The organism is Shewanella algidipiscicola, from assembly GCF_900380485.1.
Taxonomy (GTDB): Bacteria; Pseudomonadota; Gammaproteobacteria; order Enterobacterales; family Shewanellaceae; genus Shewanella; species Shewanella algidipiscicola.
Genome location: NZ_OXJV01000016.1, coordinates 230,687 through 346,029, shown reverse-complemented (window position 1 = coordinate 346,029; position 115,343 = coordinate 230,687). Strand labels below are relative to the sequence as shown.

At 45.9% G+C, this 115,343-nt stretch carries 99 protein-coding genes and 14 tRNA genes (2 of these 113 running past the window's edge); 54 read left to right on the top strand and 59 right to left on the bottom strand.

The features are described 5' to 3' along the window. Positions 1-56: the end of a YajQ family cyclic di-GMP-binding protein gene (locus DN599_RS11920; RefSeq protein WP_110457805.1), read on the top strand. 430 nt of this gene lie to the left of the window's left edge; only the last 56 of its 486 coding nucleotides appear in the window; its start codon lies off the left edge, out of view; it ends in the stop codon at positions 54-56. 187 nt (positions 57-243) lie between these two features. On the opposite strand, the gene DN599_RS11915 is transcribed toward DN599_RS11920, so the two are convergent. The 4 genes from DN599_RS11915 to DN599_RS11900 form a co-directional block, all read right to left on the bottom strand. Beyond that, positions 244-1,668 carry an AmpG family muropeptide MFS transporter gene (locus DN599_RS11915; protein WP_110457804.1) on the bottom strand — a complete coding sequence of 475 codons (1,425 nt, stop codon included), beginning with the start codon at positions 1,666-1,668 and terminating at the stop codon, positions 244-246. 113 nt (positions 1,669-1,781) lie between these two features. Next, complete coding sequence (locus tag DN599_RS11910) at positions 1,782-2,114, bottom strand: hypothetical protein (protein ID WP_110457803.1); 333 nt, start codon at positions 2,112-2,114, stop codon at positions 1,782-1,784. A gap of 258 nt (positions 2,115-2,372) precedes the next feature. Next, the gene (locus DN599_RS11905) at positions 2,373-2,957 is read right to left on the bottom strand and encodes a peptidylprolyl isomerase (RefSeq protein WP_110457802.1); all 585 of its coding nucleotides are present in this window, start codon (positions 2,955-2,957) and stop codon (positions 2,373-2,375) included. An 18-nt stretch (positions 2,958-2,975) separates the two neighbouring features. Continuing rightward, on the bottom strand, positions 2,976-3,542 hold the full coding sequence (locus tag DN599_RS11900) for a YajG family lipoprotein (RefSeq protein ID WP_110457801.1): 567 nt from the start codon (positions 3,540-3,542) through the stop codon (positions 2,976-2,978). Between the two features lie 283 nt (positions 3,543-3,825). On the opposite strand from DN599_RS11900, the gene DN599_RS11895 reads away from it, so the two are divergent. Beyond that, complete coding sequence (locus DN599_RS11895; RefSeq protein WP_110457800.1) at positions 3,826-4,860, top strand: DUF2804 domain-containing protein; 1,035 nt, start codon at positions 3,826-3,828, stop codon at positions 4,858-4,860. A gap of 47 nt (positions 4,861-4,907) precedes the next feature. Beyond that, the gene (locus DN599_RS11890; protein ID WP_110457799.1) at positions 4,908-5,843 is read left to right on the top strand and encodes a sterol desaturase family protein; all 936 of its coding nucleotides are present in this window, start codon (positions 4,908-4,910) and stop codon (positions 5,841-5,843) included. Here the strand turns inward: DN599_RS11890 and DN599_RS11885 are convergent. Continuing rightward, the gene (locus DN599_RS11885; protein WP_110457798.1) at positions 5,840-7,015 is read right to left on the bottom strand and encodes a methyltransferase; all 1,176 of its coding nucleotides are present in this window, start codon (positions 7,013-7,015) and stop codon (positions 5,840-5,842) included. The genes DN599_RS11890 and DN599_RS11885 overlap by 4 nt on opposite strands. Positions 7,016-7,236: 221 nt before the next feature. On the opposite strand from DN599_RS11885, the gene DN599_RS11880 reads away from it, so the two are divergent. From DN599_RS11880 to dinB, 15 genes are all read left to right on the top strand, one after another. After that, positions 7,237-7,875 (top strand): alpha-ketoglutarate-dependent dioxygenase AlkB family protein, encoded by a 639-nt coding sequence (locus DN599_RS11880; RefSeq protein WP_110457797.1) that lies wholly within the window; start codon positions 7,237-7,239, stop codon positions 7,873-7,875. Between the two features lie 176 nt (positions 7,876-8,051). Beyond that, positions 8,052-8,555: an ACT domain-containing protein gene (locus tag DN599_RS11875; RefSeq protein ID WP_110457796.1), complete on the top strand. Its 504-nt coding sequence runs from the start codon at positions 8,052-8,054 to the stop codon at positions 8,553-8,555. Between the two features lie 69 nt (positions 8,556-8,624). Beyond that, the gene (locus DN599_RS11870; RefSeq protein WP_110457870.1) at positions 8,625-8,924 is read left to right on the top strand and encodes a BolA family protein; all 300 of its coding nucleotides are present in this window, start codon (positions 8,625-8,627) and stop codon (positions 8,922-8,924) included. 339 nt (positions 8,925-9,263) lie between these two features. After that, complete coding sequence (gene luxS / locus DN599_RS11865) at positions 9,264-9,773, top strand: S-ribosylhomocysteine lyase (protein WP_110457795.1); 510 nt, start codon at positions 9,264-9,266, stop codon at positions 9,771-9,773. Between the two features lie 901 nt (positions 9,774-10,674). After that, on the top strand, positions 10,675-12,009 hold the full coding sequence (locus DN599_RS11855) for a Na(+)-translocating NADH-quinone reductase subunit A (protein ID WP_110457869.1): 1,335 nt from the start codon (positions 10,675-10,677) through the stop codon (positions 12,007-12,009). Next, positions 12,009-13,208: an NADH:ubiquinone reductase (Na(+)-transporting) subunit B gene (locus tag DN599_RS11850; protein ID WP_110457794.1), complete on the top strand. Its 1,200-nt coding sequence runs from the start codon at positions 12,009-12,011 to the stop codon at positions 13,206-13,208. Before DN599_RS11855 ends, DN599_RS11850 begins: the two co-directional genes overlap by 1 nt. Next, on the top strand, positions 13,201-13,995 hold the full coding sequence (locus tag DN599_RS11845) for a Na(+)-translocating NADH-quinone reductase subunit C (RefSeq protein WP_110457793.1): 795 nt from the start codon (positions 13,201-13,203) through the stop codon (positions 13,993-13,995). The genes DN599_RS11850 and DN599_RS11845 overlap by 8 nt, the downstream gene beginning before the upstream one ends. After that, entirely contained in the window at positions 13,995-14,627 is a 633-nt protein-coding gene (locus DN599_RS11840) for an NADH:ubiquinone reductase (Na(+)-transporting) subunit D (RefSeq protein WP_110457792.1), read from the top strand. The genes DN599_RS11845 and DN599_RS11840 overlap by 1 nt, the downstream gene beginning before the upstream one ends. Positions 14,628-14,632: 5 nt before the next feature. Beyond that, the gene (gene nqrE / locus DN599_RS11835) at positions 14,633-15,241 is read left to right on the top strand and encodes an NADH:ubiquinone reductase (Na(+)-transporting) subunit E (RefSeq protein WP_110457791.1); all 609 of its coding nucleotides are present in this window, start codon (positions 14,633-14,635) and stop codon (positions 15,239-15,241) included. 47 nt (positions 15,242-15,288) lie between these two features. Beyond that, the gene (nqrF, locus tag DN599_RS11830) at positions 15,289-16,536 is read left to right on the top strand and encodes an NADH:ubiquinone reductase (Na(+)-transporting) subunit F (RefSeq protein ID WP_110457790.1); all 1,248 of its coding nucleotides are present in this window, start codon (positions 15,289-15,291) and stop codon (positions 16,534-16,536) included. A gap of 116 nt (positions 16,537-16,652) precedes the next feature. Next, on the top strand, positions 16,653-17,669 hold the full coding sequence (locus DN599_RS11825; RefSeq protein ID WP_110457868.1) for an FAD:protein FMN transferase: 1,017 nt from the start codon (positions 16,653-16,655) through the stop codon (positions 17,667-17,669). A 104-nt stretch (positions 17,670-17,773) separates the two neighbouring features. Continuing rightward, a complete protein-coding gene (gene nqrM, locus DN599_RS11820) occupies positions 17,774-17,995 on the top strand; it encodes a (Na+)-NQR maturation NqrM (protein ID WP_110457789.1) in 222 nt (73 codons plus the stop codon). A 315-nt stretch (positions 17,996-18,310) separates the two neighbouring features. After that, the gene (gene bfr, locus DN599_RS11815) at positions 18,311-18,784 is read left to right on the top strand and encodes a bacterioferritin (protein WP_110457788.1); all 474 of its coding nucleotides are present in this window, start codon (positions 18,311-18,313) and stop codon (positions 18,782-18,784) included. A gap of 9 nt (positions 18,785-18,793) precedes the next feature. Beyond that, positions 18,794-19,261 (top strand): bacterioferritin, encoded by a 468-nt coding sequence (bfr, locus tag DN599_RS11810; RefSeq protein WP_110457787.1) that lies wholly within the window; start codon positions 18,794-18,796, stop codon positions 19,259-19,261. Positions 19,262-19,536: 275 nt separating this feature from the next. After that, positions 19,537-20,616: a DNA polymerase IV gene (gene dinB / locus DN599_RS11805; protein WP_110457786.1), complete on the top strand. Its 1,080-nt coding sequence runs from the start codon at positions 19,537-19,539 to the stop codon at positions 20,614-20,616. 587 nt (positions 20,617-21,203) lie between these two features. On the opposite strand, the gene DN599_RS11800 is transcribed toward dinB, so the two are convergent. Beyond that, positions 21,204-22,163 (bottom strand): integron integrase, encoded by a 960-nt coding sequence (locus DN599_RS11800; protein ID WP_110457785.1) that lies wholly within the window; start codon positions 22,161-22,163, stop codon positions 21,204-21,206. Positions 22,164-22,518: 355 nt separating this feature from the next. On the opposite strand from DN599_RS11800, the gene DN599_RS11795 reads away from it, so the two are divergent. From DN599_RS11795 to DN599_RS11770, 5 genes are all read left to right on the top strand, one after another. Further along, on the top strand, positions 22,519-22,950 hold the full coding sequence (locus tag DN599_RS11795) for an acetyltransferase (RefSeq protein WP_110457784.1): 432 nt from the start codon (positions 22,519-22,521) through the stop codon (positions 22,948-22,950). Between the two features lie 105 nt (positions 22,951-23,055). Further along, the gene (locus DN599_RS11790) at positions 23,056-24,702 is read left to right on the top strand and encodes an AAA family ATPase (RefSeq protein ID WP_110457783.1); all 1,647 of its coding nucleotides are present in this window, start codon (positions 23,056-23,058) and stop codon (positions 24,700-24,702) included. A gap of 166 nt (positions 24,703-24,868) precedes the next feature. After that, complete coding sequence (locus DN599_RS11785; protein ID WP_110457782.1) at positions 24,869-25,366, top strand: hypothetical protein; 498 nt, start codon at positions 24,869-24,871, stop codon at positions 25,364-25,366. A 246-nt stretch (positions 25,367-25,612) separates the two neighbouring features. After that, positions 25,613-25,777 (top strand): hypothetical protein, encoded by a 165-nt coding sequence (locus DN599_RS11775; protein WP_204165126.1) that lies wholly within the window; start codon positions 25,613-25,615, stop codon positions 25,775-25,777. 73 nt (positions 25,778-25,850) lie between these two features. Beyond that, a complete protein-coding gene (locus tag DN599_RS11770; RefSeq protein ID WP_110457780.1) occupies positions 25,851-26,828 on the top strand; it encodes a transposase in 978 nt (325 codons plus the stop codon). Positions 26,829-27,173: 345 nt separating this feature from the next. Here the strand turns inward: DN599_RS11770 and DN599_RS11765 are convergent, their stop codons facing one another. The 3 genes from DN599_RS11765 to DN599_RS11755 all read right to left on the bottom strand — a co-directional run bounded on the left by DN599_RS11765 (position 27,174) and on the right by DN599_RS11755 (position 32,183). Next, a complete protein-coding gene (locus tag DN599_RS11765; RefSeq protein ID WP_110457779.1) occupies positions 27,174-28,973 on the bottom strand; it encodes an amidohydrolase in 1,800 nt (599 codons plus the stop codon). 659 nt (positions 28,974-29,632) lie between these two features. Continuing rightward, positions 29,633-30,583, bottom strand: coding sequence for a YjjW family glycine radical enzyme activase (locus DN599_RS11760; RefSeq protein WP_110457867.1), 951 nt, complete (start codon positions 30,581-30,583; stop codon positions 29,633-29,635). Positions 30,584-30,629: 46 nt separating this feature from the next. Further along, on the bottom strand, positions 30,630-32,183 hold the full coding sequence (locus DN599_RS11755; protein WP_110457778.1) for a YjjI family glycine radical enzyme: 1,554 nt from the start codon (positions 32,181-32,183) through the stop codon (positions 30,630-30,632). 22 nt (positions 32,184-32,205) lie between these two features. On the opposite strand from DN599_RS11755, the gene DN599_RS11750 reads away from it, so the two are divergent. Next, entirely contained in the window at positions 32,206-32,403 is a 198-nt protein-coding gene (locus tag DN599_RS11750; RefSeq protein ID WP_162599201.1) for a hypothetical protein, read from the top strand. A gap of 6 nt (positions 32,404-32,409) precedes the next feature. Here the strand turns inward: DN599_RS11750 and exaC are convergent, their stop codons facing one another. Beyond that, positions 32,410-33,930, bottom strand: a complete 1,521-nt coding sequence (gene exaC / locus DN599_RS11745) for an acetaldehyde dehydrogenase ExaC (RefSeq protein WP_110457776.1) — start codon at positions 33,928-33,930, stop codon at positions 32,410-32,412. Positions 33,931-34,271: 341 nt separating this feature from the next. Here exaC and DN599_RS11740 point away from each other — a divergent pair, with 341 nt between their 5' ends. The 8 genes from DN599_RS11740 to DN599_RS11705 all read left to right on the top strand — a co-directional run bounded on the left by DN599_RS11740 (position 34,272) and on the right by DN599_RS11705 (position 46,473). Next, complete coding sequence (locus tag DN599_RS11740) at positions 34,272-36,065, top strand: sigma-54-dependent Fis family transcriptional regulator (protein WP_110457775.1); 1,794 nt, start codon at positions 34,272-34,274, stop codon at positions 36,063-36,065. Between the two features lie 195 nt (positions 36,066-36,260). Further along, positions 36,261-37,241 carry an acrylyl-CoA reductase (NADPH) gene (acuI, locus tag DN599_RS11735; RefSeq protein WP_110457774.1) on the top strand — a complete coding sequence of 327 codons (981 nt, stop codon included), beginning with the start codon at positions 36,261-36,263 and terminating at the stop codon, positions 37,239-37,241. A gap of 541 nt (positions 37,242-37,782) precedes the next feature. Next, positions 37,783-38,913, top strand: a complete 1,131-nt coding sequence (locus DN599_RS11730) for a hypothetical protein (RefSeq protein WP_110457773.1) — start codon at positions 37,783-37,785, stop codon at positions 38,911-38,913. A 492-nt stretch (positions 38,914-39,405) separates the two neighbouring features. Continuing rightward, positions 39,406-40,926 (top strand): acrylate reductase flavoprotein subunit ArdA, encoded by a 1,521-nt coding sequence (gene ardA / locus DN599_RS11725; RefSeq protein ID WP_110457772.1) that lies wholly within the window; start codon positions 39,406-39,408, stop codon positions 40,924-40,926. A gap of 28 nt (positions 40,927-40,954) precedes the next feature. Further along, positions 40,955-41,308 carry an acrylate reductase cytochrome subunit ArdB gene (gene ardB, locus DN599_RS11720; RefSeq protein ID WP_110457771.1) on the top strand — a complete coding sequence of 118 codons (354 nt, stop codon included), beginning with the start codon at positions 40,955-40,957 and terminating at the stop codon, positions 41,306-41,308. 351 nt (positions 41,309-41,659) lie between these two features. After that, positions 41,660-42,904, top strand: a complete 1,245-nt coding sequence (gene dddY / locus DN599_RS11715; protein ID WP_110457770.1) for a dimethylsulfoniopropionate lyase DddY — start codon at positions 41,660-41,662, stop codon at positions 42,902-42,904. A 114-nt stretch (positions 42,905-43,018) separates the two neighbouring features. Then, positions 43,019-44,125 (top strand): hypothetical protein, encoded by a 1,107-nt coding sequence (locus DN599_RS11710; RefSeq protein ID WP_239473299.1) that lies wholly within the window; start codon positions 43,019-43,021, stop codon positions 44,123-44,125. A 428-nt stretch (positions 44,126-44,553) separates the two neighbouring features. Further along, entirely contained in the window at positions 44,554-46,473 is a 1,920-nt protein-coding gene (locus DN599_RS11705; protein ID WP_110457769.1) for a methyl-accepting chemotaxis protein, read from the top strand. A 321-nt stretch (positions 46,474-46,794) separates the two neighbouring features. Here DN599_RS11705 and DN599_RS11695 read toward each other — a convergent pair whose 3' ends face one another. Further along, positions 46,795-48,321: an alpha/beta hydrolase gene (locus DN599_RS11695; protein WP_110457768.1), complete on the bottom strand. Its 1,527-nt coding sequence runs from the start codon at positions 48,319-48,321 to the stop codon at positions 46,795-46,797. 147 nt (positions 48,322-48,468) lie between these two features. On the opposite strand from DN599_RS11695, the gene DN599_RS11690 reads away from it, so the two are divergent. Beyond that, on the top strand, positions 48,469-48,918 hold the full coding sequence (locus tag DN599_RS11690; protein ID WP_110457767.1) for a DUF6942 family protein: 450 nt from the start codon (positions 48,469-48,471) through the stop codon (positions 48,916-48,918). Between the two features lie 78 nt (positions 48,919-48,996). Here the strand turns inward: DN599_RS11690 and nadE are convergent, their stop codons facing one another. Next, a complete protein-coding gene (gene nadE / locus DN599_RS11685; RefSeq protein ID WP_110457766.1) occupies positions 48,997-49,830 on the bottom strand; it encodes an ammonia-dependent NAD(+) synthetase in 834 nt (277 codons plus the stop codon). A gap of 192 nt (positions 49,831-50,022) precedes the next feature. On the opposite strand from nadE, the gene DN599_RS11680 reads away from it, so the two are divergent. Both DN599_RS11680 and DN599_RS11675 read left to right on the top strand, forming a co-directional pair. Further along, positions 50,023-50,859 carry a helix-turn-helix transcriptional regulator gene (locus tag DN599_RS11680; RefSeq protein WP_110457765.1) on the top strand — a complete coding sequence of 279 codons (837 nt, stop codon included), beginning with the start codon at positions 50,023-50,025 and terminating at the stop codon, positions 50,857-50,859. Between the two features lie 116 nt (positions 50,860-50,975). Then, positions 50,976-51,620 (top strand): LysE family translocator, encoded by a 645-nt coding sequence (locus tag DN599_RS11675; RefSeq protein ID WP_110457764.1) that lies wholly within the window; start codon positions 50,976-50,978, stop codon positions 51,618-51,620. Here DN599_RS11675 and DN599_RS11670 read toward each other — a convergent pair. Both DN599_RS11670 and DN599_RS11660 read right to left on the bottom strand, forming a co-directional pair. Further along, positions 51,601-52,530: a M14 family metallopeptidase gene (locus DN599_RS11670; RefSeq protein WP_110457763.1), complete on the bottom strand. Its 930-nt coding sequence runs from the start codon at positions 52,528-52,530 to the stop codon at positions 51,601-51,603. The two genes, DN599_RS11675 and DN599_RS11670, sit on opposite strands and share 20 nt — an antisense overlap. A gap of 468 nt (positions 52,531-52,998) precedes the next feature. Further along, positions 52,999-53,718: a substrate-binding periplasmic protein gene (locus tag DN599_RS11660; protein WP_162599200.1), complete on the bottom strand. Its 720-nt coding sequence runs from the start codon at positions 53,716-53,718 to the stop codon at positions 52,999-53,001. A 204-nt stretch (positions 53,719-53,922) separates the two neighbouring features. Between DN599_RS11660 and DN599_RS11655 the strand changes: the two genes are divergently transcribed. Beyond that, positions 53,923-54,576, top strand: coding sequence for an RluA family pseudouridine synthase (locus DN599_RS11655; protein WP_110457761.1), 654 nt, complete (start codon positions 53,923-53,925; stop codon positions 54,574-54,576). A 200-nt stretch (positions 54,577-54,776) separates the two neighbouring features. On the opposite strand, the gene DN599_RS11650 is transcribed toward DN599_RS11655, so the two are convergent. The 8 genes from DN599_RS11650 to DN599_RS11615 all read right to left on the bottom strand — a co-directional run bounded on the left by DN599_RS11650 (position 54,777) and on the right by DN599_RS11615 (position 63,591). Further along, positions 54,777-55,184, bottom strand: coding sequence for a hypothetical protein (locus tag DN599_RS11650; RefSeq protein WP_110457760.1), 408 nt, complete (start codon positions 55,182-55,184; stop codon positions 54,777-54,779). A 345-nt stretch (positions 55,185-55,529) separates the two neighbouring features. Next, positions 55,530-56,756: a serine/threonine transporter SstT gene (gene sstT, locus DN599_RS11645; RefSeq protein WP_110457759.1), complete on the bottom strand. Its 1,227-nt coding sequence runs from the start codon at positions 56,754-56,756 to the stop codon at positions 55,530-55,532. Between the two features lie 320 nt (positions 56,757-57,076). Continuing rightward, entirely contained in the window at positions 57,077-57,976 is a 900-nt protein-coding gene (locus tag DN599_RS11640; RefSeq protein ID WP_110457758.1) for a chemotaxis protein CheV, read from the bottom strand. 94 nt (positions 57,977-58,070) lie between these two features. After that, a complete protein-coding gene (locus DN599_RS11635; protein WP_110457757.1) occupies positions 58,071-59,591 on the bottom strand; it encodes a phospholipase D family protein in 1,521 nt (506 codons plus the stop codon). 61 nt (positions 59,592-59,652) lie between these two features. Beyond that, on the bottom strand, positions 59,653-60,123 hold the full coding sequence (locus tag DN599_RS11630; protein ID WP_110457756.1) for a phosphatase domain-containing protein: 471 nt from the start codon (positions 60,121-60,123) through the stop codon (positions 59,653-59,655). A gap of 43 nt (positions 60,124-60,166) precedes the next feature. Further along, positions 60,167-61,465 carry a DEAD/DEAH box helicase gene (locus DN599_RS11625; protein ID WP_110457865.1) on the bottom strand — a complete coding sequence of 433 codons (1,299 nt, stop codon included), beginning with the start codon at positions 61,463-61,465 and terminating at the stop codon, positions 60,167-60,169. A 63-nt stretch (positions 61,466-61,528) separates the two neighbouring features. Continuing rightward, positions 61,529-62,113, bottom strand: coding sequence for a methylated-DNA--[protein]-cysteine S-methyltransferase (locus tag DN599_RS11620; protein ID WP_239473295.1), 585 nt, complete (start codon positions 62,111-62,113; stop codon positions 61,529-61,531). Beyond that, complete coding sequence (locus tag DN599_RS11615; protein WP_239473294.1) at positions 62,110-63,591, bottom strand: DNA-3-methyladenine glycosylase 2 family protein; 1,482 nt, start codon at positions 63,589-63,591, stop codon at positions 62,110-62,112. The genes DN599_RS11620 and DN599_RS11615 overlap by 4 nt, the downstream gene beginning before the upstream one ends. A gap of 291 nt (positions 63,592-63,882) precedes the next feature. On the opposite strand from DN599_RS11615, the gene DN599_RS11610 reads away from it, so the two are divergent. Together DN599_RS11610 and DN599_RS11605 are read left to right on the top strand one after the other, a co-directional pair. Beyond that, the gene (locus DN599_RS11610; RefSeq protein ID WP_110457754.1) at positions 63,883-65,712 is read left to right on the top strand and encodes an ABC transporter ATP-binding protein; all 1,830 of its coding nucleotides are present in this window, start codon (positions 63,883-63,885) and stop codon (positions 65,710-65,712) included. Positions 65,713-66,015: 303 nt separating this feature from the next. Next, entirely contained in the window at positions 66,016-66,903 is an 888-nt protein-coding gene (locus DN599_RS11605) for an IS982 family transposase (protein ID WP_110457753.1), read from the top strand. A 301-nt stretch (positions 66,904-67,204) separates the two neighbouring features. Here DN599_RS11605 and DN599_RS11600 read toward each other — a convergent pair. From DN599_RS11600 to gltX, 7 genes are all read right to left on the bottom strand, one after another. Then, positions 67,205-67,280 (bottom strand) — tRNA-Ala (locus tag DN599_RS11600). Between the two features lie 52 nt (positions 67,281-67,332). Continuing rightward, a tRNA-Glu gene (locus tag DN599_RS11595) sits at positions 67,333-67,408 on the bottom strand. Between the two features lie 106 nt (positions 67,409-67,514). Continuing rightward, a tRNA-Glu gene (locus DN599_RS11590) sits at positions 67,515-67,590 on the bottom strand. 107 nt (positions 67,591-67,697) lie between these two features. Beyond that, a tRNA-Glu gene (locus DN599_RS11585) sits at positions 67,698-67,773 on the bottom strand. 107 nt (positions 67,774-67,880) lie between these two features. After that, positions 67,881-67,956: transfer RNA gene (locus tag DN599_RS11580), tRNA-Glu, on the bottom strand. A gap of 159 nt (positions 67,957-68,115) precedes the next feature. Further along, positions 68,116-68,191, bottom strand: a tRNA-Ala gene (locus DN599_RS11575). A gap of 104 nt (positions 68,192-68,295) precedes the next feature. Further along, positions 68,296-69,705 carry a glutamate--tRNA ligase gene (gene gltX / locus DN599_RS11570; RefSeq protein ID WP_110457752.1) on the bottom strand — a complete coding sequence of 470 codons (1,410 nt, stop codon included), beginning with the start codon at positions 69,703-69,705 and terminating at the stop codon, positions 68,296-68,298. A 462-nt stretch (positions 69,706-70,167) separates the two neighbouring features. On the opposite strand from gltX, the gene DN599_RS11560 reads away from it, so the two are divergent. Then, the gene (locus tag DN599_RS11560) at positions 70,168-70,434 is read left to right on the top strand and encodes a chemotaxis protein (RefSeq protein WP_110457751.1); all 267 of its coding nucleotides are present in this window, start codon (positions 70,168-70,170) and stop codon (positions 70,432-70,434) included. Between the two features lie 220 nt (positions 70,435-70,654). Here DN599_RS11560 and DN599_RS11555 read toward each other — a convergent pair whose 3' ends face one another. From DN599_RS11555 to cmoA, 8 genes are read right to left on the bottom strand one after another with little or no spacing between them, the layout of a single operon-like run. Then, positions 70,655-71,548: a LysR family transcriptional regulator gene (locus tag DN599_RS11555; protein ID WP_110457750.1), complete on the bottom strand. Its 894-nt coding sequence runs from the start codon at positions 71,546-71,548 to the stop codon at positions 70,655-70,657. Positions 71,549-71,595: 47 nt separating this feature from the next. After that, the gene (locus DN599_RS11550) at positions 71,596-72,702 is read right to left on the bottom strand and encodes a DUF3541 domain-containing protein (RefSeq protein ID WP_110457749.1); all 1,107 of its coding nucleotides are present in this window, start codon (positions 72,700-72,702) and stop codon (positions 71,596-71,598) included. Then, positions 72,680-74,371 carry a gluzincin family metallopeptidase gene (locus DN599_RS11545; protein ID WP_110457748.1) on the bottom strand — a complete coding sequence of 564 codons (1,692 nt, stop codon included), beginning with the start codon at positions 74,369-74,371 and terminating at the stop codon, positions 72,680-72,682. Before DN599_RS11545 ends, DN599_RS11550 begins: the two co-directional genes overlap by 23 nt. After that, complete coding sequence (locus tag DN599_RS11540; protein ID WP_110457747.1) at positions 74,334-75,290, bottom strand: alpha-L-glutamate ligase-like protein; 957 nt, start codon at positions 75,288-75,290, stop codon at positions 74,334-74,336. Before DN599_RS11540 ends, DN599_RS11545 begins: the two co-directional genes overlap by 38 nt. 2 nt (positions 75,291-75,292) lie before the next feature. Further along, positions 75,293-76,798, bottom strand: a complete 1,506-nt coding sequence (locus DN599_RS11535) for an inactive transglutaminase family protein (RefSeq protein ID WP_110457746.1) — start codon at positions 76,796-76,798, stop codon at positions 75,293-75,295. A gap of 17 nt (positions 76,799-76,815) precedes the next feature. Beyond that, entirely contained in the window at positions 76,816-77,562 is a 747-nt protein-coding gene (locus DN599_RS11530) for an ATP-dependent zinc protease family protein (protein ID WP_110457745.1), read from the bottom strand. Between the two features lie 24 nt (positions 77,563-77,586). Beyond that, positions 77,587-78,579 carry a tRNA 5-methoxyuridine(34)/uridine 5-oxyacetic acid(34) synthase CmoB gene (gene cmoB, locus DN599_RS11525; RefSeq protein ID WP_110457744.1) on the bottom strand — a complete coding sequence of 331 codons (993 nt, stop codon included), beginning with the start codon at positions 78,577-78,579 and terminating at the stop codon, positions 77,587-77,589. Then, positions 78,576-79,307 carry a carboxy-S-adenosyl-L-methionine synthase CmoA gene (gene cmoA, locus DN599_RS11520; protein ID WP_110457743.1) on the bottom strand — a complete coding sequence of 244 codons (732 nt, stop codon included), beginning with the start codon at positions 79,305-79,307 and terminating at the stop codon, positions 78,576-78,578. Before cmoA ends, cmoB begins: the two co-directional genes overlap by 4 nt. Before the next feature lie 191 nt (positions 79,308-79,498). Between cmoA and DN599_RS11515 the strand changes: the two genes are divergently transcribed. From DN599_RS11515 to DN599_RS11485, 7 genes are all read left to right on the top strand, one after another. Further along, entirely contained in the window at positions 79,499-82,333 is a 2,835-nt protein-coding gene (locus DN599_RS11515) for a transporter substrate-binding domain-containing protein (RefSeq protein ID WP_239473293.1), read from the top strand. Positions 82,334-82,504: 171 nt separating this feature from the next. Next, a complete protein-coding gene (gene aspS / locus DN599_RS11510) occupies positions 82,505-84,295 on the top strand; it encodes an aspartate--tRNA ligase (RefSeq protein WP_110457742.1) in 1,791 nt (596 codons plus the stop codon). Positions 84,296-84,359: 64 nt separating this feature from the next. Then, positions 84,360-85,106, top strand: a complete 747-nt coding sequence (locus DN599_RS11505) for a YebC/PmpR family DNA-binding transcriptional regulator (protein WP_110457741.1) — start codon at positions 84,360-84,362, stop codon at positions 85,104-85,106. Between the two features lie 4 nt (positions 85,107-85,110). Then, positions 85,111-85,632 (top strand): crossover junction endodeoxyribonuclease RuvC, encoded by a 522-nt coding sequence (ruvC, locus tag DN599_RS11500; protein ID WP_110457740.1) that lies wholly within the window; start codon positions 85,111-85,113, stop codon positions 85,630-85,632. Continuing rightward, positions 85,629-86,246, top strand: coding sequence for a Holliday junction branch migration protein RuvA (gene ruvA / locus DN599_RS11495; RefSeq protein WP_110457739.1), 618 nt, complete (start codon positions 85,629-85,631; stop codon positions 86,244-86,246). The genes ruvC and ruvA overlap by 4 nt, the downstream gene beginning before the upstream one ends. Before the next feature lie 19 nt (positions 86,247-86,265). Further along, on the top strand, positions 86,266-87,279 hold the full coding sequence (gene ruvB, locus DN599_RS11490; RefSeq protein ID WP_110457738.1) for a Holliday junction branch migration DNA helicase RuvB: 1,014 nt from the start codon (positions 86,266-86,268) through the stop codon (positions 87,277-87,279). Between the two features lie 840 nt (positions 87,280-88,119). After that, complete coding sequence (locus DN599_RS11485) at positions 88,120-90,720, top strand: TonB-dependent receptor plug domain-containing protein (RefSeq protein ID WP_110457737.1); 2,601 nt, start codon at positions 88,120-88,122, stop codon at positions 90,718-90,720. A 164-nt stretch (positions 90,721-90,884) separates the two neighbouring features. Here the strand turns inward: DN599_RS11485 and gloA are convergent, their stop codons facing one another. From gloA to DN599_RS11415, 14 genes are all read right to left on the bottom strand, one after another. Then, a complete protein-coding gene (gloA, locus tag DN599_RS11480; RefSeq protein ID WP_110457736.1) occupies positions 90,885-91,295 on the bottom strand; it encodes a lactoylglutathione lyase in 411 nt (136 codons plus the stop codon). 675 nt (positions 91,296-91,970) lie between these two features. Next, a complete protein-coding gene (gene nth / locus DN599_RS11475; protein WP_110457735.1) occupies positions 91,971-92,615 on the bottom strand; it encodes an endonuclease III in 645 nt (214 codons plus the stop codon). A gap of 3 nt (positions 92,616-92,618) precedes the next feature. Further along, positions 92,619-93,317 (bottom strand): electron transport complex subunit E, encoded by a 699-nt coding sequence (locus DN599_RS11470; protein ID WP_110457734.1) that lies wholly within the window; start codon positions 93,315-93,317, stop codon positions 92,619-92,621. Then, positions 93,310-93,948, bottom strand: coding sequence for an electron transport complex subunit RsxG (gene rsxG / locus DN599_RS11465; protein ID WP_204165125.1), 639 nt, complete (start codon positions 93,946-93,948; stop codon positions 93,310-93,312). Before rsxG ends, DN599_RS11470 begins: the two co-directional genes overlap by 8 nt. A gap of 20 nt (positions 93,949-93,968) precedes the next feature. Then, a complete protein-coding gene (rsxD, locus tag DN599_RS11460; protein ID WP_110457733.1) occupies positions 93,969-95,021 on the bottom strand; it encodes an electron transport complex subunit RsxD in 1,053 nt (350 codons plus the stop codon). Between the two features lie 2 nt (positions 95,022-95,023). Next, positions 95,024-97,507, bottom strand: coding sequence for an electron transport complex subunit RsxC (gene rsxC, locus DN599_RS11455; RefSeq protein ID WP_110457732.1), 2,484 nt, complete (start codon positions 97,505-97,507; stop codon positions 95,024-95,026). Next, a complete protein-coding gene (gene rsxB / locus DN599_RS11450; RefSeq protein ID WP_110457731.1) occupies positions 97,501-98,070 on the bottom strand; it encodes an electron transport complex subunit RsxB in 570 nt (189 codons plus the stop codon). The genes rsxC and rsxB overlap by 7 nt, the downstream gene beginning before the upstream one ends. Positions 98,071-98,072: 2 nt before the next feature. Beyond that, positions 98,073-98,651, bottom strand: a complete 579-nt coding sequence (rsxA, locus tag DN599_RS11445; protein ID WP_110457730.1) for an electron transport complex subunit RsxA — start codon at positions 98,649-98,651, stop codon at positions 98,073-98,075. Between the two features lie 94 nt (positions 98,652-98,745). After that, positions 98,746-100,656 carry an EAL domain-containing protein gene (locus DN599_RS11440; RefSeq protein WP_110457729.1) on the bottom strand — a complete coding sequence of 637 codons (1,911 nt, stop codon included), beginning with the start codon at positions 100,654-100,656 and terminating at the stop codon, positions 98,746-98,748. Between the two features lie 130 nt (positions 100,657-100,786). Further along, positions 100,787-100,862 (bottom strand) — tRNA-Asn (locus DN599_RS11435). A gap of 34 nt (positions 100,863-100,896) precedes the next feature. Continuing rightward, positions 100,897-100,972, bottom strand: a tRNA-Asn gene (locus tag DN599_RS11430). Between the two features lie 43 nt (positions 100,973-101,015). After that, a tRNA-Asn gene (locus DN599_RS11425) sits at positions 101,016-101,091 on the bottom strand. A gap of 63 nt (positions 101,092-101,154) precedes the next feature. Then, positions 101,155-101,230, bottom strand: a tRNA-Asn gene (locus DN599_RS11420). A 35-nt stretch (positions 101,231-101,265) separates the two neighbouring features. Continuing rightward, positions 101,266-101,341 (bottom strand) — tRNA-Asn (locus DN599_RS11415). A gap of 800 nt (positions 101,342-102,141) precedes the next feature. Here DN599_RS11415 and uvrB point away from each other — a divergent pair. After that, positions 102,142-104,160 (top strand): excinuclease ABC subunit UvrB, encoded by a 2,019-nt coding sequence (uvrB, locus tag DN599_RS11410; protein WP_110457728.1) that lies wholly within the window; start codon positions 102,142-102,144, stop codon positions 104,158-104,160. A 101-nt stretch (positions 104,161-104,261) separates the two neighbouring features. Here uvrB and rrtA read toward each other — a convergent pair whose 3' ends face one another. Next, positions 104,262-104,846: a rhombosortase gene (gene rrtA / locus DN599_RS11405; RefSeq protein WP_110457727.1), complete on the bottom strand. Its 585-nt coding sequence runs from the start codon at positions 104,844-104,846 to the stop codon at positions 104,262-104,264. Continuing rightward, complete coding sequence (queC, locus tag DN599_RS11400; RefSeq protein ID WP_110457726.1) at positions 104,840-105,523, bottom strand: 7-cyano-7-deazaguanine synthase QueC; 684 nt, start codon at positions 105,521-105,523, stop codon at positions 104,840-104,842. The genes rrtA and queC overlap by 7 nt, the downstream gene beginning before the upstream one ends. Before the next feature lie 186 nt (positions 105,524-105,709). Between queC and queE the strand changes: the two genes are divergently transcribed. Continuing rightward, complete coding sequence (queE, locus tag DN599_RS11395; RefSeq protein ID WP_110457725.1) at positions 105,710-106,378, top strand: 7-carboxy-7-deazaguanine synthase QueE; 669 nt, start codon at positions 105,710-105,712, stop codon at positions 106,376-106,378. On the opposite strand, the gene DN599_RS11390 is transcribed toward queE, so the two are convergent. The 4 genes from DN599_RS11390 to DN599_RS11375 all read right to left on the bottom strand — a co-directional run bounded on the left by DN599_RS11390 (position 106,375) and on the right by DN599_RS11375 (position 108,260). After that, positions 106,375-107,436, bottom strand: a complete 1,062-nt coding sequence (locus DN599_RS11390) for a PLP-dependent cysteine synthase family protein (RefSeq protein WP_110457724.1) — start codon at positions 107,434-107,436, stop codon at positions 106,375-106,377. The two genes, queE and DN599_RS11390, sit on opposite strands and share 4 nt — an antisense overlap. Positions 107,437-107,882: 446 nt before the next feature. After that, positions 107,883-107,967 (bottom strand) — tRNA-Tyr (locus DN599_RS11385). A gap of 90 nt (positions 107,968-108,057) precedes the next feature. Further along, positions 108,058-108,142, bottom strand: a tRNA-Tyr gene (locus tag DN599_RS11380). A 33-nt stretch (positions 108,143-108,175) separates the two neighbouring features. Next, positions 108,176-108,260, bottom strand: a tRNA-Tyr gene (locus tag DN599_RS11375). Positions 108,261-108,385: 125 nt separating this feature from the next. Between DN599_RS11375 and DN599_RS11370 the strand changes: the two genes are divergently transcribed. From DN599_RS11370 to DN599_RS11360, 3 genes are all read left to right on the top strand, one after another. After that, positions 108,386-108,874, top strand: coding sequence for a VC2046/SO_2500 family protein (locus DN599_RS11370; RefSeq protein ID WP_110457723.1), 489 nt, complete (start codon positions 108,386-108,388; stop codon positions 108,872-108,874). A 124-nt stretch (positions 108,875-108,998) separates the two neighbouring features. Then, the gene (locus tag DN599_RS11365; RefSeq protein ID WP_110457861.1) at positions 108,999-109,286 is read left to right on the top strand and encodes a DUF406 family protein; all 288 of its coding nucleotides are present in this window, start codon (positions 108,999-109,001) and stop codon (positions 109,284-109,286) included. A gap of 132 nt (positions 109,287-109,418) precedes the next feature. Further along, positions 109,419-111,611 carry a putative bifunctional diguanylate cyclase/phosphodiesterase gene (locus DN599_RS11360; RefSeq protein ID WP_110457722.1) on the top strand — a complete coding sequence of 731 codons (2,193 nt, stop codon included), beginning with the start codon at positions 109,419-109,421 and terminating at the stop codon, positions 111,609-111,611. A gap of 184 nt (positions 111,612-111,795) precedes the next feature. Here the strand turns inward: DN599_RS11360 and DN599_RS11355 are convergent, their stop codons facing one another. Together DN599_RS11355 and DN599_RS11350 are read right to left on the bottom strand one after the other, a co-directional pair. Then, positions 111,796-112,323, bottom strand: coding sequence for a YchJ family protein (locus DN599_RS11355; RefSeq protein ID WP_110457721.1), 528 nt, complete (start codon positions 112,321-112,323; stop codon positions 111,796-111,798). Further along, positions 112,313-112,885, bottom strand: a complete 573-nt coding sequence (locus DN599_RS11350) for a YybH family protein (protein ID WP_110457720.1) — start codon at positions 112,883-112,885, stop codon at positions 112,313-112,315. The genes DN599_RS11355 and DN599_RS11350 overlap by 11 nt, the downstream gene beginning before the upstream one ends. Positions 112,886-113,170: 285 nt before the next feature. Between DN599_RS11350 and DN599_RS11345 the strand changes: the two genes are divergently transcribed. The 3 genes from DN599_RS11345 to DN599_RS11335 form a co-directional block, all read left to right on the top strand. Continuing rightward, the gene (locus tag DN599_RS11345; protein ID WP_110457719.1) at positions 113,171-113,758 is read left to right on the top strand and encodes a Smr/MutS family protein; all 588 of its coding nucleotides are present in this window, start codon (positions 113,171-113,173) and stop codon (positions 113,756-113,758) included. A gap of 183 nt (positions 113,759-113,941) precedes the next feature. Then, the gene (gene psrA / locus DN599_RS11340) at positions 113,942-114,580 is read left to right on the top strand and encodes a TetR family transcriptional repressor PsrA (RefSeq protein ID WP_110457718.1); all 639 of its coding nucleotides are present in this window, start codon (positions 113,942-113,944) and stop codon (positions 114,578-114,580) included. A 9-nt stretch (positions 114,581-114,589) separates the two neighbouring features. After that, a protein-coding gene (locus tag DN599_RS11335; protein WP_110457717.1) for an acyl-CoA dehydrogenase crosses the window boundary here: on the top strand, positions 114,590-115,343 show its 5' end (the start). Its footprint extends 1,523 nt past the window's final position; 754 of the gene's 2,277 nt are visible here — the first part of the coding sequence; the start codon lies at positions 114,590-114,592; the stop codon falls past the right edge of the window.

Genomic DNA, 115,343 nt, shown 5'->3' with positions numbered 1-115,343 from the left:
TGGCACGTGAGTCGGATTTGGGGCAGCCATTCCAGTTCAATAACTTTCGTGACTGATAGTTTGTTGCATCAGATGTAAGCGCATCGACTGCGGTTTTAACTAAGTCCAACATGACAGCTATCATAAAAAGCCCTGAGTGAGCCTTCACTCGGGGCTTTTTATTTGCGCTTGAGTCTATGTTGTCATGGGGCGTAGCTAACAGCCCACACTTAACATCTTACATTTAGCATTGGCCAGTTGAGGTTAGGGCTCTGTTTTAGGGGCGACAGAGGTTTGCTCTGCACTGGCTTGAGCTGCACTTAAATCATCGCTTGGGTGAGGCGCAAATTTCTGCACCAATACAATTAAGCCCAACACAGGAAAACCGATAACACTGGCTGCAACAAAAAAGTTGATATAGCCGAAAGCATCGATATAGGCACCTGAAAATCCTGCAATAAATTTAGGAAACAACAACATAATTGACGACAGTAATGCATATTGCGTCGCGCTATAGCCGCTACTTGTCAAGCTCGAGAGGTAAGCAATAAAGGCGGCGGTGGCAATGCCGGCGCTGAAATTATCGATGGAGATCACGGCCGTTAACAGATTGACGTCATAACCCACCATCGCCTGATAGGCAAATAGCAGGTTAGTGAGTGCGACCATCAAGGCGCCTAAAAATAATATTTTCATGGTGCCATAACGGGCCAGTAATACGCCACCCGCGCCAGCGCCGACTAAGGTCATGATTAACCCATAGACCTTGCTGATGGCGGCGATTTCGGCCTTGGAAAATCCCATGTCGACATAGAACACATTCGCCATGATCCCCATGACGATATCTGAGATGCGATAGCAGGAGATCAACAGTAAGATTAAAAAGGCACTGTAGCCATAGCGTTTAAAGAAGTCGATAAAGGGTAAAATACTGGCGGTATAAATCCAAGAAAGTGCCGCAGCCACCACTCTATGATGATGTTTAGCGAGGGCAATTTTAAGCTCTGCTTCTTTGGCGTCAGCGTCCTTGGTTTCCACCTGTGGCTCTTTGCTCATTAAAGTGGTGATGATGCCGACAGACATCAGTGCGGCCATCACGAGATATGCGGTTTGCCATGAAGCAAGATCGTAAACTTGACTACTGGGGCCGACCCATGCGGCTATGGTTAAGGCGCCAGCTGTGGCCACAATCATGGCGCTGCGATAACCCACTTGGTAAGCGGCGGCGAGCGCCGCTTGCATTTTTATCGGTGCCGAGTCGATACGAAAGGCATCGATCACAATATCTTGCGTCGCAGAAGCAAAGGCGACCATAAGTGCAAAGAGTGCCAGGCGTTCCAAATCTTGTACCGGATCGCTCTGACTCATGCCCAAAATGGCGATCACTAATATTAACTGGGCAAACAGCATCCATCCGCGTCGCCGGCCAAGTAATCGGGTAAAAAAGGGCAGGGATAAGCGGTCAACTAAGGGCGACCATGCCCATTTAATGGCATAAGCTAAGGCTATCCAACTGAAATAACCTATGGCGGTTCTGTCGATACCGGCTTCACGCAACCAGAAAGATAGAGTGGAAAATACCAGCATCAAAGGCAAGCCGGCAGAAAAGCCTAATAACAGCAGAATTAACACCCGCTTGTGACAGTAAATAGAGAGTGCATCTTTTACATGAGAAAGGGTCACAGACATACAACAGGTTTACAGTAAGGTAAAGTTAGCTTAAACGCTACGGCGGTAAATAAAAAGCGAAAATCGGCCATAAAAAAGCTCAGCCTACACAGGCTGAGCTTTTTTAGACATTATCATGATAAGGAACAGGGTCTGTTACCTACACAGCCACTTGGACATTGACCGCCAAGGCTCAAGAAATCACAGCATTCGTCTATTTGCTTACGCAAAAATTGATTGCCGCGAATACTCCAGTCAGGCCATTTATCGAAGGCATGTATTAGGTGCCAAAACACTCGCTCCATGTCACTTTGCGCATCACCCTGATGATTAAACTGTTGCCACTCTTCAAGGGTGTCCCATAAATAAAGCTGGATCTCATTGAAATCGAGTTGATTATTCAAAAACGCTTTTCCATATAGAGCCAGCTGGGGCGCTTTATTATCGATGAACTCATTAGGGGTCATCGTTCGCCTCCTTGCTGCTACACCGAAGTAAGTATAGTCAGCCATTTTTTGTTATTGTAATTTAATCCATCTCAACGGCCGTAGGCCAAATATGCTGCTGTGGCGCTAGATGAGGATAAACCGATTCTGCTTGAGTATTGTGGCGCTAAGGCAAACGCGCCACTTTGGCTGGTCGACTTTGTGATGAGGCTAACGCTTATTTTTGTTATCACAATTTGCGCAGCAACGACCTTTCACACTAACGACTCTTGCTCACGACTACTCTCGGGGTAATAGCGTTGCCTTGGTTAAGATTATCGGCGTAACAGGCACATCGGGCCATCCGAGCTTGCTATTGATAGCCGTGGGTTGCTGGGCCATGGCTTCAAGTACCGCCATGCCTTGGGTAACCTCACCAAATACGGCATAGCCCCAGCGGCGTTTAGAGGGATCTAAGCGTTTATTATCGGCCACGTTAAAATAAAACTGCGCCGTGGCCGAGTGGGGATCATTTTCTCGTGCCATGGCGATGGTGCCTAAGGCGTTACTCAAGCCGTTGCCCGCTTCATTGACTATGGGTTTATCGGTCGGTTTTTCGTTAAATTTGGGGTCGAGTCCGCCACCTTGTACCACAAAGTCGGCAATCACGCGATGAAACAGGGTATTGTCATAATGCCCTTTCACCACATAAGTGAGGAAGTTATCGACTGTGATAGGCGCACGTTGACGGTCGAGTTCCACCACAATATTGCCCATGCTGGTTTGTAGCTCAACCTTAGGGTATAGGGTGTCAGCTTGTATATCGACCGCATGGGCCATGTTGCACAGTGACAGTAAAAAACATGCCAATATCCACTGTTTCATGTATCGCTCCTGATGGACTTATTGCTGAATAAACTGGTTGAGTTCGGGATCGTTAATGATTTTGCCCGTTAAATCGCTCAATAGCTCGTTGACGGCGAGCTCCAATGTGGCAAAGTCGGCGCTCAGTGGCCCAGATACCGTATTACGCGCGGTATACCGCTTGGTGAATGTTTGGCTGCTATTGCTGGCAATGACGTTGATGATAATGTCATTGCTGGCTTCGTAGCCAAACGTGGTTTCATTGACGTCGGTTAAGAGTTTCTCTAATTGCAGCTGCATATGGTTAGTGGCGGCGGGATCAATTTGGTAACCGGCTCGGCTAAATCCTTGACGAAAAACCGTATCGAGCTGTTGACGTGGCGCTTCCGATGGGCTCACTAAGCGTGCGGCATCCCCCTCATGATTGAACCGGGCGACAAAGTTGGCCGAGCGGGTATCGATCATTTCAATAGCAATTGGTTTGGCTGCCATGGTATGGGCGCTGATGGCCGGCAGCTGTGGATTCAATGCCATGTGAGTAGGGGCGTTACTGGCACACCCAAACAAAATGCCGGCGGTGGCGATGAGTAAGGTTAAGCGTCGCATAGTGGTGATTTTTATAGTCAAAAGGTGGCATCAGCATACCAGAATCGGCCGTCGATTCCACTCTTAAGCACGCCCCCATGACGGGGGAATGACGTGATATGTTACATGCTTGTTGCTTTGGACTGTTAACTTATCTCAGAAACCGTTAGAGTAAAAAATCGATAACAAAAAAACTGGTGCTCAGCGCTGTCTACTCCCTTGCCATGTTATCCCGGCGCATTGGGATTAGCTCCGCAGTAGCGCTTGTTTATGGTTAAACCTGAACAGTCAATGCGAGGTTCCAGTGACAGAGTTAATCTCCCCTGCGGCGCCAGAAAGCCTGATTTTACCCTCAGGAGAAGTCCAGTTTGGCCACTTTGATGGCCCAGTTGATTCTTTGGGACTGGCGCACTTTGAGTACCGCAATAACATGGATAAGCTGGCAAGCCGCTGGGCGCGGCATTTTCATTTTAAGCAGTTTCAATTTGTGTCGCTCCTGACGCCCCGATATGTGATTGGTGTGGCGTTGGCCGATATTGGTTATGTGGGCAGCGCCTTTTGTTATCTGTACGATATTGCGGCCAATACTCTGGTTGAAACCACTTGGCTCAAACCGTTAGCCAAGGGGATGTCGATGTCGCCATCCCCACGTCAGGGCAAGGCGTTCATTGGCGGTCGCCGCGGTCGCATTACTTTTAATCTGGTCGATGGTTTATGGCAACTGAGCCTAGATACGCCGCAGATAAGCGCAGAGCTTGAGCTGCATCCTTTGGCGCTGAGCTTGCCAATGGCGATGTGCACTCCAACGGGCTATAACGGCTGGACCTATACTCAAAAGCATAACGGCTTGCTCCCCAAAGGGCGATTGACCATTAAGCATGAGCCGCAGCCGCTCAACAACGCACTGGCCGGCTATGACTTTTCAGCGGGCTATATGCGGCGTGAAACCAGTTGGCGTTGGGCGAGCATTAACGCTCGAGTAGGCGATGCCATCATAGGGCTTAACTTAGCGGCAGGGGTTAATGAAACTGGCGCCACAGAAAATGTCTTGTGGGTCAACGGGGCGCGGCATTTATTGGGGCCGGTGCAATTTGATTTTTTACGCAATAGTGAGCACATCAGCGATGACTGTTGGCGAATAACGTCGCTTGATGGACGGGTGGATCTGCGTTTTAAAGCGCGAAATTGTCGTCAGGAAAAGCTTAATTTATGGTTATTACAGAGTAATTTTCGCCAGTACATAGGTCACTTTGAAGGCGAGGTTATCGATGGCGAAGGCCAGCAGCATCATTTACAGCAGGTGCTTGGTTTAACTGAAGATCATTTTGCGCGTTGGTAAGGGCCGATGCAGGTTGATTTTATTAACGATTGAGCGGGATAAATAAGATGGATTTTGATTGGTTGATATCACACCCAGAAGTGTTGCTCTTGGCCTTAGCGCCGATTTTCTTTATCTGTATCCTACTCGAGTGGCAGTACGGCACTCGGCTGAGCCGCTTGCCGGCGAATGCGGCTTACCATTGGCCCGAAGTATTATGCAACTTCACCTTAGCGGCATTGCATCAGGCGAGCGACATCCTGACTGGTTTGCTGGTGGCTCACCTCTATCTGTGGGGATTTGGTTGGCGCCTATTTGATATTGAGATGGGCGTCGTCAGCTTTATTGGCCTTATCGTCGCCCAAGACTTTTGCTATTACTGGTTTCACCGCGCCAGCCACAGAGTGCGCTGGATGTGGGCGGCCCATGTGGCGCACCACAGCTCAGAGCATATGAATTTTAGTACGGCGTTTAGGCAGAGTTTAATGTACCCATTGGCAGGCATGTGGCTGTTTTGGCTACCGCTGGTTATTATGGGGTTCGATCCCAACTGGGTGGTTTTTGTGGTGCTATTGAACTTAGGTTTACAGTTTTTTGTTCACACTCAAGCGATTAAATCACTTGGGCCGCTAGAGTGGATCTTTAATACCCCATCGCATCATCGAGTGCACCATGGTCGCAATGCGCAATATATTGACAAAAATTATGCCGGTGTTTTGATCATTTGGGACCGATTGTTTGGCACTTATGTTAAAGAGGAGGAGACGGTGGAGTATGGCATCACTAAACCACTTAATAGCGTTAATCCTTTGGTGGTAACCTTTGCTGAGTGGCGTGATATGTTGACCGAGGCCTTCGCTAAAGGGCTTAGCCTGAGGCAGCGTTTAAGGGTGTTATTTGCGCCGCCAAGCACTGCGGTACAAAGCACAGTAAGGCCCATGACGTTAAAGAGCAGCGCCGCTCAAACAGAGTCCGATGCGGCGCAGGTAAATGAGTCGCGCTAATCGGTTGATTTCGCTTTGTTAACCTGTTTTTTGGCTTGTAAAATCACAAATTTGCCGTTGGATGCCACTGTGGTGCAGTTTTTAAAGATGCGCTGCAGTTTAACGTGGTAGGCCAGATGACGATTACCGACCACATGTAAGATCCCACCATCGGCGAGTCGCCTAAAGGCATCTAAAAACATCTGCCAAGCAATATGATCAGTGATGGCTTCGCCTTGGTGGAACGGCGGATTACATAAGACTAAATCGGGCCGAACCTCATCGCCCAAATGGGTTAAGCAGTCATCCCAATGGAAGCAGGCTTGCTCGCCCTCAAGGTCTGGATTATCCAGTTGATTGAGCTGCCAGTTGTAGCGGGCTGAGGCGATGGCCATCTCTGAGTCATCAACAAAATGTAGCCGGGCATCAGGAAACAACTGTTTGGCTCTGAGTCCCAATATCCCGTTACCACAGCCTAAATCGACAATGGACTTAAAATCGCCTTGGGGCATGTTGTCTAACATGATCCGTGCGCCAATATCGAGTTTGTTGGCGGCAAAGACATTGCTTAAATTGCTGATCATTAATTGATATTCAGGCACATTCCAGCGGGTATCTGCTGGCAGCGGGCGGGCGATGCCGTCTGAGATACAGGTGATAACGCGGGTCTTTTTCCAGGTGAGGCTGGCCGTCGCCGGGCCTAAATGCTGCTTGAGTAGTTGCAGCAGCGCCTTATTTATCGATTTGGCTTTAGCGCCAATATAGACTGTGGTGCCCTTGGCGAGTACCTGAGATAACCTGTCGAGTTGATGGGCCAAATAGTTAAGATTCTTGGGTAATTTCATCAACACCAATTCAGGGCGCTGCGGTAATAGATCGCGGCTATTACACCATTGAATATTGTCGTCAGGCAGCTGGTTAGGGCCAAGGTTTTGCAAGGTGCCGAGCTGGCTGGTTTTCGCATCGGTTTCGACAAGCAATGGCCAAGCGTTATTTTGACGAGTCAGGGCGCAGGTTAAAGCGCCAAAATTATCATTAATAATGGCAGTGCAACATGGCGTTTGCTGTTGCTCAGTTAAGTGTTTAATCAAGTGCTCATCGGCGGCGTCCCAGGCCTGCAGGTTGGATTCCTGCTTGGCGGGATAACGATAAAGTTCAAGTTCGATATCGGCGACGGAGAATTGAGTTGTCATGACTGCACTGCTACGTTGAATTTGGGGGCGCGATTATCGCAGATTTCCCCCATCAGGTATAGTTAAGCGAGTGAGCCCTAGCATCTCACTTTAAAGGCTAAGGACATAAGGCGCCTTGCTTACCGTTGTTAAGGCCATGGTCGATTTGAGTGCTAACCAAGTGTGGAGCTTGACCTATGTTTATATCCGTTTTCTACTGGCGATAATGAGAGTTAACGATAATGATTAAAGAAGCCAGAGTGTATCAACCGAGTCTGGATTTAGAGGAGCAAGCCCAAGGGGCCAATATCAGTGCGCCTTTTACCTTAGTTGAAGGGTACCTTTCATTGGCGCAGCAACAGGCATTGTGGCAAGAGTCGATGGATTACCCTTTTAATCGCCCCCATATCCAGATATTTGGTAAACAGCATGCGATTCCGCGCAGTCAGGTATGGTTTGGTGACAAGGGGTGTGATTATCGTTATTCGGGGTTATTTATCGAGGCATTGCCTTGGCCTAAATATGCTCAGCGTTTGCAGGAAAAGCTCGCCCGTGAGTGGCGGCTAACCAGTAATGGCGTGCTGGTTAATCGTTATCAAGATGGGCAAGAGTCTATGGGATGGCACAGTGATGATGAGCCTGAAATAGCGCCTCAAAGCGATATCGCTTCGGTCACCTTGGGGGCGAGTCGAGATTTTTTACTGCGCCATAAACAGACAAAGCAGAAGATAAGTTTAAGCTTACACAGTGGTGATCTGCTGCTCATGCACTGGCCGATGCAAGCGTATTGGCAGCACTGTCTGCCTAAACGGCTTGGGGTTAAACAAACGCGGGTTAATTACACTTTTAGGCAATTAACGCCTCATTTTCACCAATGCTAAACGCCGATAGTTTGGCGCTGGATATGATAGGTGCGGCCTATTGCGCAGAGACCTCACTCGTTTATATGACAATAGGGGGCAGAGCTTATCACTGACTTTTGCTAGCTAGCTCCCACTTCGGTATAAATGAATGTTTTATGCTCAATAGGCTATGGGAGCATTTATTGGAGTCAGCGATGCAAAAAATGATGATTACAACCGTTGTGGGCAGTGTTACCCCTGGGGTGATAAAAGCCTTAGCCGATACCACACGCGCTGCAGGCGGCGAATGGCTAACCAGTAAGGTGATTAAGCTCGATAGCCAGTTTGCGGCCCTACTCAAAGTGGCCATTGCTGCTGATGCGGTACCTGAATTACAGCAAGCGTTTGCCGTCAAGTTTCCTTTGTTGCAGTTTAGCTATAGCGATCAGGCGCAGTCATCATCCCAGCATATGCGCATCTTAAAATGCAATGTCGATTGTCGCGATCGCCCTGGGTTGACCCGGGAAATTGTCGATCTCCTATCTAATCTGAACTTAGAGATTGAGCATATGGAGTTTAATCGTGTACATGTTTCGACAATTGGTCAGACAGTATTTTCATCTCAGCTTGCCATTATAGTGCCAGATGAGGTGAGTGATGCCAGTGTGGTTGAGTTATTGGAAGGTGTGTCAAAGGATGCGCGGGTAAGCTTGGGCTGATGGTTGACCTTTTGGCGTCAGCGCAGTAATCTGCCGCCATTATTTTTGTACTCAATTGAGACAATGACTATGTCCGTCAAACAGATTATTACTGAAAAACTCACGGCTGCACTATCTCCTGTTTATTTGGAAGTGATTAATGAAAGCGACAATCATCATGTGCCGCCCAATTCTGAAACTCACTTCAAGGTGATTATCGCCAGTGAGGCATTTGAAGGCCAACGCCTGATCGGCCGTCATCGCAGTGTTAATCAAGCCTTGACGGAAGAGTTTGCCAATGGCTTACACGCCTTGTCTATGCATACTTTTACCCCGAGTGAGTGGCAGGCCGAAGCCGATGTACCTAATTCACCTAAGTGCCGTGGCTAATTAACACCGCCTTAGCAATATTGACTAAAAAAGCGCTTATTAGATAAGCGCTTTTTTATTGGCTAATTTATTATCTAAAGCTAATCGATGTTATTCTGAGCCGATTTATCGACTGTGTACGTGCGGCCTAAATTCTCAATAGCTGAGTGGTATTGTGTGTGAGTTGGGTTATGGGCGTTGAATCTTCACAGCAGGAGCTTTACATCCAATTAACAGTAACGCATATTAAGTCCAGCGTAATACTGCGTGGGTGATGATTCCCCGCCATTTTAGTTGAGTTTTAGTTGCTGTATCAGCCATTGGTAATAATGGTTGAGTCGCAAAAAGGAGATAAAAGCAATGCCGTTACTAGATAGTTTTACCGTCGATCATACTCGCATGCACGCCCCAGCAGTGCGAGTAGCTAAAACCATGAAAACTCCGAGTGGCGATGCGATCACGGTATTCGATTTACGCTTTTGTGTTCCGAACCAAGAGATCTTAAGTGAGCGCGGTATTCACACCCTAGAACACCTGTTTGCGGGCTTTATGCGGGATCATCTCAATGGCGATGATGTTGAAATTATTGATATTTCCCCAATGGGATGCCGCACTGGTTTTTATATGAGTGTTATTGGTACGCCATCAGAATCTGTTGTGGCAGATTGCTGGTTAGCGGCGATGGAAGATGTGCTTAAAGTGAAGCAACAGTCAGAGATCCCTGAGCTCAATGAATATCAATGCGGTACCTATGAGATGCATTCGCTAGAGCAGGCCAAAGAGATCGCCCGCAATATTATTGCCGCTGGGGTTAATGTTAATAAAAATGATGACCTCAAACTCAGTGATGAGATCCTCAAGGGGCTCTAGTTCACTCGAGGGATTCATTAAACAGTGAACCTTTAATGATAAAAGCAGCTCAGGCTGCTTTTATTTTGTATCTGTATTGGTGTGTTATTTTGATGTCATTGTTGCTAGACCAATGTCATATTGGCTTGTCATACAAAGGCGCCTCGCTTTAATTTACGTCTAGTGACGTTATCTTCACTTTTATCTTAGTTAAGCTATTTAACGCTATCGTTCTGCTGCTTTTTCAAGCTGGCGGTTGGCGATTATGGCTAGGGCCTGTTGATCTTTGCTGGTTGAATTTTATTCGAGACAAAAACGTTTTAATCGAGGCGAGTGGATTGCAGCCTAGTCATCTAAGCAAAATTCACTTAACAAAGAGTAAAACGTTTTTAGCCGAACCTTTAGGCCAGCGTTTGTTGGTCATTTCTACTGCGTTCTCAGCTTTTTATGTAGAATAACTACACCACGAAGCTTCAGTCTTGTAGAAATACCCAACAATTCGCTGCAAAAACAACCTTGAAAGATCAACAGGCTCTAGACCTTAGTCTAATTTTTATGCGAACGATGATTCGCTATTGCTTGATAATCAGGCCTCAGTCTTTAGGGCTTTTTGACTCGCTCAAATGCTATAACCCTGTTAGGACAAGGGGCTAAATTAATTCGGCTTAATCTAATTATTAAAAAAACATAGAATTGTGATCTACTACGCACAATAAAAATCCTGCTTTCCTTTTAAAACAACTGTATTTGCCATGGCGATAACTATTTATTTGCGGTAAAATGCGCCCGACCAGCGTGATTGCGATCGCATTTCTGTAATAAATCTGCGCTAGCTCAATGAGATAGAATTTGTTTCAAAGCCTTTCTCATTTAGCAGGAACGCGACGCATTATCTTTCCTTCATAACGTAGTGCTTGTGGATATGATTACAATAAAGAAAGGATTGGACCTACCTATAACAGGTAGACCAGAGCAAGTTATCCATAATGGCCCAGCCATTAAACATGTAGCTACTTTGGGTGAAGAGTATATTGGCTTACGTCCCACCATGAAGATTAAAGTGGGCGATAAAGTGCAAAAAGGTCAGGTGATTTTTGAAGACAAAAAGAATCCTGGCGTTAAATATACTGCTTTAGCCAGTGGCACAATTTCAGACATTAACCGGGGCGCTCAGCGTGTTCTTCAGTCGGTCGTCATTGAAGTGGAAGGGGACGATAGCGTTGCCTTTGCTAAATATGATGCATCGGCTTTAGACTCTCTTGACCAGCAACTGGTGCGTGACAACTTGATTGAATCAGGTTTGTGGACCGCACTTCGCACTCGTCCCTTCAGTAAAGCGCCTGCCGTAGACTCTTCTGCCGCTGGTATCTTTGTCACCGCTATCGATACTCAACCTCTTGCTGCCGATCCTGTCGTTATCATTAACGAGCACAAGGAAGATTTTGCTAATGGCTTAAAAGTCTTAGCCAGATTGACCGAAGGAAAAGTATATCTGTGTAAAGCGCCTGGTGCTGATATTCCAGCAGCCAATGCACAGGTTGAAGAGTTTGCCGGTCCGCATCCTGCGGGTCTTGTCGGTACACATATACATTTTGTCTTACCAGCATCTGCAAAACGTACTGTTTGGCATATCGGCTACCAAGATGTGATCGCTATCGGTCAACTGTTCACAACGGGGGAGTTAAATACCCAGCGTGTGGTTGCTGTTGCCGGTCCTAAGGCGCTTAAGCCTAGATTGGTTCGCACCTTAGCGGGTGCATCGACGGTTGAGCTGACCGCAGGTGAAATGGCAGACGGCGATGTTCGTGTGATTGCAGGCTCCATTTTAAATGGTAAAACCGCTGCAGGCGCACATGCTTATATTGGTCGCTTCCATAATCAAGTATCACTACTTGAAGAAGGCAGACAGCAAGACTTTATCGGTTGGGCTATGCCTGGTTCTGATAAGTTCTCAATTACGCGTGCGTTTTTAGGTCATTTGTCACCTTCACGTCTGTTTAATATGACGACCAGCACAGGTGGTTCTGACCGTGCTATGGTGCCAATTGGTAACTATGAGCGTGTGATGCCTCTGGATATTCTTCCTACCATGCTATTACGTGACCTAGTGTCAAGTGATATCGATGGCGCCGCTGCATTAGGTGCGCTGGAGTTAGATGAAGAAGATTTGGCACTATGTACATTCGTATGTCCCGGTAAATATGACTATGCGTCATATCTGCGTGACTGTTTAGATACGATTGTGAGGGAAGGCTAATGGGCTTGAAACAGTTTTTCAAAAGTATTGAACCGCAGTTTGAAAAAGGCGGAAAATACGAAAAGTGGTACGCGCTGTTTGAAGCCGCGTACACAGTATTTTATACCCCAGGTCACGTAAACAAGGGTCGTACCCATGTGCGTGATAACCTCGACCTAAAGCGTATGATGATTACGGTTTGGGCTTGTGCATTTCCCGCCATGTTTGTGGGTATGTACAACGTGGGCCTGCAAGCGCAAGACGCCTTAGCCGCTGGCTTTGCGACGCCTGACGTTTGGCAAACGGCCTTGTTTGGGTTGTTTGGTACCGAGCTAACTGCCGACTCTGGTGTGGCCGCATTAATGTGGTACGGCGCCTGTTTCTTCCTGCCTATTTACGCGGTGACTTTTGCCGTGGGTGGTATATGGGAAGTGTTGTTTGCGACAGTTCGCGGCCATGAAGTTAACGAAGGTTTCTTTGTTACCTCAATCCTATTCGCGCTCACCCTGCCAGCCACTATCCCACTGTGGATGGTTGCTTTAGGTATTACCTTTGGTGTGGTTGTGGCGAAAGAGATTTTCGGTGGTACTGGGCGTAACTTCTTAAACCCAGCCCTTGCCGGTCGTGCGTTCCTATTCTTTGCTTATCCGCTCAACATGTCAGGCGATACCACTTGGGTCGTTGCTGACGGTTACTCAGGTGCTACTGCGCTGAGCCAAGCGGCGCAAGGCACCCTTGAGTATGGACTCACCCAAGACTGGTGGAATGCCTTCTTTGGTTTCATTCCAGGTTCAGTGGGCGAAGTGTCGACTCTCGCTATCTTGATTGGTGGCGCGGTTATCATCTATACCCGTATCGCTTCATGGCGCATTGTGGGTGGTGTGCTTGCCGGTATGATCGCGGTATCGCTACTGCTTAACGCGATTGGCAGCGACACTAACCCTATGTTTGCTATGCCTTGGTACTGGCACTTGGTGTTAGGTGGCTTTGCGTTCGGTATGATGTTTATGGCGACAGATCCAGTTTCTGCGTCATTCACTAATAATGCGAAATGGGCTTACGGTATCCTTATCGGTGCTATGGCGGTGTTCATTCGTGTTATCAACCCTGCTTTCCCTGAAGGCATGATGTTGGCCATCTTATTCGCGAACCTGTTTGCTCCATTATTTGACCATTTCGTGGTTCAGTCGAATATCAAGCGGAGGATTGCACGTGGCTAGTAATAAAGATTCGTTCGGTAGAACACTGTTTGTTGTTGTTGGATTATGTTTCATCTGCTCGGTATTTGTATCTACCGCTGCGGTACTGCTAAAACCGACGCAACAAGAAAACAAGCTGCTTGATAAGCAAAAGTACATTCTTGAAGCGGCTGGCTTGGTGGACACTAAGTCAGGTAGCGTTGAGAAAGATCAAATATTAGCCACCTACAATAAGTATGTTGAAGCTAAGCTGGTCGATCTTAAGTCGGGTGAGTGGGTTGATGGCGATGCCAACACCTTTGACGCCGATAAAGCCGCGCGTAACCCTGAGACCTCATTTAAACCTAAAAATGATATCGCATCGGTTAAGAATGTGGCTAACACTGGTGTTGTTTACTTAGTAAACGATGACAAAGGTGAGCTGCAAACTGTGATCATTCCGGTGAAGGGCTATGGCCTGTGGTCAACCATGTACGCTTTCTTAGCGGTCGAGTCTGATCTCAATACCGTACGTAGTTTAGTTTATTACGACTTCACCGGAGCGGGTGAAACCCCAGGTCTAGGTGGTGAAGTGCAAAACCCGCAGTGGATTGCTAAGTGGGAAGGTAAAAAACTTTATGACGAGCAGGGTAATCTGGCGATTAAAGTGACCAAAAATCCTGCTATCGCAAACTCGGTACACGGTGTTGACGCGCTATCGGGTGCGACCCTAACCAGTAATGGTGTGCAGTATTCACTCGAGTTTTGGTTGGGTGAAGAAGGTTATGCTCGCTTTATTGAAAAGGCGCGCAACGGAGGGCTGAGCTAATGGCTAACGCTAAAGAACTTAAACAGGTTCTGACTGGACCTATTATTAGTAACAACCCGATTGCATTGCAAATCTTGGGTGTGTGTAGTGCTTTGGCTGTGACCAGTAAGATGGAAACAGCATTAGTGATGACTATCGCACTGACTGCAGTAACGGCCTTGTCTAACTTGTTCATCTCGATGATCCGTAACCACATTCCAAGCAGTGTGCGTATTATCGTGCAGATGACGATTATCGCGTCGCTAGTTATCGTGGTAGACCAAGTCCTGCAAGCTTATGCCTATGATGTTGCTAAGCAGCTGTCGGTATTCGTTGGTTTGATTATTACCAACTGTATCGTAATGGGCCGCGCTGAAGCTTACGCGATGAAGACACCGCCGATGATGAGTTTCATGGATGGTATCGGTAATGGTTTAGGCTATGGTGCCATCCTGTTGTCAGTCGGCTTCATTCGTGAGCTATTTGGTAACGGTTCTCTATTTGGCGTCGAGATCTTAAGTAAGATTTCTGACGGTGGTTGGTATCAGCCAAACGGCTTGTTGTTGCTGCCGCCGAGTGCGTTCTTCCTGATTGCTGCGTTGATCTGGATTATCCGTACTATGAAGCCTGATCAAGTAGAAGCAAAAGGGTAAGCGCTATGGAACATTATATTAGTCTTTTAGTCCGTTCTGTTTTCATTGAAAACATGGCGTTATCCTTCTTCCTTGGTATGTGTACTTTCTTGGCGGTATCGAAGAAAGTCACCACCGCCATGGGCTTAGGTGTTGCCGTTATTGTGGTGCTGGCGATTTCAGTACCCGTTAACCAAATTATCTATCAAGGGATCTTAGCCCCAGGTGCACTTGCTTGGGCAGGCGTTCCTGATGCTGACTTGAGCTTCTTGAAGTTCATCACCTTTATCGGTGTGATCGCCGCCTTAGTGCAAATCCTCGAGATGGCACTGGATAAGTACTTTCCACCACTATACAACGCGCTAGGCATCTTCTTACCGTTAATCACGGTAAACTGTGCGATTTTTGGTGCGGTCTCTTTCATGGTTGAGCGTGACTACAACCTGACCGAAAGTTTAGTGTTTGGTGTAGGTTCTGGTATCGGTTGGGCATTGGCAATTGTCTTGCTAGCCGGTATTCGCGAGAAGTTAAAGTATGCTGATGTACCTGATGGTCTACGTGGTTTAGGTATTACCTTTGCTACCGCGGGTTTAATGGCGTTAGGTTTCATGTCGTTCTCAGGTGTGTCTCTGTAAAGAGACACCTTAACGGCTTCAGATTTTGAACCTTAAAGGATAAGTTCATGGGTATTATTGAATCTACTCCAATCGACGTCTATCTCGGTGTGAGTATGTTTACTGCCATTGTACTAGTGTTGGTATTGGTTATTTTATTTGCCAAGTCAAAGCTGGTACCAAGTGGTGATATCACAATCAGCATCAATGATGATGCTAGCAAAGCAATTAAAACCGGTGCCGGTGGTAAACTCCTTGGCGCACTCGCTGAAAACGGTATTTTCGTTTCATCGGCTTGTGGTGGCGGTGGCTCTTGTGGCCAGTGTAAAGTGATTGTTAAGTCTGGTGGCGGTGATATTCTGCCAACAGAGCGCGATCATATCTCTAAAGGCGATGCTCGTAACGGTTGCCGTTTATCGTGTCAGGTAAACGTGAAGGCCGATATGGAGATCGAACTAGAAGAAGAGATCTTCGGTATTAAAAAGTGGGATTGTGAAGTTATCTCTAATGATAACAAAGCAACCTTCATTAAAGAGCTTAAGCTGCAAATTCCTGATGGCGAATCAGTGCCTTTCCGCGCTGGTGGTTACATTCAGATTGAAGCGCCGGCTCACCATGTTAAATATGCTGATTTTGACGTACCAGCAGAATATCGTGGTGACTGGGAACACTTTGGTTTCTTTAATCTTGAATCAAAAGTGGACGAAGAAACCATTCGTGCGTACTCGATGGCGAACTATCCTGAAGAGGAAGGTATCATCATGTTGAACGTGCGTATTGCTACGCCGCCTCCACGTAACCTGAGCTTGCCTTGCGGTAAGATGTCGTCGTACATCTGGAGCCTAAAAGCGGGTGATAAGGTGACGATTTCTGGTCCATTTGGTGAGTTCTTTGCCAAAGATACCGATGCCGAAATGGTCTTTATCGGTGGTGGTGCTGGTATGGCCCCAATGCGTTCACACATCTTTGACCAACTCAAGCGTCTTAAGTCTAAGCGTAAGATCAGCTTCTGGTACGGTGCGCGTTCGAAGCGTGAGATGTTCTACGTCGAAGATTTTGACGGCCTAGCGGCGGAGAATCCTAACTTCGTGTGGCATGTTGCCTTGTCAGATCCACAGCCAGAAGATAACTGGGATGGTTACACAGGTTTTATTCATAACGTCTTGTATGAAAACTACCTGCGCGACCATGAAGCACCAGAAGATTGTGAGTACTACATGTGTGGTCCTCCGATGATGAATGCGGCTGTTATCGGTATGCTAAAAGATTTGGGCGTTGAAGATGAAAACATCTTATTGGATGACTTCGGCGGTTAATCGCAGGTTCTTGTGATAATATCGACTCAGCTTTATGTGATTTCACCCTGGACGCTTAGGCGTTCTGTGGTGAAATCCATTGTTTATCTGAGTGATTATTAAGGAATATGGTCATTATGTTTAAGACCTTTATCAATAGGTTAGTCTTAATTGGACTAGCCTTTTTTGTTTCAGCGTGTAGCCAATCGGCACCCATGATCTCTCTGTCTGGTGAGACTATGGGCACCACCTATCATATTAAGTTTGTCAGTGGTGGGCAGGAACCTAATGAACAACTGTTACAGGCGGAAATTGAGCTTGCACTGGAACAGGTCAACAATCAGATGTCGACCTATCGGAGTAACTCCGAGCTGTCGCGTTTTAATCAGATGGCCTTAGCCAGCACTATTGAGGTGTCCTCTGATACAGCCCAAGTTATCCAAGCCGGGATCGATTTGTCTGAGATCACCGACGGGGCATTAGATATCACATTAGGGCCGCTGGTGAATCTATGGGGCTTTGGTCCCGATAAGCGCCCTGTCAAAGTGCCTAGCGACGAGCTAATCGCCCAGACCAGAGCAAAAACTGGCATCGAGCATTTAAGTGTTGATGGGTTAAAACTGCGTAAAGACAACCCAGATTTATATGTCGATTTATCTTCCATTGCTAAAGGCTTTGGAGTCGATAAAGTGGCTCATCTTTTGGCTAAATATCAGCCTAAAGGCTATTTGGTTGAAATAGGCGGAGAAGTCAGCCTATATGGCACTAAAGCCGATGAAAGTCCGTGGCGTATTGCGATCGAGCAGCCCGATATTGATGAACGTCAGGTGCAGCAGGTGATAACACCTGGCAATATGGCGATGGCAACCTCTGGTGACTACCGTAATTACTACGAAGAAGACGGTCAACGCTTCACCCATATTATTGACCCTAGAACTGGGTATCCGGTGAATCATCGTCTCGCTTCTGTCACTGTGCTGCACAAGCAAAGTATGATGGCTGATGGTTACGCGACTGCGATGATGGTGATGGGCACCGAAGACTCATTAGCTCTGGCGCAAGAACACCATCTTGCCGTTATGCTAATTGAAAAGCAGCCTGATGGTTTCAAGGTCTATTACAGTGATGCATTTAAGCCCTTCGTTGGCTTGTGATACAATATAGACGCTGTCACGCACCTAGAGGTGTGACAGCGTCACCCAATTGATTTTTGACGCATATTGTCTGCCTTGTAGGTGGTATGCATTTGGAGTATATGATGGGCACTTTTTTAGCGGCTTTTGTGGTATTACTGCTTTTTTTTGTATTAATGTCGGTTGGTTATATCGTTAAGCAGAAAGCGGTTGCGGGTAGCTGTGGTGGCTTAGGTGCTTTAGGCATCGACAAAGCGTGTGATTGTGACGATCCATGTGACAAGCGCAAGGCTAAAATGGCTGAAGAAGAGCGCAGTAACAAGTTTAATCAAGACCGTATCATATAATCACTTAATTTTATGTCACAAAGGCACCGATATCGGTGCCTTTTATTGCCTTCTCAATGCCGCATTCGCGGTGTCTCACCATTTGTTGTTATCACTTTAGGCTATACTGTTATTCCATCACGGCCAAGGATCCCTTGGTGAATCTTGCTAAGTCCCACCTCACAACATTGTATTCATTGGCGTGATCCAGTAGCTTGAGAGTAGTATTACAAATTATTGCCCAGCAGAGTAAGAGCATGAGGCTCATCGACACTGTCAGCGTTAGTAACGTGGTCAGATATTCACTATTTCTCATAGAACATAAGGATAATTGCTATGAAAGGTCATCCGAATGTCATTCGGCATCTCAATAAGATTTTGACATTTGAGCTCACCGCCATTAACCAATACTTTTTACATGCGCGTATGTACAAAAATTGGGGTTTAGAAGAGCTCAACGAAAAATGTTATAAAAAGTCGATTCAGGACATGAAACATGCCGACAAGTTAATTGAGCGGGTATTGTTTCTCGAAGGTCTACCTAATCTGCAGCAACTTGAAAAACTGCATATTGGCGAAAATCCACAAGAGATGCTGCAATGCGATAAAACCATGCTAGAAGCACAATTGATTGAACTACGTAACGTGATAAGTCTATGTGAGTCTGAGCAAGATTATGTCAGCCGTGAAATCCTAGAAGATCTTCTCGAAGATGAAGAGACCTATCTTGATTGGATTGAAGCGCAGCAAGACTTGATTAAGATGACAGGGATTCAGAACTATTTACAAGCGCAGATAGAGTCAGAGTAGGAGTTTAGGATGAAAGGTAATCAAGACGTCATTAATACACTTAATCAATTGCTTACTGGTGAACTGTCGGCGATGGATCAATATTTTGTACACGGGCTGATGTACGATGATTGGGGCTTAACTGAACTACATGAGCGCATTTCCCATGAGTCAGACGATGAGCGTGAACATGCTAAAAAGTTGGTCGAGCGCATACTGTTTCTCGAGGGGACGCCCGATGTAGCCAGCCGTGAAGCACTGCACATAGGCAAAGATCCGCAAGAGATGCTGCAAAATGATCTTAACTATGAGTATCAAGTTGCCGATAACCTGCGTAAAGCCATCGCCTTATGTGAAGCCCATAAAGATTATGCTTCACGCGAGTTACTCGAGGTACTGCTTGAGGAAACCGAGTCAGATCACATGTATTGGTTAGAGAAACAACTGGGTCTCATCGATAAAATTGGGCTGCAAAATTACCTGCAGTCTAAGATGTAAGGTTATAAGCTGTGGGCTGCAACTAAGGTAGTGCAAGTCGCGGTTATTTGAATTGCTCCAAGTTCACTTTGGTTGTTCTAATCATGGCGGATAAAAGTAGCCGATAGCTAAAACGTTAGATCTAAGCCACAGCATAATGCTGTGGTTTTTTGTTTACGCTTAAGGCGGTAGGGCCTTTAAGTCTACTGCTGTGGCCGGTTTAGGTGAGTTGGCATGGATAAGTGTTTGTGCACTGTTTAAATATACAGTATTCTTGCGGGTGGAGGTAATGCCCATTGAGAAAGATTATTCATGTGGACATGGACTGCTTTTATGCGGCAGTTGAAATGCGAGATTTTCCCGAGTTAAGAGACAAGCCGATAGCCGTGGGCGGGCGCAGCGATCGCCGCGGGGTGATCAGTACCTGTAACTATCAGGCTCGGCAATTTGGTGTACGATCGGCTATGGCCTCAGCCTATGCCTTAAAGTTGTGTCCCGATTTAATTTTGGTGCCGGGTCGGATGGATGTGTATAAAGCGGTCTCCACTCAGATCCGCAGCGTCTTTAATCGCTATACTGAATTAGTCGAACCTTTATCGCTCGATGAAGCCTACCTAGATGTCACCGATTGCGATGCCCATAAAGGCTCTGCGACCTTAATTGCAGAAGCGATCAGGCAAGAGATATTTGACCTTACAGGTCTCACTGCATCGGCTGGGATCGCCCCGGTTAAATTTTTAGCCAAAATTGCCTCCGATCTCAATAAACCTAATGGCCAATATGTGATCACTCCAGATGCCGTAACCGAGTTTGTTAAAACCTTACCCCTGATAAAGATCCCCGGAGTGGGAAAAGTCACTGCCGCCAAGTTAGCGCAGATGGGATTAATCACCTGTTTGGATGTGCAGCAGTGTTCTAAAACGGCGTTAATAGAGCGTTTCGGTAAGTTTGGTGGTGTCTTAGTCGAGCGAGCACAAGGGATCGATAATCGCAGTATTTCGCCTCATCGTGAACGAAAGTCGGTGGGAGTCGAAACTACGCTGGCCAAGGATATCTATACCTTGGAGCAGTGTGAATCGGTTATGCCGCAACTTATCCAAGAGTTAGGGGCACGCATTAGTCGCAGCGCGTCGGCGCGACGTATTCATAAGCAAGTGGTTAAACTTAAATTTGATGATTTTAAACAGACCACGATAGAGCATCGCAGCGATCAGGTGTCGGTTAAATTGTTTTATGACCTGTTATCGCAAGCGTTAGCACGCCAAGAGGGACGCGGCATCCGCTTGCTCGGTGTGTCGGTAGGGTTAGAGAGTGCTGCTGTCATCAGTGACAGTGAAGATGAATTTAATGCTGCACAGATGGATCTCGGGTTTTAGGGTTAGCCTTCAAATGAAGGTTTGTCATTTTTTCGTTTGGTTTAGTTGGTATTGGTTTAGAGTATTTGAAGGCGTACCTTCACTGTGGTCAATCGCCTGTCCGGCGGGTGCAGTGCATGGATGCGCAAATGTCGTGATCACATGGATGTGAAAGAACGACCTTATGTGTAAACACTTCTGCTACACGGTGAGTGAAGCGTAGCTTTGAGCCCACGAACGAGAGACAGGGTGAGCTTGGCGACAGCTATATACTCGTGAACGAGAGACAAGGATGTCGAACTGGCTTTTGTATATGGATATATTTTGTCGAACTGGCTTTTAGATAGGGATATCGTTGTGAGCCATCCGTGGAGGCTCGACGATGGTATCCCTGCCATCAACGTCCGCAGCTGTATCTACACAGGGTTATTTCATCTCTTCGATTTGACTGCATTTGGTGTGAGTGGCGAGTAGAAAGCTAACATGCTTTTGCCCCTTTATCATTTAGAACAATTACTCATTCGAACTTTGTGTTTCTGTGTTTACCTTATATTTATTAATGCGGAAAGCAAAAGATAAGGCCCTAGTAACTTGTCTTGTAGTATGCCTTAAAGACTATCAAGAGGGCTTATTACCCCAGTATGATGGCCACCAATCACATGGGTATATATCTCGGTTGTTTTGACATCACTGTGTCCCAATAACTCTTGGATGGTACGAATATCATGCCCTTTGAGTAATAAAGATGTTGCAAATGAATGGCGGAAAGTATGGGCGGTAACGCGCTTATCTATACCACTGTTAGTGGTAGCTTGCCTTAATGCACGTGAAAAAGCCGTTGGATGAATATGGTGTCTGCACACGTAGTTGTCACTTGGGTGCATACAACGGCGGCTAGCAGGAAAGATATATTGCCAATGAAACTTAGAGGCGTTACTGCGGTATTTTCTGATGAGAGAGATGGGCAATGAAGCAAGTCCAAAGCCATCTGACAAATCCGTCTCGTGGAGCTTTTTTACCTGTTTTATTTGTGACTTTAGAGCATCAATCAATCCGTTAGGTAGCATACAAACTCGATCTTTTTGCCCTTTACCTCGGTACACAAAGATAGATTTAGTGGTTAGATCAATATCTTTTACCCTAAGTTTTAGGGCTTCCTTTAATCTTAGGCCTGAGCCAAATAGGATGGCACCAATTAAATAGTGGTAGCCTGACAAATTGCTGATGATCAGTTTTGCTTCTTCGTTAGACAATACCTGCGGTATTCGTTTAGGGGCTTTTGCATAGGGAAATTGTAACTCATTGGGCTCAACGTTTAACACATGGCGACAAGCAAATACAATGGCACATAGGGCCTGTTTCTGGGTGCTCGCCGACACTTCACACGCCACAGCTAAAAAGCAGAGAAATTGTTCAATCAAAGCGGGGGTTATATCAGCGCCATGACGAATATTGCAATGTCGAATGAAATAGCGGTTCCAATAGAGGTAGGATTTTTCTGTTTGATAGCTGTAATGGCGTACCCTGATCTCTGTCCGTATAGCCTCCAAAAATGTTAATTGCCCCATAACCGTTACCTCACTAGCGCACTGTATGTATATACAGTTATAGTTCAAGTTAAGATAATTACTATGAAAAAGATGCATAAATCGTTGGATTGGCGCATCGATAATACTAACTGTTAAACATTAACTCATTATTATCAATAGTTTGTAATATATATAAAAGTGCTATGCAGACCTCGTAAACACCTATGCATCTTTTTTATATGTTAAATTGTCATGTTTAACCTGTATTTTTTTGTTAAAAATATATTTACAACAAACACTTACAAGTGATATTTTGACGAAGAGACTTACAAGAAAGCAGGAGGTTATCCTGCTGCTAATCAATAAGCTGTTAAATTTTCAATCGGGTTTAGTGATGAATATCGAGATCGTAGAAAAAGCAGATCACTTTAAGCTGATAGAAGTCTGGGAAGCATCGGTCAGAGCAACGCATGATTTTCTGGCTGAGGATGATCTACAAGAGTTAAAGCCACTAATTCTTGAGCATTATTTTGACGCCGTTGACTTAAGGTGCGTGAAGAATGCGCATGGTGAAATTCAGGGATTTTGCGGCGTCCATGACGGTAATATTGAGATGTTGTTCATCTCCCCTGATGCTCGAGGAAAAGGTATTGGTGCTTTACTGTCAGCTCATGCTATCAAGGAGCAAGGCGCATCAAAGGTCGATGTAAATGAGCAAAATGAGCAGGCGCTGGGTTTTTACCAACATATTGGCTTTAAAGTCATAGGTCGCTCACCAGTTGATGGACAGGGTAAGCCATATCCACTGTTGCATATGGCGCTATAAAAATTTAACAAGGCCAGGCACGGCGACGTCTTTTTCGCTGCGGCTTCGCCTTCACTACAAAGCCGCGCGTGCTGGCGGCGTTAGGAGCCATTGGGAAAACGTACCATGAAGTATATTTCACAAAAATATGAAGGATTTGAGTTTGAATTCTCAGCTGTAAACGTCTTTCTTGGCGCAAACGGTGCGGGTAAATCCACATTTCTCAATGAGATTCGGCAGCATTTTATCAATCAGGGACAGAATAATCTCGTATATGTTGAAGGTGGCCGAACAATAAAGATTAACGATACCCTTCAGCTAAGTCGGCAAAACTTCCAACAGTACGACCGACTCGATCAAGCTAAAACCCAACACGAGAACAAGAGAAAATCATCCTTAGCTGATAGAGTCTTTGATGCATTGATAGTGCTGGATAAACAAGGTCAGGAAGAAAAATCTAGACATTCAGATAGTGTTGAAGAGTGGATTGAGTCAGGTTCTAATGGTGAATGTCCAACAAGGAGTCAGCCACCACTTGATAAAATGTTTGAAATGTTCAATGAAATATTCCCGCTCATTGAACTTACATTTAATACTGAGGCAAGGAAGTTAATAGCCAATAAAAATGGAATTGAATATAGTCCGTCTCAATTTTCTGATGGCGAAAAACAGGTGTTTTCAATTCTTGCTGATTTCATAGGACTCAATGAAGCTCATGAAATAATCATTGTCGATGAACCGGAGTTAAATCTACACCCTGAACTGGCGGAAAGAATTTGGACTCTTATAGAGAATGAATACCCCGAAAAAATATTTATTTACGCATCTCATAGCATCAACTTTGCTCTTAGGGAGAATGTTAATGCAGTTTATGTTTTAAGTGATGATGCAGATAAAATCACGCGTGTTGATAGCTTTGAAGATCTAGAAAGAGTAGAGCTTTCAGCTTTCTTGGGCGGATTACCAGGAATTCTTTCTACTAATAAAGTAATCGTTACGGAAGGCCATGATAAGTCATACGATTCAATTTTCTACAGGTGGTTAACGGAAGAGAATTCAATTGAAATATATCCGGGTGGTGGGTGTACAGACGTAATCGATATTGTTGGAAAGTCAGGGCTATGGTCAAAAATCTCAACAAAAATTTCGCTTGTTGGTGTAATAGATTCAGATTATAGATCACCAGAATATTTGTCTAATTTTGAAAAACAAGGAATCGTACCATTACCTTTTCATGAGGCAGAATCATTCCTTTGTATACCAGAAGTTATAATTGCTGTTGGCAATAGAATAGGTTCACAAGAGAAAGAATTAACTCCCAAAGAAGTAGAGGATCATATTTTTTCAAGTTTAGAATCCTCAAAGCTTAACATTGCTGCTAAGAGAGTGTTTTCTAAATCAAAAATAACTCTAGGCGTCAGCTTAACTAAGAAAGTTCTCGCTAAATCAGAAAGCGCTGATCAGTTGATTGAAGAGTTAAAAGGTGCAGCCGAAGAAGAGGTTAAGAAAGCTATCGAAATATGCGATGTAGAAGCATTGCAGAACCTGCTTACGGAGGAGATAACAAGAATTGACTCTGCTATTAATAATAGAGATATCACTGCTGCGCTGTTGTTACTTCCGGGTAAAGAACTACTGAATAAGCTCGCGCCGAAAGCTGGATGCAGAAACGGGGATGATCTTATGCGTTCGCTAAAAAGAAATTTCAAGCCGAGTGAATTTGAAATTTTAAACCAGCTACAGCAGTCATTGCTTAGCGCAGTAGGCTCCTAACAAGTTGCTGCACTCGGAAAAATCACTCGCTACGCTCCCGATTTTCCGGTGAGCAAGGCGTTATATGCAAGCGCAGTGATTGACTCTAATCGAAACTATTGAATTGGTCACAGTGAATGCGAGTAGTTTAGAGTACGATATTTTTTGACTATTTAACGAATGGGATGTGGGTATCGACACGCTCGAATATTTAAAGGAACGCTATGCTGAAGAGCAAGACCGTTTTAAGCATTTTGAAGAAAAGTGCTCAAAGTTTCTAGCGTTTTTGACAGCAGTTGTCAGTGTTCTAGCTGCTTGGGGAGCGTTTGCAAAAGATTCATTGTTTTCACCGAATACCCCGTGGATGTGGGTTCAGTTAGCACTATTTTGTATTGCATCTCTTTGCTTGGTTTGTTCTTGGGGACATGCAATCTTAGCGATCAAGATAGGGGATTGCCCCGTATTACCGAAACAGGAAAATGTTGCTGTTTACCTACGAGATTCGAGCGCATGTGAGCGTGATGCATATATCTTTGATTGCTACGTTGATACGTTGAAGCAATTAACAAAAGTTATTGATGATAAATCAATAAACCTTGAGCACTCATATGATGAGCTAATCTATAGTGCTTGGGCTATTGGATTCTTAGGAGTCATAACAATTCTAACCGAGGTATTAAAATGACAGAGCAAAAGCAACCACAACAGTCCAATGAACGTCCGCAAACCACTGAGTATGTTAAAAAATCTAAGGACCAAACCCCACAGCAACAACATAAGAAATAGCATATAACAAAGCATTTAAGAATGATTCCCAACGCTTGGCACCTTTGGTGTCATCGTTGGGTTTTGTGTTTACGGTGGTATGGTTTAGGTTCGGTGGTAGCGTTGCTCACATCTTAATGCGGCGTTAGCCGAAAAAGGAAGTACGGTGAAAAATCTAAACTACTGGTTACTGAAACAAGCTCATATCATTTGGATCGCTTCAATAGTGAATATAGGGCTTGGAGTTGTCATTCCTGATTTTGATTTCGTTGCAAAAAGTATTAGTTATGTTGCATTAGAAGATCCAATTTATGCTTACATGAGTTACTGAGACATCCATCGTTAATGGCGCAGAAGTTAACCTCCGGCTATGCTTTGAAGGAGCATTAGACAAGGAGGTTGTTATGCCACGCCCTCGCAGAACTCAAATAAGTATCGAAGACACCCCCTATTATCATTGTTGTAGCCGCGTTGTTCGCCGTGCGTTCTTATGCGGAGAAGACCAATACACGGGTAAAAACTATGACCATCGCCGTGGCTGGGTTGAAGCCCAAATACTCAAGCTGTCAGAAGTGTTTGCCATTGATGTNGCGGCCTATTGTGTCATGAGTAATCATCTTCACCTAGTGCTTCATATCGATATCGAGACGGCNAATAACTGGTCAGATAGGCAAGTGGTTGAACAGTGGNATAAGTTGTTTACTGGTAATGACCTAACTCAACGCTTTGCCAAAGGTGAGCTAATTGAAGTGCATTACGTTAGCCAGTTAAAACACCTTATTGCCACATATCGTTCAAGNCTCAGTGATATCAGTTGGTTTATGCGCTGCCTCAATGAGCCCATCGCTAGGCAAGCCAACATGGAGGATAACTGCACNGGGCATTTTTGGGAGGGTCGCTTTAAAAGCCAGGCCTTACTTGATGAANCNGCACTGTTAGCTTGTATGGCGTATGTTGAGTTAAACCCNGTTAGAGCCAAGATGGCCAGTACTCCAGAGCACAGTGACTACACCAGTATCCAATTACGTGTTAATGCTGCACTGAAAGGTGAGCAGCCTAAGCATCTTTTGGCGTTTATTGGCAATGAGCGAGCACAACAACCGAAAGGCATAGCGTTCAGCTTTAAAGATTACCTTGAGTTGGTGGATGAAACCGGAAGAGTTATCCGAGAAGATAAACGAGGCGCTATGTCTAAAAGTGCTAAAAATATCTTACAAAGGCTTAATCTCCCCGTCGAAAACTGGCTAAAATTAACGACTGATTTTGGCAAACTTTTTAGAGGGCCCGTTGGCTCATTGCAAGAGCTTGATGACTATTATACTCACCTAGAAAAACGACGAAGGCACTTTGCAGGCAGTTGTCAGCATCTTCAGTTCAGCTAGTATTTAGCCGCTTCCCACTTCTGTACTAGGCCTGTCAGTCAGGTCAATTTGTGATGCCTTAAATTCTGCCTTTTTGTCTTCTTTTCATCAATTCAAACTTATCTGATGCTCCCCAGTTGCCATTTTGACGAGTTTTCTCATTTATGATGCCTATCATGGGCGGCATAGGAGTAATCTGCAAATAATGGTGCTATGTTATTGATTAACTATGGATGGCTTACTTTTTTTATTATTGATTAACTATGGATGGCTTACTTTTTTTATGTAGTTACGGGCTAGCAAAAAATAGGAAGAACAAATGACTTCCTATTTTTATGTTTACGACTAAACATATGAAACAATAAATCAATGTGAGTGATGCAATAGCCCTGCAGAAATCATTGCCGTAGTTGCGATTTCCTGACATCGTTTGGTGTTTATACAGCTACCTAATGCGACTTGTTGGTCAATTGAGTAAATCGTTTGACCCTCTTTTATAGTTTCTAACACTTTGATATCAGAAAGTATTTCGGGTTTTGCCGTTAGTGGGTTATCAGACAATATAACTAGGTCTGCAAGCTTCCCAACTTCCAGAGAGCCTTTGTTTTTCTCTTCTTTGTATTGAGTTGCCGCCCATAGTGTTTGCGATTTTAATCCGTCCAGCGCCGATACGCGTTGTTTAGGTCCCAAAACCTGACCACTACGACTCACACGGTTAACTGTCGCAGAATAAACACGCATTGAGTTAGGAAAAGCCACAGGGGAATCATGGTGAGACGTATAGATCATCCCCAAATCTCGTGCCCAGCCGGTAGGCGAGATATTTTCTGCACGACCTTTACCTAAAACGGAACTCATGTGCCAATCACCCCAGTAGAAGGTATGCATTGGAAAGAACGACGGAAAAACGCCTAATTGCTTAAATCGTTCTACTTGATCTTTACGAGCGGTCTGAGCATGTATCGCGATAAAACCTCGGTCTGGTATACCGAGCTTTTTCTGACTCGCTTCAATACCGTTAAGCAATTGATCAATTGCAGCATCACCATTGACATGGGTTAACAACTGCCATTCATTACGTTGGGCTAACTCAATATACTCGGCGGCTTTTTCATCACTCATACTCGGGTAACCTTTGTAGTCTTGTTCTTGACCGACAGGTGGAACAAGGTAAGGCTCAGTTAACCATGCAGTCTTCCCCTGAGGAGAACCGTCTAGATTAAGCTTAGCCCCAGCAACGCGAAATCCATTAGAATACTCGCTTGAGTAATACGGAGGAGAGATAACTTCTTGAGCTACTTGAATATCGGGATACGCGGCTACATCGATAGGGAGTTTTTTCTCTTGAGCTAAGTTGTACATGGTTTTCACTGCCGAAATCGAAGCGCGACCTTCCTGAGCTGTGGTATAACCAAAACTCGCGTAAAGCTCCATACCCGCTTTAAAAATGGCTTCATTCTCTTTGGCATTGAGTTTGGAAAGCAGTGGTAGCAAGGTCCCAAAGAAAGCGGTTTCTTCCAGCACACCATTAGGTGTTTTCCCATCACTCTCACGACGAATCTTACCGCCATCAGGATCGGTACTCTCTGATTTCAAACCTGCCAACTCTAATGCTTTAGTGTTCAACGTCGCTAAGTGACCTGACTGATGAATAATAAGTATCGGAAGGTCTTTAGATACTTCATCCAATTCTTGCCGAGTAGGATGCCTTTGCTCTTTTAGCTGTGAGTCATCATAACCAAACCCCAGGATGATTCCATGCTTGCCATTTTCTGGCTTCGCCACCCAAGATCTTAGTTCTTCTTGCAGCGACGCAATACTATTCACATTACCATCAGGATCGGCAAGTAAGTTCGCAGATAAAGCTTGAATGCCCGTGTTAAAAACATGTCCATGGCCATCAATGAAGCCCGGGATCATGGTTTTTCCATCTAAATCAAAAATTTTCGTCTTATCATCTCGTAACTTCATCAGTTCCGATTCTTTGCCGACAGCTAAAATTCGACCATTCTTAATGGCTAGAGCCTCAGCGGTAAGGTCAGAGTCGTTGACCGTAATAATATCTCCGCCAACATAGATTCTATCCGCAAAAGATTTTGTTGGGCTTGCAGCCAAAGTGGTACAACTGACAGATAGTAAAGCGAATGCCAAAGGTGAGAGCCTCATTATGTTTCCCCTCCAAGGAACTATGAAAAATGACTTGTAATAAGTAGAAAGTGTAGATTAGTCAGGTAGATTTTACCCACTTGATATTAATAAAGTTTAATACTTGGGTAAAAAGTAAGGCTAATGCTTTAAATAATTAAAAATATTAAACTTGCGTCTAAACGATAAACCACCCGACTAATAGGGAGCTCAAGTCTCGAAATACATAAAAACAGACGTTCTAGTCTTCGCCAGTAGGACTGGGCTCCTTACTAAGCGTCTTTTCCATACCTGACATTATTCATGAATTGCTAATATTCGATTCTTCGAAACTCATTATTGTCCAAAAACAATTTAGCTTTTGATTGTCCGAGTGACACTAGTAAGGTCAAATCGAAGAGATTAAGAACTCGGTGTAGGTGCGGCTGAGGCCTTCGATTTCAGGGATGAAATCGCAGAGCGCCCAGGGATGGGTTTACAGCGATGCCGAAGAAGCACCTGCACGAATGGGTCGTTCACTCACATCCTGTGATCTCGGCATTTGCGCATCCCTGCGCTGCACCTGCTGCAGGCAATTGATAAACCATAAAGTCATGGTTTCAAATATCCTTTTAAATACCAAAGTCAGCTTGACGCTCAAAAACTAAAGATGGGCGATTGGCGCTATAAGCTCAATCACCTTACAAATACACACTGGGCAAAACCAAATGCTTCACTCCTCGCTGCGACAGCTGTGTGGCGAGCTGCTGGATATCGGCTTCATGGCAGTTTGGCCAGTTCTTCGCTTCACCCGTAACGCCGTGATGATGAAAGGCATTGAGTTTAATACGTACTGTTTTGGGTAGCTTGTTAAGGTAGTGGGACAGGGCATCGACCTCTCGGTCGAAATCACTGATGCCGGGGATATGCAGTAGGCGCACTTCGTACAACTTATTATGTTGGGCTAATAGGGTCAGTGACTGGAAAACCCTGTGGTTATCGCGTCCGGTGATGTAGTTGTGGGTCTCTTGCTGCCACGCTTTTAAATCGACCATAGCGCCGTCGAGATAAGGCAATAGTTTGTGCCAACCTGTGTGACTTAGGCTGCCGTTGGTGTCGAGCATACAGCTGAGGTGGCTAAGTTGCGGGCTGGCTTTTATCGCCTTAAATAACGCGATAACAAATGGCAGCTGTAAGCTGGCTTCGCCGCCGCTAACCGTGATGCCGTTGATAAAGGGTAGGTTAATGCGGATCTGCGCCAGTAGTTGATCGACACTGTATTGCTGGGTTTTCGGGTTAGATTGTTTACTGCAGGCTGACAAACACGCATCACACTGGTTGCAGCGTTGGCTATCCCACACAATACGTGGTTTCACGCCGCTGCTATCTAAGGCGAGCGCCGCCTGTGGGCAGGCGGGAATACAGTCGCCGCAATGATCGCAGGGCGTGATGGTGTGGGGGTTATGACAGTTTTTACAGCTGTAATTACACCCTTGCAAAAAGATCACCAGCCGACTGCCCGGCCCGTCGACACAGGAGAAGGGCAAGATCTGGCTGACATTGGCCAATGGACTTGCCGATGATCGATGTACATTAGCTTCACGCTCTGTGGTTTTTCTGTCTGCTACTTTATCCACGGCTACCTTACTCATAACAGCTTTACTCACTGCCATTCAACTTACATGATCCACAACAGCTTTACTCAGCGTATTGCGGCGTTAGTTCAAGGGCGGCCACTCTCGGCTGACGCTTGAGTATGCCGGTATTCTGCGCTGCTTCGGCGCCTAGCCCTGTGGTGTTAGTGCGCGAGCCTTGCTGTTTAAAGGCGGCGATATCCGAGAGTTTTATCATGTAGCCGGTAACGCGAATTAAGTCGTTAGAGGCAACATTGGCGCTAAACTCACGAAAGCCTAAGTTGAATGCACCCTTGCAGAGTTGCAGCATGGCCTCTGGGTTTTGCTTCACGGTAGCATCTATGGTGAGAATATCGCTTATCCCTGAGGTGTAATATTGATGGTGCGGCGCTAACGCTTGAATATGTGCCACGGGATTGGGCTCGGTGCCATAGGGAATACGTACGCCGGGGGTGACATCCACATCGAGGCTGATACCGCTTTGCGAATGCAGTAGGGCGCGATCGTTATAACCGTAAGTCACAGGCGTCGATTTAACTATGGCATCTAAGGCTTTCGATATCCGGTAGCCCAGCTGGTTGGCGCCGTCGTGATGGCCGTAATGTTTACTGGGTTTGTCGCTCATCTGCTCAGATATGGGCGCATTGCCAAGCAGGATATCCACCGCTTCGGCCATGCCGTAAATACCAAACATGGGGGCGAAACGCGACGGCTCAATAAGCCCCTCTTTTACCAAGAAACTGTCGAAAAAATGCGACTCTTGATGGAGGAATTTAGCCCGGGCTTCGATGAGCTCATAGGCGAGGGCACAGTAGGTTGGCAGAGTATGTTCAAAGAAGGCATCAATGCTACTTGCCTGACTGACCACCTGTTTTAGATTAATCCGGACCAAGGTATTGGCGCCGCCGGCGAGTGGCAGCGCGTTATAACAGCTGACAATGCCGAACCCTTTAGCGTCAAAGGCGCTGGCGTGCAGTGGGTAGTTGGCGATGTGGGGCTTATTACATTCACAAATATTGCTAGCTGCCATCAACAGCAGGTCATCGGGCGTGGTGGCCGGGTCGTACATAAAGGTCAAGTTAGGCACGACCTGTTTAAGCTCGGCATCGATTTTAAGCAGGGTGCGGCAAACGATATTATCGCTTGGGCCGATATTAACGTGCACAAAGGCGTCGGGCAGGGTGCGATCGAGCATGATCCACACGTTTTTCAGCTTGCGATATAAGGTTTGTTCATCAACGCCGTCAACGTAGGGCATGAGGAGTTCATCTAGCTGACCCAGATACACAGGCATATTAGTGACCGATGGCACATGATGATAGAGGATGATCAGTGCGTTGATCGCTTCATCTAAATCTGTCGCGGCGGCGAGCTCTAAGTGGGCGGAGCCTTGGCGCAGAAATTTCGCATAATCGGGCAGCACATAGCGTGGTTTAAAGGGGGCGTGGCCTTCAAACATGTCGCAAATAATCCCCGCTTGCATGGCCGCGGTTACGGCATCGGACACAGCGACATAGGGCAAACTCGCTTCAGCCTCTAAGGCCAGATAGTTCGATTTTTGCTTGGGAGAGAGATGAGGGTCGCTAACTATGCTTGCCAGTGTATTGAGTAGGGTCATGATAGGTATCCACAAAAAGAGTATGGATATAATTTACGTGGTTCGCGTTTGGGCTAACAGTGAAAAACCGCTAATGGATCGTTTCCAATCTGGAAATCCGCAGGGTGATATCTTAGTTTTTATTGAAGGTGAGATCTCGATTGGCGCTGTGAGTTTGCAGGTAGGGCTTGATAACAACCAGGCCAAATCCCCCAAGATGAAAGGATTTGGCCATGGCTGAGTGAGATTAGAAGAAACCTAATGGGCTGGTCGAGTAGCTAACCAGCATGTTTTTGGTGTTTTGGTAGTGGGCTAGCATCATCTTATGGTTTTCTCGGCCGATGCCCGACTGCTTGTAACCACCAAAGGCCGCATGGGCTGGGTAGGCGTGGTAGCAGTTTATCCATACACGGCCAGCCTGTATGCCACGGCCCATACGTTGGGCGCGATTCATATCGCGGGTCCATACGCCGGCGCCTAAGCCAAACTGCGTATCATTGGCGATAGCCAGTGCCTCTGCTTCATCTTTAAAGGTGGTCATTGAAATAACCGGGCCAAAGATCTCCTCTTGGAACACGCGCATATTGTTGGTGCCTTTGAGGATGGTTGGATTAATATAAAAACCACTGCTCTGCTCACCGCTGAGCTGGCAAAGTTCACCGCCAATGATCACTTCGGCGCCTTCGTTGCGGCCGATGTCGATGTAGCTCAGAATTTTATCGAACTGCTCTTTAGAGGCTTGTGCGCCCACTTGGGTGTCGGTGTCGAGTGGATTGCCCTGCTTGATGGTTTTAGCTCGGGCGATAACCCGCTCGATAAACTTATCGTAAATCGATTCGGCCACCAATACCCGCGATGGACAGGTGCAGACTTCGCCTTGGTTAAAGAAGGCCAGTAACATACCCTCGATCGCCTTATCTAGGTATTCATCTTCATGATCCATCACATCGGCAAAGAAGATGTTAGGTGATTTACCACCTAGCTCTACTGTCGATGGGATTAAGGATTCGGCGGCGCATTTTAAGATGTGATGGCCTATTTGGGTCGAACCGGTAAAGGCCAATTTTGCAATGCGTGAGCTGGTGGCGAGTGCTTGGCCCGCTTCTTTACCAAAACCGTTAACTACGTTGAGCACACCTGCGGGAAGCAGATCTTCAATCAGCTCAAGCATCACTAAGATAGAGGCAGGTGTCTGCTCTGCAGGCTTAAGGACGATGCAGTTACCGGCGGCGAGTGCGGGGGCGATTTTCCATGCGGCCATCAGTAGGGGGAAGTTCCAAGGAATAATTTGCCCGACCACACCTAATGGCTCAGGGAAGTGGTAGGCAACCATGTTGTTATCAATGTCCGCCGCACTGCCTTCTTGGGCGCGAATACAGCCAGCAAAGTAGCGAAAGTGATCAACAAACAGCGGCAGATCGGCGTTCAGGGTTTCGCGCACCGCCTTACCGTTTTCCCAGGTTTCGGCTACCGCAAGGTATTCGATATTTTGCTCGACGCGATCGGCAATGCGCAGTAATACGTTTGAGCGTTCGGTCGCCGAGGTTTTGCCCCAAGCGTCTTTGGCGGCATGGGCGGCGTCGAGCGCTAATTCAATATCTCTTGCATCTGAGCGCGGCACTTGGCAAAACGCTTGGCCATCAACTGGCGAGCTGTTAGTAAAATATTCACCGCCGACAGGTGCGACCCATTTACCACCGATAAAGTTATCGTACTGGCTTTTGAATGTGACGAGTGAGTCGGCGCTACCAGGTTTTGTATAAATCATGCTGCTTCCTTGTATTGGTTTGAGTATTGGTTTGAGTCTTATTTCGTGCCGCCATCTTGTGCGCGGTTGTTATAGTGAGCGACTGGACTTATTGCTCGATAAAACAGGGCTAAGCAGGTACTTGCCTGACGCTTGTGAGTCACTTACCTGCCTCTATTACATAGATCACGTTACAAGGTGCGCGCCAAACTGGCAGGAGTTGTGTTGATTGTTTTGTAACAGTATGATGAAAAGCTAATTTTTGATGTCTGAATGTGCGAGTTCCAGTAATAGGTAGCACTGGAAGGGTAGTCGCACTGTGACATAAGTGCACATCTGTTGTGCCAAAATGGAACACTGTTATGACGATTGCTCCACAGACAGAGGCTTGGTTATCTGACTCTTGGTCACGCAGCCAAGGTGCAGGATTATCAGAAACTCGGCTGCCACAAGCCGTGCGTTTAGAGAGCGATGCGCTCGCCGAACGTCACGAACTTTATCGCAAGTTAATCGCCCTCGTTGAGCAGCACGCCTTACCCTTGTTTCATCAATTAATGGCCCATACTCAGAGCCGCCTTATTTTGTCAGACAACGAAGGCTATGTGCTACGTCATTGGGGGGTGGCACAATATTCTAGTAAGCTAGCTAATGTGGCGCTGGATATCGGGGTCAATTGGCATGAACAGCACCGAGGCACTAACGCCATTGGTACGGCGCTAACCTCAAAACAAGCCGTGTCAGTGATTGGCGAGCAGCACTTTATTCGTCAGCATCGCTTTATGAGCTGCACCGCCACGCCCATTTTTTCGCCCACGGGAGAGATGCTCGGCGCCATCGACATCACCAGCGAACAACAACGCCATAGTCAGCAGACTCTGCTGTTGATCGCCAGCTTAGCTCAGCAGGTTGAAACGGCGCTATTATGCCATCTTCCCGGTAGTCACTATCGTATTGACTTAGCTGAGCAAGCTTCGCTTATCGCCTCGGGGTGGCAAGGCATAGTAGTCGCTAATGCCGAGGGTAAAATTTTGGGCTGTAACCCTATGGCTCATAAACTGCTGCAGAGCGCCAAGGTGGGTGATGATATTCGTCAATATCTGGGGCAGCAATGGCATCGCCCTGAACAATTATTACAACATCAAAGTTTACACCTTAAGACCCAAGAGTTAGTGCCCAGCAGCCGTTCTCATCTGGTGAGTCAGCAGATAGGCGTGCGTTTTCGTGATCCACAATTGGAGCGCGCCTGGCAGCAGGCCAACAAGGTGGTTAAACGCAATATTCCGCTATTAGTGTGTGGCGAAACTGGGGTCGGTAAAGAGCAGTTTATCAAAAAGTTGCATCACCAGAGTAGCCGAAGCCAGCATCCATTAGTGGCGGTCAATTGCGCCGCCTTACCGAGCGAACTGGTGGAATCAGAGCTGTTTGGTTATCAGGGGGGCGCGTTTACTGGCGCCAGTCGCAGTGGTTACTTGGGCAAGATCCGTCAAGCCGATGGCGGCTTTTTGTTTCTCGACGAAGTGGGCGAAATGCCCCTTGCGGCGCAAGCGCGCTTGTTGCGGGTATTGCAAGAGCGCGAGGTGGTGCCTGTGGGGAGTAATCACACCTTTAACGTCGATATTCAAGTGATTGCCGCCACCCATATGAATTTAGCATCTCTGGTCGAGAAAGGCTTATTTAGGCAAGACTTATATTATCGACTCAATGGCCTGCAAGTAGAGCTCCCAGCGCTGCGCGATCGTCTGGATAAGGCGCGGATCATCGATAAATTACACAAACGTTATCGGGTGGCGCCGCAAGCATTATGCGCCGAACTGTTGGCGCGGCTGTTATGTTACGCTTGGCCGGGTAATTTGCGTCAGCTAGATAATGTGATGCAAGTGGCGTGTTTGTTGGCCGAGGGGGATGAGGTATTAGCGTGGCATCACCTGCCTGATCATATGCAGCAACAGTTGCGTGTGGCCGATCATCTATTGCCGATAGAGTCAGTGCTTGAAGAGAGTCAGTCAAAAGCGGGGCAATCCCTTAATGCCACCATTAATGCCAACGTCGCCGCCTTGTATCAGGAGTGTCAGGGCAATGTGAGTTTGTGCGCCAAACGTTTGGGGATCAGCCGTAATGCGCTGTACCGTAAATTAAAGGTCTTAGGGCTGAAGTGAACTTAGCGGCATGGCCTGATGTGAGCCAAATATGTGATTGACCGCGCTAAGCTAATATGATGTCAATGCGCCAGCTCACGAAGCTAACCATAGACAATGTCACCACTTGCTTGTGTGGCGTTATCACCATTAAGGTGAGTGCCAATGAGCTTGTACCATCAATAATCACTGATTTAAATCAGTTGGGAGAGAAGCATGTTTGATGCATTAGTGTTAACTCAGCAAGCTAAAGTGACTCACGCCAGTGTGACGCAATTGAGCGAAGATCAGCTTCCCGCTGGCGATGTGGTGGTTGATGTTGCCTATTCGTCGCTTAATTATAAAGACGGCCTCGCGGTGACAGGCACTGGCAAAATTATCCGCCAGTTTCCTATGGTACCGGGCATCGATTTTGCGGGCGTGGTGAGTGAATCGGCAGATCCACGTTACCAAGTGGGTGATGAAGTGATTTTGACCGGTTGGGGCGTAGGGGAAAACCATTGGGGTGGAATGGCGCAAAAAGCGCGCGTCAACGCCGACTGGTTAGTCCCCATGCCTGCAGGGTGTGATGCCGCCAAAGCCATGATGATAGGCACGGCGGGGCTTACCGCCATGTTGTGTGTGCAGGCATTGCAACGCGCCGGAGTGACGCCAGATCAAGGTGACGTGCTCGTCACTGGCGCCAGTGGTGGTGTCGGCTCGGTTGCGGTGACCTTGCTTGCCAGCGCGGGTTATCGTGTGGTGGCCTGCAGTGGCCGCGTCGAAAAAAATGGCCCTATGCTCAAACAGTTGGGTGCGGCAGAGGTGATCGATCGCGCTGAGTTACAGCAAGATGCTAAACCCTTAGAGGCCCAGCGTTGGGCTGGTGTGGTCGACACCGTTGGCGATAAAATTTTAGCTAAAGCATTGGCGCAAATTCACTATGGCGGCGCCGCGGCCATCTGTGGTCTGGCGGGCGGATTTGCACTGCCCACCACAGTGATGCCCTTTATTTTGCGCGGGGTGAGCCTACTGGGTATCGACTCGGTCTCTTGCCCCTTTGAAAAGCGCCAAGCCGCGTGGCAAGAGGTGATTGCGCGTTTACCTGAGCAGTTTTACCAGCAGGCCTGTCAGCAAGTGAGCCTAGCTCAAGTGCCAGAATTTGCCGATAAGATTGTTAAAGGGCAGGTGACAGGGCGAGTACTGGTTAAACTGTGATCTGCTAATATGAGCAGAGCCAAGATGACGGTCGCTTAGGCAGTATTTTTAGCCCCGTATATTGAGTGGTCTCAGGGCCACTTTTTTGTGATTACATCCTTATAAATGCTTTAAATTCAATGGCTTATTTTTGTGCTGGAACTATTGAGCTTGGTCGCAATTTAGCCGCTTTGGGTAAGGGGCTGGTTTGATGTTCGCCGTTGACATAGGCATACTGTGACGCTGCTGGAGTGCAGCATTAAAGATACGCTAAAGTTATTGTCCAATAGAATGACTATGTGTTGTTTGAATGGTATTAGTCATTGCATCAATGTAGGTAGTGAACACTGCATATATTGACCCAACGACTCGACATTAACTTGTGTTGTCACTCAACCTTAGCCTTTAATTTAATGAGTTAGGCTAGCACAGCGACAGGTGATTTGACTCAGATTTGATGGTTTACCTTCATTACATTAACTCAGTAATTGATGGATATCACTTAGGCTGGTTAAATCAAAACTCCTCTTATGTATGCTCTCTACACAAACAAGTTGGTTGAATGATGAATATTTCCAAAGCATTACTGTTGGCGTTGTTAATGCCAACCTCACTCGTCATCACAGATGTACACGCAACGGGTGCAGAAGATGGCATTAAGGTCTCTGGTATTGTCAGAGTCAATTATGCTTACAAAGATTATGATGAAGCTTCTAAAGACAAGCTGGGTGATTTTACTTTCGATATGGCTGCCATTAAGTTTGACGGTAAGTTAGGCGATTGGGGACTGGCCAGCGAATACCGCTTTTTAGATGGCTGGAATATGTTGCGTTATGGCTATGGTTTTTATGATGTAAATCCACAATGGCAACTGCAATTGGGTGTCACTCAGGTGCCATTTGGTAACCCAGGGTTTATTTCAAATAGCTTTTGGTTTGGCGTGCCATATTACCTAGGTTTCGAAGATGATTATGATTTAGGGGTTAAGGCTGCCTATTCTAGCGGCGCGTGGAACACTGAAATGGCGTTCTTTAAAAATGCCGAATATGCCGCCAGCAACAATCAGCGTTACGCGACCGATCTGTATTCGGGGGTGGTTAATGGTACCGAATATTTTAACGAAGAGACCAACCAGCTTAATCTACGCCAGATGTATGAGATAACCTATGCCGGTGGTCAAACTCGCCTAGGTGGTTCAGTCGAATTCGGTCAAATCTATAACAGTAATACTGGCAATAATGGCGACCGTTATGCCATCGCATTGCATATGGAGAGCAGCTATAACGACTGGAACTTGCAACTGCAGGTGATGCAGTATGAATATGATGCTGCCGATGCGGTTGATAACAATAAGATTGCGGTGTCAGTTTATAATTATCAGTATGAAATTGCTGCTAAAGCGCAAGCCTATAGCGTTAACATCGCCAAGACGCTAAATACCGATTGGGGCAGCATTAAGTTATATAACGACTTTGGCATGGTGACCCCAGATGTGGATGACGACAGCTATGACACCAGTTACCAAAATGTCACTGGCGTTGCCCTTGCTGCGGGTCCGACTTACACCATGATTGACTTTATTTTGGGTAAGAATATGTATGCCTCGACTCGCGATAACAGCCATGTCGGCTTGCCTGAGATGGGTGATAGCTGGGATAAGCGAGTGAATATTAACTTTGGTTACTATTTTTAAGTCTGAGTCTTGTGTCTTAAGATCTCAGCCATGAGCTGTAAGATCTTAAGACGCTAAACTCACTTTGCTGTTAGCGGCTCAAAGCCCACTGCCAAGCTGTACTTGGTATGGGGCTTCTTATTTTATGGCTCACGCCAACCAGATGAATTCTAGGGTGGCTTTATCCTGCTTAACTATGACGTAGCGTGACGGCTGAGCTTAGTCATTATGCTTATCTAAGTTGGTCTCTTACACTGAGATTGCTTAACTTGGCTGTCAACGCTGATGCCCCCCTTATGCGTGTTTTTTCTGCTTCCTCTCCATAGATAGCCCGTTTTGGAATCGGTTCCAAAATACCCACAAAGTAGTAGTTTTGAATAAATTTGAAGCTAGTTATTGTTTTAACAATGTTGTGAAGTTGTTTTAAAGGTAACTGTTGATTGACTCCCGTTTTGGAACTGGTTCCAGTCCTATTATTTTCTCGTCAATAAAACATAAAAAGGGTGATAACAGATGAGCAATATAGATCTGCTAGGACGCCGTAATTTCATTAAAGGTTTAGGTGCCGCTGCGGGTGTAGCAATGGCAGCGCCTGCAATGGCGGTTTCTGAGAAAGCTGACGGTGTGAAATGGGACAAAGAAGTTGAAGTACTGATCATAGGTTCAGGCTTTGCTGGCTTAGCGGCGGCGATTGAAGCCACCCGTAAGGGCGCAAAAGATGTCCATATCTTTGAAAAGATGTCTTACTTTGGTGGTAACTCAGCGATTAACGGCGGCTTATTTGCTGCTCCCGGTACGCCGATGCAGAAAAAAGAGGGTGTACAAGACTCTGTCGATCGTATGGTGGCTGATCAGTTAAAGTCTGGCCGCGGTATTGCCGATGAAGCATTGCTACGCCATGTGGCCTCTCATGCCGTTGAAGCCTTGCAGATGACCATCGATGCTGGCGCCGAATATCATCCGTACCTTCAGCAGCTCGGTGGTCATTCCGTTGCGCGAACCTATCAAACCACCGTGAGCTGCGGCGCGGGTATCACCCAACCACTTTACAAAGAGTGTCAACGTATTGGGGTTAACATTCATAACCGTTCTAAGTTTGAAGGGTTCTTGGTCGGTGACAAAGGTGAAGTGGTTGGCGTTAAAATGCGCCAGAACTATCACTTCGGTGAAGACCAACCCGGTGACGTGCTGAATATTCGTGCTAAGCGTGGCGTTATTATGGCCACAGGTGGCTTTGCGCAAAACGTTGACTTACGTATGGCGCAAGATCCAACACTGACCTCGGAAGTGGGTTGTACTAACGCACCGGGTGCGACGGGTGAGGGAATGTACGAAATGTTCCGTTTGGGCGCCATCCCTGTACATCTTGCCCACATCCAGTCTGGCCCATGGGCATCGCCCGACGAAGGGGGTTTTGGTTATGTGTCTAACTACTCTATCTATAACTTCCCGCATTCAATGGCGATTAACCGCCTAACGGGTAAGCGTTTCATGAATGAAATCGCCGACCGTAAGACCCGTGCCGATGCAGAACTGGCCTGTCGTGACGAGAAGGGCGATGCCTTACCACCAATTTTGATCACCAGCTATAAGGATTCTAAGCAGCATCCCAATACCAAGAAAGTGATCAAATACAACGTGGGTTGGAAGTTCGACACCATTGAAGAGCTAGCCAAACATTTTGACGTACCGTTAAAGCCGCTTAAAGCGCAAATTGAAGAGTACAACACCTACGTTAAGTCTGGCGAAGATAAGCAGTTCGGTAAGAACATGACCAAAGCCAAAGATAAGTTTATCGAGGCGCCATTTACTGTCGTTCGCCTATGGCCAAAAGTGCACTATTGCCAAGGTGGTGTGCAGGTGAATACCAAGGCCGAAGTTAAAGACAGCTTTACGGGTCAGTCTATTCCAGGTTTATATGCAGCGGGTGAGGTGTGTGGCGGTATTCACGGCGTGAGCCGTTTGGGTAGCTGCTCAATCCCTGAGTGCATGGTAATGGGCATGACTGCTGCACGTACCATGATGCAAGCCTAAGTCGACCGGTAATTAAGAGGAATCAATAATGAAAAAGTTAACTATTGTACTCGCGCTGGTCTTAGGTGGCTTAGTGAGTCTGTCTGCTCAAGCGATTGAGCAGCGTGCTTGGCATAAAGAGGTGATCGGTAAAGATTGTAAGGTTTGTCATGACAAGGGGATTAAACAGTTCCCGTCTGATCAAGCCTGTTTACAGTGTCACGATGTGGACGATCTAGCCGAGCAAACCGCGCGAAGTGAAGAGGATAAGTGGCAGAATCCACATAATAACCTGCACTATGGTAAAGACCTACCTTGCCAAGAGTGTCATGGTGAGCATAAAGCGAAAAAGCCATTATGCAGCAATTGTCATACCTTCAAGTTTGATAAGCACCAAGAGTAATCTCCACCTCTAGGCCCATTGAAAAATGGGCCTATCTCCCATCTTATCTCCCTCTCTCTGGAATGGGATTTACTATTAATTAACGCGCTAATTATCCCTGCAATGATGTTATATCGGTAATTAACCTTACTTATCTATATATTTCACTATGCCTCTTAGCACTTCCCCTTCGCTAAGAGGTTTTTTATATATTTGACACCTAGTTTTTAATTATTTTTTATGTGAGGTTAACGCTGTTTTTGTCTATATAGTTGTTGCAACTTTGTACTGTTTACATTTTTGGAATCGATTCCAAGTTTATTATTCATCTGGTATTAGATTCAACCTAAAATAATTACAGTGGTGAGATGAATGAAAAAGACCTTTGTTGCAATGTCACTCCTAATTGCTAATAGTGCTTTAGCTAGTGAATTACCTGATTTTTTAGATGTTAATGATATAAACAATGCAGTGTTTAAATGTCTTGGAGATGCTCCAACATATTCTAAAGTTGATCAAAAGTATGTCGATCTGCTTTGGGATGAAACCTTAACTTATCTAAGAGCCTATGCATCGGCATTAACTAACGGTGAAAAAAGCCATTGCTTAAACTCTGATGAAGCGCTGTTTGACTCTACAGAAGGTGGCAAGAAGATCTGCGTTATGGATCGCCGTGATATGAAGTTGATGGTGAAAAATATCTATCAGGTTATCAATAACGCCGATAAAGCAAAACAGTGCTTTGGCGCCCGGGAAGAGGTTGACTGGATCTATAACCCAGGTGGCGAGTTAACTAAAAATTCGCCAGTAGCCCAGCACTTTAAACGCACCACTTTTGATGAGTTTTTCGAGACTAAGGTCACTAACAAAGAAGTTCAGAAACTCGGTAAGCTATTTACAAAAAACTTTTATAAGATGGTGACCGGCGATGAAGTGAAGATGCCATCGGCTTTCCCTTACGATATCAGTGCTAACGCTCTGCCAAACCTCTGGGCGGCGGCGGGCTGGTTCCCTATGTATGCCGAAGAGAGTAAGCGTAACGACAAGAACTTTAACAACATCCGTGCTGGCTATGCCTACGCTGAGATCTTCGGCCATTGGGGATTGCTACGTATCGATGAGATCAATGGTGAAAAGGTCGGCGCCGAAATTGGCATGACGGTGCAGTCGGTCGATACGCTTTATCCATATCATAACCATGCGGTTTCAGAGATGTACTACAACATGCGCGTTCCAGCATGCACTAATCAGTTTAAGAGCTTCGCGGTAAGAGAGGACTCACCACTGGTTCATACCATTAAAGAAGATGACAAGGTGCGCCGAGTGCAATTTGATGCAGCGCAGCACAATGGTCATACCCAGTGGTTAGCCGGTAGCTATCAGCAAGATCCGCTGATCTATTTTCACCAAAACACCATCCATGCATTCGATGTGGATGGAAGTTGCGAAGCCAAACCTGAAGAGCGTGCCATTGTTTCTGTTTGGGCAAGAAGTAATGCCCATGATAAGCGCAATGACTATGGCACCACCTTATTATGTGAGTCGGCTAAAAAACCTGGTACTCCAGCAAATAAAGATGAAGTTATTCAATGTGATTTAACCAAGCTTAAATGGTAATCGGTTATTTAACTTTTCGTTTATTAAATTTTATTCAAGGCGTTATTTAGCCTTTATTTGTATAGGATGCAAGTTGGTAGTATGAAATTATTTAAATTATCTATCTTATCTGTTATGACATCTTTACTCTTCTCCAGTGTTGTCGCGCAAGCGCAAGCGCAAGCGCAAGAAAATGAAGATGGTATTGATGTATCGGGAACGGTTAGGGTTAATTATGCTTATAAAGATTATGATCAAGCTTCAAAAGATAAAGGTGGCGATGTTACTTTCGATATGGCCGCCATTAAATTTAACGGAAAATTAGGAGAGTGGGGACTCGCCAGTGAATATCGTTTTTATGATGGCTGGCAGGCACTACGATTTGGTTATGGTTTTTATGATGTTAATCCTGAGTGGCAATTGCAGTTTGGTGTGACACAAAAGCCCTTCGGTAATCCTGGTTTTATCTCTAATAGTTTCTGGTTTGGTGTGCCTTATTACTTAGGTTTCGAAGATGACTATGACCTAGGGGTTAAAGGTGTGTATAAAAATGGTGCTTGGGGCACTGAGATAGCATTTTTTAAGAATGCTGAGTACGGAGCGAGCCGCGCTGACCGCTATTCGACCGACCTATATAGTGGCGTAGTTAACGGCACGGAATACAATAACGAAGAGACTAACCAGCTAAATCTACGTCAAATGTATGAGATGACCTATGAAGGCGGCAGTGCAAACCTTGGTGCCTCGGTTGAGTATGGTCAGATCTATAACAACAAGACGGGCAACAATGGCGATCGCTACGCTGTTGCGATTCATATGGATGCTAGCTATAACAGCTGGAATCTGCAACTGCAGGCAATGCAGTATGAATATGATGCAGCTGATGCCATAGATAGTAACAAAATTGCTGTTGCAGCCTATAACTGGCAATACGAAATTGCCGCGAAAGCCCAAGCCTATAGCGTGAATCTTGCTAAAACAGTCACGACCGATTGGGGTAGCCTTAAGTTATACAATGACTTTGGTATGGTGACCCCTGATGTTGCCGATGATAGCTTTGATACCAGTTATCAAAATGTGACTGGCTGTGCGATTGCTGCGGGTCCAACTTACACAATGATCGATTTTATTGTGGGTAAAAATATGTATGCCTCGACCCGAGATAATGGTCATTTGGGTTTACCTGAAATCGGAGATAGTTGGGATAAGCGAGTTAACATTAACTTCGGCTATTATTTCTAAGTCGATTAGTATTAAATTCCAAACCTCTCTAGGGCCTGTTGATCTTTCAAGGTTGTTTTTGCAACAAACGCTGCCTGAAGGGGTCGGCTAAAAACGTTTTACTCTTTGTTAAGTGAATTTTGCTTAGATGACTAGGCTGCAATCCACTCGCCTCGATTAAAAGTTTTTGTCTCGAACAACATTTAACCAGCAAAGTTCAACAGAGTCTAGTAATGAAAATGCCAACCTCAAGGTTGGCATTTTTTATTTTTAGCCCTAAACCACCAACTTCAGTAGGTAGGTACTTTATGGTGGCTTCTTAATTGTTTTTATTATTTTATTTTAGATATCGAGAGCTAATTAGTCGGCAGGGACACAGTTTGGAATCGATTCCATGGGTAAAGTGTCCCCATTTGGGTTAATACCTCAGTGACGAGAGTAAATTTGTAATGAATACAATTGGCTTTAAAAAAACCATCACCCTATCGGTGATCATTTTAGTGTCTTTATGTCTGGCTTTTTCCAACCTATTTTCTTATTTAACCCTTAAGTCAAATACGGTCGAGCAAGTGCGTGGCAACCTCGAGACGATTGCTCGTTTCGAGGCAAAAAGCATACAAAACTGGTTCATGAGCAAAGCCAACAGTATCGATGCACTTGCCGAGCAATATAGGCAAAACCGAGTGAATGGCGAATATGCCATGGTGGCAAAGTTGGTCAAAGAAAATAGCCGTTTGTATTCCGTGTTCTGGGGATTTGAAGACGGCAGTTCTTATGCGAGTGTGATTGATGATGATATTTGGCACAAGGGTGTTGCCGATCCGACTCTATATGACCCAAGGCCTAGAGGTTGGTATCAACTGGCTAGAAATAATAGCAAAGCGGTATTGACCGATATTTATGTCGATATGGTGACGCGCAATCCAGTGATCTCTATCGTGACTGATGTGGGTGATGGCGTGCTATCTGGCGATATTGGGCTAGAGATCCTCAACGAGACCGTTAATGGAGTCAACTTCCCAGGTGCTACAGCCGCCATTGTCGATGAGGCGGGTAAGGTGTTGGTGTCAAATATGCCACATTTGCAGGCGGGCAAGTTGCTCAGTCAACAGGGCTGGAGTCAGATTGAGCAGCAACTAGTGGCTCATGATGTGTTTGCCAGCGACTACCATAGCGCAGGCACAGACTTGCTTATTTTTAGTCATGAAATTCCGCTATTGCATGGAAAAAAGAAGTGGTTTCTTGTGCTTAGTATCGATAAAGATGTTGCCTTCGCTAAGGTCGATGAGGCACTGGATTCAGCGCTGATTAACTCAGGCATCATGTTATTGGTCAGTAGTTTACTCGTGCTACTTATCTTGAATTGGCTATATCGCCCCATCATAGCGCTTAAGCAGGTGATAGTGGGACTGTCACAAGGACAGGCCGACCTCACCATGAGACTACCGGTGAATAGTCAGGATGATCTGGGTGATATTGCCACAGGTGTTAATCTGTTTATTACTAACCTAGAGTCCATAGTCAAGGAACTCTACGCTAATTCGCTTGATATAGGCCAAAGCATCGCGGCGCTAGAAAACCAAATGGATGGTAACAATCAGGTACTGACGAAACATGTGCAGGAGACTGAGCAGATAGTCGCCGCCGTTGAGGAGATGAGCGCCACGGCAAATGATGTGGCCAATAATACCGCCCAAGGCTCACAAATGGCGACCTTGGCCAGCACCCAAGTTAACGACACCAAACAAATAGTATTCAATACCCGTGAGACAGTTGAGCGCTTGATTCATGATGTTGAAACGACCGAAGTGAGTATTGCCAATATATCCGATGATGCGACGACGATCACCAAAGTGTTGCAGGTTATCGGTGATATTGCCGCTCAAACTAACCTATTAGCGCTTAATGCTGCGATTGAAGCCGCTAGGGCAGGAGAGCAAGGGCGAGGCTTTGCTGTGGTGGCTGATGAAGTTAGGGCGTTAGCGGCGCGGACTCAAACGAGTACGGCAGAAATTGAGCAGACGTTGGATAAGTTACTTTTGGGTATTGAGCATACCGTGACCACGATGAAGCAAACCAAGATGACTTGTGAGCAAACCAGTCACTGGACCAATAATGTGACTGAGAATTTAGATGAGGTCATTAAATCTGTGGACACAGTCAGCGATCTCAATACCCAAATAGCCACAGCAGCAGAAGAGCAAAGCATGGTGTCGGCCGAGGTGAGCCGCAACATGGCCGAGATACGCGATATGGTCGTGATATTAGAGGACAGCGGCGCAGCGAGTCGCGATGAAACACATAAGTTGTCTGCGTCGAATCAGAAGCTCGCGGCAGTAGTGGATAAGTTTACTATCGATAATGTTTAAGTTCTGTTGCGTTTTTTCGTTGGTTTTTATGGTTATTTTTAATGCCAATTTCCTATCTAGGGCCTGTTGATCTTTCAAGGTTGTTTTTGCAGCGAATTGCTGGGTATTTATACAAGGCAGAAGCTTTGTAGTGTAGTTATTCTACATAAAAAGCTGAGAACGCAGTAAAAATACCCAACAAACGCTGCCCGAAGGGTTCGGCTAAAAACGTTTTACTCTTTGTTAAGTGAATTTTGCTTAGATGACTAGGCTGCAATCCACTCGCCTCGATTAAAACGTTTTTGTCTAGAACAAAATTCAACCAACAAAGATCAACAGGCCCTAGTGTTTTAGTCGATGTTCTGCTTTGAGCATACTTGGATCTTCAACCAGCCTCTGTTGTTCTGTATTGATATAATCATCGATACGTTCGAGCATATAAGCAAAAAAAGGATTCCATTTTTGGCGTAAAACCTCTGACGCTGGCACGCCCAACACTCCACGCTCGCCTTTAGTCGATACTGCACCAATTTGAACTCTTAACTGGGCTGAAACCCGTTTTTTCGCTCCATATAAGCTATCTGATGCAGGAAATGGTAACGCGACATGAGATAGGGAATAAACCGCTGTGGGCCAACTAATATTTAGCGGCTCATGTTCAACCAGACCTTGTTGATAACGTGCCACTTCCACTTGCTCACTGGTCTGCCATTGGCCAAAACTGTCTTGATAGTGCTGATTTTGAACCAAATTTAACTGGTATGGTAATGGGCTGGGATCAATTAATAGTTTAATCGCATCAATAGGATCATTTACTATTAGAGCCAAATTTACATCTAAGCGATTAATATCGAAAAGAAATAATTGATGCTCTTTAGCTGGCAAACCTAGATACAACTTAGCTATCACATCGACTGTGGATACCGTACTATCTGCAACCGACTGAAAAGTGATCACTCGCGCTAATTGCCTCTTTTGTGATTCTGTCATCTGATGGAGTAACACTTGGTTACGCGCCGCAACTTGATACACCACATCACCTGCATTGACCGCAAAGGAGTTATATTTAAACGGATCGTACTCAGTTTGCACCGCATTCCAACTGAGTTTCTCTAATCCCAACCATTGACCTAATCTTGATTGCCACTTTGCAGCGGCGGCAACGGGGGTTAAGCCGATGGCAGGCGAAAGAAAAATTAACCCCGCATAGCTCGATGGGTTATCTTGGCTCAAAGCTTCCAGTTCATGATTAAGCGCCAATGCCGCTCCAGTAGAGAAACCAACAACATACAGCGGCTTACCATTAAGCTGTTGCTGTAGATGGCGCGTTGCTAAAGTGACAGCTTGCGCCATATCTTGCCAGCGTAAATCAACAAGCCCAGAAGGTAATGTGCCATGTCCGGGCAAGCGCAGCCCTAACACATGCGCTTTGGGGCGAAAATGGTTGGCAAAATGCGATAAAGAATAGGGTGAATCAGACATGCCATGCAGTAATAACACCCCAAATTGCGCCGTCGGATTTGACCATTCGTAGCTACGGTTCCAATCTTGTGACCATTGGTTGGGATCGGACAAACTATGGCGTACATAACGGTTAAGCGGTTGATTAACCATATCCTGCGTACGTTTATAGATTTTATTGTCAACCTCAGTAAACAACATCTCCTCGAGTGCTAAGTACTGTTCAAAATTAGTCAGCGGTGTGCTCTGGCGAAATTGCGCTGACAAACTTGTGGTGTGCCAAATTGACAATTCGGGCTGAGCATTTAGCAGGTAGATGCCGACGCCCAATAAAGCAATGACAGTTCCCAATGCCCCATAGGTTAGCGCTAATAAAAGGTGTTTAGTCGATGTGAGTAATATTTTCATCGGTTGATTATTCCCAATCTTGCCTCGTGACCTGACTCATCGCTCATGATTTAGCTAGCCTAACACCTTCATTTATTGCTTGTTATACTGTCAACCTTAACATAGACGCCAGACACCATAAGATAGCGACCTAAGAATCAATTAAAGATGAATAATCACATCCTCAGCGTGGGGCCTCACGGCGCGGCTAACTGTTTTTATCTGCCCACAGCCCCGATGCTCCCGCATGCTTGGCAATACAATGGGCCGGACGCTATTACACAATTGATAGAGCTCAATGGAAATCACTGGCGTAAAATACTGGTGATTATGGCTAAAATAACCGCGCCTGATGATTGGCGTGACTACATGTCACGACTATTGACGCAAGATAATCGAATTGTATTTGGCGCCACCGAAATTCAAAGCGAGGCACAACGCCATTTTGTCTGCGGCCAGCAAAGCGCAAGAAACCTCGATTTACCAATATTAGACCAAAACCAAACATTTAAACCAATTCACCATGATAAGCACCTGATTTATCTACTCCCCTATCTCGATTATCGACAATGCCCCAATCGCACTATTACCGATTTACGCGATGAATTGATGATGTAAATGACGACGGTGTTTAATCGCTAGGGATAAAAAAAAGCGCTCAAGGCGCTTTTAATCGTTACTATCCATTGCAGTCATTTAATCGTAGATAGTCGGGATAGGCTTGCGCTTATGCTGCGTCGCGTTATAGATTGCAATAAGACGCGCCTCGACCTTAGTATCCACCGCTTTCCCCTCAAGAAAGTCATCGATTTGATCATAGGTCAGCCCTAAAGCAACTTCATCTTCAAGCTGTGGCTTATCACACTCAAGATCTGCCGTTGGCACTTTATTGACTAGCACCTCTGGTGCTCCTAAAGCAGCGGCGATTTGACGAACCTGACGTTTATTTAAGCCAAACAATGGTGCTAAATCACAGGCTCCATCGCCCCATTTAGTGTAGAAACCAGTAATATTTTCTGCACTGTGGTCTGTGCCGACCACTAAACCGCCCGTTAGACCTGCTATCTCATACTGTGCGATCATGCGCATTCTGGCTTTCACATTGCCTTTAACAAATTCGACATGTCCATGAGGGTGAGACATGATATCTGCTTGCTCTAGCCCCAAAAGCGTTTGGTGATGGATCCCTTCGACCCCCTCGCCAATATTGACTGTAACTAATTTACTCGGCCGAATAAACTGACAGGCTAATTGAGCTTCATGTTCATCTTTTTGCACCTTAAAAGGCAGCCTCACTGCGATAAATTGATAACTCCCTTCGCACTCACCTTCACGGTTGAGTTCATCTACAGCCATTTGACATAAACGCCCAGCAAGAGATGAATCGACACCACCACTGATCCCAAGAACTAAACTTGTCGCATGGGCTTCCTTGAGCTTAGATTTGATAAAGGCAATACGTCGTTGTACTTCGTACTCAACCTCAATCACAGGTTGTACCTTCATTTCACGAATGATCTGTCCTTTCACAATTCCGACTCCGATTAAATTAGCTGACAGCTGAAATTTGCGTGCTCATTATGGGCTAATTAATGGCAGAATTCACGCTCCAAAAATTAACTTTAAAATGATTTGTTATATTGCCGCTGCAATGATTTACTAGTCAGCACAAAAGTCCCTAGGCTACACTCGATAATCATTCCACAAACTGGCTCATGTTAATTGTCATCATCCGTTGAAAGCATAGAGTATTGGCACCCAAGCACTGTAAAGGAGGTGGAGCTAAGCCGAGCCCACTTTAAGTCTTTTGCATTCGAAAAGCATGTGCACCTTGACTACCATATTGGCGTCGTATCTTATGGTGCACAACAATACCTACACAAAGGCCAGCATTATCAACTGCTCCCAAACAGCTTATCGACACTCAACCCCGATGAAAGTCATAACGGCCACAGCATTGCACCAAATGGATATTGCGCACACGTGATGTCTCTTCCTGTGGACTTTATTAATAATATCGCCGCTGAACTTAACCAAAAATCGCTATTTTTTAATACCCCCAACGCGGAAGATCGTCTTCTAAGTCAGCAATTTTTGCATCTGCATCGGCTACTTACAGACAAACAGCATTGTGCATCATCCTTATACACTGAAACCCTGTTGACCGCCTTTATTACGGAACTGCTGTGTCGTTATACCTCCATTGCAGGAGAAACAACTTCCAAGCAAAAACTATCGTTAACTCAAATTGATATGATCAAGCAGCAACTGCATGAACAACTAAATAGCAATGTCGAATTAGCGACGCTAGCCAATAGTATCGGCCTGAGTAAATTCCAATTTCTGAGACAATTCAAATCCGCAACGGGCATGACTCCACATGCTTACCTCACTCGACTGCGACTCGAATACGCAAAGAAAGCGCTTATTGGTGGTAACACAGCAATTGATACCGCCTATCGAGTCGGTTTTTTCGATCAAAGCCATTTCAACAAAGCCTTCAAACGGGCATTTTTAACGACTCCAGCTCAATTTCAGCGTAAGCTCATCGAGGACTGACTTCCCCCTGAAAGGTTAATTCATCGAAACGATTACCGGTGCAATAATTTACAAGCCAATAGGCCCTGAGCAAGGCATGCTGATACCTGTACCTCATCACTTAAGAGCCCAACTCCATGACATTAGAGTATCAACTACTACTTTCACTCACCTTGATCCACACCGTGGCATTGGCAAGCCCAGGCCCTGATTTTGCGTTGGTGGTGAAACTTGCCACTCAGACCCAGCGCAAAACAGCATTAGCATCGGCATTAGGGTTAGCTGTAGCGATAACCTTACACACCCTACTTAGCTTAACGGGGATCAGCCTCATCATAACAAGCGCCGAAAATGTATATATCGCAATACAACTGATCGGCGCGAGCTATTTAGCTTGGATGGGATTAGGCGCTATACGCGAAGCAATAACCCACTGGCAAGATAAACTACAACTGCAAGTAATCCCTACATCTCATCGAGAACTCACAATGTTACAAGGCTTTACCCAAGGTTTGTCGACAAACCTGCTTAACCCCAAAGCCATGGTGTTTTTTATCACGCTGTTTTCAACATTAATCTCGCCAACCGTCAACATAGAAACCAAAGTTGCTGTCACGCTATTGATGTTCTTATTGTCGTTAATCTGGTTTAGCTTAATCGCATTGGTATTATCTAAGCCTGTTATTCAGCAAAAGATGCAACGCGCAACACCTATGATCAACTTGATCACTGGATTATTGTTTGTCAGTGTTACCTTAGTGATTATTCATCGCCTGTTTTAAGCTGATTCAAGATAAAATCAAGCGCACTGGTTACCGCTTCAACCTGAGCCAAAATACAATTTTCAGCATCGACTTGTGGGCTGTCTGGGTAGACCTCTGTGGTGGTATTAAAACGTGCATCACTAAAGCCTGTGCATAACCCTAACGATTTTGTGGGGTAATTGATCACCCCAAATTGACTAGTCGGTGCCCCTATCAACCGACCTTGCCCATCGGCTGGTGCAATGTGGGTCACCTTAGCAACCGCTTCGATAATGGCTTGTTGCATAACATCACAAGGATTTTCACTATCACCGACTAAATAGAAACCATCGGGAATATCCCAATTACTATGTTCAGTGCCATCGCGCGCCGCTAAAGCGGGGCGAAACTCACTATTATCTGTGTCAGTGGTTTCATGTAGATCAATGTGCGCGGTCAGTGTACCCGTTGAATTGGCGACTAAACTCATTAATGCTGCCGACTCGCCAGCAGGACTGTTGGGATAAAATGAACGATTTGGATCTAGCGCCAATGGGTTCCAACGGTTAATGGTTTCATACCCCCAAGGACTCACACAGGGAGCAATTAACAAATTAAAATGTTTAGCATATTGTTTCGCTTGAGTGGCGGAAAACCTGAGCGCGCCTTGCACACCTGAGGTTTCATAACCATGCACTCCACCTGTCACTAAGACCGTAGGTTTAGCATCACACCAAGGCTGACTTTTAAGGGCAAATAAGGGGTATTGTCCTTCGAAGTAATCTAACTTGCCATACTGCACCACCTCAAAATCCGAGCTGAGCGCGTTAACTTTAGTCACGACTTCGTCATGATACGAACGTTTAATCTGTTGATTTTGACGCCATAGCGCCTTCTCTTTATCGCCCCATGGCTGCCCAGGAATGCCGATTGAATATGCTTGTGTCATTTTATTGCCCTTTCCTCCACGCTTGTTGTGAGTGATAACATCGCAGCTTGCTAATGTATTAAGCAGGACTCACTACTTTGTATGAATTTCGAATCTTATCATGCCGATAAAGACTATAAGTCAAATACCACAGGAAAATGTGGATCCTTAACTAGGGTCTGTTGATCTTTGCTGGTTGAATGTTGTTCAAGACAAAAACGTTGTAATCGAGGCGAGTGGATTGTAGCCTAGTCATCTAAGCAAAATTCACTTAACAAAGAGTAAAACGTTTTTAGCCGAACCCTTCGGGCGCGTTTGTTGGTCATTTCTACTGCGTTCTCAGCTTTTTATGTAGAATCACTACACCACAAAGCTTCTGCCTTGTATCAATACCCAACAATTCGCTGCAAAAACAACCTTGAAAGATCGACAGGCCCTAGCATCACATCGACGGCATCAACACACTCAAGCCAATGAATAGAGCAGCATCTAAAACACCTGTGCAACCTGATAACGCTCTAAAATCTCACGATATTGCCCAGAGGCCTTTATAAGGCCTAAGCCTTGCTCATACAACTGTACTAATCCATCAGTGGCAGCATGTTGACTAAAACCAATATAGAGCGCAACCGGAGGCCCTTCAGTGCCAGCATAACGGACTTGCCCAGTAAGCTGCTCACGGTGCGCGACATAATCAACAACCAAACGATTACCTAAAAGCACATTGACTCGCCCCTTACTCAAGCGCTTCAAATTCATCTCTAACGGTGAATCTCCTGAGGCACGATAGACACCGGCCAGTAATGGCAAAAAGTTGTCCAAGGTTACGCCATAGCTATAGCCCCGAATAATGGCAAGCTGTTTACCATAGAGATCTCGTGGGCGCTCATATTGCCATAAGTCGTTTTTTTCAACATAAAAATCATTACTATAATGACCTACTGGCTGATTAGAAGCGTGTAATTGGTAACGCTCAAGCTGCTCATGATTAACAGCTAATACGATATCAATTTTATTTTGTTGCGCACTTTTCAATGCTCGTGAAAATGGCTGGATCTCAAATTGGGTAGGCTGGGACATCGCCATAAAGGCCGCTTGCACCACTTCAACCACATAACCTTTATCTTGTTCCTCTGGTGTGCATATGTAAGGACACCATTCATCAGAAACCATTACAATCGGCTTGGCGATCGCAAACACGTTAAACATACTTAAACACAGTCCAACGACGACCTTAAGACGCAACACTTGTAACATACGGCGTAATATTATCACTTTAATTGTTAATTTAAAGCGTAACGCTAACAGATGGCATTAATCAGTGCTAGAGAAAATATCACGAAACCGGGCGATGATAGCTTACTGGTAGGCATTAAGGTTATTGTTTGCTAGGATCCCACCCGAGGAGAACCGATGAAACTTTTTAATTACCACCCCCCTGTTATCCCCTGGTTAGATATCCGCTATCAAGACCGTGATATTATTGTCATCAATAAACCCGCAGGCTTGCTCTCTAATCCTGGCCGAGCAGAGAACACTTTTGACTGTGCAATAAATCGCTTATTGCAGCGATTTCCAGAGGCCATTTTGGTGCATCGTCTCGACTGTGCAACGTCTGGGATCATGGTATTTGCGCTCAATAAAAAAGCGGAGTCAAACATTAAGACTCAGTTTCAAAATCGGATGACTGAAAAGTATTATGTGGCCGAAGTTCAGGGCATTATGACCCAAGATAAGGGCAAAATTGATTTTGCCATGAAGGCCGATAGCACTCAGCCACCATTACAGATGATTGCCGCAGATGGTAAGGCTGCAACTACCTACTTTGATGTGTTAGCGCGCAGAGAAAACAGTACATTAGTGAAGTTAAAACCGATTACCGGAAGAACCCATCAACTAAGGCTGCATATGAAAGCCCTTGGCCATACTATTTTGGGTGATGACTTTTATGGTGATGAGGCGGTTATCAACGCATCGCCTCGCTTATGTTTACATGCCGAGCATTTGAAAATTACTCATCCATTTCATCAAAGCGAAATGCAGTTTTACAGTAAGCACCCATTTTAACTAGGCTATGCTGGGACATAATGCTAATGGGACTGTAGCGTTTAATATTGACATCGAATGTTATAGGTACGCAACTACGCCCCAAACGGCCATGCTTGCTTCGCATTAATCTATTGAACTCTCGTCGTTAACGTCGCGGTGAAACCGCTAAGGTTCACCGCATCTAACGCATCAATACGCCACTGGGATAGAAGCTGAGTTTAAGCGGCAATGCGCTTGGCTGTATAAAAGCACTCTGCACTATTACAAAACTGCAAGTTATTATCGTCTGACAGCAAGAAATATTCGCCAAACAAGTTACCACCGAGATCTTCAAGCTTTAAACCATCGTCAATTTTAGTCGCTTGCATCTCATCTAAACTGTGACAACCGTCAGTATACCAAGTCTCTAAAAAAAGCTTATCATCCTGACGATAAAGGGTAATTTTATCACCTAACGATGGACGATCATCAATCCACTGCCCTATGACTTGTCGAGTGTCCATATCTTGCTCCTGCCAACCTAGACGTTTACGCTTTTCAACCACAGGCATTTCTATGACTTGAAGTAATGAGGAGGAGTCGTTGCCACCTATCTCATCCAACATTACTCTAAGTTTAGTATTCATAATCCTTTACCTCTTAATCAGGAAAATAACCGCATAAGTAAATAGCTAACTTAATAAATTACCACTGTTTTTTAACGCTTTGGTTGAAATTGTATCCTAGGTTTAAAATAAAAATGCGAGCTAAATCACTATTAATACAATCTCATACCTTAGCAATACGAATTAAGTGTCAATTAGATCAACAACATCATATCAAACAGCTCTAAACCAGCAGATACAAGCAATCATTCTTTGGTGATTCAAATGAATGAAGTACTGCTCATTTATTCAAGCGTCACAACCTAACGATCAAAAAAGGAGCCTAAAAGCTCCTTTTTTATGCGCTATAACCCTATCGGGTGTATGCTAGGCCATATCAGCGGCACGATCTGCGCCTTCGCATGCAGAGGCTGTAAAGACCACATCCGTTGAGCTATTTAATGCGGTTTCTGCAGAATCTTGAATAACGCCAATAATAAAGCCAACCGACACAACTTGCATCGCAACATCATTAGAGATACCAAACAAGCTGCACGCCAGAGGGATTAATAACAGCGAGCCCCCCGCAACACCTGACGCGCCACAAGCCGAAACAGCGGCAACAACACTGAGCAGGATAGCCGTTAAAATATCGACTTGAATACCTAAGGTATGCACTGCCGCCAAAGTTAATACCGTGATAGTGATTGCGGCGCCGCCCATATTAATGGTCGCCCCCAGCGGAATAGAAACTGAATAGGTGTCTTCGTGCAGATCAAGCTTTTCACACAGTGCCATATTAACTGGAATATTGGCAGCACTTGAGCGAGTAAAAAATGCCGTAACGCCACTCTCACGTAAACAGGTAAGTACTAATGGATATGGGTTACGTCTAATTTTGAACCAAACAATAAGCGGGTTAACCACTAGTGCAATAATAAGCATTGAGCCAAGCAGTACAGCAAGTAACTGAGCATAACCAGCCAGAGCCTCAAAACCGGTAGCCGCAAAGGTAGTTGCCACTAAACCAAAAATACCAATAGGGGCAAGGCGAATAATAAAACGCACCATTTGTGATACACCATGACTGATATCGGCAAACACGGTTTTGGTGGTTTCACTCGCATGATGTAAAGCTAAACCTAAGCCCACACCCCAGGCCAAAATGCCAATATAATTGCCAGTCATTAGTGCATTAACGGGGTTATCCACCAGCTTAAACATTAAGGTATATATCACTTCAGTAATACCTTCGGGTGGATTAGCACCTTCAGCCCCTGTTGCCAACACCAATGTCGTTGGAAACATAAAACTTAAAGTTACCGCGGTGATCGCCGCTGCAAATGTACCAAAAAGGTACAAGGTAACAATAGGACGCATATTGGTTTTGGCGTTTTTCTTTTGGTTAGCAATCGATGCTGCCACCAAAATAAACACTAAAATAGGTGCAATCGCTTTTAAAGCACCAACAAAGAGATTGCCAAGAAAGGCAACACTATGCGCAGCCGATGTCGAATACAGTGCCAGCGCTACCCCAGCAACAATCCCCAACACAATTTGCAGCACTAGACTGCCATTTGCTAACTTAGCAAACAAAGACCGATTTTGATTCATTGATTGACCTGTTATTTTAATTTGTTAGATTTGAACACTTCACGTGTCACGCCCGACTCTCTTGCGTCATATCACTTTCTTGTTGTATTGATTATTAGCCATCTCACACCAGCAGGTTACCATCAATAACGCTGTGGCTTGCGACCATTATGCGAAAGGACAAGCAACGCAGAACGCCAATCGACTCCAGATTAAACTTCCTTCACCTTGAGGTTTTATAGAATCTGACCGGCGTTGTCTAGCAATCGGTTTAAATTAGCCCCATAAATTACTCATTAGCAGCATAAATTACTCATTAACAGCATAAATATAACAAGACGCTAATGTTTAGCGCCGCGGTGCGATTCGGCACCTCGCAACATAGCGTCAATCAGCTCATGAGCATCAAATTTTGTCAGAGCCTCATTCGCGCCCACTTGATGAGCTTGGCTAACGCTAATTTCACTCGATAACGAGGTATGCAAGATAATATAGGCATCGGCTAATGCGGGGGTGTTTTTAACCTCAAAAGCCAGCTCATAACCATCGAGCCCCGGCATTTCGATATCACTGACCAATAGATCAACAGGATGCCCAGCTTGATGTGCACGCTCCATAATCGCCAGCGCTTCACGGCCATCGGAGGTCACCTGATAAGGAATATTGATGCTATCTAGGGCATCCGAAAGCTGTTTTCGCGCCACCAGAGAATCGTCGACTAACAAGATATTGAGCGGCTTTAAGATCTCACGTTGCACATCGGTCAAGATAGCGCGTTTGCTTGCGAGACTAAGTGGAAATACTTTCGACAGTAGCAATTCAACATCGAGCAACTGCACTAACTTATCGTCGACTCGTGTCACCCCCGTCAGGTAAGCATTTTTACCTAAGTTAGATGGTGGCGGCTCAATATCACGCCAATTACAATCCATGATTTTATCGATAGAGCGCACTAAAAAACCCATCACCATTCGCTGGCAATCGGTAATAATGATATAGGCATTTTCACGCTCATCTTCACCAATAGGCGCATAGCCAACAGCGGCCGCCATATCGATAATAGGGATGGTATTGCCTCGCACCGTCGCCGCACCAATAATGGTGTGATGGGATTTTGGAATCGCACTCAGCTTGGTATAGGGCACTAATTCACGGATCTTAAGCGTGCCAAGGGCAAACAGTTGGCTGTGTGACAGTCTAAACAACAATAAGCCTTGAGATTGGCTTGCCTTACTTTTCATAATTTACCGACATCTAGATATGAGCCATTTTTATGAGCGTACACTACCACACCTCCCCACTATTGACGATGTTCAATCAGCAATAATTTGACCTCTATAACTGTGATTCTATCGGCAGTAATCCAATCAAATCGGCCATGAGTTTTCGCCAAAAACTGGCATCGGGTTCGCTGTAATAAGTGGTAGATTGACTATCATCAAACCAAACTAACTCGCCCTCTTCAACTCCAACACGGTAAGCATTTTCACGTAAGTTATTGTCGATACCGGATAATATTAATGAGGCAAATACTTCATCGTAGAAAATAAGACCCAGCTCGGTATTGATCCACGCCGAACGGGGATCGAAATTAAATGATCCAACAAACACAGCATGGGCATCAAGTACGAAAGTCTTTGCATGTAGACTGGAGCGTGAACTGCCCTTCCACGCCGAAGGCCGGTGATTAACATCTACTTTCATTTCATAAATAGTCACACCGTTTTCCAGCAACAATTGTCGATAGCGCTGATAACCCGCATGAACCGCCAATACATCTGTTGCGGCCAGGCTATTGGTCACTACGGTGACTTTTACCCCGTTTTTTACCGCCGCGATTAAGGCTTCTGAGCCTGACTTTGTGGGCACAAAATAGGGGGAAATTAACAGCACTTGCTGTTTAGCTTTGGCTAAAAAGCGCCCCAGATCGGACAATAACCATTGATCTTGTTGAGCGCCAATGGCTTTTTCGGGAGGGTCATAAATCACTTCAGCCTCCCCCCAAAACCATGCCATTTGCGTTGTACGGATCTTATTTAATAACTCACTAAACTCAAGGCGCTCTAAAAATTCATCGCCTTCAAATTGTGCTTGCCGCTGCGCCATATTAGCCTGAGCCTTGGCAACCATGCTTGCAGTCACCGGCTCAGTTAAGCTGGCGATATCATGCACCACAGGGGCATTCCAATATAAATCAAACTGATCTGAGACTTTATCGACTGCCTTACCTATGGTGAGTAGGTCGAAATCACCAAAATCAACTTCTTTATTTTTTGAAAAATATTCATTACCAATATTACGCCCACCGACAATGGTAATGAGGTTATCCACAGTTAGAGACTTATTGTGCATGCGATGATTAAGACGAGAGAAACCAGTTATCATGGCTAAATTTCGAAATGTTCTCTCATAACTGGGATTAAACAAGCGCACTTCAATATTGGGATGACTGGCCAAGATCATCAAGCCTTCATCGAGGGTTTTAGTCGTCAAATCATCGAGCAACAACCGAATCCGAACCCCTCTGTCGGCGGCATCAATGAGATACCACACCAGCATGCGGCCTGTCTCATCGGCGCGATAGATATAGTATTGCAAATCAATACTACGCCGCGCAGCATGCACTATGGCTAAACGCGCAAGGAACGCATCAACACCTGATCCTAACGGCAGTACGCCCGTTTTATCAGGATGCTGTACTAATGAACCTTGTAGATACTGATAGAGGGATGAATCGGTTGGGGGGGCCAATTTATAACTCGGCGTCTTAGCCACTTCAGGTAGGCTAGATGAACAAGCCACTAAGGCAAAAAAACAAGTTGCTAATAGTGTATTAAGCAAAATCTTGTTCAACATAAGCCGCCATACTGTCAGATGATAAGATCAATAGCCTACTGATTAACATAGGCTATAGAGGTCAATCTTGTAAAGCATATAGCACGTCAAATGCGAACTGATCCCAGCCTTCAGCACTAAAAGCAATATCACGAATAGCCCGCACTTGACTGACCGCATGTAACGGCGCGGCCCCATTACTCATTAAATAATAAGCCATCAATAACGCGGTGCGATCTTTACCCGAGCGGCAATGAATAAGCACGGCAATATCGTCGGCTTCACACTGTTGAATAAACGCCAGCGCTTTAGGTAACTGCTCGGCACATAGTTCAACATCCCCCGCTAGCGGAGGGACATTGCGCGAAAAAGGAATGCAGGCATAACGCAGGTCGTGATCTTCAAACACTTCAGGATCGCACATCTCACCGCCATTAACTGATAACACGGCGCCGATACCACCTTGTTTTAACTCGTTAATGTCCCAGTTTTCCTTATTGGGGCCACATCGACCCGCGATTCGTCCTTCTACCAACCAAAAAAGGTGCTGCATAACCCTTCCTTTTATCTACTCATTAACAGAAAACGAATACTCACTATGGCTTATTGCTCCATAGTTGTTCATTGATCTTAGGTAACTTTTTACGCTTTTTTTTACCGGTTCCCGCAGGTTTAGCCATTGGTTTGTCCATTCGAGAGAGGAGCTCCTCTGGCACCTGTTCGTCGGCTTCGAAACCTGGATATTGCTCTCTAGGTAAGCGAATCTTGTTCTTTTTCTCTATGACAGAGAAGTGATGATAATCTTCATGGCTTATCAGCGAAATCGCTTCACCAGCCTCGCCTGCTCGACCACTGCGTCCAATACGATGCATATAATCGGCTGGACTTCTCGGCAGTTCATAGTTGATCACCACAGGTAATTTTTCGATATCGATACCACGGGCGGCAATATCGGTCGCGATAAGTACCGTCACTTCTGCACGCTTAAAAGCCTCCAGCAGACGGGTTCGTGTCCCTTGCGCTTTATCGCTATGAAAAACCTCGGCCGTAATACCTTGTTTAGCCAGTTTCTGCGCCACTCGATTACAACTATTTTTAGCGCTGGCAAATACCAGCACCTGTGACCAGGCATGGGTCTTAATTAATTCAGCTAGTAATGCGGTTTTACGCTCACGATTGACAGTAAATACACGTTGACTGATGGTTTGCGGCTCATCATCTTGCAGCTGGATCTCAACCGGTTGCTCTAATAGCGCCGTGGTAAGCTCGCGCACCTCTTCAGGAAACGTCGCCGAAAACAGCAAGGTCTGCTTACGCTTGGGTAACAGGGCTAAGATCTGCTTAAGTTCGTCGTCAAAGCCTAGGTTTAACATGCGATCGGCTTCATCGAGTACTAAAGTCTGTACCTTACTTAGCTTTATTGCGTTGCTAGACACTAAGTCGAGTAGTCGCCCTGGCGTCGCAACTAATACGTCAGCGCCACCACGTAGGGCCAGCATCTGGGTATTAACCGATACGCCGCCATAGACAGCCAATACTTTCGCCTTGGGCTCCAGCCCAGCGCCATAACTGATAAAGCTGTCGGCAACCTGCTGGGCCAGCTCACGCGTGGGCACTAAGACTAACGCACTAACATAATTGCCACCGCTGACCCCTTGGCCGCTCAGTTTTTGCAGTAAAGGCAGCGCAAAAGCGGCCGTCTTACCCGAACCAGTATTGGCACCCGCTAAGAGATCCCCCCCCGCTAGCACTACAGGAATAGCCTGCTGCTGCACGGCTGTGGGCTGGGTGTAACCCAACGCGTACAAGCGTGCTAGCAGTGTTTCATTAAGATTAAGCTGGCTAAAAGTGATAGGGCTGGTGGTGCCAGTAACGGAACGGTTTTCTGAGGTCATAACTAAACAGGGTGCCAAAATATTATATAGCCCAATATTGTACTGTAAAAGCATCCAGAAAGCTTACAATTTACCAGCTACACCACCGCGCTCTAGGGTCAATAGTTGCTGCTTTATCTCAAGGCCATAAGCGTAACCCGTTAAGGTACCGCTTTTTCCTATGATTCGATGACAGGGAATAATAATCGCAATGTGATTCGCGCCGTTAGCGCTGCCCACCGCCCTCACCGCGTTGGGATTATCAATCACATGGGCGATATCGCTATAACTACATGATTTTCCGTAGGGCTGGGTTAACAAGGCTTGCCAAACCTGATGCTGAAACACAGTGCCAACTGGGGCTAACGGCACGGTAAACCCAGTAAGCTTACCTAAGAGGTATTGCTCTATCTCGCTCTTGGCTTGCTGTAAATGCTCATTGGCCAGCTGCTTGTCAGCATCTGTAGCGGCAATTAAGGCGATATCTCTTGCGGCCCAGCTATCGGTCTCACGCGGCTTAAAGGTTAAATCAGAAAGGCCAAATCGATTGGCGGCGATGACAATATGACCCATGTCAGTGGTTATGGTTTGTTTTGCTATCGGCATAAAATTGACTTCGCCATCGTTTCTCGACATCGCTCGATAGTGTTTGACACAAACTAGGCTCATTGCTGGCTCCATAATTGAAATGTTAGATAACTGCCCCAAGGTGAAATTTGGCTGCTAAGACACTCAGTTTGCGCTGAATAATATCGCTGTTGTTCACCTTTAGTGACAGCGTCATCAAGATGCTTAGCATTTCCAGCTTTAGACAAATTTGCAAGCAGCTGATGCCTCACAACGAGATCACTGACTAATAAGATGTCGGGTAAACTTAAGCCTCTTAGGCGCACATAATCGACCGTCCAAGGCCCTATTCCCTTAATTGACAACCACTCATCAACTGAAGCATGGGGATGATGTTGAATAAACAGTGCTAACGCCTTTAATGCTGCCTTTCTTGCTCTGGGCACCTTGAGACAATCGAGCGATGCGCCAGCGATGACTTCGGCAGTAGGAAAGAGTCTCAACCGACGCCCCTCAAGTATCACCGTCTCACCATAATGATCCACTAATGCCTGCAATAGCGTTACCGATTGCAGCACACTCACCTGTTGTCCCAGCACTGCCCGACACGCCGCCTCAAATGGTGACCACACTCCAGGTATGCGAACACCACTATTGATTGTGGGCAAATAATCCCCCAGCGCCGCAAGCCGGCTCTCGACTTCAACCAGATCGGCATCTAAATCGAGCATCCTGCGCATATTACAAACTACAGCCTGTAAATGAACAAGATCATCTGCACTACTCATCACAACCTTAAGCTTGAAACTACTGGACGCTTCACAATGGGTCGCCTCAACATAACCATACCCCCCATTTAATTGAAAACTGCGACCATAGTGGTTCTCACCCACCCACTCCATCTCATTTACCGCTCGAAGACGATAAAACTCCCGTTGATGCTGCCAATTAAAAGGTGGCCGATAAAAAAGCCGTAAATGAAGACTTGTCGAATCAGACGTTAACCCCACCGCGGCGTGATGATTTTTACGTATCGCACTCGGCGTAAGTTGCAACTGTTGTTGAAATAATTCATTGAAACGCCGAACACTATTAAAGCCGGACGCAAAAGCAATATCGGTAATAGGCATAGTAGATTGGTGCAGTAGCTGTTTGGCAAACATCAGCTGCTGATACTGGGCATATTGTTTTGGTGAGACGCCTAAATGACGCTGAAACAGCTCACGAAGATGTCGACTGCTGATCCCTAATTTATCGGCAAACGCTGCGATGGATATGGCAGTTGGCCCCGATAATATGCCGTTGTTAATAAGTGCCACCGCGCGATTTACCGTGGTTTGCGTCCCTATCCATGGGTTCGATTGAGGTGCACTATCGGGACGACAGCGCAAACAGGGCCTTAACCCTTCATTAGCGGCTGCCACAGCGGTATCGAAATAACGCACATTGTGCTCTTTCGCTGCCACAGCAGGGCAAATAGGCCTGCAATAGATCCGAGTAGAGAACACCCCGACGAAAAAAAGACCATCAAAACGCCGATCGCGCGACAACCGGGCGCGGCGAAAACTTTCAGTTGTCATTCGGTTATCATTAGTCATTGAAGGTAAGCTCCGAGAGATCATCGGTTGGATTAAGCCAACTCTAATCCAAGCCGTAACCTGATACTAGCGGAAAACGGCGCTCAACCTAATACCACTAAGCAAAACACCACCATGATATGCACAAGCCCTCTGGCATTCCCCTAGCCTATCGACTAGTCCTATTGAATAGATCCGTTTTAGTTAACTCTTGATAGACATTAATGATTAAGCTTCTGGTAATATGTGATATTCATAAAAATTATCACTCATTCTCAGCCTATAAGGACTTTAATGTTTAAGTTATTTGAATCTTGGGTTAACGCTTTACCCGATGAGGAGCCTCAACAACCGCCAAGGGGGATTTACGCTTTTTGCCGGCATTACACCAAAGGGTTTGAAATCCCCTTAGTATTGATGTCGATTTTAACTGCCGCCTTAGCCATATTAGAAGTCTCACTCTTCGCCTTTATGGGGGATTTAGTGGATTTATTGGCTAGCCACGATCCCGCGACCTTGTTTGAACAGCAAGGTGGCAAGCTGCTGATGATGTCAGTGCTGGTTTTGGTGGTCATTCCCGCCTTAGTATTGCTGCATGCGTTAGTCGTATATCAAGGCCTACTGGGTAACTACCCTATGTCAATTCGTTGGTTAGCCCATCGATATCTGCTCAAACAAAGCGTGTCCTTTTATCAAAATGACTTTGCCGGGCGTATCGCCACTAAAGTGATGCAAACGTCACTGGCCGTACGTGAAACCGTCACCAAATTACTGGATGTACTGGTGTATATCTTGGTTTATTTTTTGTCGATGCTGGTGATCATCGCCGATGCCGATTATCGGTTAATGTTACCCATGCTAGTCTGGTTAGGTTTGTATATTGGTCTGCAGATCTATTTCTTACCAAAACTAAAAAAAGTGTCGACAGAACAGGCTGATGCACGTTCTACTATGACAGGACGTATTGTCGATAGTTATACCAATATCGCCACAGTGAAACTGTTTTCCCATACGCAGCAAGAAGCGCAATATGCCAAAGAGAGCATGACAGGCTTTCTCGACACGGTTTATAGGCAAATGCGCTTAGTTACAGGCATTAACGTAAGCGTGCAGGTAATTAACTACCTGCTGGCCTTTACCATTGCCGCCGTCTCTATTTGGCTGTGGCGTGACAGTGCCATCACCATTGGCGCGATTGCTGTAGCGGTGAGTTTATCCCTGCGTTTAAACGGCATGTCGCAGTGGATCATGTGGGAAATTAGCTCACTGTTTGAAAATATTGGTACCGTCGCCGATGGCATGAACACCTTGGCCAAGCCCACAGACATTGAAGACAGTGAAAAAGCCAGCAAATTAGCGGTGCGCGAAGGCAAAATCGATTTTGACAACGTCAGTTTTCATTATGGCGAAAAGAGCGGCGTTATCGATGCGCTAAACCTCAACATCAAAGCCGGTGAAAAAGTTGGCTTGGTGGGGCGCTCAGGTGCGGGCAAATCGACCCTAGTTAACCTACTAATGCGCTTTCATGATGTCGAAAAAGGCACGATTACCATTGACGATCAGGACATCAGATTGGTGACACAAGACTCGCTGCGTTCAAATATTGGTATGGTGACTCAAGACACCTCCCTGCTGCATCGCTCTATCCGTGACAATATTCGCTACGGTAAGCCAGATGCTACAGAAGAGGAGTTAGACAATGCCATCAGGCAGGCACAGGCCTATGACTTTATTAATGAATTAAGCGATCCTGAAGGTAATCATGGATTGGATGCTCAGGTCGGCGAGCGCGGTGTCAAACTCTCTGGTGGTCAACGCCAACGGATCGCAATTGCAAGAGTATTACTCAAAAATGCACCTATCTTACTGCTCGACGAGGCCACATCGGCATTAGACTCCGAAATTGAAGCGGCGATTCAGGAGAGTTTATATCAGCTGATGGAAGGCAAAACCGTTATCGCCATCGCTCATCGCCTGTCAACGATTGCCGCGATGGACCGGCTTATCGTACTGGATCAAGGCAAAATTGTTGAACAAGGTACACACCAAGCATTGATCGCCCAAGGCGGCATTTACGCCCAGCTTTGGGCACATCAAACTGGCGGCTTCTTAGGCATAGATTAAGCCTACACGTTAACCTCAACACCCGCCTCTTTGCCTACATACCCAGCAAAGAGGCTTTTTTATGCTTTAGGATTAATGAGTTACCCTTCCCTGCACTGTCTACTCTCTAGAGTCGGAAATACCGCTTGGCACTTGGGTTATCATCGCCACTATCTGAATCGCCACTATCCGAATCCTGAATCACCACTATCTGAATAGACGAGAACTCAGTAGATAACCTGAACTCGGGATAAGAAATTGAACTAATAGCCCTCTTTGTGATCAGATCTCTCGACCAAGATTAATCAATCACGCAGAGGGCATATGAATAATTTAGTGGATGTATTTTGTGATGTCGATGATTTTTGTAATGTTTTTATTCCTCAATGGGAACAACAGTGTCTAAGCGATGGAACTCGCAAGCGTAAGCGCGCTGGCAGAATGACGATGAGTGAAATTATGACAATTATCATCGCCTTTCATATGTCTAATCATCGTGACTTCAAGAATTTTTACACTGGATATCTGGCTCGTTTCTACAAATCTGATTTTNCAAACTTGCTTAGCTACACTCGATTTCTTGAAGTCATGCCGAGTGCCGTCATTCCAATGTGCAGTTATTTTTCCTCTTTAAAAAGCGAANCGACAGGCATCGAGTTCGTTGANTCAACGAGCATTAANGTTTGTCATAATTTGCGAATTCCAAGGCATAAAACGCTAGCAGGTCTCGCCAGCCGAGGAAAAGGCACGATGGGCTGGTTCTATGGTTTTAAACTACATCTTATTGTGAACCATCAAGGCGGCATCGTTGCAGCNAAAATAACACCTGCGAATGTGCATGACACTAAACCCGTAAAAGATATGGTCGTTGAATCAATGGATAAACTCTATGCTGATAAGGGGTATATCGGCAAAGCGTTAGCAGGCGACNTATTAGAACGTGGGGTNACTATCGTTAATAACGTGCGTAAAAATATGAAAGCAAAGGCTTTATCATTATGGGATAGAGCCATGCTTTCTAGACGATTTATTATNGAAACAATCAATGACCAGCTAAAAAACATCTCACAAATAGAGCATACGCGGCACCGCAGCGTACATGGTTTCATGCTTAATGTGATAGGAGGTTTAGTGGCTTATCAACTCAAAGAGAATAAGCCACAACTCAATATTACATCAGCAGAATTCAACGTGATTTCAGTGTTACGTTAAACCGATCTGAGGTTAGATACTATCTCAATAGGCTCATTAGCTATCAGTAGTTGACGCGCACCAGAGATCAGCGCTGGTCGCTAACAAGCTGATATGGCCAATGGGTTTAGCTGAAATTAGGAGAGTGTCATCACGGACATTAGCTGAAGACATAAAAATGCCACAGAATCAGTCAAGACGTCGGAGAGCCAGAGAGTCGAGTCAGGCAAAGGCATAGTGGCCCATGACGTCTGAATCAAAAATTTAGGCGAAAAAAAACCACCAATTAAGGTGGTTTCTTCCAACGTACAAGACGTTGATTTGGTGGAGCCTAGCGGGATCGAACCGCTGACCTCAACACTGCCAGTGTTGCGCTCTCCCAGCTGAGCTAAGGCCCCAAATTCACGTTACTATATATGAAAACCATAGATAACACAAAAGGTTAAATAGTGGTATCCCATAGGGGATTCGAACCCCTGTTACCGCCGTGAAAGGGCGGTGTCCTAGGCCTCTAGACGAATGGGACACTGTTGGTACGTTATACTCTGTACCGAGTGAATACTCGTTAAAGCCAGTAGGCTATCGCTTCAACGCTATCGAATCGTCAACTTGTTAGTCAACCACTCAAAAAGTGGTATCCCATAGGGGATTCGAACCCCTGTTACCGCCGTGAAAGGGCGGTGTCCTAGGCCTCTAGACGAATGGGACACTGTTGGNACGTTATACTCTGTACCGAGTGAATACTCGTTAAAGCCAGTAGGCTATCGCTTCAACGCTATCGAATCGTCAACTTGTTAGTCAACCACTCAAAAAAGTGGTATCCCATAGGGGATTCGAACCCCTGTTACCGCCGTGAAAGGGCGGTGTCCTAGGCCTCTAGACGAATGGGACACTGTTGGNACGTTATACTCTGTACCGAGTGAATACTCGTTAAAGCCAGTAGGCTATCGCTTCAACGCTATCGAATCGTCAACTTGTTAGTCAACCACTCAAAAAAGTGGTATCCCATAGGGGATTCGAACCCCTGTTACCGCCGTGAAAGGGCGGTGTCCTAGGCCTCTAGACGAATGGGACACTGTTGGTACCTTATACTCTGCACCGAGTGAATACTCATTAATGTCTGTAGGCTAAACATCAATGCTAGATGATACGTTAGACTCTGTATCGAGTGAATACTCATTGATGCCTGTAGGCACTTGTTAACCAAGAATATCAATGCTTTGATAAAGTAGATGGTGGAGCCTAGCGGGATCGAACCGCTGACCTCAACACTGCCAGTGTTGCGCTCTCCCAGCTGAGCTAAGGCCCCTTACCTAACTTATCACCTTTGAGTGCACTGCAAGCATTTGCTACGCTGTGTCCCAACTGCGAGGCGCATTCTATGCAGCACACCCAAAAGTGTCAACTCGTTTTTTAGGAATTTATTCTATTTGCTACAAATTCAATCGCTTTGGAGATTCTTTGCTCACAACGGGCCTTGCCAACGAGGAATAAGGTTAAATCCACAGCTGGCGACATACCTGCACCGGTTACGGCAACGCGCAGTGGCATGCCAACCTTACCCATACCGACTTCTAATTCTGTCGCGGTATCTTCAATCGCTTGGTGGATTCCTTCCAAAGTCCACTCTGATAATGCGGCTAATTTTTGCTGAACCAGTTGTAATGGCTCCAGCGCCACACCACGAAGATGCTTTTTAGCGGCAGTTTCATCGAACTCAGCAAAGTCTTCATAGAAATAACGACTAGACGCCGCCAACTCTTTAAGGGTCTTCGCTCGCTCAGCCAACGCGGTAACCACATCAGCAAGTGCAGGACCATTACTGGTATCGATGTTTTGATCAGCCATATGCCATTCAAGATGCTTAGCGACATATTCTGGTGCAAGCGCTTTCATATAATGCTGATTTAACCAAATAAGCTTATCGGTATTAAAGGCCGAGGCCGCTTTATTGATATCCTCGAGCTTAAACAGTTGCTTCATCTCATCGATTGAAAACACTTCTTGGTCGCCATGAGACCAGCCTAGACGCACCAGATAGTTAAGCAATGCTTCAGGTAAGAAGCCATCATCACGATACTGCATCACCCCTACTGCACCATGGCGCTTAGATAGCTTGGCACCATCATCGCCCAAAATCATCGCCACATGGGCGTATTCAGGAATTGGAGCGCCCAAAGCTTTAAGAATGTTGATTTGACGAGGTGTGTTATTAATGTGGTCTTCACCACGTACAACACAAGTGATCCCCATGTCCCAGTCATCAACCACAACACAGAAGTTATAAGTCGGCGTACCGTCGGTACGAGCGATAATCAGATCATCGAGCAGGTCATTAGATATTTCGATACGACCACGAACATGATCATCAAATATTACGCTGCCTTCAGTCGGGTTTTTAAAACGGATAACAAAAGGCTCGTCAGTGTCTCGTGGCGCTTTATCGCGGCAGCAACCGTCATATTTTTGTTGCTCACCCTTGGCCGCTTGTGCTTCACGCATAGATTCGATGCGTTCACGGGTACAGTAACACTTATAAGCAGTGCCCTGCTCTAGCATCTGAGCAATGATTTCGTTGTAACGGTCAAAACGCTTAGTTTGGTAGTATGGGCCTTCATCCCAATTAAGCCCCAACCACTGCATGCCCTCTAAAATGGCCTCACATGCTTCAGGTGTTGAACGCTCAATATCGGTATCTTCGATACGTAAAACAAATTCACCTTGGTTAGCACGTGCATATAGCCATGAATAAAGTGCAGTACGAGCACCACCTACGTGTAAAAAGCCGGTAGGACTTGGAGCAAAACGCGTCTTAGTCGTCATAATGGGACATAAACCTATTGTCGAATAGTCTAAAAATAGACTGAACTATTAAATGTGGTGGCTATTCTAACAGCCAAATCCACTTAGAGAAAATACTCTGCACCATATCATCACATTAGCATCATCGACAGCCTCTACAGGTCCGCAAGTAACTAGGGCCTGTTGATCTTTCAAGGTTGTTTTTGCAGCGAATTGCTGGGTATTTATACAAGGAGGAAGCTTTGTAGTGTAGTTATTCTACATAAAAAGCTGAGAACGCAGTAAAAATACCCAACAAACGCTGCCCGAAGGGTTCGGCTAAAAACGTTTTACTCTTTGTTAAGTGAATTTTGCTTAGATGACTAGGCTGCAATCCACTCGCCTCGATTAAAACGTTTTTGTCTAGAACAAAATTCAACCAGCAAAGATAAACAGTCCCTAATCATCAAGCGGTATTTTTATCACAGCGTAGGAGACACCATCATGCAGATCCCATCGAGTTTTGCCTCAGGATTGTCGGGGTTACAGAGTGCTCAATCTGGCTTGACCCAAGCGACAGTGGACGTGGCTAAGCCTGCCACGTCAAACACAAGTGCCTCTACAACAGATACTTACGCTCCTGTCGCACAAACAGATAAAACCCATGCCTTAGTATCATCTCTTGAGTCACTCAATCAAGCCGAAGCGGCCACTGAAGTGATAGCGTTGTCATCTGAAACCCTAGGAACCGTTATCGATATTAAGGTATAACCTTGCCAATAACCCAATATCGCGCCTCGAATCTAATTGCGCTAAGACCGAACAGTAATGCTTTAGGGCAATGTCAGCCAGCACACTAGTCGATGTCTGGGCCAAGGCCTAGAACGTCAAGACTGGGAGCCGGTTCATCTAATCTAGGCTTGATCCCCGCTTAGTTCCCCCATACGCCATATCATTAATCAACAGTCATGCTTATTCAACCTGTGTTAAATCAATTGCTCTTTTGGTGTTGAGCCAATATCAACTTTTCCAGCAGTTGTGATGCAGGGCCTTGATTATCACGGTTGGGGATGATCAAACTCAATCCCGCCTTTCTATGACTACTGCCTTGCAGTGCTAGGCGACGCAGCTGACCGCTGTCGAGTAATCCTTGCACTAAATGAGCCGGGATCCAGCAAAAACCGATACCTTTTTGCAAAATAACCAAGGCTTCATGGAAGTTGGTTACCGTCCAGCGTTGTTCGGCTTTAAGCCATCCTGAATCGGCGCGAGCGATCTGGGCCGTGTCTTTAATTACAATTTGTAAATGTTCGGCTAAGACTTGGTCATATAGAGGTTCATCACGGTGTGCCAATGGATGGCTTGGATGACAGACTAACAAAAAGTCGATATGGCATAGTGGTTCGGCGATAAACCCTTTAGGCGGCGAGCCGGCAATAGCTATATCGACCTGCTCAGATTCGACTAACTCAGCGGTACCATTGATAACCGAATCGAGAATGGTAATGCGGGTACCACGTCCTTGAGGTTCAAATTGGCTTAGGGCATCGATAAGGGTCTCCATCGGGTAGATGATCTCACGAGCAATGACGAGCGATGGCTCCCAGCCTTTTTCTAATTTATTGGCCAGCATCTCCAACTCGGTGACCGAACGGGTGATATGCCGAGAGCGCCTCAGCAATACTTCACCGGTTTCGGTGAGGTAGGCTTTACGGCCCTTAACTTCGAGTAAGGCGACGCCAAGCTGAGATTGCAATTTGGCGACCGCATGATTTAACGATGACTGACTCTTATTCAGTTGTTTGGCGGCTTGGGCATAACCGCCGTAATCGACTACTGCCTGCAGGATCCGCCACTGTTCTAAGGTTGATTTTGCTTGGCTCATGAATATTCAATCTCGTTATTCAAGCCGCAGCGCGGCTCGATATTAGGTTAAGGTTTAACGTTTACCTGCTTAGGTAGGTATTTCTGGGTGCGCTTAAGCTTATGAAAATAGGGGCCTTGATGCAAAGTTGTTGGCCAATTAAGCAGCATCATAGCCAACACATTTCGGTGTTCACCTAAGGCGAGATCGGGATTGCCTTTAGGTGAGGGGATTGTATGTAGCGTCTCATCATAGGCGTTAATAATATGGCGCTGGGTTTGCGTTACCACTGGGTGTTGCGACAAACCTGCTAAATGAAAACTGATGCCGACTTCGGCAATAATATCATCGGTAGCATCGGCCAAAATCCGCTCAATGTTGGCCGCAAAATAATCTAAAATCCAAGCAAACTCCTTAGCATCAACAGGTTGTTGGTAATACTCACTTGCGGCAAAGATAAAGTGGGTCATGCCATAGATTTTGTTTCTAAATTGTTTTTTGTTGAGCTTGCTATCTCGACTTGCGGGATAGACATCATTAAAAGCCTGTTTGTAGTCGGCGATATAATCACCTACTTCAAGTTGTTTTGCCCAGTAGGCGTAATTGATCAGCTGTGCAGCCCAAGCTTCAATCATGGCTTTATCGGTTAATCCCGTTTTGAGATCGGTGGATTTTAATGCCTTGATTAGCTTGTCATGGCAGGGGCCCTGTAAGCCAAATTCGTCGATTCGGCTGGAAAAGCGTAATAACACATCGGTGTAAAATAGAAACTCAGGAAAAGGCTGTAGGGCTTTTTTGCGTGCTTTAGCGCGCGGCCCCTTGCCCAGTATCGCGATAGCCTCTCTCGCCTCGGTGTCGATAAATCCAGGCTTATCTAACTGACAAGCATAAAAACTCTGTGACTCGGTCACGGCATACAGATCGACCAGTGCGGCATTGGCGTATTTCTCATCACCGGTCATACGATACAGGCGAATACCATAATGGCCTTGCACTCTCGGGGGCAGTTGGTAGAGGTTTTGTTCCAGATGGGTCTGGATACCTTGGCGCACCTGGTTAGCGTTAAGTGTGCTTTGCTGTTCGTTCTGCTTAGCTAGACTGGCGTTGGGCAATAGCAATGCTGCACTAAGGCCGAGCACTGCGATGAGATAGTTAGAGGGCCGCGTGTTGATCATGTTGGATCCTTTTAATTAAAGAGGAGGTCGACACTGGTTCGCCAAAAATAAGGGTTAATTGTTGTGTAAAAGGTAACTGCGCTTCATTAATTAACAGCAGTTCGAATAACGCTGATTTATCGATTGTGGCTTGTTGGTCAATTAGCCGGGCAAGGCTGCGTTGCCAAAGACGTTGATAATAGCGCGGCCCTTGGTTAACGATGCCCATAAAACTATAAATTGCCTCGTTAGCTTGCGACCAAGGTTGAGTAAAGCTCAATTCAAATTCGCGTGCCATATCGGGGTAGGCGTGAGACCTTGTTTGATAGAGATTTAATGCCAGTTTGCTTCGAAAAACACTCAGTTGCTCGGCAAAAGTGGCTAAACGCGCTTCGCGGCTCTCTTTTGGCGCCGGGGGCAATAACTGATGTTGCAGATACAATGACAACCAATATTGACCGACTAAGCCAGTGTCTTGAGGGTCTGCTAAGGTATTGATGAGATAGAAGCGTCCCCCTTTAAGCAGCAATGCTAAGGCATTGCTAAATGCCTCAATCAGCTGCGTTTGTGCACGATAAGAGTCGAGTACGCCTGGAAAACTAAGCGATACTTGACCAAACTGTTGCCCCACAACGCTGTAGCGTATCGGGGTCACTCGAATGCTTGTATCTTGATCAGGCTCGCCTTGGTTGAGAAATAGATCCCCGAGCAGACGTTGTCCATGCCATAGACGGATCATAGTGTCATTGAGGCTTTCAACCCTAATCCCAAAGGGCTGGAGCGCTTGGTAGATGTGACTTAACATCACTTGGGTAAATACCGGCTGAAGTGGTGTTTTATCCGCTTGAGAGAGTGCAATCCCTAATTCCCAAGGCGCAAGGGTTGGCTGAGTCATTGCGTCGAGATATTGTTTCAGAAGTTGTGGCGTCGCGATATGCTGGGACGCTAAACTGAAACTGGCATAGTCACTAAACCCCGCCAGTTCAGCTTGTTGTTGTTTTGCGGCAATAACATGGGTAAGGGCGCGTTCACTTTTGTCTTTAGCCCGCAGTTGATAGGCTTGCCAGACTTGCTGACGGCAATGGGGATCACTTTGCTCAATCAAGTAACTGGCTATCGACTCACTAAAGCCGGGTGCTAGACTGTTGCTGGGGTCATTAAGCGCTGTATCTTTAACGGGTTTAAGCAGGCAACGATCGTTACTCATCACCAATGACAATGCCTGTTGCCTTAGGGCGAAAGTGATATTGGCTTCGCTGGTGTGTAACGCCGCTTTATCGGCGATCTCCATTTTACCTTGTAATAGCTGAGTCAGCCGTTTTGCGATTGCCTGTTCATCCGGGCGAAAGCTATTCTTTAACGCCTGACTTAAACTGACAATATTGGGATCATGATATAGCTTATCTATTTGATCCCCAAGATGCAGTTGGCACAGCAATAGGGCTTCTTGGCTTGCCGAGTTAAGTGCATATTGCTGATAATACCGTAGGCTATCTTTCAGATTAAATAGACTAATAAGGTCGCGTTCAAGATTGACAACCTGCACAGATGGCTCGCTTGGTGGGCTATCCACCCATGGGGCTATCTCATAGCGAAGGCATTGCTCGGATAATAGCGCAATGGGAGAGGCGGCTTGCGCCGCCGACACCAGATTAAGTGTTAGGGCGATTGCTAAAATGCGTTTTAGCATAGGCGACGCGCTCTTCCACTGACATGAATTTATTTCTCATCTGCTCGACATGTTGCAGTCGGGGTAAAATCCCCTGACTGTTAGCGATTTGAATGGCCAAACCGGGTCGTGCATTAAGCTCAAGTAGCAGTGGGCCGAGCTCTTGATCCAGTACCATATCTGTACCTAAGTAGCCTAACTCACTCATTTCATATGCTTTAGAAGCGGTATGGAGCAAGGTGTCCCAATGGGGTACTAAAATATCGGTCAGCTTTCTATCGGTATCGGGATGGCGTTCAATGGGGCGGTCAAATTGCACCGCATGCAAGCCTTGTCCTGTCGCAATATCGAGTCCAACGCCCACCGCTCCTTGGTGTAGGTTAGCCTTACCGTCAGAGGCGGCGGTTGATAAACGCAGCATCCCCATGACCGGAAAACCTTTAAAGACGATGAGTCGAATATCGGGCACACCTTCAAAGGAGTAGCCATCGAATACTGGATCAAATTTAATCAGACCTTCGACAATCGCCACATCGGGTTTACCGCCCAATGAAAATAATCCACTGAGAATGTTGGATATATGACGGTCGATTTCACTGGGTGTGACTTCGTTGCCATTGGCTTTATAGTAATGGCCATTGGCTACTTTAGTGATCACTAAGATCCCTTTGCCGCCCGAGCCTTGTGATGGCTTAATGACAAACCCACTGCGGTTATCGACCATCTCCGGAATGTGCACAATCTCATGCTGTTGGGAAACAGTGCCAATTAAGGCGGGTACCGCAATATCATTGGCCAAGGCCAGTTGTTTAGTGGTCAACTTGTCATCGACCCGTTTATAGTATTTACGCGGATTATAACGACCTATGTAGTCGATATTACGCTTATTCATGCCCAGGACTCCGTTGTCCCTTAGCGCCTTAGGACGCGCAAATAGCATGATTACTCTCCCGCCAAAGGTCTAAAACGTCTGAGCTCTAATAACTTGTATCCTGTGTACTGACCCATAAGTAACACTACAGCTAAAATCACCAAGTGGATGCCAAGGAAGTTAAAGACCCAATGCTGAACCCAAGTGGCGCTCATGGCGAGATAGGCTAATGTTGCAACAAACAGGCTACCGCCGCCTTGTACTAACACCTCTTTAGCGCCTTCCTCTTCCCACAAAATGGACATTCTCTCGATGGTCCAAGCCAAAATGATCATCGGGAAGAAGGTAATGGTTAGTCCTTCGCTGAGACCAAATTTATAAGAGATTAAGGTGAACAAGCCGATGATGCCTATCACCACTATGATCACCGCCGATATGCGGGAAATGAGCAGTAAGTTGAGTTCGGACAGGTATGAGCGGATCATTAAACCGAATGCCACAATGAGTAAAAATCCGATAAGTCCGGTCAGTAGTGTGGTTTGAATAAAGGCTAATGCGATCAGTACTGGCATAAAGGTACCTGAGGTTTTAATACCAATAATGACGCGTAAAAATACCACCATCAATACACCAATGGGGATCAGCAAAATCCCTTTAAACAGACTCTGTTCTTCTAGCGGTAATTGATACAGTGAGAAATCCAAGGCATCTTTATTTTTGAGCATATCGATAGAGGTCGCCAGTGCTGAGCGGGTATCTTGCAGCATCGAAAAATTGACCTGTGAATTTACCCCACCAACCACATCAAGGGTCGATTTACCTTTGCGATCCCAGATAAGCAGGTTATCTGGGCGACCTTGGGTACCATTAGCGGGGTTAAACAGTACCCATTCGCCTTGATGGTACACCTCAACGAAGGTGGTTAACTGTTGGCGACGACGCTGATCTTCTAAAAATAGCGCGTTGACTTTTTGCGCCGCAATCCCTTTGCTATTGAGCATTTGAATAAACAGATCGGCAGGAGTATTCCCCGACAATAAAAGCTCGATATTTTGGCTGCGATCGGTCGCATTAAAACTTTTGTTCAGTTGCTGGGCAAATGAGAGGTTAGTCGCGCTTCGAGACCATACCTCATCCATAATTTGCTCAGCGGCGGCTTGCTCGGTTGCAGGCCAGCTGTAAGGTAGGGGAGGTTGAGGTTCCTGCAGGGCTATTACTTGGTTATTGCCTGTGGGGACTAGGGTGACTTTGTAATATAAGTCTTGTTGACCTATGGCATTACGGATAGACCAAGTGGCGTGACGTCCCATCTCATCTTCTGCGATGGTTAGACCATAGCCTGGAGATGTGGCATTTTCGACCAGTATTTCAAAGGCCGGATCACTGGGCAGCGAAAAGGTCACTTCTGCAGATTCGCCCATGGCTTGAAAACTCACTTTGGCGTCAACAGCCCAGCTTTGTACCTGTTTGCCTGGTAGGAAAGGGACATTGTGTTCAATGCCGCGATAAACACTTGCCGCCACACCCGCTAAAAAGAGTAGCGCAACAACAATATAAAACGGTTTTCTAGAATGCATCAGCCAATAATCCTATGTTATTTCGTGCTCTGCTTAGGCATGGTTTTGCCATGAATAAAACTTTGCGCCACATCGACAACGGCGATATCTTGCATAAATTTACGTCCGAGCAGCAGTTGGTACTCTAAGTGGCTGCGATCGACAAGGTTAAGATCGGTCTCGGCTTTATATGGACCTATTTGTAAGTGAGCGTGGATCACTGGGCGACGATCACTTTCCTCATCCGATTCTTGTTTGATGCGTACGAAGCGCTCAACTTTAGACTCAAAGGTTTGTGATGGTTTGTCATAACCTTGGGTAAACACATCAAAACGTACCCATTGTTTACCATCACGTTCGAACAAAATAATATTGTGTGCATCTAATGAGGATGATTCGGCGCCAGTATCGATACGAGTCTCGAAGCCCGCTTTAACTTCGTCCATATAGACATTTTCCACCGCACCTAAAATAAACTTATCACCAATAGGGGACGGCTCGCACTGAATGGGAACTTCGATAATTTTCTTTTCTGGTTGCTGTAACTTGATGTTAGCCACTGATTGATTTAAGGCGTCAATTTGCTTCGAAAGGGCGCTAATGGCATCGAGCGCTTGTTCATGGCTTACATGACTACTCTTTATTAAGCTGGCTAATTCGCTCTGTTGTTGACTGAGGCTGCTATTGAGCGTGGCGGCATCAACCGGTATAGGCTTATTGACGTCGGTCGTTGCACAGCCTGCTAACAGGGTTGCAACGCTTATGGCTGTTATCTGTTTTAACATAGTCCATCCCATATACTATTTCAGTTAAACCAAATCTTTATTCGGTTGATTCTTGGTGGCGATAAATGTGGCGCGTTTTGGCGCTGGGTATCCCTCGACAGTCAAACTGATATCATTGGGGTCAAGGTAATCCACCAGTGACTCATTAGGCATCCAGTCGGTACTGCGCTGCTCGGCCAATGAGGTAACATCAATATCCACACAGCGAACATCGGTAAAGTCGGCTTTTTCTAACCAAGCGGCTAAGGCTTTAGCCGAAGGTAAGAACCAGACATTGTTCATTTTTCCGTAACGGTCACCAGGGACTAATACGGTATTTTCATCACCATCGACCACTAATGTTTCTAATACTAGCTCACCTCCGGCACGCAATTGGTCTCGCAGCTGCAATAGGTGATCGATAGGCGAACGTCGATGATACAACACCCCCATAGAAAATACCGTATCAAAGGCATCCAGTGGCGGTAATGCCTCTATCCCTAAGGGGAGGAGGTGCACCGGATGATGTTCGCCGGCTAAACGTTTTACCGCTTCAAACTGACATAAAAATAACGGCGAGGGATCGATCCCTACCACATGTTTAGCCCCTTCACCTAACATGCGCCACATGTGGTAACCACTGCCACAACCTACATCGAGCACGGTACGGTTGGCCAGCGGTGAAATATGCGGTTTGACGCGATCCCATTTCCAGTCTGAGCGCCATTCGGTATCAATATGGATACCGTGCAGATGATAAGGACCTTTGCGCCAAGGTTTAAAAATTTTTAATAAGTTTTGCAGTTTTTCACGTTCGCCGTCACTGAGTTGCTTACCACTGCCGATGGTGACACTAGTCGTAAAGTTAATCTCATCGGGCTCAGGATAATGCAACTTATTGAGAACTTTCTCCCACTTGGGTAAATCACCATGTTTATTATTGCGTTGCCATTGGCCCAAGATTGCGGGCAAGGTTTCGAGCCAATGTTGTAGGCTAGAGTCGGCAATCTGTTTGTAAAACGAACTGAAACTTATCACTTTATCGCCACCATTGAAGCAAAATTAAAACATTGGAACCACACACTAAAATGACTAAAGCCTTGGGCTTTTAATCGCCGCTCATGTTGTGGTAATGAGTCGGGTTTCATGACATTTTCAAGTGAACTGCGTTTCTGGCTGATCTCCAGTTCGCTGTAACCATTGGCGCGTTTAAAGTCTAAATGGAGTTCGTCGAGTAAGGCTTGTACTGGTGCATCCTCAAAGGTGAGCTTTTCTGATAACACTAAAATGCCACCGGGTTGCAGGCCGCGATAGATTTTATTGAGCAATGTTTCACGGTCGTTTGGTGCTAAAAATTGCATGGTAAAATTTAAAATGACCATGGAGGCATTTTCAATTTCAATGTCGCGAATATCGCCGCAAATCAGATCCACAGGCGTATCGCTAACATAAGCATTTAAGTTTTGTTGACAGCGCTCAATCATAGATTGACTATTATCGACGGCAATAATTCGGCAATCGCGTCCGTCAAGGCGACGACGCACGCTAAGGGTGGCCGCGCCCAGCGAGCAGCCTAAATCGTACACCCGGGTATTGGGTGAGACACATTTGTCGGCGAAATCACCTAATGTACTGATAATTTGGGCATAACCTGGCACGGAACGCTTAATCATATCATTGAACACACCAGCGACCCTGTCATCGAATTGAAAGTCACTGATATTTTCACATGCTTGGGCGAATATTGTATCTTGAGATGAGTTCATGAGTATTGATTAGATTAATTCGATTTTTCATTCTAGCGAAACATCAGCGTTAGCAGCAAGCCTAGTACTGGAAATTCTGTAGAAAATTCTGTCTAATAGCCTAATTACAACATATATTTCACAACACCTTGACGTTCTAGGGAAGATCATTGAAATTACTTTATCCTTTACTCCTCGCCATGGCGTTGTGCATGTCTTCATGCGCACGTGCCGACAGTGAACTGTCGCCGTTAGTCTTGGTGATGGGTACCGACAGTTTTCCTTATCAGTTTGTTGATGATAGTGGTGAGCCTAAAGGCGTCTTGGTCGATTTATGGCGTGAATGGGCCGCGCAAACGGGCACAGTGGTTGAGTTTAAGCATGTAGATTGGCAAGACTCACTCGACCAATTGGCACAAGGCCATGCCGATATTCATATCGGCATGGGACATACTGACTCGCGTGAGTCGCGCTATGATTTCGCCGACGCTATCACTTCAGTTAATACCTATTTATACGTGCGTAAATCGCTACAGAATAAAAACCATTTACGCGACTTAATCCCATATCGAATTGGCGTTGTGAGTGGCTCATCCCATGAAGCAAATTTAATCAAGCAGTTAAGCGACCTTAATGTTCGCTACTATGAATCACGCGATGCACTGCTTAATGGCGTGATTAACGGCGAAGTTGATGTGTTTGCGGGGATGGAAGGGTATCTTCGCGATAAAGCGGTGAGCCGAGCAGTGATGGAAGCTTTTCCATTAGAGCATCGACTCTTAATTAAAACCATTCCTATTCTACCTGCCGTTAAACAAGGTAACCAAGTACTGCAAGCCAAAATCAATCAAGGTTTTCAATTAGTGACGCCGGCGATGCGTGCCGCGATAGAAAAGCATTGGCTGGGATTTAGCCATGATGCTAAACGGTTGATTATTGCCACGCCTGTGGGTATCGAGCCTTATGTCGATATTGGTGGCGATGGTCAGCCTCATGGTCTGTATATCGATATCTGGAGGTTGTGGTCACAAAAAACCGGTATCGCGGTCGATTTTCGCACCAACACCTTTGATGCCACCTTAGAGGATGTAGCTTATCGCCGCGCCGATATCCACATTGGTTATCCATTGGATGAGGCGTCGCAGACGGGGGGGGGCAATGCTGTGGCGGATAGAAGCCTCGCAACAACTTTTGCCGATACCCGTTACGCGGATTTACGGCCTGTATGGCAAACCTACCAAGTTAATAGTCATCTATTTAGTTACCAAAAGAGGTTAACTACTCTAGACAGCCTTGCGGGTCATCGAATCGGCGCGGTCGCGTCGGCACCCTATTTAGAACAATTGCACAACACCTTGCCAGACAGTGAGCTGCATTTATTTGATGATGTTGAGCAGATGATAGCCGCGGTGCAGCAGGGTGATATCAGCGCTTTTGTTGCGGCTTCAGCATGGACACAGCACTATTTAATCAAGGCCGATGCTTGGCAAGATTTTTACCCTTACCAGGAGCTCACATTCAGCAGTGATATTTATGCGTTAACCCGCAGCGAAGATGAGGGACTGATTAAACGTATCCGCGCTGGATTTAACCTCATCTCGGCAACTGAACTGGCTAATCTCGAAAGTAAATGGATTTTAGACAACAATGACAGGACGGTAAAAGCGAGCACGACAGCGCTGCCACTCAGTCCAGCGCAGCAGCGCTATTTAGCTAACCTTAGGCCACTTAAAATCGGTTACCTGCAAGATTGGCCGCCGATGGAGTTTGAAGGCGAAGATGGCCAGTTTCAGGGGATTAATCATGACATTAGCCAACGTTTGGCGGCGCAGCTGCATCTGACGTTTGTTCCCGTGATGTTTAAGGACTGGAGCAGCATGCTGGCTGCACTCAAGCGGGGTGATATCGATATTGTTGGCAGTGTCGCCTTAACCGCTGAACGTGAAAAAGAGTTGGTGTTTTCAGGCCCTTATTGGCCATCTCCCTGGGGATTGGTGACGAACCTTAACAATGCTTTGGTCTTTAGTTTGGCGCAGATGAGTGGCAAACGTTTGGCAATCGTCGAAGGCTATCATTTGATCCCACAGCTGATGAATGACACCCTAGGCATAGCGCTTATTTTAGTCCCCAATACGCGTGCAGGTATTGACGCTGTACTACAAGGTACCGCCGATGGTTTTATTGAAAAAGTGATCAACATGGGCGTTGAGCTTAGCGACAGCGATCATCGTCAATTAAAAATGTCGGTGTTAGCCGATTACTCCGATCAGCAGAGCCATTTTGCATTAACCGCACAACTGCAACCGTTAGTGCCGCTGCTCGATAAAGCGATTGCACAATTGTCTACCGCGCAGCAACAGCAGATCTACCAGCGTTGGATTGAGCAAGAACCCCCTCATTCGTTTGTGTCTATCAGTTGGAAGCAGGCCTTTTATCTCTTGCTGGTGGTCGTATTAATGTTGATGCTAGCCTTATGGTGGCGCAATGCTGTTCGAAAGCGCCAAAGCTACCGCCCCCATGATATAGGGGCGAGCTTAGCTACTTTATCGACGTCGACGCCAGAGTTTGACCCATTAACAGGCTTGCCCAATCGCAGCATATTAGATGATAGATTAACGCAAGCGATATTAACTCATCGCCGTGAAATGCAGCCTTTTGCCGTGCTGTTTATCGATTTTGATAATCTGACACAGCTCCAGCAGCACCTAGACACCACGCAAAGCCAGCAGCTGATGAACTTGGCCATAAATAAGCTCAGCGCCTTGGTGAGAAAATCCGATACCTTGGCCAAGTTTAACGAGCAGCAGCTGGTGGCCATTCTTAATCATAGCAAAGATCTGACCCAGGCCTGCCAAGTGGCACAGGCGATTATCGATACTTGCTCAGCGCCTTTTGCGATCGATGCTGAAAATGTGGCACTATCGGTCAGTATTGGAGTGGCGATGTTCCCACGCGATGGCGACAATGCGGTTGAGATACTCAAAAAAGCCGATGAGCGATTATCGCGGGCCGCCGCACAAGGTGGTAGCTGTTATCGTAGTGCGTGATCATAGTAACGGTTAATCGCCAATTGTTGGATATTTGTCCATCCCACAGGTTTACTTCATGTTAAGACGATGAAGTTGTTTTGAAATCGGCAATATTTCACTATAATGCCGCTTTTGTCATGTATTGAATATTCCTCAAGCACCGCTTTGTGGATGAAAGGAAAGGGTTAGATGCGCAGTCATTATTGTGGAGACGTCAACGGGTCTCATGTTGGAGAAGAAGTCACTCTTGTCGGTTGGGTTAATCGTAGCCGTGATTTAGGTGGTGTTGTTTTTCTAGATCTCCGCGATCGTGAGGGTATTGTTCAGGTTGTGTATGATCCAGACTTGCCTGAAGTGTTTGACATAGCCAGCACCTTGCGTGGTGAGTTCTGTGTACAAGTTAAAGGGATAGTGCGTGCCCGTCCTGCAAGCCAAGTCAATGACCAGATGCGTACTGGCGAAATTGAAATTTTGGGTAAAGAACTGCTTATCCTTAACAGCGCTGCGCCACTGCCCATCAACATGGACAAAAACCAGCATAACACCGAAGAGCAGCGTCTTAAGTATCGCTACTTAGATTTACGTCGCCCAGAAATGGCTGAACGCATTGTATTTCGCTCAAAAGTGACCAGTGCCGTACGTCGTTTCCTCGATGGCAATGGTTTCCTTGATATTGAAACGCCTATTTTGACTAAGGCAACACCGGAAGGCGCGCGCGATTATTTAGTGCCAAGCCGCACTTATAAAGGCCAATTCTTTGCCTTGCCACAGTCGCCACAACTGTTTAAACAGTTGTTGATGATGTCAGGTTTCGATCGATACTATCAAATTGTTAAGTGTTTCCGTGACGAAGACTTACGCGCCGACCGTCAACCTGAATTCACCCAAATCGATATCGAAACCTCGTTTATGTCATCGCAGCAGGTGATGGCCAAAACCGAAGAGATGGTCCGTGGACTGTTTCAAGATCTGCTCAATGTCGACTTAGGTGAATTCCCTAAGATGACCTTTGCAGAAGCGATGCGCCGTTTTGGTTCTGATAAGCCAGATCTGCGTAACCCGCTTGAATTAATTGATGTAGCAGACTTAGTTAAAGACGTCGACTTTAAGGTATTCCAAGAACCTGCTAACGATGCAGATGGTCGCGTCGCCGTATTGTGCGTGCCTGGTGGCACTTCGCTGTCGCGTAAGCAACTTGATGAATATGGCAAATATGTCAACATCTATGGTGCCAAAGGGCTAGCCTGGATGAAGGTCAATGAGCTAGAAAAAGGGCTTGAAGGGATTCAATCTCCCGTGCTTAAGTTCCTTAGCGAAGAGGTGGTTGACGCTATTTTAAGTCGCACCAATGCATCTAATGGCGACTTAATCTTATTTGGTGCCGATAAAGCGAACATCGTTGCCGAGGCAATGGGGGCACTACGTCTAAAAGTGGGTGAAGATTTCAACTTACTGCAAGGTGAGTGGAAACCGCTGTGGGTTGTTGACTTCCCAATGTTTGAGCGCACATCAGATGGCGGTTTACATGCCATGCATCACCCATTCACAGCGCCAAGTGGCATTAGCCCTGCAGAGCTTGAAGCTAATCCAACGGCAGCCATCTCTGATGCATACGATATGGTGCTCAACGGTTGTGAACTTGGCGGTGGTTCAGTGCGTATTCACAACAGTGAAATGCAGTCAGCGGTATTCCGCATTTTGGGTATTAATGATGAAGAAGCCCAAGAAAAATTTGGCTTCTTACTCGAGGCGTTAAAGTATGGCACGCCACCACATGCAGGCTTAGCCTTCGGACTTGACCGTATCGTGATGTTGATGACTGGCGCCACATCGATTCGTGATGTCATGGCGTTCCCTAAAACCACTACTGCGGCCTGTCCGTTAACTAATGCCCCAGGGTTTGCCAACCCGGTCCAGCTCGATGAGCTCGGTATCTCAGTGGTTGAAGCTAAACCTGAAGCCAAGCAAGACGCAGAATAACAAGATAAACATAGCCGAGCGAAAGCTCGGCTTTTTCGAGAACGTTTCGAATAAGGAGTCAGTTATGGCCGGTCACAGTAAATGGGCCAACATCAAGCACCGTAAAGCAGCGCAAGATGCCAAACGCGGTAAATTATTCACTAAATTCATTCGCGAATTGACCGTCGCCGCCCGCGAAGGGGGCTCAGATCCCGATTCTAACCCACGTTTGCGCGCCGCTATCGATAAAGCCTTATCCAACAATATGACTCGTGACACAGTAGAGCGTGCTATTAAGCGCGGTGCTGGTGAACTCGATGGTCAAGTATTAGAAACTATTATGTACGAAGGCTATGGGCCGGGTGGCACTGCGGTGATGGTTGAGACCATGACCGACAATCGCAACCGCACCGTATCAGGCGTACGTAATGCCTTTAGTAAATCGGGTGGTAACTTAGGCACCGACGGTTCTGTCGCTTATCTGTTTGAAAAGCGCGGCGTGATCTCCTTTGATGAAGGCTGTGATGAAGACACCATTATGGACGCGGCACTCGATGCCGGCGCCGATGATGTGGTCACCCATGATGATGGGTCGATTGATGTGTACACCACTCCTGAAGATTTTGGCGCGGTTAAAGATGCGTTAGATGCAGCGGGCCTTGAAGCTGTGAATGCTGAAGTGACCATGGTACCGTCGACCAAAGCGGAATTGGATGCCGATACCGCACCTAAGTTTCTACGACTTATTGATAATCTTGAAGATCATGACGATGTACAAGAGGTGTATCATAACGCAGAGATTGCCGATGATATCTTACAGGCCTTAGAGTAATGCCATGCCCATCATTTTAGGTGTTGACCCAGGATCGCGGATCACAGGTTATGGCGTTATCCAGTGTCAGGGAAGACACCAAATTTACCTTGGCAGTGGTTGCATTCGCACCCAAGCCGATGATTTACCCTCTCGTTTAAAAATTATTTTTGATGGCATTAGCGAAATTATTCGTCAGTATCAACCCGACGAATTCGCCATTGAACGAGTTTTTATGGCCAAGAATGCCGACTCAGCCTTAAAGCTGGGACAGGCGCGTGGCGCGGCGATAGTGGCCGCCACCAATGCCAATTTACCGGTAGCCGAATATTCAGCCACCCAGATAAAAAATGCCGTGGTGGGGACTGGACGGGCGCAAAAGTCTCAAGTGCAGCACATGATCCAGCAAATATTAACCTTACCTGCAGCGCCCCAAGCCGATGCGGCTGATGCTTTAGGTGTTGCAGTATGCCATTTTCATACCTATCAGAGCCTGATAGCCATGGGCGGTAAAGCCAGCAGTAGAACATACGGAAGATACAGATGATTGGTCGTTTACGGGGGTTATTGGTAGAGAAACAAGCCCCAGAAGTCTTGCTTGACGTTAGCGGTGTGGGTTATGAATTACAGCTGCCACTGACCAGTTTTTATGAGTTGCCCGAGCTTAACCAAGAAGCGGTGATTTACACCCATTTTGTGGTGCGTGAGGATGCGCAGCTCTTGTACGGTTTTGTCACCAAACAAGAACGCGCATTATTTCGTTTATTGATTAAAACCAATGGGGTAGGGCCGAAATTAGCGTTAACTATTTTGTCGGGTATGAGCGCCAGTGAGTTTGTTAAATGTGTTGAACATGATGATATTGCGACCCTAGTTAAACTGCCGGGCGTTGGCAAGAAAACCGCCGAACGTTTATTAGTTGAGATGCGTGATAAACTGAAGAGCCTAATGGAAGCTTCACAAGGCTCCGAGCGTGAATTTGTCTTGCAATCAAACTACTCAGCTAAGCCGCAGGTCAATTCAGCCGAAGAAGATGCCATCGCCGCATTATTGTCGTTAGGTTATAAACCCGCACAAGCGAGTAAAGCGGTCTCTGGGGTGTATCAAGAAGATATGGACTCAGAAACCCTGATCAAAGCCGCGTTAAAGTCGATGTTATAGCCTGTTAAGTGAGAATAAAATGATAGAAGCCGATCGATTAATTCAGGCGCAACCTCAAGGTATTGAGGAACGTGATGAGCAGATAGACAGAGCGATGCGACCTAAGTTACTCGATGAGTATACGGGTCAAGATGATACCCGCGCCCAGCTTAAAGTGTTTATTGAAGCCGCGCAGAAACGCGGCGAAGCGCTAGATCACATGTTGATTTATGGCCCGCCAGGTCTGGGTAAAACCACCTTAGCCATGATTGTGGCTAATGAGATGGGGGTCAATATTAAGTCCACTTCAGGCCCAGTACTGGAAAAAGCAGGCGATTTAGCGGCGTTGTTAACCAACCTTGAAGAGGGCGATGTGCTGTTTATTGATGAGATCCATCGCCTCAGTCCTGTGGTGGAAGAGATCTTGTATCCGGCAATGGAAGATTATCAGCTCGATATCATGATAGGTGAGGGACCTGCGGCGCGATCGATTAAATTAGAGCTACCGCCCTTTACCTTGATCGGCGCCACCACGCGAGCGGGCGCATTAACCTCACCACTGCGCGCGCGTTTTGGTATTCCGCTGCGCTTGGAGTTTTACAATGTTGCCGATCTCAGTAGCATTGTGACCCGCTCAGCTAAGGTGCTCGGCTTGCCTATTGAGGATGATGGCGCTCTTGAAGTGGCGCGTCGCGCGCGCGGTACGCCGCGTATCGCTAATCGCTTACTGCGCCGCGTAAGGGATTACGCCGAAGTAAAACACGATGGTGAAATCACTAAATATGTAGCCGAAAGTGCACTCGATATGCTTGATGTCGATGTTGAAGGGTTCGATTATATGGATCGTAAACTGTTACTGGCGATCATCGATAAATTTATGGGGGGCCCCGTTGGATTAGACAATCTAGCCGCTGCGATTGGTGAGGAGCGAGAGACTATTGAAGATGTACTCGAACCGTTTTTAATCCAACAAGGTTTTATACAACGTACTCCAAGAGGGCGTATTGCAACGCCACGTTCCTACCAACATTTCAATTTGATCAAGCCCGACTAATATCGTCATAGGCTTTCATCTGTGTGTTAACAAAGCGCAACTTATTTAATAAGTTGCGCTTTTTTTTGGGGTTGGCATATTGTGTGCCTCAAGTCTCTTCGTTGAAGCTAGCCCCCTTAATGATGACTAACATACTCTCCTTCGCTAACTATTCATTATTTGTGAATTAATTAACTTTTGTTTTCTTATTGTTAATTAATTTAAAAATTTGCCTATTTTTAATTATGTTTCACCGAACGATTCAATTGTTGTTTATTTGTTATATTAAAGCTGTTCTATACTTTAACTGCGCTAGCTAAGATTAGTTGCATCTTGGCAAAATTAATAAATGAGTTTTCATTAGGACACCAAGGCTCTGCTTTAAATTCTGAGGTGAAAACTCAGAGTGGCTGACCGTCAATTAATGCTTGGTCATAATTAAAAAAAAACCAAATAGTTAACAATTATATGAGGACAATATTAATTTGGTTATATTGTCATTTTCGTCGTCTATTTGGGCGAGAGTAATCATAACAATGCTATGAAGTGTGACGGGTGTCACGCTTTTGCATATTTAAGTTGTTAATGCGATGTGTTTTTTGGGGGGGGTAAAAATAGACTGGCTTCCTATTTTGTGAGCTATTTTGTTTTATTTAACCGGCTTTTCCATGTTTTGGTTTAAATTATGCACTTAGTTGTTATTTGTTTGTTTGTTTTTATTAACCTTTCATTATCATTGGTTAATTTATTTGAGTATTGACGCTCGCTAAGTGACGAGACAGTATCAGGCCCAACGCTGAATAAATATTAATAGTTAACAGCGTGCAAAATAATAATAGAAGGTAAGGGAGTAATCGTTACATGATAAGAACAAAATTAGCATCTGCAATTAAGTTGGGGTTAATTGCCTCCGTTTCTACAGGTGGTTTTATTGCATCTAGCAATGCCATTGCTGCAGAGGAGAGTGCATCGTATGAGCGTATCGCTGTTACCGGTTCACGTATTCAGCGTAAAGACATGGAAACGGCTTCACCCGTTACTGTTATCGATGCTGCATCAATTAAAGCAGAAGGGTTTACTTCGGTAGACCAGATGCTACAAGCACAAACGTCTATGGCGGGCGCCGCAATCGGTTCTAGTACCAACAATGGTGCTGACGGTATCGCTCAGGTTGATCTTCGTGGTATGGGCTCTGAACGTACGCTAGTACTGCTAAATGGCCGCCGCATGGTTAACTCGGGTTCTGGAGCCGATAGCGCAGTGGATCTAAACTCGATCCCGGTTGCTATGATTGCCCGTGTCGAAATATTAAAAGATGGTGCTTCAGCTGTTTATGGCTCTGATGCTATTGCAGGTGTAGTGAACATCATCACTAAGAAAGATTTCGAAGGTTTCCAAATCGACTTAAACGGTGGTGCTACCGATAAAGGCGATGGTGAAAATGGCGATATCAGCGCGCTATACGGTTTTAACACAGATAAAGGTAATTACACCATTGGTGCTGCTTATTCAGACCGTCGTGGTGTGATCCAGTCTGATCGTGATTGGACAACACCTGGCGCCAGCTCATTTGTACCAAACGGTGGCATCATAGGTAATGTGTTAGATGCCAACGGCCAACCTGTAATAGGTGACAATGGTAAGCCTAAGCAAGAAGTTAAAGTCAATAACAACGGCAGCTGGGATCCATTAGCGCAGGGTTATGACTTTACCCAAGATAGCTACTATCAAACGCCGAGTGAACGTTACAGCTTGTTTGCCAACATGACGCAAGAGCTGAGCGACGACATTATCTTTAATGCTGACGTGTTATACACCAAGCGTAAGTCAAGTCAGCAGTTAGCGGCGCAACCTGCCAACCTAATGTTAGATGTCTGTGTGCCGGGCCAAAACACGCTTGAATGTGTCGATATCGATGCCGATATGGCAAGTGCCGGTATCGTCGCCGATGACAAAGGGCTGATTAACTACAGAAAACGTATGAATGATGTCGGTCCACGTATCTATAAGCAAGATACAGATACTTGGCGTGCATCTGTTGGTGTTGAAGGTGCACTTGATGTGCATACTGGCATGAACTGGGACTTCTCATACACCTATGGCAACAACAAGGCCAACACCTCGGTTGAAAACTCAATCAATGGCGCCTTGATGACAAATGCCATCTACGCCAATCAAGATGTCTGGTTTACTGGTCAGCCTATGACGGATACCGATTTGCTTGATAGCGTGAGCTACAGCGAACAAGCCGATGGTGGTAACGAGCAGCATGTATTGTCTGCAGGTCTAAACGGTGAACTGTTTGAGCTTGATGCTGGTGCTGTTGGCTTTGCCATCGGTGCAGAGTATCGCAGCGAAAGTGGTTACTATAATCCTGACCCAATTGTGGTCGCGGGCCAAAGTACCTCAGCGCAGCAAGATCCTACCGATGGTGACTATAACGTTATCTCAGTCTATCAAGAGGTGAGCGTACCTTTCACTGAAAAACTGACTGGTGAATTTGCACTGCGTTTTGATGAATATTCGACTTTTGGTAATGCATCGACGTGGAAAATAGGCCTGACCTATGAAGCCACTGATGATTTAATGCTGCGCGCCGTGGCAGCAACAGGCTTCCGTGCACCTAGTGTAAGTGAGTTGTACGGTGGTAACTCAGGTTCGTTCGATTATCTTGACGATCCTTGGGGAAATGAGCAAGATCCTCAGATTCTGGTTAATCGTACGTCAGATGCAAATCTACAGCCAGAAGAGTCTGACTCTTACACTGCCGGTTTAGTGTATTCACCAAGCTATGTTGAAGGTATGTCGTTAACGCTTGATTACTGGCGCTTTAAAGTGGACAACGCGATTGCGCGTTTAGACACTCAAGCTGGTTTGGATGCATGCCATGATTACCAGACAGGTAATTCTGGTAATTCAGCTGGAGAAAAGGCTTGTAAAACCTTTAACATCGGTGCTAATGGCGATTTAGAAAATCTGACTAACGCCTTGACTAACGTAGGTACTCAAGATACAAGCGGTATCGACTTCAACCTAGCCTATAACTTTGAAGGTTTAGGACTAGATTGGGCCATTAATAACGATACCACATACTTGCTTAACTTCGAGCAAGACGGTCAAGACTATACTGGTACCATCGATGGTAACTTCGGTGCCTATGCTGAAGTGCGCAACAACTTCAGTGTTAAAGCTGGTCAAGATAGCTGGAACGTAATGTACTTCAACCGTTATATCGGTGAAATGGATGATTTGGCCAAAGGCAATAAAGTGGATGCGATTTTGTATCACAACTTGTCGGCAACTTACTTCCTAAGCGATGCCTGGACCATGAGCGCTGGTGTGAAGAACTTGACCGATGAAGAGCCATCACGAGTGTCTAACGGTAGTGACGGCGGTACCGTACCTGAAGTATATGACACTGTAGGTCGTCAGTACTTTGCCGGTGTGACGTTCAAGTTTTAATCGGTAATTAAAACTGTGATACTCGGCGATGACTTGCTGAGTATCAAGAGCTAAAATAAAAAAAGCGCCTTAAGGCGCTTTTTTTATGCTTAACTTGCTGCTTTAACATAGCTGACTTGCGATAGTCGTTAGCGTCAGAAAGTGTTATTTAAGTCTGTTAACGTTTAGCCTAGGCCTTGTTGCGCAGAGTTAAGTTGAATAAATTCAATTTTATAGCCGTCAGGGTCTTCAACGAAGGCAATTTCAGTGCTACCACCGGCAACAGGGCCGGGTTGACGGGTCACTTTACCACCGGCGGCTTCAATTGCAGCACAGCGACTGTAGATATCGGCCTCTCCAATTGCAAGGTGGCCAAACCCTGTGCCTAGATCATAACTATCGGTATCCCAGTTATAGGTCAACTCTACCACTGCGGCACCTGTGCTTTCGTCGTCAAATCCGACAAAGGCGAGGGTATAACGGTATTCAGGGTTTTCAGATTGTCTAAGCAGTTTCATGCCAAGGATTTCAGTATAAAAATGAATGCTGCGTTCGAGATTGCTGACTCTAAGCATAGTGTGAAGAAGTTGTGCCATGAAGACCTCTAATTCAGGTTTAAGGTAGCGGTCATTATACCCTTAATTAAGCTCAGTAATCATCTCTGTCTAAAAGGTCGTTAAAGTCTGGATAAACACTGCATTAGGCTCAATAATAGTGGCCTAAAGCTGACATGGTAAATCGGTGACTCACACGGTAATAGTTACCGTGACTTTACTAAAAGGTGCACAGCACTCCTGTCATATTGCCACTATTGAGCCTATGACTGAGGTCACATAATTTAGTAAATACTTTGGTGTAAATCTGCTTAAGCCGCATAATGACTTAACGTACTTAAAGGAGTTTAATCATGTCTAGCGAATTAAAAATGGCCTTAGGCTTAGCTGTCACCATCGCTCTGGTGCTATCAATATTCTTTGTATCAATGTTCTAAACCGCTGTTGATATTGATAACTGGTGTGTTGTTTCAATGAAAGGGGTTAATGAGCAGCTTTTACGTCAAGGCCCGAGTGCTCATGCTGATCTAAGCGACATGGATAACGCCGCTGAACGACCCAAAGAGCCACTGTGTGGTAAAAAACACCCGTAAAAATACACTGTCTCTTAATTTGATGGAGTTATCGATATGGTAAAAAAGCCGCATTAGCGGCTTTTTTGTTGGCAGATAACTTGAGTCTGCTTGGGCATAAAAGCAGTTTACGATATGGCTAGCCTCAGTCTTCGTCAGGATAGACTTTGTCTTTAAACTCGCACAACTCTTCAATAATACAGCTGCCACAGCGAGGCTTACGTGCCAAGCAGGTATAGCGACCTTGTAATATAAACCAATGATGTACATCGACCTTAAATTCAGCTGGTACGACTTTTAACATCTTCTGCTCAACCTGATCGACATTTTTCCCCATGGCAAATTTAGTGCGATTGGCAACGCGAAAGATGTGAGTATCCACCGCAATGGTCGGCCAGCCAAAGGCGGTATTAAGCACCACATTAGCGGTTTTTCGGCCCACACCGGGTAAGGCTTCGAGGGCTTCTCTGTTCTCGGGCACTTCACCTGCATATTTTTCAACTAATATCTGGCAGGCTTTGATGACGTTAATGGCCTTATTATTATATAAGCCTATGGTTTTAATATACTGTTTTAAACCATCAACCCCTAAGTCTAAAATGGCTTGGGCGGTATTTGCCACAGGAAACAATTTATCAGTGGCCTTGTTAACACTCACATCGGTTGCTTGGGCCGACAAGGTGACGGCGACCAATAGCTCAAATGGCGAGGAGAAGTTAAGTTCAGTTTCTGGCTTAGGGTTATTATCGCGCAAGATGGTCAAGATTTGGCGACGTTTTTCGTTATTCATCGATTAACTTACCTTGGTAATTCTAACTCTGGTCACGGCTTGCTCTGGCTCTGGAGTTGGGCGATGTGCGGCAATCTTGTCATCGATGATATTTTTGGCGGCGATTAAAAAGCCCATGGCGATAAATGCCCCCGGTGGTAGCATGGCGAGCAAGAAATTGGTGTCTACCTGCCAGAAATGGATGGTCAGATCGGCCGCCCATTCTCCAAGCAGCAGATTTGCGCCATCGAAAAGGGTACCTTGGCCTAAAATTTCACGGCAAGCCCCTAACATCATCAAGACTAAGGTAAAGCCTAGGCCCATCATTAAACCATCGAAAGCGGCTTTGCTGACGGTATTACGCGACGCAAAGGCTTCGGCACGACCGATGATCACGCAGTTAGTCACAATCAGTGGCAAAAAGATCCCCAGTGACAGATATAAACCGTAGGCGTAAGCGTTGATCAGCAGTTGCACGCAGGTCACGAGCGCCGCGATAATCATCACAAATACTGGAATACGGATCTCTTTAGGGACGTAGTCTCTCACTAGCGATACTAAGATGTTGGAGCCAACTAATACAACTAAGGTAGCTAAACCCAGCCCGATGGCGTTTGTTAGGGTAGCAGTTACGGCCAGCAATGGGCATAAGCCCAATAATTGCACCAGTCCCGGATTGTTTTTCCATAAGCCCTGCCAGGCAATATCGCGATAATTACTCATAGGAAACCTCACAATTAGCTGGGCGGTTAAGCAGTTGTGCTTGGTTAGCATTAAAATACTGTAGGGTACGTTTTACCGAACCGACATAGGCTCTGGGGGTGATCGTCGCCCCAGTAAATTGGTCAAATTGTCCGCCGTCTTTTTTGACCGCCCACAGCTTAACGCTGTCATCGCTCAGCTGCTGCTGATTAAACTGGTAGACCCAATCTGATTTACGCAACTCTATTTTATCACCCAGCCCTGGGGTTTCATTATGGGCTAGGGTACGCACACCGAGCACCTTACCTTGCACATCTATCGCGACAATCAACTTGATTTGGCCATTATAACCATCGGGTGCGACGGTCTCGATGGCGATGGCCACAGGCGTGCCTTGTTGACTGGCGATATAGGCGGGTAGAGGCTCATCCACGCCAAGCGCGGCCGCATCATGGATTAAAATACAATGTTCAATTAAGGCGTTGTCATATATCTCATCGGGAATGATCTGATGCAGAGTCCGCATTAACTCTAAATCTTGTTGCTGCTTAATACGATCGGCAGTAAACAGATTAACCATGGCAACTAAGGCGGTGCAGAGCAGTGCAAATAACCCTAATAAACTGCCATTTTTAACAATAGAACGTTTCAATTTACTCTCCTGAGCATGACTTAACGGCTTGCTCGATGGCCATAGGCGCGAGGCTTGACATAATAGTCGATAAACGGCGCACACAGATTGGCCAATAATATGGCAAAGGCGAATGCATCTGGATACCCCCCAAAGCTGCGAATACTGTAAACCAATACCCCAATTAATGCGCCAAATAGCAAGCGTCCTTTAACGCTGGTCGCCGCAGTAACCGGATCGGTAGCGATAAAAAAGGCTGCAATCATGGTCGCGCCAGAAAATAGATGCAGTAATGGCCCCGTATGGGTATCGGGACTTAATAGATAACCGATACTTGCGCAGACAAATAAGCTAAAGATGACTGCGCCGCTAATATGCCAGCGGATCAACTTCAGTTTAAGCATACATAAACCGCCAAACAGATAGGCGACGTTAATCCATACCCAGCCAATGCCAAAGCCGTTTTCAAAGGTAGGTTTTTCCAGCGCCTCGTTGATGGTCAGTCCCGTTGAAAGCGAAGTTTTAATCGCATCGAGCGGGGTCGCCATACTCATGCCGTCAAAACCAGCGCGATAAGCTAATACTTCAGCAGGGCTTACCCCTTGAAAAATAATCTGTAAGCTTGCCAGTAGACTCACATCGTTGAGTGCTGCGCCGGCTGGTGCTACCCATGTTGTCATCTGTAAGGGAAAGGAGATCAGCAACATGACATAAGCCGCCATCGCCGGATTAAAGATATTGTTGCCTAAGCCACCATAGAGATGCTTGACCACTAAAATGGCAAATACCACACCAATGACACTTACCCACCAAGGGGCGAGCGCAGGAATGGCCACACCAACCAATAACCCCGTGAGTGCGGCGCTATTATCACTTAACGTTGGCCAAACAGGGCGCTTACGTAACGATAAAACCGCCGCTTCGGTAGCCATTGCAACGGCGATAGACAGTAGCACTTGGATAATGGCGCCCCAGCCAAAGAAGTAACATTGAACCATCACACCAGGCAGGGCACAGGCCATGACCTTAAGCATTATCGTGCTGGTTTGTACGCTCGTATTGATATGGGGGGAAGATGCCAACTTAAAAGCCATGATTAATCCTCGAGCTCATCATCTGGAGCTGCACTAGCGGCTTTGGCCAGTTTTTTGGCCTTTGCTTTTGCCACGGCGGCGGCAATACGTTGTTGTTTGATCTCAGCGGCTGACAGCTCAGCGCTGTCGACCGCTTTACCTTGCTGACTGATCTTATCAGCATGAACCAATGGCGCTTCTAAGGGAACCGCAGCTATATCTGCATTTCTACTGGGCGCCTGCTGGGCGGCTTTTTTTGCCTTGGCTTTAGCGACCGCGGCGGCGATTTTAGCCTTTTTAGCCTCAGCCTCACTGATTGGCGTGGATGAGGTGGCGTTGCTTACATCGACATCGTTTGATTCAACCTGCTGATGTTCATCGCTGCTTGGGTTCTGCTGCGCGGCTTTTTTGGCCTTGGCTTTAGCGACCGCGGCGGCGATTTTAGCCTTTTTAGCCTCAGCCTCACTGATTGGCGTGGATGAGGCGGCGTTGCTTACATCGACATCGTTTGGTTCAACCTGCTGATGTTCATCGCTGCTTGGGTTCTGCTGCGCGGCTTTTTTGGCCTTGGCTTTAGCGACCGCCGCGGCAATTTTAGCCTTTTTAGCCTCAGTCTCACTGATTGGCGTGGATGAGGCGGCGTTGCTTACATCGACATCGTTTGGCTCAACCTGTTGATGTTCATCGCTGCTTGGGTTCTGCTGGGCGGCTTTTTTGGCCTTGGCACGGGCGATAGCCGCTGCGATTTTGTCTTGCTGGCTGACAACTGGAGCGTGAACTTCATCAGGCTCGGGTGCATTACTGCTCGATTCAGGAACCGCGCTCGATGCTTGTTGAGCGGCCTTTTTCGCCTTAGCGCGTGCGATGGCTGCGGCCACTTTATCTTGGGTAGCCGTGTTGCTTGTAGTGGCGCTTCTGTCGGCGTTAGATGCGGGCGCAGCAGTAGTGGTTGTTTCAGCCGCTTTTTTGGCTTTTATCCGTGCCATCGCCGCGGCGACAGCATCTTTATCTGTACCTGACATCGCGGCTTTTCGCTTTTGTGCCGCTTGTTTGGCTTTTTCTTCTCGGGCGCGCTTTTCTTGTTCTAGACGCAGCATGCGCGAATCGAAACGCTGTTTGGCCAGCTCTGCTTGTTTCTTCTCTTCGGCTTCTACCCGCAGCGCCGATTTAGCGACTCGGTAATATTCGACCAAGGGAATGTCACTTGGACAAACATAACTGCAGCAACCACACTCGATACAATCTCTCAGGTTGTAGCTGGCCGCTTTATCATACTCTTCGGCTTTGGCATGCCAAAACAGCTGCTGGGGTAACAAACCCGCAGGGCAGGCTTGGGCGCATTCGCCGCAGCGAATGCAAGGCATTTCTGGGGCTGACGGAGCCATTTCACTGTTATCGGGGGCCAGTATACAGTTTGTGCCTTTAAGTAGTGGTGCATGTCGATTGGGCAGCATATAACCCATCATTGGACCACCGATAATAATGGGAGATTCGCTATCGCCTTTAAAGTGAGTGCAGCGTAATAGGTGATCGACTGGTGTGCCTATGGGGACCCAATAGTTACCGGGCCGGCCGACGTTATGACCCGTTAAGGTGACGACTCGCTCAATCAGTGGCGCATTACAATAAACGGCTTGGGTAATGCTAAAGGCGGTGCCGACATTTTGCACCAAAATACCTAAGTTAGCGGGAATAGCCCCCGATGGCACCTCTTGACCGGTAATGATTTGGATCAGTTGTTTTTCACCGCCAGAAGGGTACACAGTGGGTATGGCGGTGACCCGCGCGCACTGGGCTGGTAAGTCACTGTGGTTGAGGGCATCAGTCATCTGCTCAATGGCTTGAGGTTTATTGTCCTCGATAGCGATGACGATGCGTTTAGGGCCTAGTAACTGGTGAATAATCTCGATGCCACGCACAATCTCTGTGCTATGTTCGCGCATCAAGCGATCATCAGAGGTGATATAGGGTTCACATTCGACACCATTGATGATCAAGAGCTCAATATCACTGACAGGTTTTAATTTGATGTGAGTTGGAAATGCCGCGCCGCCAAGCCCTGCAACGCCTGCCCGTTTTACTCTGGTGAGGATCTCATCACTGGACATTGCTTTAACGTCATCTTGGCTCAATGGCGCATGCATAGCAGGACAAAGCCGCTGCTGATGATCGTTATCTATGATACAGCACAATACCGGTAAGCCTGAGGCGTGGTTGCTTGGACGTGTTTCGATGGCCGCAATTAGGCCCGATACCGGTGCGTGTACCGGCAGATGACGAAAGCTGTCTCCCTGAGTAAGTGGTTGCCCTTGGGTCACCATGTCACCGACGGCCACCGCCAAGGTACAGCTTTCGCCAACCTGAGGGACTGGAATAATATATTGGTCTGCCAAAGGCAAATGGGCGATATTAGATTGATTTGATAAGGTTTTAAACTCAGGCGGATGGATACCTCCCGCCACGCGCCATAGTGTTCCTTTATCAATTTGTTCAAATAAAGTTAACACTTGGATTCCTCGCTAATGATGGTGACGGGAATGGCGTTAAGTTTCCAATTCCAATTTTGAATGTTTGGGGTTACTGGCAACATGTCAATGCAGTCGACTGGGCAAGGTTCAACGCACAAATCGCAGCCAGTGCAGTAATCGGTAATTACTGTGTGCATCTGCTTGCCAGTACCTAAAATAGCGTCGACGGGGCAGGCCTGGATACACTTAGTGCAACCAATACACTCTTCTTCTCGAATGTAAGCCACTTTTTTGATTTGGGTTTCGGCAGTGGCGGTCAAAGGTTCAGGTTCTACTCCCATTAACTCAGCCAATTTTTCCATGGTGGCGGTGCCACCAGGCGGGCATTTATTAATTTTTTCGCCATTGGCTATGGCTTCGGCGTAGGGGCGACAACCCGGGTAGCCACATTGGCCACATTGAGTTTGTGGTAATAGGGCTTCGGCTTGCTCGACCACGGGGTTACCTTCGACTTTAAACTTTTCGGCGGCAAAGCCTAGTAGCGCGCCAAAAAATAGTGCGAGTAATCCTAGTAATATAATGGCGATGACGATCTCAAACATGGTTAATTTACCAAACCTGTAAAGCCCATAAAGGCCAGCGACATTAGGCCGGCAGTGATCATGGCTATTGCGCCACCTTTAAAGGGCGCAGGCACATCCGCAGCAGCTAAGCGCTCACGCATAGCTGAGAAGAGGATAAGCACGAGGGAGAAGCCGGCAGCGGCGCCAAATCCGTAAATTGCAGATTCGATGAAGTCATGCTTCTCATTAACGTTGAGCAGTGCCACACCTAATACGGCGCAGTTAGTGGTGATCAACGGCAAGTAAATCCCCAATGCTCTGTGTAGCGATGCACTGGTTTTTTGGATTAACATCTCGGTAAATTGCACCACGACCGCGATCACGAGGATGAAGGCCATGGTTCGCAAATAGCCTAATTCAAAGGGTTGTAGTAGGTAGTTGTCGACCAAATAACTCAAAATGGAGGCAAGCGTCAGCACAAAGGTGGTCGCCATCGACATACCTATTGCGGACTCGAGTTTGCTGGAGACGCCCATAAAGGGACATAATCCGAGAAATTTAACTAAAACAAAGTTATTGACCAGCACAGTGCCGACCAAAAGCAGGAGATATTCGCTCATCTCAATCGGTTATCTATATCTAATTTAACGGCTATTATCGGTCTTTCGGCATCGATAAACAACACATAGAATGCAGGGATTATTTCATTTACAATTAATTGACGGAGGATTGTTCGTTTTGTCGGACTATGGCTTGGGGTTTAGCGATGTAATAGCCTTGCAACCCGTCGACAAGTAAGTGTTCTAATATCAACTTTTGCTCTTGGCGTTCGATGCTTGATGCAATAACGCCAATGGACTCTTTACGGGCGACATCGACGATCATTTTGACAAAAAATCGATTATGATCCGATTCAATATCTAGAGTGTAGCTACCATCGAGCTTAATAAAATCGGGACGTACTTCTTTAAAAAACTTAAAGGAAGTGAACCCCATACCAAAATGTTCCACAGCGACTCGAGCCCCGACACCGTGCATCTCTCTAACAAACTTATGCGCCTGATTGATATTGGCTTGCATTCCGGCCTCGTTAACCTCTAACACTATGCGACAGGCGATTTGACGCTGGCGAACAAACAGAGTTTTGATCCAGGCAATAAAGGCCGGTTGTGTCATCGAGTTAGAACTAATATTGATGCCAAATGCGCCTGGTAGGCTAGGGTTGTCGATAAGCAATTTAAAAGTGCTGAGAATAATCATTTTATCCAACTCAACACTCATACCATGACGCTCGGCCATGGCAATCACAGTTGCTGTGGGCAGAAATTTCCCTTGGCTGCTATAAAATCGGGCTAACAACTCTCGGTAAACTTTATCGGCGCCGCGACAAGGTTGTATATCTTGTGCATGGAACTTAACGGCACGGCGCTTAATAATATCGTCAATGGCGGTCTTCCATTTTGAATCACCAAATAACTCATCACCGTTGAGTTGTTCTTGAATATGAAAACTATTGGGCCCCATTGTTTGTGCAATGCTCACGGCGGCATCGCCAAGATATACTAACGACAGCGCTTGATTGCCCTGCTGATAAGGGACTAAGCCGGTATAAGCAACGGATTCGGCATCGATTTTTTGCTGAAACAGATCAAAATTTGCTTTCAAGTTACGCAGTAAAGGCTGCGCATTTTTGAGTGTGATGTCGGGGATAAACAGGGCAAAATCGGCGCTCGAAATGCGAAAACATTCTGCCTGAGCCAAGGCTTGTATACTTGTTCGAATACAATCGGCCACCCCCGCTAAGTAATCATCTCCAGCTTCGCGTCCTTGGGAGCGATTTATTTGGCCTAATTCTGTGGCCTTGATTATAGCCATGACGCCGAAGTGCGTCCCAGGTTGAGCTAAACTGTCCAGTTTTTCAGTAAACTTAGCTCGTGTGCTAAATAAGGTGACAGGATCTTGGTAGGCTTGTTTATTGAGTTTGGTATTATGCTGCTGTATTTCATTATATTTACTATTGAGTGACACACGACACTTTTCCAACGCTTGCCCGAGAGGGGCTAATTCGCCGCGAAAGGCTGATTGGGCTAAGGCGTCAAATTTAAGTTCCGATAAGGTATCGATATAGTTACTGGCGTAGCGAATAGCCCGGTTGAGGCGCACCATCAATATGTTAAATAGAAGGGCTATCACTAGGTAAGTTAGCCAAATAACACTTAATGTCTTAATAAAACGTTGTTTGGCTTCGATTCTGATATGACTGTCGTCTAGCTTGACTTGTAACCGCCCTTGGGGCAATACACGAGTGTTGCTAAGATCTTGGCTAAATAACGCGGCAATCATGTCATCATTTACAGGGTGTAACTGACCACTGGTATGGTTAAGGGTACCGTCTAATTGATGAATATATTGAAAAAATTTAAAATGATAATCGGGGCTCAAGCGCTCATAGAGCGCATTACCATCATGAGGGAGTGAGGTTTGCCAAAGTGGGTTTTGTACATAGTCTTGTAACGATTGACTGGCTAGAGTCGATGCGCGTTGCTGTTCATACTGATAACTGAATAACGAAATCACACTGAATACTATCAGTAAAATTAGGTGAAATGTCTTAGTAACGCCCATAAACAGTGAGTCCAGAATTTCTAGCTAAATTTGGATAAATTGATTGTTTACTAGTCTAACTGATTATTTATTAGAGCGGAATTTTATTATCAAACGAGAGGGGCTAACGGTGAAGGTGTAACTAAAGAGGTGGCTCCCCAGACTGGACTCGAACCAGTGACATACGGATTAACAGTCCGCCGTTCTACCAACTGAACTACAGGGGAATCGATATTTTATCGATGTTAGTGTTGAAATAAGTGGCTCCCCAGACTGGACTCGAACCAGTGACATACGGATTAACAGTCCGCCGTTCTACCAACTGAACTACAGGGGAATAGGTACTTATTTTTACATTTACATCTGTTGTGTTAAAAGTGTGGCTCCCCAGACTGGACTCGAACCAGTGACATACGGATTAACAGTCCGCCGTTCTACCAACTGAACTACAGGGGAAACGCATTAACTTTTACATCGCTAATTAACATCAGCTTTTATCTTACACTCTTTGTACTGCGTTGGCTCCCCAGACTGGACTCGAACCAGTGACATACGGATTAACAGTCCGCCGTTCTACCAACTGAACTACAGGGGAAACGCATTGTACTTGTCTTCTACATTGTATTGCTTTGGCTCCCCAGACTGGACTCGAACCAGTGACATACGGATTAACAGTCCGCCGTTCTACCAACTGAACTACAGGGGAAACGTTTAAAGCAACTCGTCGTTGAAGACGGAGCGCATATTAAATCGCTCTTAGACACGAGTCAACTGATGGGAAGAAAAAAAAGAGGAATTATGCGGTTAAGTGCTCATCTAATACCCATCCTGCTGACTTAGTGCGCATTTTGTTCATCTTGTCTGCATTTTTATTATGTTAGCTAATCCGTAACGGCAAGATAAGCATCTGTTGATTATCGTAATAGAGGTAATTGAGGGAAACGGCATGGCTATCGACTCATGGCTATCGACTTAGGTGAAATTATATCAAATGTAGTAAAATTACATGTACAGCTGCCATATTCTAGAAGGAACCCAACTTAGTCAAAGCCGCGATGGTACTGAGGTTATGAGAGTTATCCACTAAATCTGTGGATAAACCTGTGGGTTAGCTGCAAAATAGGCCGTCAAACCCTTATGTATTGGGGCTTGTACTTAAAATGACTAGATTTAACTGTTTTTTTATTATCTGTTTAATTTCAAATGGTTAAAAAAAGCAATAGCCAAGCTCAAGAAGTTTTTCTGGTGTTGTAAATATGTAATGAATTTGATGGTAGCTCTTGTGTATTAATGTCACGCCTGGGTTGGGGTTGACGCCTATTTTTGCCGTAAAGTCGTTTATTGTGGTCGTCGTATTAAACTTTCATCTCAGTTAATTGCCCGAATGGGAGCTGGGCGATAATAATCATCTCACGTTAAAATGGTTTGGCTAAAACCTTGCCACGAGATTGGCTAAACTGGCTAGGTCGATTAAGATAGCCTGCTGAACTAGTTAGGAGTCTTCAATTGAGTGAATCATCGTTTCAACTTGTCTCCCAGTACGAGCCTGCCGGGGATCAACCCACTGCAATAAAAAAGCTGGTCGATGGCATCGAGTCCGGCCTTGCGTGCCAGACATTACTTGGGGTGACCGGATCTGGTAAAACTTTCACTGTCGCCAATGTCATACAGCAGTTACAACGCCCGACCATTATCATGGCACCCAATAAAACCTTGGCGGCGCAACTGTATGGCGAGATGAAAGAGTTTTTTCCTCATAATGCCGTTGAATACTTTGTTTCTTACTACGATTACTACCAACCTGAAGCCTATGTGCCATCGACCAATACTTTTATCGAAAAAGACGCGTCGGTTAATGCTCATATTGAGCAGATGCGTTTATCGGCGACCAAAGCATTGTTGGAGCGTAAAGATGTGGTGTTGATCGCCTCGGTATCGGCGATTTATGGTCTGGGCGATCCCGATTCTTACATGAAGATGTTGTTGCATCTGCGTCAGGGCGACTTAATGGGGCAGCGCGAGATATTGCAGCGCCTAAGCGAATTGCAATATACCCGTAATGACATAGAGTTGCAGCGCGGCACCTTTAGGGTCAGGGGAGAGGTGATCGATATTTTCCCGGCAGACTCGGAGCGAGATGCTATCCGCGTTGAACTGTTTGACGATGAAATCGACAGACTTAGTCTATTTGACCCATTAACGGGGCATATCTTACAACGTATTGCCAGAACTACGGTTTACCCTAAAACCCACTATGTGACGCCGCGGGAGAAAATTATTGCCGCGACCGAAGAGATCAAGGCTGAACTTCGTCAGCGTAAACAGTACTTACTGGATAATAATAAGCTGATTGAAGCCCAACGGATCTCGGAGCGCGTACAGTATGATATCGAAATGATGACAGAACTGGGGTATTGCTCGGGGATCGAGAACTACTCGCGTTACTTATCAGGTCGCCGCCCAGGCGAAGGGCCACCGACTTTGCTGGATTATCTGCCCGCCGACGGTTTACTGATCATCGATGAATCTCATGTGACCATACCGCAAATTGGCGCCATGTATAAAGGTGACCGCTCGCGAAAAATGAATCTGGTGGAGTACGGTTTTCGCTTGCCATCGGCGTTAGATAACCGCCCGCTTAAATTTGAAGAGTTTGAAGCCTTAATGCCTCAAAGTGTGTTTGTTTCAGCCACGCCAGCGCAATATGAGATTGACAAGAGTGATGGTGAAATTGCCGAGCAGGTTGTGCGCCCAACAGGACTATTGGATCCTGAGATTGAAGTGCGGCCGGTTGGAATACAGGTCGATGACCTATTATCAGAGATAGGTAAACGGGTTGCGGTCAACGAGCGGGTACTGGTGACCACGCTGACTAAGCGCATGTCAGAAGATCTCACCGAGTACTTAGATGAACATGGGGTCAAGGTTCGCTACTTACACTCAGATATTGATACGGTAGAGCGGGTGGAGATCATTCGCGATCTACGTAAAGGGGTGTTCGATGTACTCGTTGGCATTAACTTGCTACGTGAAGGACTCGATATGCCAGAAGTCTCCTTAGTCTGTATTTTAGATGCCGACAAGGAGGGGTTCTTACGTTCAGAGCGCTCGCTGATTCAGACCATAGGGCGCGCTGCGCGTAACGTTAACGGCAAGGTGATCCTCTATGGCGATAAGATCACAAAATCGATGGCCAAGGCGATTGATGAGACCGAAAGGCGACGAGAAAAGCAGCGCCAATATAACCTAGAGCATGGCATTACTCCTAAAGGGGTGTCAAAGCGGATCACCGATGTGATGGATGTTGGTGGGGGTAACGAGCACACCGCAAGGGTGTTACCTTCTTATCAAAAAGTGGCCGAGCCTAAAGGGGATTATGTTGCTGCTGATGCCGCGACTCTGAGCCATCAAATTGATGAGCTGGAAAAACGCATGCATCAACATGCGCGCGATCTTGAGTTTGAACATGCCGCGGCGCTGCGTGATCAAGTCCATGCGTTAAGAGAGGCTTTAATAAAAGCCTAAATCTAACGAGCGCTAAGTCGTGAATTAGATAAAGGTAGAGCGGATAAAATCCCCCCACACCCGTCAGCTGACGGATGTGGGGGATGACTTATTTTTTCAGTTTATTTGGACCAGCGCCGAATAAGCTTATAGCCAATAAACACCAAGATGCCTGTAAACACCCCGACTAAGTGAGACTCAGTGGCGACGCGAGCATCGATCAATTGGCTGATCTGCTTGCTTGCGCCATAGATCTGTTCGTAAGCGACTTTAGCGCACACGCCGACCAACAAGAGATAACCTGAACGTATACCGCGTTGAATATCTTTAAGGGCGCCATAGGTTACCAAGCCGTGCAACATACCGCTAAGCCCTACATAACCCAGTAATGTGGGAAAGCCCCAGTAAAGCCCTAATCCCTGTAATAAGCACAATAGGACAAACAGCAGGCTAAAGTTTGCCGCGCGGTAATGCATCTCGTGCAAAAACGCTAATACCCATAATCCGCCGAGATTCATTGCCAAATGCCAGTAATTGGTATGCAGCAAGTTTCCCGTTAATAAACGCCACCACTCACCTTGGGCAATGGCCGCTTTACGGTAGGCGAGGCTACTATCGAACGGGGCAAAATAGAGCGCGATACAGATAATGCTGACAAGTAGTACTAGCCCATAGGGTTTAGTACTTGATTTTAATGATATTAACATTGACGATTCAGCTCAGCCATGACACTTGTCTTATTGTCCAAGTAGTCCTGTAGCCCTTGGCTGCGCAATAGGCAGGCAGGGCAAGTACCACAACCATGGCCTATAATGCCGTTGTAGCAGGTGAGGGTGCTATCGCGAATAAGCGCTAGGCTGTGGTATTTATCGGCCAGCGCCCAAGTTTGTGCCTTATTAAGCCACATTAATGGCGTTTCAATCGTCAAGTTACGATCCATGCCTTGCTCTAAAGCTGATTGCATCGCCTTAATAAATTGATCTCGGCAATCGGGATAGCCAGAAAAGTCAGTTTCACACACCCCAGTGATCACAGTATCAGCCCCCAGTTGGTAGGCATAAATCCCCGCTAAAGTGAGGAATAAAATATTTCTGCCCGGCACAAAGGTATTGGGTAATCCATTGGCCATCAGCTCGTTAGATACTTCAATGGCATCTCGGGTTAATGCTGAAATCGCCAGTTCATTTAATACCGTTACATCGAGGATTTTATGGCTGATAACGCCAAGCTGCTCACCGAGTTGCTTGGCAACGTCTATCTCTTGTCGATGACGTTGCCCATAATCAAAGGTGATAGCGTGAACTTCATCATATTGGTTTAACGCCTGTATTAGACAGGTTGTGGAGTCTTGGCCACCACTGAACACTACAACTGCTTTAGACATGAAGGTTTATCGTTAACAAAATTTGGCGTTAGTTTAACTGACGCTGCAACGCTTGCAAAATGTCTTGTTGAGCGCAAAGCTGTTTGGAAGAGGATTTAACCCACTTGCGAGACAAATAATCGCGTTATACTTGCCAGTAGGCGCTAAATCTTCTATAAAAGCGGCCCCATAGCGATGAGGTTAACCATGAAGTACCCGGTCAACGAAGTATTTGAAACTATTCAGGGTGAAGGTGTTTACACTGGCGTTCCCGCGATTTTTGTTCGCTTACAGGGCTGCCCTGTGGGCTGCGCTTGGTGTGATACCAAACAGACATGGGAGACTCTGGCTGAAAACCGCGTCGATCCTGAGCTAGTGATCCAAGTCGATGGTGAAATTGGCCGTTGGGCAGAGTTAGATGCTGCGCAACTCTTGGTGCAATGGCAACGTAAAGGCTTTACAGCTAAACATGTGGTGATCACGGGTGGCGAGCCTTGTATTTACGATTTACGTCCGTTGACACAAGCGTTATCGGATCAGGGGTATCAATGCCAAATTGAAACCAGTGGCACCTTTGATGTGCAGTGTGATTTACGCAGCTGGGTGACCGTCTCGCCGAAAGTCAATATGAAGGGCGGTTATAAGGTCCTTGAGCAGGCCTTGCAACGTGCCGATGAGATAAAACATCCAGTTGCCAAACAGAGCCATATTGATGAACTTGATGCATTATTGGCGAATATCGATACCTTGGGCAAAACTATCTGTTTACAGCCGATAAGCCAAAAGCCACGGGCAACTCAGTTAGCGATGCAAGTCTGTATCGCGCGCAATTGGCGTTTATCGATACAGACTCATAAATACCTTAATATCGACTAATCAAGCTTACCACTTTGGTTAAATTGCCCCAGCAGGGTCTGGTAGTGAGTGATATCACCTATGTTGTCACTCACCCACTGGCTATCGTAATAGGTATCTAAGTATCGCTCGCCTGAATCACACAACAAGGTGACGATAGAGCCCTGTTGTCCTTGATTGTGCATATCACAGGCCAGCTGCAGTGCGCCAAACAAATTGGTGCCCGTCGAGGGGCCGGCTTTTCTGCCAATGAGTTGCTCTAGCCAATAAATCGTGGCGATAGAGGCAGCATCGGCCACTTTAACCATCTTATCGACCACACCAGGAATAAATGACGGCTCTGCGCGTGGACGACCAATACCTTCGATTTTGCTGCCCTGTGTGCAGGTGACACTGGCATCGCCACTGACAAAATAATCATAAAATACCGAGTGTTCAGGGTCGACCACACACAGTTGTGTCTGCTCTCTTTGGTAACGAATATAGCGGCCTATGGTCGCCGAGGTGCCGCCTGTTCCAGGGCTCATGACAATCCAACGAGGAACCGGGTGGGGCTCGCATTTCATCTGTTCAAATATAGAGTTGGCGATATTATTATTGCCACGCCAATCGGTGGCCCGCTCGGCGTAGGTAAATTGATCCATATAATGGCCCGATAATTCATCGGCCAAACGTTGTGATTCGGCGTAGATCTCACTTGAGTGTTCAACAAAATGACATTGACCGCCATAGGCGGTGATCTGTTGGATCTTCTTTTTAGCGGTGCTTTTTGGCATGACGGCAATAAAGGGCAAGCCGAGTAAGCGTGCAAAATAGGCTTCAGAAACCGCTGTACTGCCAGAAGATGATTCGATGATGGGGGTGTTTTGTTTGATCCAACCATTACACAAGGCATAGAGAAACAGCGAACGTGCCAGACGATGTTTAAGGCTGCCAGTGGGATGAGTACTTTCATCTTTTAAATAGATATCAATCCCCTTAATCGAGGGGATATCTAAATGAATGAGATGCGTGTCTGCACTGCGTTGATAATCGGCTTCAATTTTTGCGATTGCTTGGTTAACCCACGAGCGTTCCATTCGTTCTCCAGTATGATAGGCCCTCTAACTGAGGGATTATATGCAATTCTTATATAGCGTTTGGTTATAAATTATAACGATGTTTTGTCAGTCGATATAGACAAGATTAACCATTTTGATTTTATCGCATCCTAAGCGTAGGGAAATACTGACAGTTATAAAATAATGTCGGATGCCTATTATGCGGTTGAAACTAGCTATAGCGTGGGGGAGTGATGTTGATTGTTAGCTCTTAAAAAGTGTGTCGTAAGGCAGTGCCTAAGTGTGACAAAAGGTATGCTGAGCATGCAATGACAGATGTTTTTAATTATCAATAGGTAACAATGTTACAGACAAGTATTACAGTGCTAAGTCAGGGGAGAATGTAAACCTAAGGATGTTATATACCGCGTAAAGTGTAGAGGGGATATAATCAGGAAATTTACAGAATTGAGAAACAGAAAAAGTGGTGGAGGGAGAAGGATTCGAACCTTCGAAGGCTGAGCCGTCAGATTTACAGTCTGATCCCTTTGGCCACTCGGGAACCCCTCCACATATTACTTTTTTGTTACCACAACATAATACGATGAACTTAGCATCAGTTGTAACGCCAACTACAACCATTTTAAGCAGAGATAAAGATGGTGGAGGGAGAAGGATTCGAACCTTCGAAGGCTGAGCCGTCAGATTTACAGTCTGATCCCTTTGGCCACTCGGGAACCCCTCCACGAATATCTCTTTATATCATATTGTACGCAAATGGTGGAGGGAGAAGGATTCGAACCTTCGAAGGCTGAGCCGTCAGATTTACAGTCTGATCCCTTTGGCCACTCGGGAACCCCTCCTCAATTGCGGCGGCAATAGTAGTCACAAACTTAGCCCCTGTAAACCCCCTAATTAAAATAATTACTAAAGTTAGTGTTTAAGCGGTCGATAAAATACCAACGACTTGTTTTAGTGATGTTTTTTTATGCAAACCAATCGGTTATTAATCAATGAGGTCAATTTAGGCACCCGGCTTAATCATGCTGTTTCAGATGATAGGCGTGGGGAGTTTGCCTTGTTGCTTGCCATGCTTTCAGATGACGCACGTGATATGGCACAGTTTAATCTGCCAGATTCATTGAAAGATACCGAAAGCCGTTTACGTCAGCAGTTTGAGCTACCGCAATCACAAGCCTTATTGGCCAACATTGCGGAGGTCGCCTTGACCGATAATAGTGCTGCGTTTCATCAGCAAGGGATGAGTGCCTTTCATCTGCAGCAAAGTCTAACGCCAGAAGCACTAGTGATCCGAGGGCAAGATAGCATTGCGATGAATGCGGTGTTAAATAATTGCGATCCAATTACCCTGTCGCGTTACCGAGGCGAACTGAACCCTCAAATTGGCATGGAAGATATTTTACACTTTGCCGATCAGGTCGTGGCGCAACGTTCGATGGCCGACCTCATGGTATAAATCTAGTTACGCTAGAAATGCGTTAGAAAAGGATATAGATTTAAACCGAGATTTGAGCCGCGTCTCGTATCTAAGTTTATATATCACTATAATGATTGCTAACTTAACTAACCTTGTTCTAAATATGAAAAACATTCAAGAGAGACAATCAGATCTAGTCAATGACACCTGTAATGACTGTGGTAGTTATGCCGATATCGGCGCTGTGATTGACGAGCACGATAGAGTGTTAACCATAGAGATAGCAGGTGACGATGCCGATATGCAGATAGAACGCCTGGTTAATGCGGCCAAAGCACGTTTCGATAATGTCGAAGTGGATGTCATAGACAAGGCTGGCAGTAAAATCTTGTCGTTGACCTTTGCCTTTAGCGCCGAAAAAATGATTTATCAATTACACAATAATCTATGATATGCATTGTAGATATAGGTTTAAGTGATTGTTAAGTTGTAATATTATTACGCTTTATTTGATAGCTAAATTAAGCTTATTTATATCGCAAAGCCTCAGCAGGCTAACCATGCCTGTTGGTTTTAGGATGCTATGATCAAACGTAAATACCAATATCTGCTCGAGTCCATTGTTAATTCATTAGAGAAACAACAAGGACTATTTAACGAAACTGCGTTGCTGGCAACGCGCTTGTTAAGTGAGCATCTCTTTGTCGATTATGTTGGTGTTTGCCTATTTTCGGTTGAGCATGATTCAACTTATCTTGTTGGTCATTGTGATAAATTGGCTGCGATTGATCCCGTTCGCCCCAACCCGTCCTTATGTCCACATTATTTATCTGAGCTTAAACAACATCGAATTGTTGATGCGATTGCTGTGCACAAGGATACAAGGGTGCAAGAGCTTCACGAGTGCTATCTTCGCCCCAAAGGTATTGCCAGTACCTTAGAAGTGGCCATTAGGATTAACGGTCATCTCGAAGGCGTACTGTTTTTAGAACACATTGAAGCCCATATATGGAGTGAAAGTGAACTGCATATTGCCGCACAAGTCGCTGACCAATTGGCACTCACCTTAGCGACGGCTCGCGCTTATGAAACCGATGAGCGCTTGAGCCTGTTTCTTAAGGCCATAGAGCACTCAGAGCAGGTCAGTATGGTGGTTAATCTGCAAACTGATATTATCGAGTATGTTAATGGTGCCCACCATGCCATGTCAGGTATACCCAAGCAGAAGGTGATAGGTGCTGACGTCAATCACCTTGATTTTTTTAAACAATCCCCCAGTGAAGCCAGAACGGTACTCGCTGAGGTTAAGCGGGGTAAAAAGGTTAAAGGTGAAGTGCAAATAACCCGCTTAGATGGTACCTGTTATTGGCTGCGATATTCGGTTAAGCCATTTACGACTAAAAGGGGCAATGATTATGCTTTGGTCACCGCAGAAGATTGTTCAGAGGCTCGTCAACATCAAACAGAATTAGAGCGGTTGGCGTGGCGTTGTCCACTCACAGGCCTATACAACCGCCGTCATTTTAGTCAGCAATTGGACAATGTCACTCAAGGTCATCTGATTTTGCTCGACCTTAAAGGTTTTAAACGCTTTAACGATACCTATGGGCATGCAAAAGGGGATCTACTGCTGATTGAGATGGCACGGCGTTTAAGCCACTTTGCAAGCATGAGTAAAACACAACTGCTGGCGCGGGTTGGCAGTGATGAGTTTGCCTTAGTCATCGATACGCTCGACAGTCAGTACAGAATGAACTTACTCATTAATCGGTTATATCAGCACTTGTGTTTGCCTGTGATGATTAAGCATGAATTATTTGAGGTTAAACCCGCCTTATCTGTAGTTTGTATTGAAACATTAGAGCAAATGTTTGCCCCATTAACATGTGCCGACATTGCGCTGCAGTATGCTAAAAATAAGCAAGGCGATGCCATTCAAGTGTTTAATCATGCATTATTGAGCGCCTTTAAAGAGACTGCAGTTATCGAGAGAGAACTGCAGTTGGCGCTCAAAAGTCGCGAATTTGAACTTTATTATCAACCGCTTAAAGATTTAAAGAGTAATCGTTATATTGGCGCAGAAGCTTTGATCCGTTGGAATCACCCTAAGCGAGGCGTGTTGTATCCTGGTGCATTTATCGATGTGGCAGAAAAGTCTGGCATGATCAACTCCATAGGTGAGTGGGTGCTAGAAGCTGCTTGTCGTCAATTGAATCTTTGGCAGCGGGACAACATTAATATTTCGATGCATGTCAATGTCGCAGCGCAACAGTTTTTTAGCTCAAACTTATATGATCAAATTTGGCAGCTGGTGACCCGTTATCGAATTAAGCCTAACACATTGATTTTAGAGATAACTGAAACGGAGCTGATGGAAGACATTGTCTATGTTACCCATTTGTGCAAAGAGTTGGCTGAGCTGGGTGTTGGATTAGCCATCGATGATTTTGGTACCGGTTATAGCTCGATGCGTTATTTAAAACAGTTTCCTATTTCAAAATTAAAAATTGATCGCTCTTTCATTTCTGATATAGGGGTTAGTCATGAAAGCCGTGAAATTGTCAGTGCGATTGTGGCGATGGCCTATGCGCTTAATATTTCATTGACTGCTGAAGGGGTGGAAACCTTGGAGCAAGAAGACTTCTTATCTGAGTTATGTTGCCATCAGGCCCAAGGATTCTTATACAGCCCGGCGCTCCGAGAAGCCGAGTTCAGTCAATTTTTACGAACCAGTATTGGTGTGTTAAATGGCGCTGACCCTAGTAAAGCGCATTGACCGCTCGGGCTTAACATAGCGCCAGTAGCTGATTTTGCAGTGAGCCACTTTTGCTTGTCGCTTAGTTATCGCTTAGTTATCGCTTATAAAAGGTCTTTGTGGGCGCGACTAGTTACAGCAGCTTAACGATATGTGTCTCTTGTGCGTGTGCTAGTATGCGCGAACACGAGCATAGCTTTTATTCTCAATTCGCTAGATTTAAACAGCACTGCTTAAACTTACGCCCGCTATAACAGATACAAGGATCGTTACGCTTGGGGAGCTGCGGATTAAGTTGCTCACCACTGGTATACCACCATACGCCGTGTTGCTTAATGAACTGCGATACTTCATGTATGGCATCTAATCGATTGTTTTCTCGATACCATGCATGAAACTCAACTACGCCATTATCGTCAGTGGTTGCGCTACGTTGAATGCTCAACCCCAACCATTGGGTCTGATTATCGCTATCTAATATCGACTTCGTTAAGCCATTTAAGGTATCTGGATGATGTGTGGCGATGAGGTAATCATGCAGACGCATGACAAATGCACTGTAGCGGCTGCGCATCAAGACTTCAGGGGTCGGTACAAACGCGCCTTGATGATATATTTTACAGCATGCTTGATAGGTTAAGCGCTCTCCTTTTACACGTTGACCGCAGGGACACTCTTGGGCTGTATTACTGTGCTTGAAGACTTGCTCACCCGTTAATGGATCACTTTTCATGACTCGACTTATTACTGGCTGTTGAAAATTGGCTGCCATAATACAGGTTTGGTAGCGGTTTCGCATCGTAATAGAATGCCGGCTCCCCGCGATTATTGGTATCTACCGTTAAGTACCAACGTCCATCGGCTTGTTTTTTTGAGACAGTGACAAATTTGCCCGCGAATTCACTCATGGGCTCCTCACTCTCTTTGGGTGGATAAAAACGGATAAGGAAATAGCCGATATCAGTTGCAATTTGGGGAGATATCTGTCGGTCAATAACTCGAAAATCGACCTCAATTTGGGCGTTTTTGTGTTTAATCTTGCCGAAAAACCTTTGGTATAAGTTGATAATATTTTCTCGACCGATGGTGATCGATTTGCTTTGTTGTTCAGGGATATAACTGGCATCTTCTGCATACAGATCGGCAATTACAGTGGCATCGAGCTGGGCAAATGCGCTACTAAATTGGCGATAAAACTGGTTTAAGGCCTCATTGTCCCCATCGGTTTGTTGCGCTATAGCAGAGGCGCAGCACAGTGCGCTGCAGATAAGGATTAAGGATGTTAGAAATTTCATTAAGATATTCATCTTTACTAATGCTAGCGCCACTATAATCTATGCCCTTTTATGGGGAAAGAATTAGATATTAACAAAGTGTGTCACACTGCCCTTTGTCTTAAGTTGGGTGGGGCAAATTATGTTCATAGTCGTCCTCAAGGTGGTATTCCAATGGGTGAAGCTGCATAAGTCACTCGTACAGTCGCTGGATATTTTTAGCTGCTACAGTCAAAATAGTGCTTCGTATCGATATGATGTAGCGTTAAGAGCTGTAATCGCAATGAATTAAGAGGAAGCAGTACCATGACAGAAGAAGAGAGTGCGATATTTCTAGCCTCTATGGCAGATGTGATACCTCTAAATGGCGATAAAACGGCAATTAGCTCTCAAATAGCCTCATCTCAGTCACAACAACATAAATACTTTGAAACTAAACGCAGAGAAGCACTCTCTCGTTTAAGTGATGATCTGAGTGTGATTGAGCCAGTCACTCCCGATGCTGTTATCAGTATGAAAAGTGAAGGGGTACAGCAACAAGTGTTCAAATTATTTCGCCAAGGTCAGTATTCGATGCAAGCCGATATAGACCTTAAAGGCTATAATGTACCGCGCGCCAGAGAGCTTTTGTTCGATTTTATTCAACGCAGTTTGAGCTGTGAATATCGTAACGTGATAGTGATCCATGGCACCGGTGTACACAATAAGCCGTTTCCCGCGTTAATTAAATCCTGCTTAGCTCATTGGCTGCCCTTGATTGATGGCGTGATTGGTTATCACAGTGCGCCAAGAGAATGGGGTGGATCGGGCGCATTAATGGTGATGCTGACAAAATCGGAAAAGGCACGAATGAACACGCGGGAGCTAACACGCAAGGGGGCGCATTTGCGTTAATGACATAGCGTTAATCTTGCTATGGGGTTACAGCCTCGTTTGCCTAAAGTCACTGGCTATCTGTTGTTAGATTATCTGTGATCCCAATACCTAAAGTATGGTGATACAGCGGAATTTCATTTGACAAAAAGTGTACTAGTGTTTAATTTAAACGCATGTTTAAATCAGAGTTAAGGTCACGGAATGGCAAGTCGATCCGATACTAAAACAAGAATACTGGATGCCGCCGAAAAGCTATTTGCGGAGCGTGGATTTTCAGAAACCTCATTAAGATTGATCACCAGTAAAGCTGAGGTCAATCTTGCTTCGGTCAATTATCATTTTGGCTCAAAAAGAGAGCTTATCAGGGCGGTACTGGCGCGCTACTTAGACCGTTTTATGCCGGATGCTTCTGAAGAGCTAATGCTCATCAAGGCCAGTGGTAATCCATCGTTAAATGACATTTTTTCCTCTTTAGTCAAACCTTTACTTGAATTAAATAAGTTCAAAGTGGACGGCACCAGTACTTTTTTACAATTACTCGGCCGGGGTTATATCGAAAGTCAGGGGCATCTGCGCTGGTTTATTACCACTCATTACGGTGAGCACCTTAACAAGTTTGTGAAGGCTGTCGCAGAAAGTGCACCACATATTCCCCCCGCAGAGATGTTTTGGCGATTACACTTTACCTTAGGCACTGTGGTGTTCACTATGGCATCTGCCGATGCATTAACCGAAATCGCCCAGGCTGATTTTAATGAACACTATGATATCGAAGCCGTAATTCGCAAAGTTATTCCATATCTCGCTGCCGGCGTGGCAGTACCCGTTAGTACCCAATAGGGGGGCGTTATGACTCTTTTTATTTTGGCACTATTGCTTATCATAGTGTTGTTTGGTGTTAAAAGTATCCGCATGCAGTTTATTACTCGGCCAGTATTTGCCTTTTTCAAAAAGGTACTACCGCCGCTGTCTGATACGGAAAAGGAGGCGATGGAAGCCGGTGATGTATGGTGGGAGGGGGAACTGTTTCGCGGCAAGCCCAATTGGGACGCCTTGCACAGTTACGGGAAGTCAGCTCTGAGTGAAGAAGAGAAATCGTTCATTGATAATCAAGTGATGACGGCGCTGACGATGATTGACGATTTCGACATAGTACAAAATCGTAAGGATCTCCCCCCAGAATTATGGCAATACTTTAAAGATGAAGGTTTTTTTGCGTTAATTATTCCTAAGGAATACGGTGGGAAAGCGTTTTCTGCTTATGCTAATTCAACCATTGTTAGCAAGTTGGCCAGTCGCAGTGTGAGCGCCGCCGTGACCGTGATGGTGCCTAATTCACTCGGCCCCGGCGAGTTGTTGACCCATTATGGTACCAAAGAGCAGCGTGAACATTGGCTGCCTCTGTTAGCCAGTGGTGAAGCCGTGCCTTGTTTTGCACTTACTGGGCCCGAAGCGGGCTCTGATGCCGGTGCTATTCCTGATGAAGGTATCGTATGCCGTAAAACCATTGATGGCGAAGAGGTGTTAGGGCTGAGTCTCACCTGGGACAAACGATATATTACCTTAGCTCCAGTTGCCACAGTATTGGGGCTTGCGTTTCAAA

Bases quoted from the DNA above. Each gene is read 5' to 3' on its own strand.
- nth (WP_110457735.1), bottom strand. From the start codon at position 92,615: ATGAATAACGAAAAACGTCGCCAAATCTTGACCATCTTGCGCGATAAT.
- rsxD (WP_110457733.1), bottom strand. From the start codon at position 95,021: ATGGCTTTTAAGTTGGCATCTTCCCCCCATATCAATACGAGCGTACAA.
- DN599_RS11540 (WP_110457747.1), bottom strand. From the start codon at position 75,290: ATGCTATTTGCGCGTCCTAAGGCGCTAAGGGACAACGGAGTCCTGGGC.
- queC (WP_110457726.1), bottom strand. From the start codon at position 105,523: ATGTCTAAAGCAGTTGTAGTGTTCAGTGGTGGCCAAGACTCCACAACC.
- ruvA (WP_110457739.1), top strand. From the start codon at position 85,629: ATGATTGGTCGTTTACGGGGGTTATTGGTAGAGAAACAAGCCCCAGAA.
- DN599_RS11740 (WP_110457775.1), top strand. From the start codon at position 34,272: ATGACGATTGCTCCACAGACAGAGGCTTGGTTATCTGACTCTTGGTCA.
- DN599_RS11765 (WP_110457779.1), bottom strand. From the start codon at position 28,973: ATGAGGCTCTCACCTTTGGCATTCGCTTTACTATCTGTCAGTTGTACC.
- DN599_RS11610 (WP_110457754.1), top strand. From the start codon at position 63,883: ATGTTTAAGTTATTTGAATCTTGGGTTAACGCTTTACCCGATGAGGAG.
- DN599_RS11660 (WP_162599200.1), bottom strand. From the start codon at position 53,718: ATGTTTAACGTGTTTGCGATCGCCAAGCCGATTGTAATGGTTTCTGAT.
- DN599_RS11550 (WP_110457749.1), bottom strand. From the start codon at position 72,702: ATGATCAACACGCGGCCCTCTAACTATCTCATCGCAGTGCTCGGCCTT.
- nqrM (WP_110457789.1), top strand. From the start codon at position 17,774: ATGGGCACTTTTTTAGCGGCTTTTGTGGTATTACTGCTTTTTTTTGTA.
- nqrE (WP_110457791.1), top strand. From the start codon at position 14,633: ATGGAACATTATATTAGTCTTTTAGTCCGTTCTGTTTTCATTGAAAAC.
- DN599_RS11890 (WP_110457799.1), top strand. From the start codon at position 4,908: ATGGATTTTGATTGGTTGATATCACACCCAGAAGTGTTGCTCTTGGCC.
- DN599_RS11670 (WP_110457763.1), bottom strand. From the start codon at position 52,530: ATGACACAAGCATATTCAATCGGCATTCCTGGGCAGCCATGGGGCGAT.
- DN599_RS11880 (WP_110457797.1), top strand. From the start codon at position 7,237: ATGATTAAAGAAGCCAGAGTGTATCAACCGAGTCTGGATTTAGAGGAG.
- DN599_RS11470 (WP_110457734.1), bottom strand. From the start codon at position 93,317: ATGAGTAATTATCGCGATATTGCCTGGCAGGGCTTATGGAAAAACAAT.
- DN599_RS11760 (WP_110457867.1), bottom strand. From the start codon at position 30,583: ATGAGTAAGGTAGCCGTGGATAAAGTAGCAGACAGAAAAACCACAGAG.
- DN599_RS11650 (WP_110457760.1), bottom strand. From the start codon at position 55,184: ATGAATACTAAACTTAGAGTAATGTTGGATGAGATAGGTGGCAACGAC.
- DN599_RS11345 (WP_110457719.1), top strand. From the start codon at position 113,171: ATGACAGAAGAAGAGAGTGCGATATTTCTAGCCTCTATGGCAGATGTG.
- DN599_RS11530 (WP_110457745.1), bottom strand. From the start codon at position 77,562: ATGTTAAAACAGATAACAGCCATAAGCGTTGCAACCCTGTTAGCAGGC.
- ardB (WP_110457771.1), top strand. From the start codon at position 40,955: ATGAAAAAGTTAACTATTGTACTCGCGCTGGTCTTAGGTGGCTTAGTG.
- DN599_RS11885 (WP_110457798.1), bottom strand. From the start codon at position 7,015: ATGACAACTCAATTCTCCGTCGCCGATATCGAACTTGAACTTTATCGT.
- DN599_RS11485 (WP_110457737.1), top strand. From the start codon at position 88,120: ATGATAAGAACAAAATTAGCATCTGCAATTAAGTTGGGGTTAATTGCC.
- ardA (WP_110457772.1), top strand. From the start codon at position 39,406: ATGAGCAATATAGATCTGCTAGGACGCCGTAATTTCATTAAAGGTTTA.
- cmoA (WP_110457743.1), bottom strand. From the start codon at position 79,307: ATGAACTCATCTCAAGATACAATATTCGCCCAAGCATGTGAAAATATC.
- DN599_RS11505 (WP_110457741.1), top strand. From the start codon at position 84,360: ATGGCCGGTCACAGTAAATGGGCCAACATCAAGCACCGTAAAGCAGCG.
- DN599_RS11705 (WP_110457769.1), top strand. From the start codon at position 44,554: ATGAATACAATTGGCTTTAAAAAAACCATCACCCTATCGGTGATCATT.
- DN599_RS11350 (WP_110457720.1), bottom strand. From the start codon at position 112,885: ATGAAATTTCTAACATCCTTAATCCTTATCTGCAGCGCACTGTGCTGC.
- DN599_RS11690 (WP_110457767.1), top strand. From the start codon at position 48,469: ATGAATAATCACATCCTCAGCGTGGGGCCTCACGGCGCGGCTAACTGT.
- DN599_RS11390 (WP_110457724.1), bottom strand. From the start codon at position 107,436: ATGGAACGCTCGTGGGTTAACCAAGCAATCGCAAAAATTGAAGCCGAT.
- DN599_RS11515 (WP_239473293.1), top strand. From the start codon at position 79,499: ATGTCTTCATGCGCACGTGCCGACAGTGAACTGTCGCCGTTAGTCTTG.
- DN599_RS11635 (WP_110457757.1), bottom strand. From the start codon at position 59,591: ATGTTGAACAAGATTTTGCTTAATACACTATTAGCAACTTGTTTTTTT.
- bfr (WP_110457788.1), top strand. From the start codon at position 18,311: ATGAAAGGTCATCCGAATGTCATTCGGCATCTCAATAAGATTTTGACA.
- DN599_RS11905 (WP_110457802.1), bottom strand. From the start codon at position 2,957: ATGAAACAGTGGATATTGGCATGTTTTTTACTGTCACTGTGCAACATG.
- DN599_RS11655 (WP_110457761.1), top strand. From the start codon at position 53,923: ATGAAACTTTTTAATTACCACCCCCCTGTTATCCCCTGGTTAGATATC.
- DN599_RS11675 (WP_110457764.1), top strand. From the start codon at position 50,976: ATGACATTAGAGTATCAACTACTACTTTCACTCACCTTGATCCACACC.
- DN599_RS11560 (WP_110457751.1), top strand. From the start codon at position 70,168: ATGCAGATCCCATCGAGTTTTGCCTCAGGATTGTCGGGGTTACAGAGT.
- ruvC (WP_110457740.1), top strand. From the start codon at position 85,111: ATGCCCATCATTTTAGGTGTTGACCCAGGATCGCGGATCACAGGTTAT.
- nqrF (WP_110457790.1), top strand. From the start codon at position 15,289: ATGGGTATTATTGAATCTACTCCAATCGACGTCTATCTCGGTGTGAGT.
- DN599_RS11840 (WP_110457792.1), top strand. From the start codon at position 13,995: ATGGCTAACGCTAAAGAACTTAAACAGGTTCTGACTGGACCTATTATT.
- DN599_RS11545 (WP_110457748.1), bottom strand. From the start codon at position 74,371: ATGCTAAAACGCATTTTAGCAATCGCCCTAACACTTAATCTGGTGTCG.
- ruvB (WP_110457738.1), top strand. From the start codon at position 86,266: ATGATAGAAGCCGATCGATTAATTCAGGCGCAACCTCAAGGTATTGAG.
- DN599_RS11365 (WP_110457861.1), top strand. From the start codon at position 108,999: ATGAAAAACATTCAAGAGAGACAATCAGATCTAGTCAATGACACCTGT.
- luxS (WP_110457795.1), top strand. From the start codon at position 9,264: ATGCCGTTACTAGATAGTTTTACCGTCGATCATACTCGCATGCACGCC.
- DN599_RS11800 (WP_110457785.1), bottom strand. From the start codon at position 22,163: ATGGGGCAATTAACATTTTTGGAGGCTATACGGACAGAGATCAGGGTA.
- DN599_RS11625 (WP_110457865.1), bottom strand. From the start codon at position 61,465: ATGACCTCAGAAAACCGTTCCGTTACTGGCACCACCAGCCCTATCACT.
- DN599_RS11825 (WP_110457868.1), top strand. From the start codon at position 16,653: ATGTTTAAGACCTTTATCAATAGGTTAGTCTTAATTGGACTAGCCTTT.
- aspS (WP_110457742.1), top strand. From the start codon at position 82,505: ATGCGCAGTCATTATTGTGGAGACGTCAACGGGTCTCATGTTGGAGAA.
- DN599_RS11850 (WP_110457794.1), top strand. From the start codon at position 12,009: ATGGGCTTGAAACAGTTTTTCAAAAGTATTGAACCGCAGTTTGAAAAA.
- acuI (WP_110457774.1), top strand. From the start codon at position 36,261: ATGTTTGATGCATTAGTGTTAACTCAGCAAGCTAAAGTGACTCACGCC.
- DN599_RS11555 (WP_110457750.1), bottom strand. From the start codon at position 71,548: ATGAGCCAAGCAAAATCAACCTTAGAACAGTGGCGGATCCTGCAGGCA.
- queE (WP_110457725.1), top strand. From the start codon at position 105,710: ATGAAGTACCCGGTCAACGAAGTATTTGAAACTATTCAGGGTGAAGGT.
- DN599_RS11615 (WP_239473294.1), bottom strand. From the start codon at position 63,591: ATGACAACTGAAAGTTTTCGCCGCGCCCGGTTGTCGCGCGATCGGCGT.
- psrA (WP_110457718.1), top strand. From the start codon at position 113,942: ATGGCAAGTCGATCCGATACTAAAACAAGAATACTGGATGCCGCCGAA.
- DN599_RS11790 (WP_110457783.1), top strand. From the start codon at position 23,056: ATGAAGTATATTTCACAAAAATATGAAGGATTTGAGTTTGAATTCTCA.
- DN599_RS11915 (WP_110457804.1), bottom strand. From the start codon at position 1,668: ATGTCTGTGACCCTTTCTCATGTAAAAGATGCACTCTCTATTTACTGT.
- DN599_RS11355 (WP_110457721.1), bottom strand. From the start codon at position 112,323: ATGAAAAGTGATCCATTAACGGGTGAGCAAGTCTTCAAGCACAGTAAT.
- bfr (WP_110457787.1), top strand. From the start codon at position 18,794: ATGAAAGGTAATCAAGACGTCATTAATACACTTAATCAATTGCTTACT.
- DN599_RS11370 (WP_110457723.1), top strand. From the start codon at position 108,386: ATGCAAACCAATCGGTTATTAATCAATGAGGTCAATTTAGGCACCCGG.
- DN599_RS11855 (WP_110457869.1), top strand. From the start codon at position 10,675: ATGATTACAATAAAGAAAGGATTGGACCTACCTATAACAGGTAGACCA.
- DN599_RS11870 (WP_110457870.1), top strand. From the start codon at position 8,625: ATGTCCGTCAAACAGATTATTACTGAAAAACTCACGGCTGCACTATCT.
- rsxB (WP_110457731.1), bottom strand. From the start codon at position 98,070: ATGTTTGAGATCGTCATCGCCATTATATTACTAGGATTACTCGCACTA.
- DN599_RS11730 (WP_110457773.1), top strand. From the start codon at position 37,783: ATGATGAATATTTCCAAAGCATTACTGTTGGCGTTGTTAATGCCAACC.
- DN599_RS11755 (WP_110457778.1), bottom strand. From the start codon at position 32,183: ATGACCCTACTCAATACACTGGCAAGCATAGTTAGCGACCCTCATCTC.
- DN599_RS11630 (WP_110457756.1), bottom strand. From the start codon at position 60,123: ATGCAGCACCTTTTTTGGTTGGTAGAAGGACGAATCGCGGGTCGATGT.
- DN599_RS11620 (WP_239473295.1), bottom strand. From the start codon at position 62,113: ATGAGCCTAGTTTGTGTCAAACACTATCGAGCGATGTCGAGAAACGAT.
- DN599_RS11900 (WP_110457801.1), bottom strand. From the start codon at position 3,542: ATGCGACGCTTAACCTTACTCATCGCCACCGCCGGCATTTTGTTTGGG.
- dddY (WP_110457770.1), top strand. From the start codon at position 41,660: ATGAAAAAGACCTTTGTTGCAATGTCACTCCTAATTGCTAATAGTGCT.
- DN599_RS11910 (WP_110457803.1), bottom strand. From the start codon at position 2,114: ATGACCCCTAATGAGTTCATCGATAATAAAGCGCCCCAGCTGGCTCTA.
- DN599_RS11440 (WP_110457729.1), bottom strand. From the start codon at position 100,656: ATGGGCGTTACTAAGACATTTCACCTAATTTTACTGATAGTATTCAGT.
- rrtA (WP_110457727.1), bottom strand. From the start codon at position 104,846: ATGTTAATATCATTAAAATCAAGTACTAAACCCTATGGGCTAGTACTA.
- exaC (WP_110457776.1), bottom strand. From the start codon at position 33,930: ATGATTTATACAAAACCTGGTAGCGCCGACTCACTCGTCACATTCAAA.
- rsxA (WP_110457730.1), bottom strand. From the start codon at position 98,651: ATGAGCGAATATCTCCTGCTTTTGGTCGGCACTGTGCTGGTCAATAAC.
- DN599_RS11360 (WP_110457722.1), top strand. From the start codon at position 109,419: ATGATCAAACGTAAATACCAATATCTGCTCGAGTCCATTGTTAATTCA.
- gloA (WP_110457736.1), bottom strand. From the start codon at position 91,295: ATGGCACAACTTCTTCACACTATGCTTAGAGTCAGCAATCTCGAACGC.
- sstT (WP_110457759.1), bottom strand. From the start codon at position 56,756: ATGAATCAAAATCGGTCTTTGTTTGCTAAGTTAGCAAATGGCAGTCTA.
- DN599_RS11695 (WP_110457768.1), bottom strand. From the start codon at position 48,321: ATGAAAATATTACTCACATCGACTAAACACCTTTTATTAGCGCTAACC.
- gltX (WP_110457752.1), bottom strand. From the start codon at position 69,705: ATGACGACTAAGACGCGTTTTGCTCCAAGTCCTACCGGCTTTTTACAC.
- DN599_RS11535 (WP_110457746.1), bottom strand. From the start codon at position 76,798: ATGCATTCTAGAAAACCGTTTTATATTGTTGTTGCGCTACTCTTTTTA.
- DN599_RS11795 (WP_110457784.1), top strand. From the start codon at position 22,519: ATGAATATCGAGATCGTAGAAAAAGCAGATCACTTTAAGCTGATAGAA.
- DN599_RS11750 (WP_162599201.1), top strand. From the start codon at position 32,206: ATGGATATAATTTACGTGGTTCGCGTTTGGGCTAACAGTGAAAAACCG.
- DN599_RS11875 (WP_110457796.1), top strand. From the start codon at position 8,052: ATGCAAAAAATGATGATTACAACCGTTGTGGGCAGTGTTACCCCTGGG.
- DN599_RS11640 (WP_110457758.1), bottom strand. From the start codon at position 57,976: ATGAAAAGTAAGGCAAGCCAATCTCAAGGCTTATTGTTGTTTAGACTG.
- DN599_RS11710 (WP_239473299.1), top strand. From the start codon at position 43,019: ATGACATCTTTACTCTTCTCCAGTGTTGTCGCGCAAGCGCAAGCGCAA.